This window comes from Arthrobacter sp. KN11-1C (genome assembly GCF_052180225.1).
Taxonomy (GTDB): Bacteria; Actinomycetota; Actinomycetes; order Actinomycetales; family Micrococcaceae; genus Arthrobacter.
In genome coordinates this window covers 965658-1078052 of the sequence record NZ_CP197467.1, presented here as the reverse complement: position 1 = coordinate 1078052, position 112395 = coordinate 965658, and the positions used below count along the sequence as shown (strand labels likewise).

Sequence of the window (112395 nt, the reverse complement as noted above, 5' to 3'; positions counted from 1 at the left end):
GCCACCTACCCCGCCCAAACAGCTGCACGCTTCCAGCTCGCGTCCAATCGTGCGATCATGCCCCTAGGTGGATTCGCCGCGATGGATCCGAGTCCCACCCTGAAGCAGTTTCAGGACTGGGTCGCCGCGGGACAAATTTGCTACCTGGTCGAGCAGCCTGAACAACTTAAGGTCCCGGGAAATAGTCAGGAACTAACTGCGATTCAGAACTGGGTTGCAGCCACATTCCAGACTGAAACCATCGATGGAACCACCATCTACGATCTAGGGAAACCGCAGAGCGGTCACCATTGAGTTGAGATCCCGCTCTAGCGATGCACAATCCGCCGACTGCCAAAAAGAAGAGGCCCGTTCCACCAAACGGTGGAACGGGCCTCTGTAAGGCGCTGAAAGCGTCCTAACGCATTTTTAGCGCTTGGAGTACTGCTGGGCCTTGCGTGCCTTCTTGAGACCAGCCTTCTTACGCTCGATGACGCGTGCGTCACGACGCAGGAAGCCGGCCTTCTTCAGGGTGGCGCGGTTGTTCTCGGTGTCGATCTCGTTCAGTGAACGGGCGATGCCGAGACGCAGTGCACCGGCCTGGCCGGAAATGCCGCCACCGTGGATGCGTGCGAAGACATCGTAGGCGCCATCAAGATCAAGGATCTTGAAGGGCTCGTTGACATCCTGCTGGTGCAGCTTGTTCGGGAAGTAGTTGGCCAGCTCGCGGCCGTTGATGATCCACTTGCCGGTGCCGGGCACGATGCGAACACGTGCAACGGCTTCTTTACGACGTCCAACTGCGGCGCCGGAAACGGTCAGTGCCGGACGCTCCTTCTTCGGCGCTTCTGCTTCCGCAGGACCGCTCTCCGAGGTGTAGCTGGTCAGGTTTTCCTCAGCCACAACGGCCTCGGTGGTCAGTTCTTCGTTCTGAGCCACGATTCTCCTTGATTAAAAGTTGGTTGGTGGCCAGGACTACTGGGCGACCTGGGTGATTTCGAAAGTCTTGGGCTGCTGGGCTGCGTGGGGGTGCTCTGCACCACGGTAAACCTTGAGCTTGCCCAGCTGCTGAGCAGCGAGGGAGTTCTTCGGGAGCATGCCCTTGATGGCCTTCTCCACGGCGCGGACCGGGTTGGATTCCAGGAGCTCCGCGTAGTTGACGGAGGTCAGGCCGCCCGGGTAGCCGGAGTGGCGGTATGCGCGCTTCTGCTCCAGCTTGGCGCCGGTGAGGGCGACCTTTTCAGCGTTGATGATGATGACGAAGTCGCCCATGTCCATGTGGGACGCAAAGGTCGGCTTGTGCTTTCCGCGCAGCAGTGTTGCGGTCTGGCTGGCAAGACGACCAAGGACAACGTCGGTGGCATCGATGACGTGCCACTGGCGGTTGATATCGCCGGGCTTCGGGGTGTACGTACGCACGGTTTTGCCTCGTTCTTGTTCTGGCGTTCATGTTTTAGGCGGCACGCTTGAAGCGTGTGCCTACTAGGTATGCGCTACCGGAGCAGAGGTGAGGGCTCTATGTACCAGTCATCCCGAAGTCTCGATATGCCTGTCGAGTTAACGATCCTGCAACTGGATCCCCAAGCGGGCATGTGTCATCGAGAAAGGACACGCACAACGACTATCAACAATAGCGGCTAGGAGCTCCAGGGTCAAAATAGGCTGGCAACGAGCGTGAACAGCTGAGACCCATTCTGAGCCCCCAGGAGATGCCATGACAGCAACTGCCGCCCAGCCCTTGCTTGTGGCCGCCTTCGGGCTCCTGGGGCTGCTGACGAGCCCCCTGGCAGAGGTGCTGATAGCCCGATTCCTGCCGCGGCTTGGCGCGCCCCCCGCCCGCACGGTGAGGACCACGACGGCGGTAGTCACGGCCGCGTTGTTTGCCGTCATGACGGTCCGGTTCGGCTTTTCACCTACCCTCCCCGCTTACCTGCTCTTAGGGGTACTGGCAGTACAGCTGTCGCGCTTGGACGTCGCCCACCATTTACTCCCGAACCCCTTGGTCCTGATGCTGCTTTCCGCCGGCATTGTCCTGCTAACTACGTCCGCCGTGTTGGTTCCGGACTGGTCTGCCCTGCTTCGCGCAGCTGCTGGGGGGGTCATTCTGTTCCTCGGCTACTTAATTCTTGGATTAATTTCCCCTGGCGGCCTCGGAATGGGCGACGTGAAGCTCGCGGCACCACTCGGAATGTACTTGGGCTACTTGGGCTGGAACCAGGTGTTCTACGGGGGACTGCTGGGCTTCGTGGTGGGCGGGGTAATGACGGTGCTGTTGTTGCGCCTGAAGCGCGGAATCAAGCCCACGGAAGTGCCGCACGGACCGGCTATGTTCGCTGCCGCAATTGGAGTGGTCCTTCTCGTTACATGAGCCCGCGGCGCACCTCCCAGGTTCATCTCGGTTCTCACGAGCCCCATACGTACAAGTGGCTAGGTAGTACTTAGGTAGAAAAACCGAGTACCCCCGAAAGGGCCTTTCGAGTAGTCATCGCCGCAGGCTCCAGGAAAGACGAGTACCACTACGCATTGTTTGTTAACCCTCCCAGGGGCAATTCTTGTCCTATCGAAATCCGAACGCCAAACGGGATATGTAGGCAATTGGAATTCGTAGACAAATTCACTTATCTGGGAAAGGTTTTTCCAATGTCAACTCTCATGATTTCCACCCTCGCCTTCATCGCCGGCATCAAAGACAAACTGACCTCCGAAAAGGGCGCGACGGCGACCGAGTATTCGCTGCTTGTTGGCCTCATTGCCCTCGTCATCGTTGGCGGCGTCGGCCTGTTCGGCGGAGCCCTGAACACATGGTTCACCACTCTCTCGACCACAGTCGCGAAGTGGTAGGGCGACCAAGTAATGAGCGCGAAACCCGGCATCCTCGAAGCCAAATGGGCGATTCGCTTTCTTAGTCAGACCCTACTTCGGCTCGGCGCCGAAAAAGGTGCCACCGCGACAGAATACTCGCTCCTCGTGGGCCTTATTGCCCTCGTCATCGTGGGAGGTGTGGGTCTGTTCGGTGGAGCACTAAACGGCTTCTTCGACACTCTCAGCACCACGGTCGGCGCCTGGTAACCAGGCACAAACGTTGTGCCGCGCTTATCGGCGCGGCACAACGCACCGCTTTCTCGCTGCAAACTCCGCAGCATCTACACAGGGGGATCCTTTGAAACGCAGGATCAAGTCTTCCAAGAACCATGAGCGGGGCGCAGTCGCCGTCGAATTCGCTCTCGTTGCCCCGATCCTCGTGTCTCTGATCATCGCCGTTGTCGAGTTTTCGAACGCGTACAACATCCAGGTTTCAGTGACCCAGGCCTCCCGTGAAGCCGCGCGGACCATGGCAATCACCAACGACACAAGCAAGGCCACCGCGGCCGGCAAAGCCGGAGCGCCCTCGCTGGACACCTCCAAGCTGAGTTTCAGCTACTCCGGCGCCTGCGCGGCAGGCAGCCCTCCTCCAACGATCACGGTGACCACTACCTACAATGGCCAGTCTCTCACCGGATTCTTCGGCTCCAGTCTCACCGTCACTGGCAAGGGAGCAATGCAATGCAACGGCTGATCCGGCGCAAGGACCCTCAGCACAAAGAAAGCGGGGTTGCAGGCGTAGTGGTCGTGCTCATGATGCTCACCCTAATTGGGGTAGGCGCAGTGGCGGTCGACGTCGGCCAAATCTACGCGGAGCGGGCCCAACTGCAAAACGGCGCCGATTCCGGAGCGCTCGCCGTTGCAAGCAGCTGCGCCAAGGGTTCCTGCAATACTTCGTTGGCCGGTCCCTTGGCCAACGCGAATGCCAACGATGGCGCAAGCACTGTGAAATCAGTCGATCTGAGCGTGCCGGGCCAGGTGACTGTCACAACCTCTACCAAGGACGGCACCACCGGGGCCGGCTACCTGAGCAAAATGTTCGCCAACGCCCTTAACACCGCGCCTGTGACTGTCGGGGCTCAAGCCACTGCGACATGGGGTGGTCCTGGCTCTGGACCTGCCGCACTGCCGTTAACCTTCGCCCCGTGCCAGTTCGACATAAATGGAGCCACGCAGACAATCTTGACCCACGGCAGCACGAGTTGTGTCAGTGACAGCCCCTCGGGCCAGATTATTCCGGGCGGCTTCGCGTGGCTCACTCCGGACTCCGGTGGCTGCTCGGCAACTGTCTTCCCGGACGATCCGTCAACACCAGGAGTCGTCGATCCTTATGCCCAGGGAAAACCGGGCGCCCCCATACCGCAATCATGCAAGGCCGACTTCGCGAGTTACCTGAACACCGTGGTGGCCTTCCCCGTCTTCTCGGACGCTGTGGCTAGTGGCGCCAACACCATTTACCACATCAAGGGCTACGCAGCTTTCTTCCTTGTGGGATACAGCTTCCCGGGCTACTCCGGAGGCGACACAACCGGGCTCGGAGGTAACCAGCGCGGCATCCGCGGTCACTTTGTCAGCTGGATTGCCGATCCCTCCTTGTACCAAGGAGGGGGATACACGCAAGGCGGAGCAAATCTTCCGCCACAGCTCGTCAAATAGAAAGCGCTCTCGAACGAAAGCAATCTGGGAAGGAAGAACAGTGAAAACACGCCTACTGGGAGGCATCGCTGCGCTTGTCGTAGCCATCATTGGAACAGTGATGCTCGTGTTCTATGTCCAAGGCGCCGACAAGCGCGCTCTGGCAAATACGGAGACCGAAGACGTCTACGTCATCCAAAAAGAAATTCCGGCAGGAACCCCTACTGCCAGATTCGGGGATTCTGTCATCAAGAAGTCCGTGCCCAAAGCGGCAATCGCAGCAGACAGTGTCAACAACCTGGGAGATCTGGGCTCCAAGGTGTCTTCGATTGACTTCATGCCTGGCGAGCAATTGCTTGCAACCCGGATGGTCGACCCGAATAGCTTGGCCGGTCCAGGCCGGGTTGAAGTTCCTACCGGACTTCAAGAGGTCACCCTCAAGCTGCCGATCGAACGCGTTGTAGGCGGGACAGTGAAGGCCGGTGACACAGTCGGCGTGATGCTGTCCTTCAAAGCCGATGACAAATCCAGTTCCCCTGACCAGACAAGCTTTACATTCCACAAAGTCCTGGTAACCGCCGTGCAAGATGCCAGTGGAACGATTGCAGACAACTCAAGCTCCGCCCCTCAGTCAAGCAGCGGTTCCCTGAACGCCAACAAGACCGCCGGCTCAGGAAGTGGCTACCTCGTAACCGTGGCACGCTCCGCGGTCGACGTTCAAAAGATCGTGTACGCCGTTGAGTTCGGCACCATCTACCTGAGCAAAGAGCCTTCGGATGCCATTGCAGGCACAGCGGGAGTCATTGATCGGGGAAGTGTATTCAAATGAGCCGCTTCGTTCTCATCACTCCGGATCTTGACTTTGAACGCCGGGTCCGCTCTGCAACAGCAGGAATGAGCGGAAGTCTCCAATGGTTCCAGGCCGACTACTTGCCGGCGGGGCCACGCGAAATTCTGGACCAGCTACTCGGCGAACCGCCTGAAGTACTGATCTTAGGACCGGGGCTCGAAATCAATGACTCGCTCAAGCACGCTTCCCTGCTGGATCTCCAGTTCCCGGAAATCAGTGTGGTGCTGGCCGCGGAACAAAGCGAGTCCTTGGTCCTGGCAGCAATGCGCTCCGGGGTGCGAGACCTGCTGTCCCCCGCAGCGGATTCTGACTCCATCCGCGTGATGGTGGAACGGGCGAGTCTTGCAGCTGCCGGCAGGCGACGGGGCCTCGCCCCCAACGCCATCGAGACCCCGTCGCAGGCTTCGGGCGGCCGCATCATTGCGGTCATGTCACCAAAGGGCGGCGTGGGGAAAACCACGGTAGCCACGAACCTCGCAGTCGGACTTGGAGCGCTGGCGCCCATGGGCGTAGTAATTGTCGACCTGGACCTTCAGTTTGGCGATGTGGCCAGCGGCCTGCTCTTGAACCCCGAGCACACCATCACCGATGCTGTGCTTGGGCCAGCTAGCCAGGATTCCATGGTGCTCAAGACCTACTTGAGCGTTCATCCTGCCAGCATCTATGCGCTCTGCGCCCCTCTCAATCCGGTGGAAATGGACCGGATCACCGCCCAGCATGTCTCCAGGCTGCTTGAACAACTCCGCCATGAATTCCAATATGTCGTCATCGACACAGCTCCTGGGCTTGGCGAGCATGTTCTCGCCGCATTGGAGAACGCCACGGACGCGGTCTGGGTGTGTGGCATGGATATTCCGAGCATCCGCGGATTGCGGACAGGTCTCAGCATCCTCGACGAATTGCAGTTGCTCCCTCAGCACCGGCACGTCGTCCTGAACATGGCCGATCCCAAGAGCGGGCTAGCCCTCAAGGATGTGGAAGCGACCATTGGAGTTCCAGTGGATGTTGCCATTCCTCGATCACGGACCCTTCCGTTCTCCACGAACAAAGGCGTCCCGCTGCTGCAGGATGGAACGCGCGATGCCGCCACCAAGGGCCTACGCCTGCTGGTGAACCGGTTTAAGCCCAATTGGGACGAGAGAGTACAAAAGCAGATGCACAGAAGGGCGGTTGTCCGGTGAACCTCTCACGCAGACTCGAAAGTCGTCGCTACGACGCCGCTTCCAGCGCAGCACAAGACGCTGCGACCGTTCCCCCGGAAATGGCGGTGCCTACAGCAACCACGCTCGGACGTATCCAAGAGGCGAAAGCAGCCGAATCCTCGAACACCACAGCTCACGCCGACGAAAACACACCGTCGACGATTCTGGCCAGTGAAGCACTCGGCGACCTCAAGGAACGGGCAAGCAAAGCGCTATTTGAACGACTCGGTTCCAGGCTCTCCGATTCCTCCCTGGACGAGATGGAGCTGCACCAGTATGTGCGCGATGAGCTGAAAGTTGTCGTGGACGAAGAGCAGGTGCCGTTGACCTCGGCAGAACGCCAGCGCCTCACATCTGAAATCATCGACGACGTCCTCGGCCATGGCGCCATCCAGCGGTTCCTGGACGATCCGGAAGTTACTGAAGTCATGGTGAACCGGTACGACAGCATTTACGTTGAACGGTACGGTCGGCTGTACAAGACGGAAGCAAGATTCACCTCGGATGAGGCCCTTCGCCGGGTCATCGAGCGTATCGTCTCCAAGGTTGGCCGCCGAATTGATGAGTCGTCCCCCTTGGTAGACGCGCGGTTGGCCGACGGTTCCCGCGTCAACGCCATCATTCCCCCACTGGCTGTCAACGGTCCATCCCTCACTATCCGGAAGTTTGGTCGCGAGGCCCTTACTGTGAACAAACTGATTGAGTTTGGCAGCCTTTCTCCGGAAATGGCTGAATTGCTCAGGGCTTGCGTACTGGCACGAATGAACATCATCGTGTCAGGGGGCACCGGCACAGGCAAGACCACCTTGTTGAACGTCTTGTCCTCTTTCATTCCCGCAGCAGACCGTATCGTCACCATTGAGGATGCTGTCGAGCTTCAACTCCAACAAGAGCATGTGGTGCGTTTGGAGAGCCGGCCGGCAAACATTGAGGGCCGTGGTGAAGTAACCATTCGAGATCTCGTCCGGAACTCGCTTCGCATGCGGCCAGACCGCATTATCGTGGGCGAGGTTCGCGGCGGCGAATCGCTCGACATGCTTCAGGCGATGAACACCGGCCATGACGGATCCATCTCCACGGTCCACGCCAACTCGCCTCGCGACGCGGTGGCCCGTTTGGAAACCCTTGTCCTCATGGCGGGCATGGATCTACCGCTTCGCGCCATTCGGGAACAGGTTGCCTCCGCCGTGAACCTTATCGTGCAGATAAGCCGCCTGCGGGACGGAACACGCAGAGTAACCCACATCACAGAGGTCCAGGGCATGGAAGGCGATATCGTCACGCTGCAGGACGCCTTCGTGTTCGACTACTCGGCCGGCGTCGATGCCAACGGCCGATTCCTCGGCAAGCCGATCCCAACGGGAGTCCGGCCCCGCTTCACAGACCGCTTCGCAGAACTGGGGATTCCTATCTCCCCAGCTGTGTTCGGGGCCCCTATTGCGGGAGGCTTACGATGAGTGGCTCGGGACTCCAGCCCATCTTGCTGCCGGCCGGTTTGGGATTTGTCTATCTTGCCCTGATCCTCTTGGTTTTGGTGGTCCTTAAGTCAAGGAGGACCCTCGACGCTGAAAGGCGACGTCCTGATTCACCGATCCACTCATCAGCCCTGACGCGGCTCACTGACGGCGCCAAGGATGTCATTCAAACACGCATTCATTCGCGCTCTGGTGGATATCTCTCGCAAGCGAGACTGGATGCTGCGGGTTTGAAGAAACAACCCGCCGACTACGTCTTGATCGCCGGGATCGTGGTGGTTTTTGCCGGCGCAATGGGATTCATGCTCGGCGGATTGGTCTTCACCATACTGATGTGTTTGATCGCCGTGGTTTCTCTGGTTGCATTTTTGGGCCTCCTCACGGCCAGGCGTTCGTCGAAATTCGAGGAACAGGTACCCGACGCCCTCCAGATGTTGAGCGGAGGCATGCGGGCCGGGCACAGCCTCTTGAGGGCAGTGGATGCGACTGCTCAAGAGAGCGAGTCCCCAATGTCTGACGAGATGAGCAGGATAGTCAACGAAACCAGGATCGGGCGCGATCTCGGTGCGTCCCTAAGCGACGTCGCCATGAGGACGCGGAGCGAGGACTTCGGCTGGATAGCCCAAGCGATCGAAATCCATCGGGAAGTTGGCGGAGATCTAGCGGAAGTATTGGATCACGTTGGCGAAACCATCCGTGACCGTAACCAAATCCGCCGCCAGGTCAAGGCGCTAAGTGCAGAAGGGCGAATGTCCGCGCTGGTGTTGCTCGCCCTACCGGTGGTCATGTTCATCGCGCTCCTTTTCATCAATCCGAGCTACGCAAATACCTTTACGTCCACCGTCCCTGGCTTCATCATGCTTGCTGTCTCTGCCGTCATGCTCAGTTTGGGCGCGTGGTGGCTAAGCCGGCTGATCAAGCCTAAATACTAGGAGGGATCTACATCATGCAATTCATCGCTTATGCGGCCATGTTGGCCATTGTGGCCCCAGTGTCCTGGATGGTCTGGCTCGTCGTCACCGGAGACAGAGCCGGGTTGCGCAGCATTCGTACCAATCTCGGTGTCCGCACGGCTTCCACCCCGCAGTCCGGCGTTGCAGGTAGCCGGTTGACGGCAATTTCACGGCAACTCTTACCCGCCGGGTACATCCTTTGGCTCGACAAGCAACTGGCTGGGGCTGGCCGGCCGAAGGATTGGCCGTTGGGCCGCATACTGATGGTCAAACCACTGCTGGCACTCGGTGGCGGCGTTTTCGGAGTGCTGTTGTTTCTCGGCGATCCATCGGCAGGAAAGTTCCTTCTTGGTATTGCTGTTGTCTCGCTGGCGTATTTCGTCCCCGACCTACTCATTCGATCCAATGCGGAGAAGCGGCGGGAGACAATTCGCTTGGAATTGCCAAATTCGCTCGACCAGATGCTGATTTCAGTCCAAGCGGGGCTGGGCTTTGAAGCCGCTATGGCCCGCACTGCGGAGAACGGCAAGGGACCGCTTGCTGACGAGTTCATCAGGACCCTTCAGGACATTCAAGTGGGACGCAGCCGTAAGGACGCGTACCTCGATATGTCTCAGCGCGTGGATGTTCCTGACGTTCGCAGCTTTATCAGGGCGGTTGTCCAAGCGGATGCCTACGGTATTGCCATTGCCAAAGTCCTCAAGGCCCAGGCACAGGAAATGCGAAGTAAGCGACGCCAGCGGGCTGAAGAACATGCCATGAAGATCCCAGTGAAAATTCTCTTCCCTCTGATCTTCTGTATCTTCCCCACGCTGTTCATTATCCTGCTGGGTCCGGCGGTCCTGAAGATCATCGCTGCGTTCTCCTAACGCCACACTAACCAACAGACGGTGATCGATATGAAGAAAGGGTCCAAGCAGCTAATCAGCATCTTGGATGGCGAACAGGGAGCGACGGCCACAGAATACGCAGTTTTGGTGGGCTTTATCGCGATGGTCGTCGTTGGCGGAGTAGGACTGTTCGGTACCGCCCTGAACGGCTACTTCGGCACGCTGGCCGACGGAGTGAAGACCGCACTAGGACTGCCCTAAGAGCAACTGTAACCAGCGCATCTGGGGCGCTATTGACCGACCACCCGCGAACCCAGAACCGCGGGCGGTCATCGCAGGCCCCCTCCACGGTACCCAGAGCCGGGAGGGGGCCGTCCAACGTCGAAGCCCGTCTGAGCCGTCCAACGTCGAAGCCCCAAAAAAACTACTCCCGCCGCGCCCGCGTCAGCTCGGCCCGCGCGAACAGTTCGTCGTCGGAGGGATAGGCCACTTCCTCAAGAACCAGTGGGTGCGGGGCAGCCAACACCGACTTGGCATCCCTCACGCCGGCAAGCAAACGTTCATGCAACCAATCAGGACTCTCCAGGCCCTCACCCACCCGCAATGCCGATCCCACCAGGGCGCGCACCATGTTGTGGCAAAAGGCGTCCGCTTGGACGTTGGCGACCAGTACGCCGTCGCTGCCACGCACGAACTCAAAGCGCTGCAGCTCGCGAATGGTCGTAGCGCCATCCCTCGGCTTGCAATACGCGCGAAAGTCCTGCAGTCCAAGGAGCGCCACCGCCCCTGCATTCATCGCGTCCTCGTCCAGCTCCGCCTTGTGCCAAAGGGTCAGCCTGCGCAGGACGGGATCCCAGCGTTCGGCGCCATCGGCGATCCGGTAACTGTAGCGGCGCCACAACGCCGAGAAGCGAGCGTCGAAACCATCAGGCGCCAGTCCGACGTCGTGCACTTCAATGGCGCCGGTCTCATCCTGCAGGATCCGGCTCAAGGCTCCGCGAAGCCGCCGCAGCAGCGCTGCAGAGGGGTCGATCTCGTGGCCTCTCGGCAGTCCGCCCCACTCGGTCTCGGACAGATCAATGTGCGCCACTTGTCCTCGGGCATGGACACCGGCGTCGGTCCGCCCTGCCACGGTGACCCGTACGGGGCGTCGCACGATCAGCGCCAGCGCCTCTTCCAACGAACCCTGCACGGTGCGGAGACCGGGCTGAAGGGCCCACCCGTTGAAAGGGCCGCCGTCGTACGAGAGATCCATCCGGACACGCAAAAACCCGCCGCCCCCCAAAACGGGGGCAGCGGGTTTTCGTTCGTTCATAGACTTAAGTCTACTGTGAAGAATTCAGTGAATTACTTCTTTTCCTCAGCGGCAGGAGCCTCTTCGGTTTCAGCAGCTTCGGCTTCGGGAGCCTCGGCTTCGGTCTCTGCGGCTTCGGTCTCAACGACCTCTTCCTCAGCAACCGGAGCGGCTTCTTCGGCGGCCGGAGCAGCCTTCTCAGCGTCCTTCTTGGCAGCGGCAGTTGCCTCGGCAACTACAGCCTGCTTCGGGGAAACCGGCTCAAGAACCAGCTCGATGACAGCCATGGGAGCGTTGTCGCCCTTGCGGTTGCCGATCTTGGTGATGCGGGTGTAGCCACCATCGCGGTTGGCAACGGCGCCGGCGATGTCGGTGAACAGCTCGTGGACAACGCCCTTGTCGCTGATCAGGCCGAGCACGCGACGGCGGGAGGACAGGTCGCCGCGCTTGGCGAAGGTCACGAGGCGCTCAGCGTACGGCTTCAGGCGCTTGGCCTTGGTGACCGTCGTGGTGATGCGCTTGTGCTCGAACAAGGCTGCTGCCAGGTTCGCGAGCATCAGGCGCTCGTGAGCCGGACCGCCTCCGAGGCGCGGACCCTTAGTGGGGGTAGGCATAGTAATTTCTCCTGTAATGAAGGCCGTCCGGGTCCGAACGTGGACTCGGTGGCCAAGATCTGCTTGTTAGAGCTCGTCGTCGCTGAACGCGGCGTCGTCCTCTTCGATGGCTGCGGCGCGGGCTGCAAGATCGAAACCGGGAGGGGAATCCTTGAGGGACAGACCCAGTTCAACCAGCTTTGCCTTGACCTCATCGATGGACTTCGCACCGAAGTTGCGAATGTCCATCAGGTCAGCCTCGGAGCGGGCAACGAGTTCACCCACGGTGTGGATGCCCTCACGCTTGAGGCAGTTGTAGGAACGGACGGTGAGGTCCAGATCCTCGATCGGCAGTGCCATGTCAGCTGCCAGGGCAGCGTCCGTCGGCGACGGGCCAATCTCGATACCTTCAGCTGCGGTGTTCAGCTCACGTGCAAGACCGAACAGCTCCACCAGGGTGGTGCCGGCCGAAGCAACGGCGTCGCGCGGGGCGATAGCCTGCTTGGTCTCGACGTCGACAATCAGCTTGTCGAAGTCAGTGCGCTGCTCAACACGGGTAGCTTCCACGCGGAAGGTAACCTTCAAGACCGGCGAGTAGATCGAGTCGACCGGGATACGGCCGATCTCGGAGTCGCCGGACTTGTTCTGAGCTGCCGAAACGTAGCCGCGGCCGCGTTCGATGGTCAGTTCAAGTTCGAACTTGCCCTTCGAGTTCAGCGTGGCAATGTGCAGATCCGGGTTGTGGAATTCGACGCCGGCCGGCGGAGCGATGTCCGCGGCCGTGACGACTCCGGGGCCCTGCTTGCGCAGGTATGCAACAACCGGCTCATCGTGCTCGGAGGACACGGAGAGGTTCTTGATGTTCAGGATGATCTCAGTGACATCTTCCTTGACACCCGGAACCGTGGTGAACTCGTGCAGCACGCCATCGATCCGGATGCTGGTTACAGCAGCACCGGGGATGGAGGAGAGCAGGGTACGGCGGAGGGAGTTTCCGAGGGTGTAACCAAAGCCCGGTTCCAGCGGTTCAATGATGAAACGCGAGCGGTTCTCGGAGACTACTTCTTCAGACAGAGTGGGGCGCTGTGCAATAAGCACTTAGGTTTCCTTTCGGCGAGCATCCGCTATATGACGCAACACAGGTGGTGGAAATCGGCTTGGTTCCGGCTTTGCCGGCCGGGCGCCACGGAACAGTCAGGCTGTTCCGTGGCGAACCCGGCCGGCAAGGCCAAGAATCCAATTAGACGCGGCGGCGCTTCGGCGGGCGGCAACCGTTGTGGGCGCTGGGGGTGACGTCCTGGATGGAGCCGACCTCGAGGCCAGCGGCCTGCAGCGAACGGATTGCGGTCTCGCGTCCGGATCCCGGTCCCTTGACGAACACGTCAACCTTGCGCAGACCGTGCTCCTGGGCGCGCTTTGCAGCAGCCTCGGCAGCCATCTGGGCGGCGAACGGGGTGGACTTGCGGGAGCCCTTGAATCCAACCTCACCGGCGGAAGCCCAGGAGATGACAGCACCGTTCGGGTCCGTGATGGACACGATGGTGTTGTTAAAGGTGCTCTTGATGTGCGCCTGGCCAAGCGCGATATTCTTCTTGTCCTTCTTACGCGGCTTGCGAACCGCGCCACGAGTCTTCGGGGGCATTATTTCTCCTACAGAAAGTTATCGGGGGAAAGTCAGCTGCTATTTCTAGCGGCCGGCTTTCTTCTTGCCGGCGACGGTACGCTTCGGGCCCTTGCGGGTACGAGCGTTGGTCTTCGTACGCTGACCGCGTACGGGCAGGCCCTTGCGGTGACGCAGGCCTTCGTAGCTGCCGATTTCAACCTTGCGGCGGATATCTGCTGCTACTTCGCGGCGAAGGTCACCCTCAACCTTGTAGTTGCCTTCAATGTAGTCACGCAGCTGGACCAGCTCGGCGTCAGTCAGGTCCTTGACGCGAACGTCAGCGCTGATGCCGGTGGCAGCCAGGGTTTCGTGTGCACGGGTCTTGCCCACGCCGTAGATGTAAGTAAGCGCAATTTCCAACCGCTTTTCGCGGGGAATGTCTACGCCAGCGAGACGAGCCATAGTGGCAGTACTCCTTGAATAAACCGGAGGTCGTAGGCAGTACACCCGCACTTTCAGTGCGGCCCCAGCCTCCGACCGGGGGTTAGCTGTCCGGGCTCCATACGTCCCAATTCAGCTTGTGCTGCCTTTATTTACTTGCGTGGGTTAGCAACCCAGGTTTGCCCTCTCGGGCGCTAGTTCCCTTGCGGGGAATTAGCCCTGGCGCTGCTTGTGGCGCGGGTTCTCGCAGATCACCATGACCCGGCCATTACGGCGGATCACTTTGCACTTGTCGCAGATCTGCTTAACGCTCGGCTTGACCTTCATGGCGTTCCTTTGCGTGTTGCAGTTGGTCAGCTGGAGCGGCACTGCCCGGGTTCCCCGAGGCTGCCGCCCAGCAATTACTTGTAGCGGTAGACGATGCGACCACGTGTGAGGTCGTAAGGGCTTAGCTCCACCACTACGCGGTCCTCAGGGAGAATCCTGATGTAGTGCTGTCGCATCTTCCCCGAGATGTGTGCAAGAACGATGTGCTTGTTGGTGAGCTCAACGCGAAACATCGCATTGGGCAGCGCCTCAGTCACAACGCCCTCGATCTCAATGACCCCGTCCTTCTTGGCCATATCCTCCGCTAACTGTTGTTTGCCGCAGCCCTCCGGTTAGGCACCGGAAAATCTGCGGACGTTTTTTGTTTGTTTGGCCGTCCGGCTCCTGCCACTCCATTTAACAGGACTCGCGACCTGTTAAATGGGCGTGGCTGTGCAGACAACCAACAGACAACTCTACGCCAAGACGGCGCGAAAGTTAAATCCGCCCATGCTAGCGCAGACAGCGGCACGGTGTCACCCTTCACCGTGCCGCGGAACCCCCTTGGATCCCGCTAAACCGCGCCGTAGGCAGGGAAGGTGCCTGCCGCCGTCGTGATGGATTCCGCAGCCGCGACACCATCGAGGACAGCAAGGCGAACGGCGTCTGCTGCCGCGCTTTGCAGGGTAATGAGCGAAACCTGCCGTGCTTGTTCCGAACTGCGGTCAAGCCCGACGGCGCCCGTCGCCAGCGCGAACACGGTGTCGCCGTCGGCGAGGGTATGGGAAGGGTTCAGCGCGCGGGCAAGGCCGGCGTGCGCGGCACTCGCGGTGCGCTTGCATTCTGCGGGGTCGAGGGTCGCGTTGGTGGCGACGACGACGAGCGTGGTGTTCAGCGCCGGGGGGCTCGCCGGTTCGGAGCTGCCGGATTCCGTCCGGGGTGACGAAGCGCCGACAGGCATCCCCAGCGCGTTGACCACTGCGAGCGCACCCACCACCACGCCGCTGTCCAAGGTGATCGACGAGGTGCCCACTCCCCCTTTGAACGCGCCGCGGCCGATCACCGCGCCGGTTCCGGCACCGACGTTTCCGCGCCCGACGTCGGCGTGCTCGCTCGAGGCCGCGGCCGCACCGGCCGCTTCGTATCCCATGGCTTCGTCCGGGCGGGCGGCGAAGTCGCCGCCGCGACCCAAGTCGAAGATTGCCGCGGCCGGAACGATCGGCACCACTCCCCCGCCTACGGCGAAACCCCGTCCTTGTTCTTCGCACCAGCGCTGGGCACCGTGGGCCGTGACCAAACCGAAGGCGCTACCGCCGGTGAGCACGACGGCGTCGACCGTGGGCACCAGGGTGGTGGGGTCGAGCGCGTCCGTCTCGTGCGTGCCCGGCCCGCCGCCGCGTACGTCCACCGAACCCACCGTCCCCGGTGGCGGAAGGACAACGGTCACCCCGCTCAGCCAGCCATCGCCGGTCCGCTGGACATGTCCCACCCGGATTCCCGGCACATCAGTGATCTTGGAAGTCATGTGCCCATTCTGCCCCTCCCCACCCAACTGCTCCCCACCCAACTAGCTCGCAGTTGTTGTCGTTATGAGCCGTCTAAACGACAACAACTGCGAGCTAGTTGGGCGGGGACGGTGCCGCGGCGCCTACACCGCTGCTCCGATCCGGGACAGCGCGTCCCTGAGGGCTTTCGCCGAGACATCTATGAAGTGCGCACCGTCGTACGGGGCGGCGCGCAAGTCGCTAAGTCGCGGCACTTCTCCCTGCCCTACCCGTTCCGCATACTCCGCAGCCATGCTCCGGATACTGGCCACTTCGTCCGGATCAAGGTCAGGGTGCATGGCAATCCATTCAGGATCGTCGAGGCCGATGGGCAAGTGCAGGGTGGGACCTGCGTTTTCGATCGAGAGCGGCAGCTCCGGATTCTCCGCGTGCAGGATGCCAAGCACCGCGTCCCAATCGATGGAGCCCTGGCCGATCGGTGCGAAGACCCTCCCGAATACGCCGTGCTGTTCACCGAGGACAAAGTCCCGCAAGTGCGTGGCCCGGGTGTACGGTGCCACGCGACGCGCCGCAGCCACAGGGTCTTCCCCACGCACCACCACGTTGGCGGTGTCGAAGGTGACCCCGAGGACGTCCGGCCCCACGGCTTCCACCAGGCGGACGATTTCGTAGCTTGTGATTTCTTCGTGGGTCTCGATGTTCATATGCACGCCGTGGTCCCTGGCCACCGGTGCAAGGAGCCGCAGGAACTTCTCGATCGCCACGAGCTGGTCTGCCCACGGCGCGTCGGTCCGGAAGCGGTCGAAAACGTAATAGCCCGGCATGCCGCGCTGGTAGTTGGCACATGCCACCCACAAATCCGTCACGCCGGCGGCTTCATGCGCGGCCTCGATCATCTTGATCATGCCGCGCGTGTAGTCGCCATCGCCGAGCCTGCGGACCTGGGGCGCTTCCGCCGTCGCGTACGGGTTGACCTTGGCGAGACCCATCTGGAGGTAGAGGTTGAGTGAGTTCGCACAGTCCCGGACCTCTGCCAGCAAGCCGCGGTCCAGGGTCGGGGAGACGTCCATGACGCTGCGGAAGTACACCCCTTCCATCCCTATGCCATGCGCCCGCTCGAGGATTCGGATCGCCGAGTCGTCCGCCTCGTGGGGGATTTTGCTTCCATCGACACCAATTCGCATTTTCGCGTCCTTAGCTAGTTCTTCATGTTTGTCTTGTCGGTCGCGGGCACCTTCCCGCGCCCGGAGGAATGCCCGGGATGCCTCCCCTAGCGTCCCCAGTTGTAGAAGGTGGTTGACGAGGCATAATCGAAGGCCTTCACCGAGTGGGCCAGCACCGCCGTGAATTGCGCGCGGTAGAGGATGATGGTCGGCGAGCTGGCCCGCCATGCGTCCACCAAGGCGTTGATATACGGCTGCTGCGCCTGGAGATCCGGCGCGTTGTCGAGCTTCGTCATGAGATCCGGAGTCCCCGGGATGCAGATGTGCTGGTTATTGAAGCTGCTGCCACACGTCATCTTCTTGCGGAGCTCGTAGGCAGCCACCGCGCCGGCGCTCTCGAAAAGCAGGGCCGATTGGTATTTGCCCGTGTTGAACTTCGTGGCGAAGGCCGTGGGCGTCTGCGAATCGATGTTGACCGTGACACCTATGTCCTCCCACGAGGCCTTCAGGATCGTTGCAAGCGTGGAGACCCCTGGCGACGTCGGATTGATCATGAGGTCGATCTGGGGATTCACCAGACCCGACTCCTTGACCAGCGCCCGTGCCTTGTCCTTGTCAAGGGGGCGCGGGGCCGAACGTTGCGGGTCGAAGCCCGGCGTTCCTGGGACGAAGGGGCCGTAGTAGCTGTCCGCGTAGCCGTAAGCCACGCTGGCCTTGATTTGCTCATACGGCACCGCGTACGTCAGGGCTTCGCGCAATTTCGGATTCGAGGTCACGCCGGAGGAGTTGTCGAAGGACACTGTGACCGGCGCAAAAGCGGGGGCCGCGGTGACCGTGCAGCAATCGTTCTGGCTCAGTTCGTGAACCACGTACGGTGGCAGCCCCAGGGTCACATCCGCCTCGCCCCGTCGTGCCTGCAGCATCAGGGTGGGGATCGAGGTGATGAAGTTGACGCGGACCACCGGCTCCTTGGCAGCTTCGCCGTAATAGTTCGGATTGCGCTTGAGTACCGCGTAGTTGTTGGCCACGTACTCGTCCAGGACATAGGGACCGCTGCTGCTGGCAGTGTGCGCGGCCAACCATTGATTCGGCACGGCCTTCTTGTCATCTCCATGTTCCTTGATGACCTTCGGGTCATAGATCGACCCGCGGCTCTGCGCCAACGTCACCAGGATCGCGGGGTAGGCGCGTGATAACTGGAGCCGGACAGTCTGGGGATCCACCACGACGACGCTGCTAATCAGGGGCGGGTCCGTTAGGCCGATCTGCAGGCCCAGGGATCCGCACCCTCCGATGGTGAGGTTCCGCATGATCGAGTACCGGACGGCCTCGGCATCCAAAGGGTTGCCGTTCGCGAACTTGGCTCCCGGATGCAAGGAAAAGGTGTAGGCCTTCCCGTCGGGGGAAACCGTCCAGGACGTGGCCAGGTCTCCCTTCACCCGGGCTGGATCGGTGTTGGCCACGAGCGTGCCATCGGGCTGTTGATCCTCGTCGAGCTTGACCAATCGGGCGTAAAAGTTGCTGGCGAAGCTGTTTTCATTGCCGGCGCACACGAACGCAGGATCAATGTTGGTCAGCGTCGTGGCCCAGTTCACGGTGAAGGGCCGGCTGCTCGGGGCGGACGAAGAAGCCGGGCTGGCACATCCCGCCAAGGCGAGCAGTCCCGCCGCGGCGAGGAACGCCGTCGTCCTCTTCACCAGGATGCGCGGGGAGGGCAGGTTCCTCATTTCACTTTCCTTCCATGGCTACGGCCGTCCCGACCGCCGCGAGGGCCTTGGCCCGACGGCGAGCGCCCGGGACCGCGTCCAGCAGCGCACGGGTATAGGGGTGGGTAGTGTTGTCGAAAACGTCCGCTGAGGTTCCGGCCTCCACGATTTGTCCCGATTTCATGACGGCGATGTGATGGCTCATGAGCCGCGCCACCGCCAAGTCATGGACGATGAACAAATAGGTCAACCCGAGCTCGTCCTGGAGGTCGCTCAAGAGGTTGAGGACTTGGGCCTGGATCGAGACGTCCAGCGCGCTCACCGGTTCGTCCAGGACCACGAGGTCCGGATTGAGGACCAGCGCCCGGGCGATTGCGATCCGCTGGCGTTGACCGCCGGAGAACGCGAACGGATAGCGTTGCGCCTGTTTGACGGTGATCCCGACGCGGTCAAGCACTTCCTCGACCCTGCGCGAACGCTCCCCCGGGTCCGAGACGCCGTGGATGACCAGCGGCTCTTCCACGAGGTCGGCAACCGTGAAGCGCGGGTCGAGGGATCCGTTGGGATCCTGGAACACCATCTGGATGCGCTTGCGCATCCGCCGCATCTCCGGCTTCGACAAGGAGGTGAGGTCCACGCCGTCGAACTCGATGAGTCCGCTGTCCACCGCGGTCAGGCCCATGACGCACGCGGCCGTGGTGGACTTGCCGCTGCCCGATTCGCCCACGAGACCCAGGGTTTGTCCGCGGCGTAGTTCGAAGGAGACATCCCGCAGGATCTGGGTCCGGTTCCGGGAACCGACACCCCTGCCGTAGGACTTGTTGAGGTTCGCCACCCGCAAGAGCGAGGCTGTGGCTGCGTTGCTCATGCTGCATCTCCTGGGGTATCGCTCGCGAAATGGCAGCGGACGACGGCGCCGCCCGCCAAGGTGCGTGCCTCGGGCCGTTCAGTTGCGCACCGTAGTTCGTCCCGGCCGATCGGGCATCGCGAGACGAAGGGGCATCCGGGCTCATCGACGGACAGGTCCGGGGGCGAGCCGGGGATGGCCGGCAACGCGCCACGCTTTGCCGTGGCGGGGTCGATGACGCAGTCCAGCAACGCCTTCGAGTACGGGTGTGCCGGGGTGCCGAAAAGGGACCGCGTGCTGCTGGATTCGACGAAGCGTCCCGCGTACATGACGTTGACGCTGTCGCAGAGTTCTTCCACGATTCCCAGGTTGTGGGTGATCATCACGAGCGCATTGCCGCGTTCGTCGCAGATTTTGGCCAGGAGGTCGAGGACTTGCGCCTGCGTGGTGACGTCGAGGGCCGTGGTGGGTTCATCGGCGATGACCACGGCCGGATCGTTGGCGATGGCCATTGCGATGAGCACGCGCTGCCTCATGCCCCCGGAGTACTGGTGCGGGTAGTCGGCGATCCTTCGTTCGGGATCGTTGACGCCCACCTCGGCGAGGAGTTCGCAGGCCATCCGCCGGGCCACTTTGACCGACACGTCCTGGTGCACCCGAATCGTTTCCACGAACTGGGTTCCGATGGTCTTGAGGGGATCCAGGGCAGCCATCGGGTCCTGGAACACCAGGCCGATGTCCCGCCCACGGATTTTGGAGATCCCGGCGTCGTCAAGGCCCACGAGCTCTGTCCCGTTGAGCTTGACGCTGCCGCCCACAATGCGGCCCGGTGGCGGAACAAGCCCTACGAGGGACATGGCGAGGGCGGATTTCCCGGAGCCCGATTCGCCAACAATCGCCAATCGCTGCCGTCTGTGAAGGTCGAAGGATACGTCCCGCACCGCGAGGACAGTTCCAGAGGCCGTGTCGAAGTTGGTTGTCAGTCCTTTGACGCTCAGTACGGGCGCCTGGCCCGGGATCCCGTCGCCGGCAATGGTCCGGGAAGGAAAGGGAAGTGCGTTGGTGTGCGACATCAGCGGGCTCCTACTCGGGTGCGGGGATCTGCCGCGGTCATGATGAGGTCCGAGAGAAGGCTGACCACGACGTAGAGGATGGCGGCCAGCAGGAGCACTGACTGGACCACGGCAAAGTCCTTCTGGATGATGGCGTCGGCGGTCATGGACCCTATGCCCGGCCACCCGAACACTTTCTCGACCAGCAGGCTTCCCGCCAGGAGATCGGCGAACAACAGCGAAGCAGCCGGCAACAACGCCAACAGGCCGTGCGGAGCCACGTGGCGCGAGTAGACGGGGAACCTCCGCAGGCCGTGGCTCTGGGCGACAGAGACGAACGTTTCGCGCAGCGTGCCACGGAGCTGGTTCCGGTAGAGCCTGCTGAGGAAGGCGAACGGACCCAAGGCGATAATCGTTGCGGGCAGGATCAGGTGCCAGCCCGCATTGGCGAAAGTCCCCCACTGTCCCGCAAGAAGGGCGTCCACGGTAAACATTCCGGTGACGTTCGGCGGACGGAGCATCCCGGGTGACAGCCGGCCTTCAGGACCCGGGAATATCCCGAGCTGGATCGAGAGAACCAGCAAGGCAAGCAAGGCGATCCAGAAGGGTGGCGATCCCATGGCCAGGGACGAGGCGATGCGAAGAAACCGGTCCGGCCAGCGGCGTCGTGAGTATACGGCGATGCTCGCGGCGAGGACCGCCGCCACAATCGCAATGATGACGGACAGCAGCCCCAGTTCGATCGTCGCCGGCAGCCGTTGGGCAAGGAGGCTGCCCACGCTGTTGCCGGTGCTGTACGAGAAACCGAAGTCACCGCGGAGGAGCGAGCCCACGTATTTCCCGTATTGGACGAACAGGTTGTCATCGAGTCCCATGGACTTCCGCAGCGCCGCGATGGCGTCGTCGGTGGCCGCATCGCCGGCAATGGCGCGGGCCGGGTCGCCGGGAACCTTGCGAAGCAGGATGAAGGCGAAGATCGAAGCCCCGAAGACCGTGGCCACCGCTACGCCGAGCCGTTTGAAAATCGTGCTAATCATCGGGAAACCTCACTTCGCCTGGACGAATTCGCCGCGTGGATCGAGGACTTCCCGGGCCCTGTCCGCGATCATGGTGGTCAGGCTGACGGCAAGGAGCAGGCCCAGGCCGGGGAAACCCGCAATCCACCATTGACCGGTCAGGAAGAATTGCTGGCCGTCCGTGATCATTTCTCCCCATTCGGCCGTCGGGGGTTGTGCGCCGAGGCCCAGGTAGCCGAGGGCAGCCAGGGAGAGCACCGAAGCACCGAAGACGGCGGCCATCTGCAGGATCATGATCGGAACCAGGTGCGGGAAAACGTGGCGGAACAGCACGCGGGCGGGGTGTGCTCCGAGGGCGACAGTTGAACGAACGAAATCCTGTCCGTACAGGCGCATCACCTCCCCGCGAAGTGTCCGCATGTACCAGGGGAACGAGTGCAGCGAAAGCCCGATGACCACGGCCGTCACGCCCGGCTGCAGTGCCATGGCGATCGCCATGGCCAGAAGGATGGCGGGGAAGCAGAGGATGGAATTGGTCAGCCACGTAAAGAGGGTGTCCACCCAGCCGCGCATCGATCCTGCCAAAAGGGCAGCGATACACCCGGCGACGGCGCCGATCAAGGCAATCGTCAGACCGGCCAGTATCGATGTCCGGCCACCCGCCAGGACACGGGCCAACACATCACGGCCGGTGTCGTCCGTGCCCATGGGGTGTCCCAGGCTGGGAGCTTGGAGGACGGCGCCGAGGTTGATGGCATCGGGTTGCACGCGCCAGACCAAGGGGCCAATCAGGGTGGCCACAATGAGGGCGGCCAGGAACGACAAGGTCATGGTCAATGCCCTGTCCCGCCGAAGGAAGCTCCTGAAAGGTCTCCTTCTGGCCGGGACAACGATCTGTGGGGCGGCAATGGCTGTCATGAGAGTCCTTCCTCTCTGGAAAGGATCGTGGCCGGCTTCTTCACGCCGGCACCCATCGATGTGAGGATCGTCCGCACGGTGGCGGCACTATGGAGCAGCTGACGACGGCGCTCGGCGGGGGCGGGCTCGTCGTCCCAGTCAGCGAGCGCGGGGAAGCGCCCGCGCGCCACGCCGTCGTGCGTCGCGACACCAAGCCGGGCCAACTGGCCCAGCCCCGCGGCGTCGAGGTGCTGTTCGTGGGTGAACCACGAACGGTCGAAAACCGGAGCGTCGAACTTTCCCCGGTGCTGTTCCAGGGTGAAGTCGCGCACTCCGGCACGGAGAAGGTGGCCGAGGGTCGCTTCCCAGTCGAAGACCCCCTCGCCGACTGCCCGCAAGCGGCGCCGGTAGCCGTGCGGCACGGGGAACAGGACCGCGTCCTCCAAATGGGTCATCCCGACCTGCGGTCCGAGCGCCCGGGCCGCCTCGACGGGGTCCTCGCCACGAACCACCAGGTTGGCCACGTCGAATCCGATTCCGAAGACTGCGGGATCCAATGACTGGACGAGCGTCTGCACTTCCCGCGAGGCCAGGTCTTCGTGGGTTTTGACGTTGATGCGGACGTTGGCGTCACGTGCCGCGGGTGCGAGGGCCTCGAGGTTCGCCCGGATGAGCCGGAGCTGGGCCGGATGATCGAGGAACCTGCTCTGTTCCGTGGTTCCTTCGCGGACTGACCGTGTGTAAACGAAGAACTCAGTGACGCCGAGTTCCAGGCCCCGGAGCAGGGTCCTGTTCAGCCCCGTCCGAACCGTGGCGGGATTATCGAACGGTCCCGCGCAGCCCAGGCCAAGCTGGAGCTCGATGCCGGCATGCCGGGCTTCCGCTGCGACCTCGTTCAGTTCGCCGGCCGTGTCCAGTTGGCCGTGCACATCACCGGAAAGCTCTGCCGCGATGCTGTTGAGCACCACCACGGTAAAGCCGTCATCCACCGCGGCCCGCAGCGATTCCAGCAGTGGCCGGTCTTCGTGGCCCGGGTACCGGGTGAACTGGACCCCCAGGCGCGTCTCCGGCAGTTCGCCGGTGCCGAGGGGCTGCGAATCAGGTAGCACGTGTGTGATCTGGGTCATGATGGCCAAGATACACTCGTAAGACGTCTTACGAAAGAGTAGATTTTCCCAGCCCCATGTGAGACGCTTCGTTGACGGAAGTGGATCCGCGAACAGCATGCCTAGCAAGGAGGGCACCATGACGGTGAATGGCCGGCGCAGCGTCGTCGACGATGCGATCGACGACATCCGCCTGCGGATCCGGGAGGGCGAATGGGGCCTCGGGGACCGTATTCCGCCCGAGCCGGAGCTTGGAAGAGCCTTGGGGCTCAGCCGCGCACCCCTCCGGGAAGCCCTCCGCGCCTTGGTACACGCAGGTCTTCTCGTGACACGGCAAGGCGACGGCACCTTCGTCGCGGCCGTGGACGAGCAAGAAGTCGCCTTGCGCAAAGGCCTTCAGGGTGCGGACAGGCTCGAAGCCATCGAAGTCCGCCGCAGCCTCGACATCCCGGCCGCCGCCCTCGCAGCGCAGCGCCGTGACCAAGAGGACCTGGACAAGCTCCAGGACGCGCTCGATCGACGCCGCGCCGCGGCGGATGCCCACGACGGCGACGGCTTCCGGCAAGCGGACATCGACTTCCACCGGGCCGTGGTGGGCGCCGCGCACAACCAGCTCCTGGCCGGCATTTACGGTTCCCTCGCGGAGAGCATCGACGGTTCGTGGACCTCGCCCGAGGGCCTGAACCGTGCCGCCCACGCCGAGCACGACAGCCATGACGAGCTTTTTGACGCGATCCGCGACCGTTCCGCACAGGACGCCATGCTGGTGGCTGGAGCGATCCTGGACAACCAGGCTTCGGATTTGGAGGGCAAGCCCCTGGGCTCCACCGGCTCCTAGGATCTCCGAACCCACAACACCCTCAAGGAGAGCCGTGATTACGCGCATCAAGGCCGCCTTCATCATTGGCTATGCCGACGGCGACCACTGCATCCTGCCCGAGGCTGAGCTGGTCCACGAAGACGGGGCCATTGTCTTCGTGGGCCGGGACTACCCCGGAGTAGTGGACATCGATATCGACGCCGGGCAGGCAATCGTCTCCCCCGGATTCATCGACCTGAACGCCTTGGCAGACATCGACCACGCCCTTTTCGATTCGTGGCCGGACCCCGATCGGCGTCTGGGCCTCGTCTGGTCCGAGTCCTATCTGCGGAACCACGGAGCCGTGTTCACCCGCGAGCAGTCAAGGTTCCGACGCGAGTTTGCCCTGTCGCAATTGGTCCGCAACGGCATCACCACGCTCATGCCCATCGCGTCCGAGAGCTACCACGAATGGTGCGAGGACTACGAGGACCTCGCCGACACCGCGGCCGCCGTGGAGGCCCTCGGCGTCCGGGCCTACCTGGGGCCGAGCTACCGCGCTGCAGTCCCCTACACGGACGGCAAGCGGGTGATGCTCCACGAAGACGAACGGCACGGCCTCGACGGCCTGGAGGAAGCCGTTCGCTTCGCCCAGGACTACCAGGGCCGGGCCGAAGGGCTGATCCGGACGGCGCTGCTGCCCGCCCGGATCGAAACGCAGACCGAACAGACCCTCCGCCTCACCCGGCAAGCCGCGGATGAGCTCAAGGTCCCCGTGCGCCTGCATGCCGCCCAGGGGCTCTTCGAAGTGGAGACGATGATAGCCCGCACGGGACGGCGTCCACTCCCCTACCTGGCGGATCTCGGTTTCCTCGCTGAACGCACCTACATCCCTCATGCGTGGACCATCCCCGGGCATCCGCACATGCCCGCCGCCGCCGGCACCGGGGACGATCTGGCGCTGCTTGCCGGGTCCGGAACATCGGTCCTGCTCTGCCCCATCCCGATGGCCCACTACGGCGGGATGCTCGACAACTATGACTCTTACCGTGAGCGCGGGGTCCGGATCGTACTGGGCACGGATTCTGCCCCACCCAACATGATCCGCGCCATGGACCTGGCAATGGGAATGACCAAGACCCTCACCGGGGACCGCTCAAGCGCCCAAGCTGCCGATCTGTTTCGCTCAGCCACCCTGGATCCTGCCGAATCCCTCGGCCGTTCCGACCTGGGCCGTTTGGAACCCGGAGCGCAGGCAGACTACTTCGTCCTGGACTTGAGCGGCAGTCACATCGGACCGCACGCCGACCCCATCCGCACCCTGATCATGAACGCGGATGGACGTGACATCACGCGGGTAGTGGTGGCCGGCCGGACCGTTGTGGACCAGGGAGAAATCGTCACCGTGGACACGAGCGACTACCGGGAACGTGCCCAGGAATTCCTGAACCATTACATTGGGTCGCTGACCTCCTCGGACTACGCCCGCCGCCCCCTCAACGAGCTCCTTCCGCCCAGCTTTCCCCTGCGCTGAATCAAATCAGCACGCCGGGCGTCCGTCCGGGCAAGCGGTAGCCGTGCCTCGAATGTAAACACGGCCCCAGCCGTCACGAAACATCGAGTAAACGAGCGCAAAAGCCTTGTCCAACAATCCGGCGAACTGCCCTTTTTGTGACTTGACACTGGTTCCCGTGTGGTGAGGTAAATCTAGCCGCCCCCTTGACCCACCAGTCCGAGTCCGGCGCGCCCCGATATCTGCGAACCGTTAGAGACCTCCCATGACAAGACAGCTGACTAGCAGCCCCGCGGCCACCGCGCAGGCTGTCCCGGCCCCTCAGCGCCGGGGACGTTGGTCCGGCCGAACCCGACGCGACTTCTTCGTGTTCCTGGCACTGGCCCTGCCGAACCTGGCGCTGATCGCGGTGTTCACGTATCTGCCCCTGATCAACAACATGTACTACTCGACCCTCGACTGGACCTTGGGCTCCACCTCAGCCACGGTTGTGGGCCTTGATAACTACGTCGCCTTCTTCACCAGCTCCGACGCTCCGCAAGTACTTGGCACCACCCTCGTGTTCACCGTGGTCACCGTCGGCGGCTCAATGGTGCTGGGCCTCTTGGTGGCCCTCGCCTTGAACGCGAAGGTGCGCGGCACCACGTTTGCCCGTTCTGCGGTCTTCGCCCCCTACGTCCTCAGCGGCGTGGGTGTCGGCCTCGTGTGGCTGTTCATCTTCGACCCCGGATACGGCGTGCTGTCGTGGCTGCTCCGCGGCATCGGCCAGCAAAGCCCGCAGTGGATCAACGATCCGCAGCTTTCCCTCGTGATGGTCATCATCGTCTACGTGTGGAAGAACCTCGGCTATTGCGCGGTCGTGTACCTGGCCGGGCTCCAGTCGCTCCCGAAGGACGTCATGGAGGCAGCATCCCTGGATGGAGCCAACGGCTTCCGCCGCTTCATGAGCATTTCCGTTCCGCTGCTCTCGCCCACCACGTTCTTCCTCCTGATCACCACGATGATCAGCTCGCTTCAGGCCTTTGACCTGATCCGGATCATGACACCGCTGGGCAACGGCACCAGCACGCTGATCTATGAGGCCTACCTGCAGGCCTTCGGCGCCTACAACCGCGCCGGCTACTCCGCTGCCATCTCGGTGGTGCTCTTCGCCATCCTGCTCATCATCACCGTGCTCCAGTTGCGGTTCGTCGAACGGAAGGTGCACTACTCATGAGCACGCTCTCTCCCGTCAGCCCCAACCCCGCAAGCGGCGTCGGGACCCTTAACACTCCCGACGCCGGTCCGGAACTCCCAGCGCGGCGCGACAAGCCCTTCTCCCGCGCGAACCTCGTCCAGACGCTGGCCGGCGGCTACATCCCGCTGATCGTGGCCACCCTGGTGGTTGTCCTGCCGCTGTTGTGGATGGTGTTGAGTTCCTTCAAGCAGCCGGGCGAAATCGTGACCACTGATCTCAAGATCCTGCCGCAGGGCCTGAACCTCGATAATTACCACACGGCCATGACCACGGTGCCGTTCGCGCGGTTCTTCCTGAACAGCCTGATCGTCACCACGGTCGGCTCCACCGTCAAGGTGATCCTAGCGATCCTGACGGCCTACGCCCTGGTTTTTGTCCGCTTCCCGTTCAAGAACGTCATCTTCGTCGTGATCCTCGTGGCCTTGATGGTGCCGCCGCAGGTGTCGATCCTTCCCAACTACATTTTGATCGCGGGAATCGGCGGGAAGAACACCCTGTGGGGGATCATTCTTCCGGGCCTCGGCACGGCCTTCGGAACTTTCCTGCTTCGCCAGCACTTCAAGACGCTTCCGGGCTCCATCCTCGAAGCCGCGGAAATCGACGGCGCCGGCCATTGGCGCAGGCTGTGGCAAGTTGTCGTTCCCGTCTCGCTACCGTCCATCGCCACCGTTGCCCTCGTCACCGTGGTCAGCGAATGGAACGACTACATCTGGCCCCTGATCATCACGGACCGGCCGGAAACCATGACCCTCCCGGTCGGCCTGACACTGCTTCAGAACTCTGAGGGAAACGGCGCAGGCTGGGGAATCCTGATGGCCGGAGCCGTCCTGGTGATCATCCCCATCCTCCTGGTCTTCGCAGCGTTGCAACGCTACATCGTTGCCGGGCTCACCCAGGGCAGCGTCACAGGCTAGCAACACCGCACCATCCAGCGCGGCCTTCCCCACACCCCGGCCGCACCGTCCAAACACAACCTCACCACCTTTGCATCCTTGAGAGGACCAACCATGGCAATGAACCTTGACCGTAGAAACTTCCTGGGGCTCGCCGGACTGGGAGTCGGCGCCGCCGCCCTGGCAGCATGCGGCGGTCCGTCGACGAGCGGCAGCGCAGCGAGCAGCAGCCCTTCGGACATCGACTTCACCGGCGTCAAGCCGGCCGGTTCGTTCGACTTCTGGACCAGCCACCCCGGGCAGTCCCAGGCCGTCGAGCAATCGATCATCGACAAGTTCCAGGCCAAGTTCCCGGACATCAAAGTGAACCTCGTGACGGCAGGCGCCAACTACGAGGAAATCGCCCAGAAGTTCCAGACCTCCCAGGCCGCGAAGTCGGCCCTCCCCGGCCTCGTAGTGCTCTCCGACGTCTGGTGGTTCCGCTACTACACCAACGGCAACATCATCCCGTTGGACGGACTCATCAAGCAGCTGGACGTCAAGATTGACGACTTCCAGAAGTCCCTCGTGGCGGACTACCAATACGCCAACAAGCAGTGGGCGCTCCCCTACGGCCGTTCCACCCCGCTCTTCTACTACAACAAGGACCACTTCAAGGCCGCCGGCCTTCCGGACCGCGCTCCCAAGACATGGCAGGAGTTCGCCGACTGGGCCCCGAAGCTCCAGGCCAGCTCGGGCGCGAAATACGCCTACATCTACCCGGCCCTTGCCGGGTACGCCGGCTGGACCCTGCAGAACAACCTGTGGGGCTGGGGCGGCAGCTGGTCCAACGGCTGGACCTTCAACTGCGATTCCACCGAATCCGTCGCGGCGCTGCAGTGGGCCCAGGACTCCATCTACAAGGACAAGTGGGCCGGGGTCTCCTCCAAGAACGCCGCGGACGACTTCGCCGCAGGCATCACGTCCACCACGATCTCCTCCACCGGAGACTTGCTGGGCGTGCTGAAGTCCGCCAAGTTCAACGTCGGCGTCGGCTTCATGCCGGGCGGACCCAAGGCCGCGACCAACGTCTGCCCCACCGGCGGCGCGGGGCTCGGGATCCCCAGCGGTGTCAGCAAGGAAGTCCAGCTCGCTGCTGCCACCTTCCTGAAATTCATGACCGAACCGGAGAACACCGCGGCATTCTCCGCCGCGACCGGATACATGCCGACGCGCGTCTCCGCGGACATGACGGCAGTCCTCGCCAAGACCCCCCAGATCAAGACGGCCATGGACCAGCTCGCTGTGACCAAGGTGCAGGACAACGCCCGCGTATTCCTGCCCGGCGCCGACCAGGAGATGGCCAAGGCTGCCGCGAAGATCCTCACCCAGCAAGGTGATGTCAAGGCCACCATGACGGACCTCAAGGCAACCCTCGATGGCATCTACACCAAGGACGTGAAGCCCAAGCTCAAGAGCTAGGGCCTTAAACGCCAAGCGCAGCCCAACTAGTCCCCACCGCCACCCTCGCCTCGCAAGCTCGGCCAGGGAACCCGGGCGGCGTGGGCCCACGCATTAGATGTCGTTTTGAGAGCTCAGAACGACATCTAATGCGAGGTAGTTGGGCAGTTGCGTTTAATCAGGGAATCGGAACGGGCACGACGCCGAGCGGCGCCAGCTGCTCTGCACCGCCGTCGGGCGCGGAAAGCACCCAGATGCCCTTTTCGTGGACGGCAACCGAGTGCTCCCACTGGCACGAACGCTTGCCGTCGGTGGTCACCACGGTCCAGTCGTCGTCGAGGGTTGCGGTTTCGATACTGCCGCGGACCAGCATGGGTTCAATCGCAAGGCACAGTCCCGGCCTGATCTTCGGACCACGGTGCGTGGTGCGGTAGTTCAACACGTCTGGAGCCATGTGCATCTCGGAACCGATGCCGTGGCCTACGTAGTCTTCCAGGATGCCGAGCGGCTTTCCCGGCACGGAGGAGACGTAGTCATCCACGGCGTTGCCGATGTCGCCGACGAACTTGCCCTTCGCCAAAGCAGCGATTCCACGCCACATGGCGGCCTGCGTGACATCCGAGAGGCGCTGGTCTTCAGGATCCGCCGCACCGACTATCACGGTGCGCGCCGAGTCGGAGTGCCAACCGTCCACTATTGCGCCGCCATCAATCGAAATGATGTCCCCGTCCTGGAGGACGCGGTCACCGGGGATGCCGTGGACTACCTCCTCGTTGACAGAGGTGCAGATGGTGGCCGGGAAGCCGTGGTAACCGAGGAAATTCGACTTCGCTCCAGCGTCGATGAGGACCGCCGCAAACACGGCGTCGATCTCACGAGTGGTCACCCCTGGTTTCGCAGCTTCAACGGCCGCGTCGAGCGCTCTGCTGAGGACCAATCCGGCCTCCTGCATCTTGCGCATTTGCTCATTGGTCTTGTATTCGATGCGGGGCTGGCCGAACGCCATGGTCTCCTCTTGTCGTGTGCTGCGTGTAGCGGGCTGCAGAAGCAGATCATCCTCTGATCCCCTATTTTCCCGCATCCGCGCCCGTGCCGGAAACCGGAGCCGCAAACGCGCCGGGAGCCTCCCGCTGCGCGGTCCCGGAGGAGTGCAGAAAAGGGCGTGTCCAGCGTCCGGAGTATTTCACTCCAGCGCGGGACACGCCCTTTTCACGGGTCATGCGGCAGCTAAACTGCCTTGGCAGCCTCGATGGCCAGCAACACACGGTCCGTGACCTCGTCGATGCCGCCAATGCCATCGACTCGGGTCAGGATGCCGCGTTCGGCATACTTGGCCACGACGGCCTCAGTCTGCTCGTGGTAAAGGTCCAGACGGTGGCGGATGACACCTTCGTTGTCGTCCGAGCGCCCGGTCTCCTTGGCGCGGCCCAGCAGGCGTGAAACAAGTTCCTCGTCGTCGGCCGTCAGCTGAAGCACGACGTCGAGCTTCTCTTCGGTGTCGGCGAGGATCTGGTCCAGGTATTCCACCTGGGCGGTGGTGCGCGGGTATCCGTCGAGCAGGAAGCCGTTCTCGACGTCGCTCTCGCTCAGACGGTCGCGGACCATCTTGTTGGTGACGCTGTCCGGAACGAAATCGCCGGCGTCCATGTACTTCTTGGCTTCGATACCCAGCGGGGTTTCGCCCTTGACGTTTGCACGGAAGATGTCGCCGGTGGAAATGGCGACTACGCCCAAGCGCCCGGAAATCCGCTCGGCCTGGGTTCCCTTGCCCGAACCCGGGGGTCCAATGATCAGCATTCTCGTCATCGCAAAAGCCCTTCGTAGTGACGTTGTTGTAGCTGCGCATCAATCTGCTTGACGGTTTCCAAGCCCACACCAACCATGATCAGAATTGACGTGCCACCGAACGGGAAGTTCTGGTTGGCGCTGATCAGGACAAGTGCGACCAGCGGAATCAACGCCACGAAGCCCAGGTAGAAGGCTCCGGGGAGGGTGATCCTGGAAAGCACGTACTGCAGGTAGTCCGCGGTCGGTTTACCCGCCCGGATGCCCGGAATGAACCCGCCGTACTTCTTCATGTTGTCCGAGACCTCTTCAGGGTTGAAGGTGATCGCGACGTAGAAGTAGGTGAAGAACACAATCATGACGAAATACAGCGCCATGTAGATGGGGTGGTCGCCCTTGGTGAGGTTGTTGTTGATCCACTCAACCCACGGGGCGATGGACTCCCCGGCCTTCGGCTGGTTGAACTGCGCAATCAGCCCCGGCAGGTAGAGCATGGAGGAAGCGAAGATGACGGGCACGACGCCGGCCATGTTCACCTTGACGGGGATGTAGGTGCTTGTCCCGCCCACAGTGCGCCGGCCGATCATACGCTTCGCGTACTGGACCGGAATGCGCCGCTGTGACTGCTCCACGAAGACCACGAGGGCCACGGTCACGAGACCGATCGCCAACACCGTGAAGAAGGTGCCCGGTCCCTTGGAATTCCAGATGGCGCCAAGGGAGGTCGGGAAACCGGCTGCGATGGACGTGAAGATGAGCAGGGACATGCCGTTGCCCACGCCCTTCTCGGTGACGAGTTCGCCCATCCACATGATGAGTCCCGTACCAGCCGTCAACGTGATGACCACAAGAATCGTGGCAATGATGCTCGTGTCCGGGATGATCGGGAGCTGGCAGTTGGGCAGCAGCTGCCCGGAGCGAGCCAGCGATACCAAAGTGGTGGCGTTCAGCAGGCCCAGCGCAATGGTCAGATAACGCGTGTACTGCGTCAGCTTCGACTGGCCCGAGGCACCTTCGTCATACAGCTGCTGGAACCGCGGAATGACCACGCGGAGCAGCTGCACGATGATGCTGGCCGTGATGTACGGCATGATCCCCAGGGCAAAGATCGAAACCTGCAGCAGTGCACCACCGCTGAACAGGTTGACGAGCTGGTAGAGGCCGCCCTGGTCCTGATTGCTTGACAAACATTGCTGAACATTTTGGTAGCTCACACCAGGCGAGGGGATAAAAGCTCCCAAGCGGAAGATTGTGATGATTCCCAGCGTGAACAACAACTTGCGTCGCAGATCAGGCGTCCGAAATGCCCGGCCGAATGCGCTTAGCAAGCGTCCTCCTGAGTTAAAAGTCCAAGGGTGTCGAAAGGGGTCATTGAAACCCAACACCCGAGTCTAACGGTTTGATGCGCGATGCGAACAATCGAGGGGTGCGCGCCATACGAAAAAACTCCCGGCGCGAGGGGCCGAAGCCCTCCACACCGGGAGTCTTTCACAGCGGGCGATAGCCCCAGAGCCCTTAGAGGGCAGTGGTGGTTCCGCCTGCTGCTGCGATCTTCTCAGCAGCGCTGGAGGAGAAAGCGTGGGCGGTGACGTCAACCTTGACGGTGATGTCGCCGGTGCCCAGCACCTTGACGGGCTGGTTCTTGCGAACCGCACCCTTCTCAACCAGTGCCTCGACGGTGACAGCGCCACCTTCCGGGAACAGCTCGTTGAGCTTGTCCAGGTTTACAACCTGGAACTCAACCCGGAACGGGTTCTTGAAGCCGCGAAGCTTCGGCAGGCGCATGTGCAGCGGCAGCTGGCCGCCGGCAAAGCCAGCCTTGACCTGGTAGCGGGCCTTCGTACCCTTGGTACCGCGACCGGCGGTCTTACCCTTGGAGCCTTCACCACGACCAACACGGGTCTTGGCAGTCTTGGCACCGGGGGCGGGACGCAGGTGGTGGACCTTCAGAGTGTTCTGCTTGTCGGCAGCCTCTGCGGCAGTCTTGTTCTCAGCCATTACTTCGCCTCCTCTACATTCACGAGGTGCGGAACCGTGTTGAGCATTCCGACAGTCACGGCGTCAGCGCTACGGACAACGGTGTGTCCGATGCGCTTGAGGCCGAGGGACCGCAGGGTTTCACGCTGGTTCTGCTTGGCGCCGATGACGCCCTTGATCTGGGTGATCTCCAACTGAGCGTCGGAGGGAGTCAGGTTCTTAGCCATGACTAGACACCTGCCTTCTGGTTCTGGAGTGCGCGCACCAGAGCAGCAGGAGCAACCTCGTCCAGCGGCAGGCCACGGCGGGCTGCCACGGAAGCGGGCTCTTCCAGTCGCTTCAGGGCGTCAACAGTCGCGTGAACGATGTTGATGGCGTTCGAGGAACCGAGCGACTTGGAGAGAACGTCGTGGATACCGACGCATTCCAGTACCGCGCGGACCGGACCACCAGCGATAACACCGGTACCCGGGGAAGCCGGACGCAGCATGACAACGCCTGCTGCGGCCTCACCCTGCACGCGGTGCGGGATGGTGTTGCCAACGCGGGGAACGCGGAAGAAGGACTTCTTGGCCTCTTCAACGCCCTTCGCGATAGCTGCCGGAACTTCCTTCGCCTTGCCGTAGCCAACGCCAACCAGGCCGTTGCCGTCACCGACGACGACGAGTGCGGTGAAGCTGAAGCGACGACCACCCTTGACGACCTTGGCAACACGGTTGATGGTTACAACGCGCTCTACGAACTGGCTCTTCTCGGCCTCGCGACCGCCGTCGCGGCCACCACGGCCACCACGGTCGCCGCGGCCCTGGCCACGGTCACCACGCTCGCCACGACGGCCGCCGCGGCGGTCGTCGGTGGCAGCAGCAGTCTCAGTTGCCTCAGCAGCTGCAGCTTCAGTCACCTGAATGTCCTTTTCGTTATTCTCAACGGTCACAGTGCCAGCCCACCTTCACGTGCGCCGTCAGCGACGGCGGCGATCCGGCCGTGGTACTTGTTACCACCGCGGTCGAAGACAACAGCTTCGATGCCTGCAGCCTTGGCACGACCGGCAACGAGCTCGCCGACGCGCTTGGCCTTGGCAGTCTTGTCGCCGTCGAATGCACGAAGGTCAGCTTCCAAAGTGGAAGCGTAAGCCACGGTTACACCCTTGCTGTCATCGACAACCTGGACGAAGATGTGGCGTGCGGAGCGGTTGACGACCAGACGAGGACGAACAGCCGTGCCGGTGATGCGCTTGCGGATACGAAGCTGGCGACGGCTGCGTGCAGCAGACTTGCTCTTGTTCGTACGCTTCTTGTTAATTGCGATGGCCATGGTTTACTTACCAGCCTTTCCGACCTTGCGGCGGATAACTTCGCCGGCGTAACGGACACCCTTGCCCTTGTAGGGGTCGGGCTTGCGCAGCTTGCGAATGTTGGCAGCAACCTCGCCGACCTGCTGCTTGGAGATACCAGCGACGGAGAGCTTGGTCGGCCCCTCCACCGTGAAGGTGATGCCCTCGGGAGCGGCGACATTCACCGGGTGGCTGAAGCCGAGAGCGAACTCAAGGTCAGAACCCTTGGCCTGAACGCGGTAACCGGTACCAACGATTTCAAGCTTCTTTTCGTAGCCCTTGGTGACGCCCTCGATCATGTTGGCGATCAGGGTGCGGGTCAGGCCGTGCAAGGAACGCGAAGCGCGCTCGTCGTTCGGGCGGGTGACAGTCAAGGTGCTTTCGTCCAGGGTGACCTCGATCGGGCTGGCTACAGTGTGGCTCAGCTCGCCTTTGGTGCCCTTGACGTTGATGACAGAGCCATCAACCTTAACTTCAACGCCGGCAGGAACGGTGATGGGGAGACGTCCAATACGTGACATTATTCTCTTCCTTTCCCGTTACCAGACGTACGCGAGGACTTCGCCGCCCACGCCCTTCTTGCCGGCCTGCTTGTCAGTCAGGAGGCCGGAAGAGGTGGACAGGATTGCGATACCCAGGCCACCCAGCACGTGAGGCAGGTTGGTGGACTTCGCGTAAACGCGGAGACCAGGCTTGGAAATGCGGCGGACACCAGCAATCGAACGCTCGCGGTTCGGACCGAACTTGAGGTCGATGGTCAGCTTCTTGCCGACTTCGGCTTCCTCTTCCTTCCAAGCAGCGATGTAGCCTTCTGCCTTCAGGATGTCGGCAACGCGTGCCTTGAGCTTGCTGTACGGCATGCTCACGGTGTCGTGGTATGCCGAGTTGGCGTTGCGCAGACGCGTAAGCATGTCTGCGACAGGATCTGTCATAGTCATTGTGGGCTCTTGCCCTTCCTCGTAATGGTTTCCGCGTTGGCTACAAAGCAGCCGCGGCCGGACCTACTACGTAGTTATTAGTCTTCGGATTTGAACGGGAAGCCAAGTGCCTTGAGCAGCGCACGGCCTTCGTCATCGGTCTTTGCAGTGGTGACAACCGTGATGTCCATACCGCGAACGCGGTCGATGGAGTCCTGGTCGATTTCGTGGAACATAACCTGCTCGGTCAGACCGAAGGTGTAGTTGCCGTTGCCGTCGAACTGCTTGCCGTTGAGGCCGCGGAAGTCGCGGATACGGGGCAGGGCGAGGGTCACGAGGCGGTCCACGAATTCCCACATACGGTCCCCACGCAGAGTTGCGTGTGCACCGATGGGCATGCCTTCGCGCAGCTTGAACTGTGCGATCGACTTGCGGGCCTTGGTTACCTGCGGCTTCTGGCCGGTGATCAGGGTGAGGTCGCGGACAGCGCCGTCGATCAGCTTGGAGTCCTTGGCGGCATCTCCAACACCCATGTTCACAACAACCTTCACCAGGCGGGGAACCTGGTTCACGTTCTCGTACTTGAATTCCTCAACCAGGGTCTGCTTGATGGAATCGGCGTACTTCGTCTTCAGACGCGGAACGATCTTCGCTGGAGTCTCGAGAGTCTCAGTCATTAGATGTCCTTCCCGGATGCCTTGGACACGCGGACACGGACGGTCTTGGAGACGCCGTCCTTCTCAACGGTCTCGAGACGGAAACCAACGCGGGTCGGCTTCTTGGTCGAGGGGTCAACAAGAGCAACGTTGGAGACGTGGATCGGGGCCTCAACGACCTCGATGCCACCGGTCTTGGTGCCGCGCTGCGACTGACCGACCTTGGTGTGCTTGGTGACTCGGTTGATGCCTTCTACGAGGAGGCGGTTGGCCTCCGGGTAGACGCGCAAGACCTTGCCCTGCTTGCCGCGGTCGCCGCCGCGCTCCTGCTTGGCTCCGGTGATGACCTGAACGAGGTCACCCTTCTTGATTTTAGCCATGGACTAAAGCACCTCCGGGGCCAGGGAGACGATCTTCATGAACTTCTTGTCACGGAGTTCACGACCAACCGGGCCGAAGATACGGGTACCGCGGGGGTCGCCGTCGTTCTTCAGAATCACAGCTGCGTTCTCGTCAAACTTGATGTAGGAACCATCCGCACGGCGGCGTTCCTTCTTGGTACGAACGATGACAGCCTTGACGACGTCACCCTTCTTTACGTTGCCGCCCGGGATAGCGTCCTTGACGGTTGCGACAATGACGTCGCCAATGCCTGCGTAGCGACGGCCGGATCCACCGAGAACGCGAATGGTAAGGATTTCCTTAGCACCCGTGTTGTCGGCGACCTTCAGTCGCGACTCCTGCTGAATCAATTTTTACTCCTTGCGTCGCGCCGGTTCTCAGACCGAAATGGAGCATACGGAATGAGCCTTGCGGAACGGTTGATCGGGGTGTCTCTTGACCTGCCTGGATTTTGCCAGAGCAGGCCTAAACTCCCGTGCCGCCAGCATCAGCTTCCCTTGCGGAAATAACTGCGCGGGGCAGTATGCCGCGGCACGATTGTTTACGAGGTGGTTGTTGACACACAACTGGCGCCATACAAACTCAATATCCTAGCACGTTTTATGCTAAGGACCGAAACGCGGAAAGGCCCGCATTCCTTCCGGAATACGGGCCTTCCACCAATCCATATCGCTGCCGGACAAAGCCCGGCGCGGGATTACTTAGCCTTTTCGAGGATCTCGACCAGGCGCCACCGCTTTGTAGCGGACAGCGGGCGGGTCTCAGAGATCAGAACGAGGTCGCCGATGCCGGCGGTGTTCTGCTCGTCGTGAGCCTTGATCTTCGAGGTGCGGCGAATGACCTTGCCGTACAGAGCGTGCTTCACGCGGTCTTCGACCTGAACAACGATGGTCTTTTCCATCTTGTCAGAGACAACGTAGCCGCGACGCGTCTTACGGTAACCGCGCTGTTCAGCGCTGGCTGCTGCTTCCGTCACAGTTTCCTTCTGTTCGCTCACTTGGCGTCCTCTCCAGCCTCGGCTTCGGCCTTTTCAGCCTTGGCTTCTGCCTTCTTGGACTTCTTTTCTTCCTTGGCTTCCACAACCGGTGCGGCAACCTCGGCACGAATGCCCAGCTCGCGCTCACGGAGAACGGTGTAGATGCGTGCGATGTCCTTCTTTACCGCGCGCAGACGACCGTGGTTCTCCAGCTGACCGGTGGCGGACTGGAAACGCAGGTTGAACAGCTCTTCCTTGGCCTTGCGGAGTTCTTCAACGAGTCGCTCGTTGTCGAAACCGTCCAGCTGTGCGGATGCAAGTTCCTTGGATCCTACTGCCATTTCTATTCACCACCTTCGCGACGCAGAATGCGTGCCTTCAACGGGAGCTTGTGGATTGCCAGGCGCAGTGCCTCGCGAGCAACCGATTCTTCGACGCCGGCGATCTCAAAGAGAACCCGGCCCGGCTTGACGTTTGCGACCCACCATTCCGGAGAACCCTTACCGGAACCCATGCGGGTTTCGGCCGGCTTCTTCGTCAGCGGACGGTCCGGATAAATGTTGATCCAGACCTTGCCGCCACGCTTGATGTGGCGGGTCATCGCGATACGGGCAGACTCGATCTGACGGTTTGTCACGTAGGCCGGGCTCAGGGCCTGGATGCCGTACTCACCGAAAGTGACCTTGGTGCCGCCCGTTGCAGCGCCGGAACGACCCGGGTGGTGCTGCTTACGGTGCTTGACTCGACGTGGGATAAGCATTTAAGCCTGTCCTCCTTCTGCCGCGGGAGCAGCAGCTTCAGCTGCCGGAGCCTCTGCAGCAACAGGTGCTGCGTCGGCTGCCGGACGGTCGGTACGACGACGGCGGTCACCACGGTCGGCGCCACCCGGGCGGCCCGGGCGGTCGCTCGGACCACGGCCGCGGGACGGAGCAGCAGCTGCCTGCTGAGCCAGTTCCTTGGCAGTGACGTCGCCCTTGTAGATCCAGACCTTCACGCCGATGCGGCCGAAGGTGGTCTTGGCTTCGTAGAAGCCGTAGTCGATGTTCGCACGCAGGGTGTGCAGGGGCACACGGCCTTCGCGGTAGAACTCCGAGCGGGACATTTCTGCGCCACCCAGTCGACCGGAGCAAGCAATACGGATGCCCTTGGCACCCGCACGCTGTGCGGACTGCATGGCCTTCTTCATCGCACGGCGGAAAGCCACGCGGGAAGTCAGCTGCTCAGCAACGCCCTGGGCAACAAGCTGTGCTTCCATCTCGGGGTTCTTGACCTCGAGGATGTTCAGCTGGACCTGCTTGCCGGTGAGCTTTTCGAGCTCGCCGCGAATGCGGTCCGCCTCTGCGCCGCGGCGGCCGATGACGATGCCCGGGCGAGCCGTGTGGATGTCCACGCGGACACGGTCACGGGTGCGCTCGATTTCGACCTTGGCGATGCCAGCGCGCTCCATGCCCGTGGACATGAGCTGGCGGATGCGGATGTCTTCGCGAACGAAGTCCTTGTACCGCTGGCCAGCCTTGGTGCTGTCAGCAAACCAGTGCGATACGTGATCGGTGGTGATGCCGAGTCGGAACCCGTGCGGGTTTACTTTCTGTCCCACTTAGCGAGCCTCCTCTTTCTCCGGGGTAGCGACTACCACGGTGATGTGGCTCGTGCGCTTCTTGATCTGAAATGCGCGACCCTGAGCACGCGGCTGGAACCGCTTCATGGTCGGGCCTTCATCAACAAACGCTTCGCTGATGTAGAGGTCTCCTTCGTCAAAGGCAACGCCGTCGCGGTCCGCGAGGACCCGTGCGTTTGCCATTGCCGACTGAACTACCTTGAATACCGGCTCCGAAGCTGCCTGTTCGGCGAACTTCAGAATTGCCAGAGCCTCATTCGCTTGCTTACCACGAACAAGGTTGACGACGCGCCGGGCCTTCATAGGCGTTACGCGGATGTGACGCGCAATAGCCTTGGCTTCCATTGCTTTCCTTCTCTCGTCTTAGCCGTAGAGCCAGCGCCTAGCGGCGCTTGCCCTTACGGTCGTCCTTGACATGGCCGCGGAATGTCCGCGTTGGAGCGAATTCGCCGAGCTTGTGCCCGACCATCGACTCAGTGACAAACACCGGAATGTGCTTGCGTCCATCGTGAACGGCAATCGTGTGACCCAGCATGTCCGGGACGATCATCGAACGGCGGGACCAGGTCTTGATGACGTTCTTGGTGCCCTTTTCGTTTTCCCTGGCGACCTTCACAAAGAGGTGCTGGTCTACGAAAGGACCTTTTTTCAGGCTGCGTGGCATGTGTCCAGGCTCCTATCGCTTGTTCTTGCCAGTACGGCGGCGACGAACAATAAGCTTGTCGCTCTCTTTGTTGGGGCGGCGGGTGCGGCCTTCACGCTTACCGTTCGGGTTGACCGGGTGACGTCCACCGGAAGTCTTACCTTCACCACCACCGTGCGGGTGATCGACCGGGTTCATAGCGACACCACGGACGGTCGGGCGAACGCCCTTCCAGCGCATACGGCCGGCCTTGCCCCAGTTGATGTTCGACTGCTCGGCGTTGCCGACCTCGCCGACGGTTGCGCGGCAGCGCACGTCAACGTTGCGGATTTCACCGGAGGGCAGACGCAGCTGGGCGAAACGGCCTTCCTTGGCGACGAGCTGAACCGAAGCACCTGCGGAACGGGCCATCTTGGCGCCGCCACCCGGACGCAGTTCAACTGCGTGGATAGTGGTACCAACCGGGATGTTGCGCAGCGGCAGGTTGTTGCCCGGCTTGATGTCAGCGTCGGGGCCAGCCTCGACGAAGTCACCCTGGGACAGCTTGTTCGGGGCGATGATGTAACGCTTGGTGCCATCAACGTAGTGCAGGAGGGCGATGCGAGCCGTGCGGTTCGGATCGTACTCGATTTCGGCAACGCGGGCGTTGACGCCGTCCTTGTCGTGACGACGGAAGTCGATCAGACGGTACTGGCGCTTGTGGCCACCACCCTTGTGACGGGTAGTGATCTTACCGGTGTTGTTACGGCCGCCAGTCTTGTGCAGCGGACGCAGCAACGACTTTTCCGGAGTCGATCGCGTGATTTCGGAGAAGTCGGCTACGCTCGAGCCGCGACGGCCCGGGGTAGTCGGCTTGTATTTACGGATTCCCATAATTCATTTCCTCGTTAAAGTGGTCTCCGCTACGCGAGCGGACCGCCGAAGATGTCGATTGTGCCTTCTTTGAGGGTGACAATTGCACGCTTGGTGCTCTTGCGCTGTCCCCAGCCGAATTTGGTCCGCTTGCGCTTACCGGCACGGTTGATAGTGTTGATCGATTCGACCTTGACGGAGAAAATCTTCTCCACGGCCAGCTTGATCTCGGTCTTGTTCGAGCGGGGGTCCACCAGGAAGGTGTACTTGCCCTCGTCGATCAGGCCGTAGCTTTTTTCCGAAACGACGGGTGCAATGACGACGTCGCGCGGGTCTTTGATGGTGGCTGCACTCACTTGGCATCCTCCTCGTTCTTTGCCTTGTCAGCGATGAAAGCCTCGAACGCAGCCTTGGTGAAGACAACGTCGTCGGAAACCAGCACGTCGTAGGTGTTCAGCTGGTCTGCGTACAGAACGTGAACATCTGCGAGGTTGCGCACGGACAGTGCGGCAACGTCGTTGGCGCGCTCGATAACAACGAGCAGGTTCCGACGCTCGGAGACTGCACGCAACGCGGCCAGTGCTTCCTTGGAGGACGGCTTGGGGCCGGCGACCAGTTCAGCAACGACGTGGATGCGGCCGTTACGGGCACGGTCGGACAGGGCGCCACGCAGTGCGGCAGCCTTCATCTTCTTGGGGGTCCGCTGGCTGTAGTCACGCGGTGTCGGGCCGTGGACAACGCCACCACCGGTCATGTGAGGAGCACGGATGGAACCCTGACGGGCGCGGCCGGTGCCCTTCTGCTTGAACGGCTTGCGGCCTGCACCGGAAACTTCGGCGCGGGTCTTGGTCTTGTGGGTACCCTGGCGAGCAGCAGCGAGCTGTGCGACGACGACCTGGTGCAGCAGCGGCACGTTGGTCTGGACGTCGAAGATCTCTGCAGGCAGGTCTACCTTGACAGTGCTAGTCATCTAACTAGGCTCCCTTCACGGCGGTGCGTACGAGGACGACCTGGCCGCGGGCGCCGGGGACGGCACCCTTGATAAGGAGCAGCGACTTCTCGGCGTCAACAGCGTGAACCGTGAGGTTCAGCGTGGTGTGACGTTCTGCGCCCATGCGACCGGCCATTTTCAGACCCTTGAAGACGCGGCTCGGGGTGGATGCGCCACCGATGGAACCGGGCTTGCGGTGGTTCTTGTGCGCACCGTGGGAGGCTCCAACACCGTGGAAGCCGTGACGCTTCATAACACCGGCGAAGCCCTTACCCTTGCTGGTGCCGACGACGTCGATCTTCTGACCGGCTTCGAAGAGCTCAACAGAAAGCTCCTGGCCCAGTTCGTAAGACGCGGCGTCTGCAGTGCGCAGTTCGACGACGTGGCGGCGAGGAGTTACGCCAGCCTTTTCAAAGTGACCAGCCAGCGGCTTGGTGACCTTGCGGGGATCGATCTGGCCGTAGCCGATCTGAACGGCGACATAGCCATCAGTGTCTGCGTTGCGCAGCTGGGTGATGACGTTGGAGTCAGCCTGGACGACAGTTACCGGGATGAGCTTGTTGTTCTCGTCCCAGACCTGGGTCATGCCGAGCTTCGTGCCCAGCAGGCCCTTTACATTACGGGTTGCGGTCATAGTTTTCTCAGCACCTCCCTACAGCTTGATTTCGATGTTCACGTCGGCCGGCAGGTCGAGACGCATAAGCGAGTCAACAGCCTTCGGCGTGGGGTCGATGATGTCGATCAGACGCTTGTGAGTACGCATTTCAAAGTGCTCGCGGCTGTCCTTGTACTTGTGGGGAGAGCGGATAACGCAGTACACGTTCTTCTCCGTCGGCAGCGGCACGGGGCCTACTACCGTTGCGCCTGCGCGCGTGACCGTCTCAACGATCTTCCGCGCTGAAACATCAATGACCTCGTGGTCATATGACTTCAGCCGGATGCGGATTTTTTGTCCCGCCATGTCGCCTGACTCTCTTTCAGTCTGTGCTGCCCTCGAATAAAGGCTGCCCTGTTCACTTACGTGTTGCATGTGGCTGCCGAAGCATTTGAAGCAGTGCTACCACCCGCCGCACAAGCTGAATCCGGAGGGATCCGGGTTCCTCAACTTGCCGGTGTAACCGACCCCCGCGGTCGGGCGTGTCGCGCATTCCACGCAAAATCGTCCGAATTCCTTTGGGGATCTGGGTTATGTTTGGGCTTCAGCTTGGACCCTGACACCCGGCATTATCCGGATCGGGACACGAAGAAGCGCTTGAACAACTCACCTAGTATGCCGGAATTCCGCGGCATAAGCCAATTGGGCCCCTGCGGAGCATTGCCATCGGCTCCCGCGCTCGGGATGATGGGGTCATGACTGTCCAGGATTCTGCCACTGTGGGGGATCTTGCAGGCCGCATCCGGCCGGACTTCATCCTGGGCGTCGCCGCTGCCGCCTTCCAGATCGAGGGCTCGCTCACAGCGGACGGACGCGGACCGTCAAGTTGGGACGCCTTCGCCGAGAAGCCCGGCGCGATCGTCGACGGTCATTCTCCCGCCGTCGCTTGCGACCATTACAACCGGACCGACGAAGACATTGCCCTCATGCAGGCCCTGGGCGTGGATTCCTACCGCTTCTCCCTTTCCTGGCCACGGATCCAACCCGGCGGCAAGGGACCCATCAACCAACAGGGCCTGGACTTCTACGACCGCCTGATCGACAAGCTCCTGAAGGCCGGGATCTCCCCCATGGTGACACTGTTCCATTGGGACACTCCCCTGCCGCTGGAGCACGACGGCGGCTGGCTGAACCGGACGACGGCGGAACGGTTCGCCGAATACTCTGCTGCGGCGGCGCACCGCTTCGGTGACCGCGTGGCGCAATGGGTCACCTTGAACGAACCTGTCTCGGTGGCGTTGCAAGGGTATGCGCTGGGCGTCCACGCTCCCGGCAGGCGGCTGCTCTTCGATGCGTTGCCGGCTGCCCACCACCAGTTGCTCGGACACGGCCTCGCCGTCCAGGCCCTGCGCGCCGCCAGCGTGGCCGGAACTGTCGGCGTCGCCAATGTCCACTCTCCGGTCCGGCCAGCAAGCAAGCGGTTTGCGGACGGTCTCATGGCCAAGGCCTTCGACCTCATCTTCAACCGGGTGTATGCCGATCCCATCCTCCTGGGGCACTATCCGAAGCCGCCGCTCCAAGTGAGGCCCTGGTTCCGGGCCCTGGGCAAGGTCCGGGACGAGGATCTCAAGACCATCCATCAGCCGCTGGATTTCTACGGTTTGAACTATTACTACCCCGTCAAGGTAGCCTCAGGACGCGGCGACGGAAGCGCACACTGGAACACCCCGGAGATGATGGCCAAGCTGCCGTTCCATCTGGCGGCGTTTCCCGAATACGAGACGACAGGATTCGGTTGGCCTGTTGCTCCCGAACACCTCGGAATCCTGCTGCGGGAGCTGAAGGACCGCTACGGGGCAGCCTTGCCTCCCCTGTTCATCACGGAGAGCGGCGCGAGCTTCCCGGAACCGGACCACACCCCGGGCCCGGTGCACGACGCCGATCGCATCAGCTACCTTGCTTCGCACCTTGGCCAGGCAGTGAGGGCCACGGCCCCCGGCGGGATCGCCCACGACGTCGAACTTCTGGGCTACTACGTCTGGACACTGCTGGACAACTTCGAATGGGCTGCCGGATATTCGCAGCGATTCGGGCTGGTGCACGTGGACTTCGATACCCTCGAAAGAACCCCCAAGGACTCGTACTACTGGTATCAGTCCTTGAGCAAGGCGCGACGGAGCTGATTCAAGTCCCTTTGTGGACCGAACGTGTTAAATCAGTCTTTCCTGTTCGCCCGATTGATGCGCTTGGCGCGATCGATCTCGCGGCGGAAGTATTTCCTTCCCCACAGGATCCCGGATACCACGACAACCGCCAAGACGAGAAAAATCAACGTTCCCATTCCGCGTTCCTCCTTTGAGGCAACGCTATCAGGGTGCGGTCCTGTTGAGACGCCAGACGGCGAGGGCAATCAATGCCAAGGCGATCACCGCGAGCATCGCGAAGGCGTACGAACGAAGGGCCCACATCACACTCAGCGCGACGCCGGCGGCACCCCACCACACGAACATCCGCTCGGCGAGGAGCAGCCCGGCAAGAAGTATCACCGCATGCCCGATGAGGACCCATAGTTGCTGTGGCACCGTACCCGGAAAGTCGCTGCCCGGGACTACCGAGAGAAGGCCGCCGAGGGACAGCAAGCCTGAGGCGAGCCCGAACCTGATGCGCCCCTCCAGTTTGTTCCCGACGTAATAGCGCACCCCTGCCAAAACGGCGCCAAGGACCGCAAACCACTGCACCACCCAAAAGAACTCGGGCCTGGCCCCATGGACGAAAAGAAGCGCCCGCTGGGCAGCCGCAAGCACGAACACCGCGCCCAGCTCTGCGACGGCGAACCTGATGGCCCTGGGTGCTTCGAGGTAAGCCACAGCCAGGGCAGCGCCGAGCAGGCCGGTTCCGGCGAGGGCCGTGTCATCATGCGATAGACCTGCGGCTGCGGACAGGGCGAATCCCCCTCCGGCCACGATCGCAAGCGACCACCGGCGTACGGGCCGGGACTGTATGCCCGGAATCCCGGCCCACCGAGCCGCGTAGAGCACAGCCGCCGATCCTGCGCAGCCCACGAGCCACGGAAGGAAGTCCTCCCATTGAGCCCCGGCCAGGCCTGGTGCCCCACCGAGGACCGAATCGGCCAAGACAGTCGCACCGACCAGGCTCGCGGCGGAGGCAAGCGGGTAGAAGCCGGGCATTCCCTCGACGTGGGAGGCCACGAAGCACACTAGTGCCAATACCAATCCCGCCATTCCCATGGCGGTGTCGGACACGTCGGCTGACAGCACGCCTCCGGCACCTGCGAAAGCCAGCGCCGCCGCCAGCCAGAACCAGCGTTCGGGCATGCCGCCTCCCGGGCGGACCAGCAGCCGTACGCCAGTCACCAGGAGTGACATTGCGAGCAGCACCAAGGGCACCACCGACTCTCCGAGCAGCGGCTCGGCGAGCCACGTCCCGGATGGGAAGAGCACCTCCGGTCCGGCTGACACCACCACGGCAATCGACGCCGGAATGGCCAGATATTCCGCACCGCGGGCGGTGAAGATCCGGTTCGCGACGAAAGCGGAAACAATCAAGACAGCCAGCTCGAGCAGCAGGACCCAGCGGCCGCCGTCGTGGGCTTCCGGCTGAACCACAGACAAAAGGCACGTTGCCGGCAGCAAGGCCTGCGCGCCGAGGGTCACCCAGACTGCCGCCTGTTGGAAGGGAATCTGCCGCAAGTGGTTCCGCATGAGCCAGCGGACGATGTGCTGCAGCACGAGGACACCTGCGAAAGTCAGCGACACAACTGTGACGGAGGCCGAGACGTCATGCGCAAAGACTGCGGCAGCGGCGGCCGTGAGAATCCTGGCGGCGATGAAGTAGATGCCCTTAGCCGTGCGCCCGGGAGCCGCGGCCACCATGACGGCGCTGAACACGGCGAAGATGGCAAGCAACGCCTCGACCTCGTGAATGTGCCCACCGCGAAGCACCAGCAGGAGCACCAACGTCGACGGCGCGAAGACTGCGGAGGCGCCCTCCCCGCGCAGCATGAACCCGGCCGTCACCGCCGAGGCCGCCATGATGATTGAGGTCGCCACCGCCTGCCAGCTTCCGGCCGGGGAGCTGTCGAAGTAGCTCCCGGAAATGCTCACGACGGCGGCAGCGCCTGCCATGAACGGCAGCACCACGGCCGCGTCCAGTGTCGCGAGGCCCCGGTCAGGGCCGCGGACCGCTTCCACAAGCGGCGGGAGCAGTTGAAGGGCCAACGCGACGAAAACGACGGTGCCAAGCTGAAGCTCCTCCCCCGCCAGAACCAGTCGGCCGCCGTCCCGCAGCAACTGAAGAAAGCCTGTGCCTGCGAGCAAGGTGGCAAGCACACGGACGGCCCACCAATAGCTGCGGCGGTGCAGGGTACGCGGAAGGCGGAGCGCCTGGACGCTGAAGTACAGCACCCCAACGAGCAACACCGTGTTTCCCAACGCCACGGACACTGCGCCGAAGGACAACGCCCCCGCCCAGGCAATGGCTGCCGGCGCAATTGACTCAGCCACTCTCCTGCGCCCACGGGGGAGGTTCGAAGCTTTCGGGAACAGCATCCAGCCGAGCAACGCAACACCGAGGACATGAACGACGATGGCCGCGCTGGCCAGGGGCTGACCAGTCGTTTGCTCCAGCAAAAGAAGCAAAGCAATCGCTGCCATGCCCGTTCCGGCGAAGGCTGCGAGGCAAGCGCCCGGCGCGAACGTCGTGACACCCGATCGGATCAGCACAGCTTCCAGCAGCAACTGGAACGTCACCGCGACAAGGAACGCCAGCACGACGGCGGCATGACGGTCGGCATTCTCCGGGGCTACCCCCGCGGTCACTGCCGGAACGCAGAGGGTGAGCGCAATGCGCCCCGCCAACACAAAGGGCCTGCGTTTGGGCTCCCCTGGCTTCCTTGCCCGCAGCAGCCAGAACGCGCCGACGATAGCCAGCAGCGCCGCCGTCGACCAACCGCCCAGCTCATCGACGAACGGGGCTGCGCCTGTCATCGCGGCGACGGGGAGCCACTCGGCTTGGCCTCCCAGTTTCCACGCCAGGACCAGGCTGCACAGAAGGGTCGCAAACAACGGGGTCCCCACGGGGATCTCCGAATGCCGCACCAGGATGGCGAACGCCGCCATGAATGCGGCCACCAGTTGGAGTCCAAAGCACACCACGGCATCAATCCAACAGCGACGGATCGCCTGCGCTGTGCCCGGCCCCGGGAACCAACGGGCGAGCCTGCTGCTGTCGAATGCCGACCACAGCGACTGCAGTGCAAGGAGAACGACGGCGGCCATCAGCACTTCAGGCAGCCGAAGCCCGGCGTCAGAAAGGAACACGAGGAAGGCCACGGTGAATGAGAGCCTCGCGGCATAGAACTGTTGAAGCCGGAACGAACCCCGGGGATGGGCCGCCATCACGGCGAAATACAGGCCACACGCCATCATGATGACCGCGTACCCGCCCTTGCCCAGATGCTGGGGAACGAAAGTGGCTGCGAGTGCAACGAACGGCACGACATAGGGGTGGAGGGACATCAAAGGCCGGACGTAGACCGGCGGCAGCCAGCGAGGTTTGCGCACGGCGATCAGGGTCAGGAGCACGGCGAATCCGATCAGGCAAGCGAAGTACCAAACGAGCGCACCGCCCAGCATGGACACGCCGGACCACGCGGCGGAGACAACGAAGCTCAGGGACAGGAAGGCGAGGACCCTGTTGTCGAGCCGCACGGCGGCGACTACATAGGCCACGGTCCCGACGACGGACGTAACTAGCCAGGCAGCCGGGCCGTTATGCAAAGCGAAGTTGTACATCGCCAGACCAGGCACCGGGATCAACGCAAGGCCCGTTCCCGCGAAGGCGATCGCGGCGGGCCTAAGCCTGGGAGCCCTCGCGCGGAGGATGAAACCCGCCGCATAGAAGGCAGCCGTGATGGTCCAGACGCCGGCAAAACGGAGGACGGACGGAAGGCTGGTGCCGATGAACAGGGCCGAAGCCGCGACCAGAAGGAGGCTCGCCACGTACAGCGTGACGTTGATGTTCTGCCGGTCCCGCTTCTGTTTCCGCGCCGTTTGCTCCGCACGCAGGGCCTCCGGCGAGATCTGTGCAGGCTGCGGGATCTGAGCCCCCGGCGGGATCCGGGCCTCTAGCGGGATCTGCGCAGTCTGCCAATGACTGGGGAGTGGCACGGGCTCAACGGGGACGGGTGCGAACGTTTGTCTTTCCTCCCGACGCGGCGGGAGGAAGTCCCGTACCTCCGCAGGAGCACCTGCGCGGCGGGCCTCGGCGTCGCGCCACCCCGCCAGGTGCCCGGCGAGATAGCCGGCGCGATACTGCCCGGCGGAATCGCCAACCACCCGCTGGGCAGCCCCTTCCGCAAGCGATCGCCCTTTCGATTTCCCTACGGAGTAGGACACCAATGCGGTGACGAAGACGGCAAGCAGTACGAGGATGGTGCCAAAGAAGCCAGACATTCCTGCTCTCCTGTCCAGGGGCGACGAAGCCGCACGGCTGTGGATCCGCAATCCGCCATTAATCCATTCGATAGATAAACGATAGCAAAGAAGAACCCCGCCACGATAGTGACGGGGTTCTTCTTTGCTTTGCTACCGGACGCCGGGCGCCCGGTGCTCCACCGATCTACAAGTAGAAACTACTTGAGGATCTTGGTGACACGTCCCGAACCAACGGTGCGGCCACCTTCACGGATTGCGAAGCCGAGGCCCTCTTCCATAGCGATCGGCTGGATGAGCTCAACGGTCATCTCAGTGTTGTCGCCAGGCATAACCATTTCCGTGCCTTCCGGCAGGGTGATAACGCCGGTTACGTCCGTGGTACGGAAGTAGAACTGCGGGCGGTAGTTCGAGTAGAACGGGTTGTGACGTCCGCCTTCGTCCTTGGAAAGGATGTAGACGTTAGCCTCGAAGTCGGTGTGCGGGGTGATGGAACCCGGCTTGACGACAACCTGGCCACGCTCGACGTCGTCGCGCTTCAGACCGCGGAGCAGGAGGCCACAGTTCTCGCCGGCCCATGCTTCGTCGAGCTGCTTGTGGAACATCTCGATACCGGTAACGGTGGTCTTCTGGACCGGACGGATACCAACGATTTCAACTTCAGAGTTGATCGCGAGGGTACCGCGCTCGGCGCGACCCGTAACAACGGTGCCACGACCGGTGATCGTGAAGACGTCTTCGATCGGCATCAGGAACGGCTTGTCGCGGTCACGAACGGGGTCCGGAACCGAGTTGTCGACAGCTTCCATGAGGTCCTCGACGGACTTGACCCAAACCGGGTCGCCTTCGAGTGCCTTGAGGCCGGAAACACGCACAACCGGAGCGTCGTCGCCGTCGAAGCCCTGAGCGCTGAGCAGCTCACGAACTTCCATTTCAACGAGGTCGAGAAGCTCTTCGTCGTCAACCATGTCGGACTTGTTCAGCGCGACCAGCAGGTAGGGAACACCAACCTGGCGGGCGAGCAGAACGTGCTCGCGGGTCTGAGCCATCGGGCCGTCAGTGGCGGCAACCACGAGGATCGCACCGTCCATCTGGGCAGCACCGGTGATCATGTTCTTGATGTAGTCAGCGTGACCCGGAGCGTCTACGTGTGCGTAGTGGCGCTTCTCGGTCTGGTACTCAACGTGGGAGATGTTGATGGTAATACCACGCTGGCGCTCTTCCGGAGCAGAGTCAATCGACGCGAAGTCGCGCTGCTCGTTGAGAGTGGGGTACTTGTCGTACAGCACCTTGGAAATGGCGGCAGTCAGCGTCGTCTTACCGTGGTCAACGTGACCAATGGTGCCGATGTTGACGTGCGGCTTAGTCCGCTCGAACTTTGCCTTTGCCACAGGTTCCTCCTAGAACGATTTCAAGTGAGTTGCTTCTCGGCCGCGCTTTTCGCGGCAGAAACTCCAGCAAGTCTACTTGGGGGCTTTGGATTTGGTGAAATTGCAGATTCAGGGACCAATGCTGGTACCTGGAGTCTGTTCGCGCAGGAGCCGGACTGCGGCCTGGGCTACAGCCCGGCGCCTGCACTGAATGCGTTCCCGGAACGGGCCAGCATCCTGGTTTATCCGTCGGTGATTACTCGCCGCGGTTCTTCTGGATGATCTCGTCGGCAACTGCCTTCGGGACCTCGGCGTAGCTGTTGAACGTCATGGAGTACACAGCGCGGCCCTGGGTCTTCGAACGCAGGTCACCGATGTAGCCGAACATGCCGGACAGCGGAACGTGCGCACGGATCACCTTGACGCCAGCGGCATCTTCCATGGACTGCATCTGGCCACGGCGGGAGTTCAGGTCACCGATAACTTCACCCATGTATTCCTCAGGGGTGCGGACCTCAACATCCATCAGCGGTTCGAGCAGAACCGGGTTCGCCTTGCGTGCGGCTTCCTTGAAAGCCATACGGCCGGCGATCTTGAACGCCATTTCCGAGGAGTCAACATCGTGGTACGCGCCGTCAATCAGCGTGGCCTTGATGCCGACAACCGGGTAGCCGGCCAGAACGCCGTCGTTGAGTGCATCCTGGATGCCCGCGTCAACGGACGGGATGTACTCGCGGGGCACGCGGCCACCGGTGACCTTGTTCTCGAACGCGTAGAGCTCGCCGTCGGCGGTGTCCATCGGCTCGATGGCGATCTGGATCTTTGCGAACTGACCCGAACCACCGGTCTGCTTCTTGTGCGTGTAGTCGTGACGCTCTACAGCGCGCTTGATGGTTTCGCGGTAAGCAACCTGCGGCTTGCCGACGTTTGCCTCGACCTTGAATTCGCGGCGCATGCGGTCCACAAGGATGTCCAGGTGGAGCTCGCCCATGCCGGCGATGATGGTCTGACCGGTGTCCTCGTTGAGGGAGACCTGGAAGGTCGGGTCCTCAGCGGAGAGCTTCTGGATGGCCGTGGAGAGCTTCTCCTGGTCACCCTTGGTGTTCGGCTCGATGGCAACCGAGATCACGGGCTCCGGGAAGCTCATGGACTCGAGGACGATCTGGTTGTTGGCGTCGCACAGGGTGTCGCCCGTGGTGGTGTCCTTCAGACCGATCGCTGCGTAGATGTGGCCGGCGGTAGCGCCTTCAACAGGCATTTCCTTGTTGGCGTGCATCTGGAACAGCTTGCCGATGCGCTCCTTCTTGCCCTTGGTGGAGTTGACCACCTGGGCGCCTGCTTCCACGTGACCGGAGTACACGCGGATGAAGGTGAGCTGGCCGAAGAAGGGGTGCGCCGCAATCTTGAACGCCAGGGCCGAGAACGGCTCTTCAGCGGAAGGCTTGCGGGTGAGCTCCTTCTCTTCGTCGCGCGGGTCGTGACCGACCATGGGCGGGACGTCGAGCGGGTTCGGCAGGAAGTCGACAACAGCATCCAGCATCGGCTGTACGCCGCGGTTCTTGAAGGCAGAACCACAGAGAACCGGGTAGAGCTCGGAGTTGATCGTCATCTTGCGGATGCCGGCCTTGAGCTCCTCGAGAGTGAGTTCTTCACCTTCGAGGTACTTCTCCATGAGTTCTTCGGAAGCCTCGGCAACAGTCTCAACGAGCTGCGCACGGTATTCCTCAGCCTTGGCCTGGAGATCAGCGGGGATCTCCTGGACCTCGTACTTGGCACCCATGGTGACGTCACCCTTGGCATCGCCCGGCCACACCAGTGCGCGCATCTCAAGGAGATCCACGACGCCGATGAAGTCGTTCTCTGCACCGATCGGCAGCTGGAGAACCAGCGGCTTGGCGCCGAGGCGGCTGATGATGGTGTCTACGGTGAAGTAGAAGTCAGCACCGAGCTTGTCCATCTTGTTGACGAAGCAGATACGCGGCACGTTGTACTTGTCGGCCTGGCGCCAAACAGTCTCGGACTGCGGCTCAACGCCTTCCTTGCCATCGAAGACGGCAACGGCACCGTCGAGGACGCGCAGCGAGCGCTCGACCTCGACCGTGAAGTCCACGTGGCCCGGGGTGTCGATGATGTTGATCTGGTTCTTGTCCCAGAAGCAGGTCACGGCGGCAGACGTGATGGTGATGCCGCGTTCCTTTTCCTGTTCCATCCAGTCAGTCGTCGAAGCGCCGTCGTGCGTTTCGCCGATCTTGTGGTTCACACCCGTGTAGAACAGGATGCGCTCGGTGGTAGTGGTCTTGCCGGCATCGATGTGGGCCATGATGCCGATGTTGCGGACCTTGCTAAGGTCGGTAAGCACGTCCTGTGCCACGGTGTCTCCCTTTCGGATGGACTACACGTTCGCCGCCAGCTCAAGGAGCCGGCGGCGTACGGGAAGTTTTACCAGCGGTAGTGTGCGAAGGCCTTGTTCGACTCGGCCATCTTGTGGGTGTCTTCGCGACGCTTCACAGCGGCACCGAGACCGTTGGACGCATCCAGGATTTCGTTCTGGAGGCGCTCGGTCATCGTCTTTTCGCGGCGGGCCTTGGAGTAGCCGACCAGCCAGCGGAGAGCGAGGGCGGTGGAGCGGCCCGGCTTGACCTCAACGGGAACCTGGTAGGTTGCGCCACCGACACGGCGGGAGCGGACCTCGAGGGAAGGCTTGACGTTGTCCATGGCCTTCTTGAGGGCGGCGACGGGGTCGCCACCGGACTTGGCGCGTGCACCTTCGAGTGCGCCGTAAACGATGCGCTCTGCGGTGGACTTCTTGCCGTCGATCAGAACCTTGTTGATCAGCTGGGTGACCAACGGGGAACCGTAAACGGGATCGGAAACTAGCGGCCGCTTCGGGGCCGGACCCTTGCGAGGCATATTACTTCTTCTCCATCTTTGCGCCGTAGCGGCTGCGGGCCTGCTTGCGGTTCTTGACACCCTGGGTATCGAGGGCACCACGGACGATCTTGTAACGGACACCCGGGAGGTCCTTCACACGACCACCACGGACCAGCACGATGGAGTGCTCCTGGAGGTTGTGGCCAACACCGGGGATGTAGGCGGTAACTTCAACACCACCGTTGAGGCGCACACGTGCAACCTTACGGAGAGCCGAGTTCGGCTTCTTCGGGGTGGTCGTGTAAACGCGGGTGCAAACACCGCGGCGCATCGGGCTGCCCTTAAGCGCGGGAGCCTTGGTCTTGGAGACCTTCGGCGTGCGGCCCTTGCGGACCAGCTGGTTAATCGTAGGCACTTTCGTGTTCTCCGTTGGTTGATCTCTGCTCCGCGCCCAGGCGCTAGCCTGTGTTTGCGTGAGAGCTTTGGCGTTGTCCCTGCGGCCCTGGTCCGAAGACCCGGTGGGCGTGCAAAAGTGCGGCATTCGTTGCGCACGTAGCCCGCAACCCGGAAACAGGCTCCACCCAGCATCATGAGAACAAAACCGAAATGATGCTGCGGCGGCCTTCATCCACTGCCACACAGAACAATTACCAAAATTCTAGCATGGCTTGATCTAGCGCCTTAATCGGGTGTAAAGGGGCGAACGACGACGGCGGGTGCCGCCCGCCGTCGTCGGGCACCAAACGGGAAGGACCCCGCACTCGCTGAGTGCGGGGTCCTTCCTTTGCGCGACTTCTTAGCGGAAGTCGTTGCCGAGATCGTAGTCGTCCAGCGGGATGGCGTGGAACTCGGGAGCTCCGTCGCCGCCCAGGGCGTCATACGAGAAGTCGGTGAAGGCGCTGGGGCCTGTGAACAGGCTTGCCTTTGCTTCTTCAGTCGGCTCCACGGTGACCTCGGTGTAACGGGGCAGGCCCGTACCGGCCGGGATGAGCTTACCGATGATGACGTTCTCCTTGAGGCCAAGCAGCGGGTCGCTCTTGCCTTCCATGGCCGCCTGCGTCAGAACGCGGGTGGTCTCCTGGAAGGAAGCGGCCGACAGCCAGGACTCGGTTGCCAGAGATGCCTTGGTGATACCCATGAGTTCCGGACGACCGGAAGCCGGGGTACGGCCCTCGGACACCACGCGACGGTTCTCGTCCTCGAAGCGGCTGCGCTCAGCGAGCTCACCCGGAAGGAGATCGGAGTCGCCGGATTCGATGACGGTCACGCGGCGCAGCATCTGACGGACGATGACTTCCACGTGCTTGTCGTGGATGCCGATGCCCTGGCTGCGGTAAACGCCCTGGACCTCGTCCACCAGGAACTTCTGGGCGGCACGCGGACCCATGATGCGCAGAACCTGCTTCGGGTCCACAGGACCGTTGATCAGCTTCTGGCCGACGCTGACGTGCTCGCCATCCTCGATGAGGAGGCGGGAACGGCGCAGCACCGGATAGGCGATCTCCTCGGAACCATCGTCCGGGGTGATGACGAGGCGCATCTGGCGCTCGGACTCTTCGATGGCGATGCGACCGGCTGCTTCAGCAATCGGTGCGACACCCTTCGGAGTACGGGCTTCGAAGAGCTCCTGGATACGGGGCAGACCCTGGGTGATGTCGTCGCCACCGCTGGCGGAGACAGCACCACCGGTGTGGAACGTACGCATGGTCAGCTGGGTACCGGGTTCACCGATGGACTGTGCGGCGATGATGCCGACGGCCTCTCCGATGTCCACGGTCTTGCCGGTGGCCAGCGAACGGCCGTAGCAGAGCGCACAGGTGCCGACCTTGGACTCACAGGTGAGCACGGAACGGACCTTGACCTCGGTGATGCCGGCTGCGAGCAGCTCGGCAATGACGACGTCGCCGCAGTCGGTGCCGGCAGCTGCCAGCACCGCACCCTTGGAGTCGACGACGTCGACGGCGAGGGTACGTGCGTAGGCGCTATTCTCGACGTTCTCGTCAAGGACCAGCTCACCGTTGGAGTCCGGCACTGCGATTGCGGTCATGAGACCACGCTCGGTGCCACAGTCCTCTTCACGGACGATGACGTCCTGCGAAACGTCCACCAGACGACGGGTCAGGTAACCCGAGTTGGCGGTACGCAGCGCGGTATCGGCCAGGCCCTTACGGGCACCGTGCGTGGCGATGAAGTATTCCAGCACCGACAGGCCCTCGCGGTACGAGGACTTGATCGGACGCGGGATGATCTCACCCTTCGGGTTGGCCACAAGACCACGGATACCCGCGATCTGGCGGACCTGCATCCAGTTACCACGTGCACCGGAGGACACCATGCGGTTGATGGTGTTCATCGGGGACAGGCTGTCACGCATCGCCTGGGCGATTTCGTTCGTGGCCTTGTTCCAGATCTCGATCAGTTCCTGGCGACGCTCGTCGTCGTCGATCAGGCCCTTGTCGTACTGGGCCTGGATCTTGGCAGCCATGGTCTCGTAACCGGCCAGGATGGCCGGCTTGGAGGTGGGCACCTCGATGTCGGAGATTGCCACGGTGACGCCCGAGCGGGTTGCCCAGTAGAAACCGGCATCCTTCAGGTTGTCCAGCGTTGCCGCCGTGACAACCTTCGGGTAGCGCTCTGCGAGGTCGTTGACGATCCGGGAAAGCTCGCCCTTGTCTGCAACAGCCTCAACCCACGGGTAGTCCTCCGGCAAGGTCTCGTTGAAGAGAACCTGGCCGAGGGAGGTCTGGACCAGTGCGGTCTGACCCGGCTCCCAACCTTCCGGAGCTTCCCAGCCGGCGTAAGGGACAAAGCCCTCAAGGCGGATCTTGACCTGGGAGTTCAGGTGCAGCTCGCGGGAGTCGTAGGCCATGATGGCTTCCGAAACCGAGGAGAAGATACGGCCTTCGCCTGCGGAACCAACGCGCTTGGTGGTCAGGTGGTACAGACCGATGATCATGTCCTGCGAAGGCAGGGTCACCGGACGGCCATCGGACGGCTTCAAGATGTTGTTGGAGGACAGCATCAGGATGCGGGCTTCAGCCTGGGCTTCTGGGCTCAGCGGCAGGTGGACTGCCATCTGGTCGCCGTCGAAGTCGGCGTTGAAGGCGCCACAAACCAGCGGGTGAAGCTGGATGGCCTTGCCTTCAACAAGCTGCGGCTCGAATGCCTGGATGCCGAGGCGGTGCAGGGTAGGTGCACGGTTGAGCAGCACCGGGTGTTCGGTGATGATCTCTTCCAGCACGTCCCAGACCTGCGGGCGGTAACGCTCGACCATGCGCTTTGCCGACTTGATGTTCTGCGCGTGGTTGAGGTCAACCAGTCGCTTCATCACGAACGGCTTGAAGAGCTCCAGGGCCATCTGCTTGGGCAGACCACACTGGTGCAGCTTCAGCTGCGGGCCGACGACGATGACCGAACGGCCGGAGTAGTCGACGCGCTTGCCGAGCAGGTTCTGGCGGAAACGGCCCTGCTTGCCCTTGAGCATGTCGCTCAGGGACTTCAGCGGACGGTTGCCCGGACCCGTGACGGGACGGCCGCGACGGCCGTTGTCGAAGAGGCTGTCAACAGCTTCCTGAAGCATGCGCTTCTCGTTGTTGACGATGATCTCCGGAGCACCGAGGTCAAGCAGTCGCTTGAGTCGGTTGTTGCGGTTGATCACACGGCGGTAGAGGTCGTTGAGGTCGGAGGTCGCGAAGCGGCCACCGTCCAGCTGGACCATCGGGCGCAGTTCCGGCGGGATCACCGGGACGGCGTCAAGAACCATGCCAAGCGGGCTGTTGTTGGTGGTCAGGAATGCGTTGACGACCTTCAGGCGCTTGAGGGCACGGGTCTTGCGCTGGCCCTTGCCGTTCTGGATGGTGTCGCGCAGGGACTCCGACTCTGCCTGCATGTCGAAGTTCTCAAGACGCTTCTTGATGGCTTCGGCACCCATGGAGCCTTCGAAGTACATGCCGTAGCGGTCGCGCAGTTCGCGGTACAGGCCTTCGTCACCTTCGAGGTCGGCGACCTTGAGGTTCTTGAAGCGGTCCCAGACCTGCTCGAGGCGCTCGATCTCAGCATCCGCGCGCTTGCGGACGTTGGCCATCTGGCGGTCCGCGGAGTCGCGGGCCTTCTTCTTGTCCGCAGCCTTGGCGCCTTCACCTTCGAGGCGGGCAAGCTCGTCCTCAAGGTCGCGGGCGATCGTGGCGATGTCGCTGTCGCGGTTGTCGACGAGCTGCTTCTTCTCGAGGTCATGCTCCACCTGGAGGTTCGGCAGTTCCGCGTGACGGCTCTCGGTGTCGACGCTCGTGATCATGTAGGCAGCGAAGTAGATGACCTTTTCGAGGTCCTTCGGTGCCAGGTCAAGGAGGTAGCCCAAGCGGGAAGGAACACCCTTGAAGTACCAGATGTGCGTGACGGGAGCGGCCAGCTCGATGTGGCCCATGCGCTCGCGGCGCACCTTGGCGCGAGTGACTTCAACGCCACAACGCTCGCAGATGATGCCCTTGAAGCGCACGCGTTTGTACTTGCCGCAGTAGCATTCCCAGTCCCGGGAGGGGCCGAAGATCTTCTCGCAGAAGAGGCCGTCCTTCTCGGGCTTGAGCGTGCGGTAGTTGATGGTTTCCGGCTTCTTGACCTCACCGTAAGACCAGCCGCGGATGTCTTCCGCGGTGGCGAGGCCGATCTGCATGAGGCCGAAGGAGGATTCGCTGGACATATGGTCCCTGTTCTCTCTTGTTCTCTAAATTCTGAAGTCTTGGGTTTACGGAAAGAGGCAGCTGCCTTGGCTGGCGGTCTGCACCGCCAGCCAGAGCTGCTGTTTAGACCTCTTCTACGGAGCTGGGCTCTGCGCGAGACAGATCGATGCCCAGTTCTTCCGCAGCCGTAAAGACTGCGTCATCAGAGTCACGCATTTCGATCGTCGTACCATCCGTGGAAAGGACTTCCACGTTCAGGCACAGCGACTGCATTTCCTTGATCAAGACCTTGAAGGATTCCGGAACGCCAGGCTCGGGGATGTTCTCGCCCTTGACGATGGCTTCGTAGACCTTCACGCGGCCGTGGATATCGTCCGACTTGATCGTCAGCAGTTCCTGGAGGGTGTAGGCAGCGCCGTATGCTTCGAGCGCCCACACTTCCATTTCACCGAAGCGCTGGCCACCGAACTGTGCCTTACCACCCAGCGGCTGCTGCGTGATCATGGAGTACGGGCCGGTGGAGCGCGCGTGGATCTTGTCGTCCACCAGGTGGTGGAGCTTCAGGATGTACATGTAGCCCACGGAGATCGGGTCCGGGAACGGCTCGCCGGAGCGGCCGTCGAACAGACGGGTCTTGCCGGAGGAGTCGATCAGGCGGTCGCCGTCGCGGGTCACGTTGGTGGAATCCAGCAGACCTGTGATTTCCTCTTCGCGTGCACCGTCGAACACCGGGGTGGCAACGGTCGTCTGGCCGGTTTCACGAGGCAGGTTCGGGAGGTTCTTGACCCACTCCGGCTCGCCTTCGATCTTCCAACCGGTCTTCGCAACCCAGCCGAGGTGCGTTTCGAGCACCTGGCCGACGTTCATACGACCAGGAACACCCAGCGGGTTCAGGACGATGTCCACCGGCGTACCGTCGGCAAGGAACGGCATGTCTTCGATCGGGAGGATCTTGGAGATGACGCCCTTGTTACCGTGGCGGCCGGCGAGCTTGTCGCCGTCGGTGATCTTGCGCTTGGCAGCAACGTAGACGCGCACCAGCTGGTTGACGCCCGGGGGCAGCTCGTCGTCGTTGTCGCGGTCGAAGACGCGCACGCCGATGACCGTGCCGGACTCGCCGTGGGGAACCTTCAGGGAGGTGTCGCGCACTTCGCGGGACTTCTCGCCGAAGATCGCACGGAGGAGGCGCTCTTCCGGAGTCAGTTCGGTTTCGCCCTTCGGGGTGACCTTTCCGACCAGGATGTCGCCGGCTTCAACCTCGGCACCGATGTGGATGATGCCGCGCTCGTCAAGTCCTGCGAGGACTTCCTCGGACACGTTGGGGATGTCACGGGTGATTTCCTCGGCACCAAGCTTGGTGTCGCGGGCATCGATCTCGTGCTCCTCGATGTGGATGGAGGAAAGAACATCCTCAGCAACGATGCGCTGCGAGAGGATGATGGCGTCCTCGAAGTTGTGGCCTTCCCAGGACATGAATGCCACGAGAAGGTTCTTGCCGAGGGCGAGTTCACCCTGGTCCGTTGCCGGGCCGTCAGCGATGATGCCGCCGACTTCGAGGCGCTGGCCTTCGTTGACCAGGACACGGTGGTTGTAGCAGTTGCCCTGGTTTGAACGCGCGAACTTGTTGATGCGGTAGCTGGTTTCCGTACCGTCGTCGTTAAGCATGGTGACGAGGTCAGCGGAAACTTCGTTGACGACACCGGCCTTCTTCGCGATGACAACGTCACCGGCGTCGACGGCGGCGGCGCGCTCCATGCCGGTACCCACGAACGGGGCCTCGGAACGGACCAGCGGCACAGCCTGGCGCTGCATGTTGGCACCCATGAGTGCGCGGTTTGCATCGTCATGCTCGAGGAACGGAATCAGGGCGGTAGCCACGGACACCATCTGGCGCGGGGAAACGTCCATGAACTGGACTTCGCCGGCCGGAACCAGGACGGGCTCGCCTCCACCACCACGGGCACGGACAAGCACGGTCTCTTCCGCGAACTTCTTGTCTGCATCCAGCGGAGCGTTGGCCTGTGCGATCAGGACCTCGGCTTCGTCGTCGGCGGTGAGGTACTGGACCTCATCGGAAACGACGCCCTCGGACACCAGGCGGTACGGAGTCTCGATGAAACCGAACGGGTTGATGCGGCCGTAGGAAGCCAACGAACCGATCAGGCCGATGTTCGGGCCTTCAGGAGTTTCAATGGGGCACATACGTCCGTAGTGGGACGGGTGAACGTCTCGGACTTCCATGCCTGCGCGGTCACGGGACAGCCCACCCGGGCCAAGAGCCGACAGGCGGCGCTTGTGGGTCAGACCCGACAACGGGTTGTTCTGGTCCATGAACTGCGACAGCTGGGAAGTTCCGAAGAACTCCTTGATGGCTGCCACGACAGGGCGGATGTTGATCAGGGTCTGCGGCGTGATCGCTTCGACGTCCTGCGTGGTCATGCGTTCGCGGACGACGCGCTCCATGCGGGACAGGCCGGTGCGGACCTGGTTTTCGATCAGTTCGCCGACGGCGCGGATGCGACGGTTGCCGAAGTGGTCGATGTCATCGATCTCGACGCGGAGCTCGTGGTCTTCGCCATCGCGCTTGCCCATGAGGGTCTTCTCGCCGGCGTGAAGCGCGACGAGGAACTTGATCATGGCCACGATGTCTTCAACGTGCAGGACCGAAGCTTCCTTGTCGCCAAGGGAGCGGTCGATGCCGAGCTTGCGGTTGATCTTGTAACGGCCAACCTTGGCCAAGTCGTAGCGCTTGGCATTGAAGTACAGGTTGTCCAGCAGGGACTGGGCAGCCTCGACGGTGGGCGGCTCGCCCGGACGCAGCTTGCGGTAGATGTCCAGCAGGGCGTCTTCGCGGGTTTCGGTGGCGTCCTTCTCCAGCGTTGCGCGCATGGAGTCGTACTGGCCGAACTCTTCGAGGATCTGGCCTTCGGTCCAGCCAAGGGCCTTCAGCAGAACGGTGACCGACTGCTTGCGCTTGCGGTCGAGGCGTACGCCGACCTGGTCGCGCTTGTCGATTTCGAGCTCGAACCATGCACCGCGGGACGGGATGATCTTTGCAGTGAAGATGTCCTTGTCACTGGTCTTGTCGGCGGTGCGCTCAAAGTAGGCGCCCGGCGAACGGACCAGCTGGGAGACGACGACACGCTCGGTGCCGTTGACAACGAACGTTCCCTTCTCGGTCATGAGAGGGAAATCGCCCATGAACACGGTCTGCTGCTTGATTTCACCCGTGTTGTTGTTCATGAACTCGGCCTTGACATACAGCGGTGCCGAGTAAGTGGCGTCACGGTCCTTGCATTCGGCCATGGTGTACTTCGGATCAGCGAACTCCGGCTCGGAGAAGCTCAGGGACATAGTGCCCTGGAAGTCCTCGATGGGGGAGATCTCTTCGAAGATGTCGGCAAGTCCAGAGGTGGTGGCGACGCTCAGGTCGCCTTCCTCGACGGCCTTCGCAACCCGCGACTGCCAGCGTTCGTTTCCGACCAGCCAGTCAAAGCTGTCTGTCTGCAGGGCAAGCAGATTCGGAACGTCCAGCGGTTCGTGAATCTTTGCGAATGAGAGCCGGCGAGTTGCACCATCGGTGCTTGCCGTATTAGCGGTTTCGTTATTAGAGGTGCTCGAGGCGACCAAGAGGGATCCTTCCACAGACCTTCAGGCGTTTTCAGATCTCCCCCGCTTGCACCCTGCAGATTGAATCCGCAGTGTACCTTTCCGGTTCCGCTATATGACCCGGGACCCCCGCTGGCCAAGACCATGCTCGTTCTAAACGGCACGTCGATGGCGCAGCTGAGAGGTAAAGCCCACCGCTATATGAAGGCTGAAGGTTAACAGGGAAGACGCAAATATCCACAATACGGCAAATCAACCCACCTGTCTACCCCACATCTCGCCTGAATGCAAGCACCGTTGCTGCAGGCACCTATGCGGGCTGGGTGGGTGGAATGTTGTTCCGGGCTCCATCGTTGAATGGAGAGGTGATGTACCCCACGGTAACCTAGGCTCACCACCCTTGATCGGAAGAGAGAAAATGAGCACCCCCTCAGAAACAGCGGACAACAACAACGACGTTGTCATCCTTTCCGCCAGCCGTACCCCACAGGGACGGTTGAACGGGCAACTGGCCGGGCTCACCGCCGTCGAGCTCGGCGCTCACGCCATTTCAGGCGCCATTGCAGCAAGCGGACTCACCGCGGACAAAGTGGACGCAGTGATTATGGGGCAGGTCCTGCAGGCGGGCGCCGGCCAGAACCCGGCACGGCAAAGCGCCATCGCCGCCGGAATCGGCTGGAACATCCCGGCGGTCACCATCAACAAGGTCTGCCTCTCAGGGCTGACTGCCGTGATCGATGCAGCGCGCATGATCCGCAGCGGCGATGCCGCCGTCGTGGTTGCCGGTGGCCAGGAATCGATGAGCCGCGCACCCCACCTGTTGCCGGGTTCGAGGCAAGGGTGGAGCTACGGCGCGATCCAGGCCCTCGACGTCGCGGCCCACGACGGGCTCACCGACGCGTTCGACGGCCAGTCAATGGGCCTGTCCACCGAAATCAAGAACCTCTCGCTTGGCATCGACCGCCGGTCCCAGGATGAAGTGGCCGCCGCTTCGCACCAGCGTGCAGCCGCGGCTGCCGGTCAAGGAGTGTTCGACGGCGAGATCACGCCCATCAGCGTCAAACAGCGCAAGGGAGAACCCTTGGTGCTGACAAGCGACGAAGGCGTACGCCCCCAGACCACGCTTGAGACCCTGGCCCCATTGAAGGGCGCCTTTGCGACCGACGGAACCATCACCGCGGGCAACTCCTCTCCCCTGTCCGACGGCGCCTCCGCACTCGTGCTCACGAGCCGACGCTTCGCCGAGGAGAACGGCCTGGATTACCTCGCCGTCGTCGGGAAACCCGGCCAAGTAGCGGGACCTGACAACAGCCTGCACTCGCAGCCTTCCAACGCGATACGGCACGCGCTGGACCGGGCGGGGTGGACAACGGCCGATCTGGACTTCATCGAGATCAACGAAGCCTTCGGCTCGGTGGCAGTGCAGTCCTTGAAGGATCTGGACTATCCCTTGGAGAAGTGCAATATCCATGGCGGCGCAATTGCGATCGGGCACCCGATTGGGGCCTCAGGGGCACGGCTTGCCCTTCACGCGGCCCACGAGCTGAAGCGGCGCGGCAAGGGCAAAGCGGCGGTGGCACTCTGTGGTGGCGGCGGCCAGGGCGAAGCCCTGCTGCTCTACCGCGACTAGGATTCGGCGACTTCGGAAGCGGGAATAGCCATGAACGGAAAGGGTGCATGAATGCGGGGCACTGAGCGATTCCTCGCCGACGCGGCCAACCGCGGACTTGAGGTCCAACTCGTAGAGCGGGCTGCGGCAGGCAGCCTTAATGAAGCTGCCCGCATCATGGGGATCACACCGGCCGACATCGTGAAGTCGCTAGTGGTCAAGCACCGGGATGGCACGTTCTTGTTTGCGTTGGTTCCCGGTGACCGGCAGATCTCCTGGCCCAAGTTGCGCGCCCTGCTGGGAGTCAACAAGCTGTCCATGCCCTCCGCCGAGGTCGCTTTCGAGGCAACCGGCTATGAGCGCGGCACCATCACGCCGCTGGGAAGTACGACGCCCTGGCCGGTTTACGCCGATGCCAGCATCACCGGACGCCGGATCTCCATGGGCGCAGGCGAACACGGATTCAGCGCGTTCGTGAAGGCCGACGAGCTGGCCGCTGCACTGCAGGCCGTCGTGGCCGACATCAGCGACCCCCTCTGAGCGCAACGCGGGGTCACTTACGGCCCATTGGGTGCCGCTGGATGGGCCGTAAGTGACCCCGCGTTGCCCTTAAATGCAGGAAGCCCCGCCTGGACGAATCCGGACAGGGCTCCCTGAAAAGCCGAGTTACTTGACAGTAACCGAGGCACCGGCAGCTTCGAGCTGCTCCTTGGCCTTCTCTGCAGCTTCCTTGGTGGCGCCTTCGAGGACAGCCTTCGGTGCGCTGTCAACCAGGTCCTTGGCTTCCTTGAGGCCGAGGGAGGTGATGGCGCGAACTTCCTTGATCACGGCGATCTTCTTTTCGCCGGCACCTTCGAGGATGACATCAAATTCGGTCTTCTCTTCGGCTTCTTCGCCAGCGCCGCCCGCAGCCGGGCCTGCAACTGCAACAGCAGCAGCAGTAACTTCGAAGGTCTCTTCGAAGAGCTTGACGAACTCGGAGAGCTCGATGATGGTCAGTTCCTTGAAAGCTTCAATGAGCTCTTCGTTGCTGAGCTTCGCCATGTTTGGCGTCCTTCCTTTAGGTGGTGCTGCCGCGGACGTCGTCCGCTGCTGCACCGCAGTTTGAATGGGGAGAACTTAGTTCTCTTCGGTTGCTGCTTCAGCGGCTTCAGCCGGAGCGGCAGCCTCTTCTGCAGCAGCCTCGGCGGGAGCCTCTTCGGCAGCCGGTGCTTCTTCAGCGGCCGGTGCTACAGCGCCGCCCTCTTCTTCAAGCTTGAGGCGCAGAGCGTCAATGATGCGTGCAGCCGCGGCAGCAGGTGCCTTGAGGATGCCTGCAACCTTGGCGAGCTGCAGCTCACGGGACTCGAGGGCTGCCAGTGCGGCAACCTCTGCTGCGTTCAGTGCCTTGCCTTCGAAGTAGCCGGTCTTGATGACCAGCTGCTTGTTGGCCTTGGCAAAGTCCGTCAGGCTCTTGGCGGCAGCAACCGCGTCACCCTTGATGAATGCGATTGCAGTGGGGCCGGCGAGCTGACCGTCGAATGCTTCGACACCAGCTTCCTTGGCTGCAATGGCGGTCAGGGTGTTCTTGACGACCGAGAACTTGGTGTCCAGGCCGAGAGAAACACGCAGCTGCTTGAGCTGTGCAACAGAGAGCCCGCGGTATTCGGTCAGGACAGCGGCGTTCGATTCCTTGAAATCGTTGGTGATCTCAGCTACTGCGGAGATCTTGCTTGGCGTTGCCATAACCCTCCTTCCGGGGAATAAAGCCGGTTTTCCGGGTCCCCGCTCAAAAGAGCTGCAACTAAAAAACGCCCCGCGCAGATGCACGGGGCTTGGCTCAACACGATCCAATGATCATGGAGATTTGCTTCGTTCACCTGCGCCGGCCGCCCTTTGTCAGGGTCCTTCGTCAAGGAAACCACTTGGTTCTTCCGCACATAGCTACAGAGTTGAGCTGTGCCCGGAGGAGTGGATTCCCATCAACCGACGGTCTTTGGTAGTTCAAGCTTACGGGACAGGCAAGTGCATCGCCAAATCGCGCCGCCTCACTCGGAGGAGGTGACCCTCGGGCCCATGTTCGGCAGTTCCTTCTGCCACAGCCCCGTTACCCCCGCCGTGGTGAAACCCAATTGCTTGTTCACCGTCAGCAGGTACCGGTTTTCGGGAGCATTCCAGGTATAGATCACCCGGGCGTCGGGGAACTGTTCGCTGAGGCGTTGCATATTGGCGACCTTGATGAGGAGTCCCAACTTGTTTCCCCGGTGCTCCTGCAGGACGATCGTGTCGTCCTGGAAGACAACATCCTGGCGTTGCGCCAGCACCCCGATCGTGGTCAGCCCGACGATCCGCCCGCTGGCGATGTGCTCGACGGCGGTGACCACCGTTCGGCGCCCCTGCGCGACGGCGGCGTCTTCCGCCTGACGCAACACACCGGCGTCGAACACCAACTGCTGTTGCTCGGCTTCCGCAGCGTCATTGCCTTCGGACACCACTTCCCCGGCTGCGTTCTCCAGCGCGGCCACGGCTTCGAGCCACTGTTGAGGGCAACGGTCGGTCCAGTGGTGGACCCGGTAGCGGCCGGCGTTCGCGTCTTCGGCTTCGGCCTCGAGCTCGGCAACGAGCTTTGTATCCAGCGGGAGCGCGCAGGAACTGAACTGTTCGATGTGCTGGAGGGTGTAGCCCGTTCGCCGGGCAAAATCGACCTCGCGGCTGGCCAAAGGAACAAAGCCCAGGCCGCTGCCAGGCACGAGCTGGCCCTCGGCACCACCGCGCAGGGACTCCGCAGGGTGGTTGGTGTCCACCATGATCATCGTCCGGCCCTCGCTTTTGGCGAAATGTTCGGCAGCTTCCAGAAGCTGCCGTCCGACGCCCCTGCGCTGGAATTCGGGCAGGATGTCCAGGGTGAACTCGGCGAGGTCCATGTTGTCGGCAAGGGGCAGCGCGATGTCCACGGTACCGACAATGCGCCCGTCAACGCGGGCCACGAGAATGACCTGGCGTTCGTAAGGGTCCCCGAGCTCGAGCAGCTTTTCCAACGGGGTGTAGGCGAGATCGTCCGTGCCCCAGATCTGCATGCGGACCCGGCGGCTGACTTCGACGGCGGCCAGGAAGTCCTTCGCGTCATCGGCGTCAAGGGAATCAGGGATCCAGAGTTGGCCGATCTCCACCGTGCTCGTCATTTGATCCTCTTTTGCCATTCGCCGTCGTATCCCGCCGGTTTGAAGCCGAGCTGTACGTTGATGGACAGCATATGTTCGTTTTCCTCGGCGTTAAAAGTCATGACGCGCTCCACCTCGGGATATTCCTTTTGCAGCCTGCGCAGATTGGCCAGTTTGACGAGCATTCCCAGTCCGTGGCCGCGGTGCGGCTTTGCCACCAAAGTGTCGTCCTGTTCGACCACCCGAGGCTTCGCGGGATCAAGGTAGATCACGGTGTACGCGACAAGCTCCGCCGACCGCCGATGTTGCGCAGCGGCCACAAGGGCAACCCTGCCCCCGGCAAGCGTCGTGTCCTCGAGTTGCCTGACCCGGGCGGCATCCCAGGCCTCTGCCTCGATCTCAAGGCCTCCCGCCGGGGTATCCGTGCTCATCCGGCCCATCAGTCCGGCCAACTGGTCCGCAAATTCGCCGGGGCAATGACTCGTCCACGCAAGGACCGCGTAATCGGCGTCGGCTTTGGCATGCGCCGCAAGCTCCAGCCTTTGCCACTCCCCGTTGTGGTCCATGTCGAGCGTGCTGAATCTGCTGGCCTGTTCAAGGGCGTACCCATTCTTGAGGCAAAAGGCCGCTCCCGGCCCGTCTTCGGGTACTCCCCCGGGGGCCGCGGCTGACTCGAAAGGTCCTGCGGTGCCGATCGGGTGTTCGGTGTGCGCCTGAAGGACGCGCCTCCCCCGGGCCTCCGCAATCCCCTCGACGGTACGGAGCAAAGCGGTTCCGATTCCATGCCGGCGGTACTCCTCCAGGACGTCTACTTCGAGCCACGCGGCATGGACGTTATCCGTGAGTGGGACGTAGCAGGAGGCGTGCCCGACGACGCGTCCGTCAACCCGGGCGAAGAAATTCCTCGATGCCTCGTACGGGGTATCGCGCCATCCCGCGAGCCGGACCTGCACAGAGAGAGCCCTGTCCAGGCTTCCCCAGGTTTCGTGCACCATAGCGTCCATCATGGAGGAGAGCTCCCGGAAATCCTTGCCGTCCGGCCCGTTCAGGGACTCCGGCAGGTTGAGCTCGTGGATGCTGAAATCCGGCAGCCGGCCTGTCATGCCCTCAGCCTAATGAGCGCCCGCCACCCGCGATAGGTGCCGGTTGCATACAACGAAAGGACCGCCCGGCGAATGCCGGACGGTCCTTTCAGAGTCGATGCTCCCGGTGGCTTACGCCTCGGTGAGAACCTTGGTGACGTTGGGGTCAACCGAGATGCCCGGGCCGAACGTGGTAGCGACCGTAGCCTTCTGGATGTAACGGCCCTTGGAAGCGGACGGCTTCAGGCGAAGCACCTCTTCCAGGGCAGCTGCGTAGTTCTCGGCCAGCTTCAGTTCATCGAAGGAAACCTTGCCGATGATGAAGTGCAGGTTCGAGTGCTTGTCGACGCGGAAGTCGATCTTGCCACCCTTGATGTCGTTGACGGCCTTGGTGACGTCTGGGGTCACGGTACCGGTCTTCGGGTTCGGCATGAGGTTACGCGGGCCGAGGACCTTACCGAGACGGCCAACCTTGCCCATGAGGTCAGGGGTCGCCACTGCGGCGTCGAAGTCGGTCCAGCCGGCTGCGATCTTTTCGATCAGGTCATCGGAACCAACGAAGTCGGCGCCTGCAGCGATTGCTGCTTCTGCCTTGTCGCCCGTTGCGAAAACCAGGACGCGGGCAGTCTTACCCGTGCCGTGCGGCAGGTTGACGGTGCCGCGGACCATCTGGTCGGCCTTACGCGGGTCAACGCCCAAACGGAAAGCGACCTCAACGGTGGCGTCGAACTTGGACGGGTTGGTGTCCTTGGCGAGCTTGATGGCCTCGAACGGGGCGTAGAACTTGTCCGCCTCGATCTTGGCTACGGCTGCCTCATATGCTTTGCTGCGCTTTGCCATGCTGCTTATTCTCCTTGTGCAGTTGTGGTCTACGGACCGCGCTGGGCCCTGCCACAGTTGGACATCCGGCTGGTTTTGTCCGGACCGGGTTTCCAACATTTTCAATATTTCGATGGTGCCGGTTTCCCGGCGGTGCTATCCGGCGTCGTCAGTTTCCCGAACAGACGCCATGAAGCGATGAGGGGAATTAACCCTCGACGGTGATGCCCATGGAACGTGCGGTGCCGGCAATGATCTTGGCTGCGCCCTCAAGGCTGGTGGCGTTGAGGTCTTCCATCTTGGTGGTGGCGATCTCGTTAACCTGTGCCTGGGTCAGCTTGGCAACCTTGACGGTGTGCGGCGTGGCCGAACCCTTTGCAACGCCTGCAGCCTTCTTGATGAGCTCTGCAGCCGGCGGGGTCTTGGTGATGAAGGTGAAGGAACGGTCTTCGTAGACCGTGATTTCAACCGGGATAACGTTTCCGCGCTGGGCTTCCGTTGCAGCGTTGTACGCCTTGCAGAATTCCATGATGTTGACACCGTGCTGGCCAAGCGCAGGACCGATCGGCGGGGCCGGGTTGGCGGCACCTGCCTGGATCTGCAGCTTGATGAGGCCGGTGACCTTCTTCTTGGGAGCCAATGTAGGTCCTTCTCTCAATAACTTCCTAGGACACAGGAGCGTGCCTCAGGTTGATGGCCGCCATGGCGAGGCGGCCGGCCGCTCCGTGGCTGCTAAGCGGGCAACCGCGGGGCGAAATTCTTGGATCAACTAGATCTTGGTGACCTGGTTGAATGCGAGCGTAACCGGGGTTTCGCGTTCGAAGATCGACACCAGGACCACAAGTGTCTGGGAGTCCATCTTGATCTCCGAGATCGTGGCGGGAAGGGTCTCGAACGGACCTTCCTTGACGATGACGGACTCGCCAACTTCGAAGTCGATGTCGACGGGTGTCTGGTGCTGCTTGTTGACCGGCTTGCCCTTTTCGGCCTGCTGCTCTTCGAAGACCGGAGCCAGCATGGAAAAGACCTCGTCGAGGCGAAGCGGGACGGGGTTGTGTGCGTTGCCCACGAAGCCGGTGACACCAGGGGTGTGGCGGACGGCGCCCCAGGACGCGTCGGTCAGGTCCATGCGGACGAGGACGTAACCCGGAATGCGTACGCGGTTGATGATCTTGCGCTGGGCGTTCTTGATCTCAACGACTTCTTCCATGGGCACCTGGATCTCGAAGATGTAATCTTCCATGTCCAGGGTCTGGATGCGGGTCTCAAGGTTGGCCTTGACGCGGTTTTCGTAGCCGGCGTAGGAGTGGATGACGTACCAGTCACCCTCCTGGCGGCGAAGCTTGGCCTTGAACTCCTCAGCGGGGTCGGCGGGCGCTACGGCTGCAGCGGCGGCCAGGGCGTCGGCGTCGGAAGCTTCGGCGTCGTCTGCGGACTCGTCGTCGGCGGACTCATCCTGGTCGGCGTCGTCGACGTCGGCAGTTTCGGGCGCAGCAGAATCGACCTCGGATCCTTCCACGGCGTCAGCCGTGGCGTGGGCCGTGCTTTCAGCGGGCCCATCCAGCTCAGTCTCAGTTACCTCGAGCTCCTGCTCAGACACTTGGTCTCCTGCTTCCTCATTGCCTAACATGCCTATTTAAATGGCTCAATTCCGCAAACCCTGCGAAATCCCTTGATTTTCCGGGGATTCCACGCGGTTTGCGGAGCGATCCGCTTAGTGGTTCGTGGTGCCAGTAGCGCCGAAAACCCATTTGATTCCCGTACCGAAAGCCAGGTCCAGGATGGTGACGACAAGCATCATGATGGCCACGAACACCAGCACCACGACTGTGTAGTTGACCAGTTCCTTGCGGGTGGGGGCAACTACCTTCTTGAGCTCACCAATTACCTGGCGGACAAAAAGCGCAATTCGAGCAAAGAGGCCGGAATCGGACTTCTTGACAGGGCGGCCCTTCGAGCTGCTCGCAGCTGTTTCGGTCACCTGATCCTCACTCATCTATGCAAACGTCGTTGACCCGACTCTGATCAGAGCCATGGTTGCTGCGCTTGTTCCAAGGAGAACCCCGGAACAGCTTGCGCAGGGCAGACAGGACTCGAACCTGCAACCTGCGGTTTTGGAGACCGCTGCGCTACCAATTGCGCCACTACCCTATGGAACGAATCCATATTTTGGCCACACTCCATCAATGCCAAGGAATCCCGAAGAACACGGGAATCCGGAGCCAGTCTGGGGCGCGGACCATTGTGATGTTTTTCAACACCGGTGAACCAGTCTACGCAAGAACGTCGCGATAGTCGAACCGGGCCATTTCCGGAGCGTTCAGGCCCTGCCGCTCCTGTGATCAGTGTCAACTGTCACTTTCTCGACGTTAGCCCGATAGCTCCGCAGAACAGCATAAAGTAGATTCCGTCGAATCCCACCATCCAGCTCATGAGCTGCCCGCGAAGAACGGTGCCTTAAATGTCTGCCGGAATACCTGCCGCCCGCATTTCACAGCGAATTTCCGCCATCGCCGAATCCGCCACCCTTGCCGTTGACGCCAAGGCCAAGGCGCTCAAGGCAGCGGGTCGCCCCGTGATTGGCTTCGGCGCCGGGGAGCCCGACTTCCCGACACCCGACTACATCGTCAAGGCCGCCGTCGAGGCCGCCGCCCAGCCGAAGTACCACCGGTACTCCCCCGCTGCCGGCCTGCCGGAGCTGAAGAAGGCTATCGCGGACAAGACGTTCCGCGATTCGGGCTACAAGGTTGACCCTTCCCAGGTGATGGTGACCAATGGCGGCAAGCAGGCCGTCTACAACACGTTCGCCACCCTTGTCGATCCGGGCGACGAAGTAATCATCCCCACGCCTTTCTGGACCACTTACCCGGAGGCGATCCGCTTGGCTGGAGGCGTTCCCGTTGAGGTCTTCGCCGGCCCCGAACAGGGTTACCTGGTCACCGTGGAGCAGCTCGAAGCCGCGGTCACCGACAAGACGAAGATCCTGCTTTTCGTTTCGCCGTCCAACCCGACCGGCGCTGTCTACAGCGCCGAACAAGTGGCCGAGATCGGAAAATGGGCCGCCGCGAAGGGCCTCTGGGTCGTCACCGACGAGATCTATGAGCACCTGACGTACGACGGCGTGCCCTTCACGTCGATTGCCACTGCCGCCCCCGAACTCGGCGACAAGGTGGTCATCCTCAATGGTGTCGCCAAGACCTACGCCATGACGGGATGGCGCGTTGGATGGATGATCGGCCCGGCCGACGTCATCAAGGCCGCCACCAACCTCCAGTCGCACGCGACGTCGAACGTTTCCAACATCATGCAGATCGCAGCCCTCGCGGCAGTCTCCGGTCCGCTGACCGCCGTCGACGAAATGAAGGTGGCCTTCGACCGCCGCCGCAAGGCGATTGTCGCCGGACTGAACGCGATCGAGGGTGTGGAATGCCCGACCCCGACCGGCGCCTTCTACGTGTACGCCGACGTCCGCGGACTGCTGGGCAAGGAATTCCCGACGTCGAACGGTCCCGTCCGTCCGGCAACGTCCGCTGAGCTTGCCTCACTGATCCTCGACGAGGTTGAGGTCGCTGTTGTTCCGGGCGAGGCCTTCGGCCCTTCCGGTTTCGTTCGCCTCTCGTACGCCTTGGGCGACGACGACCTCGCCGAAGGCGTTCGACGCCTGCAGGAATTCCTCGGCCAGGCCAAATAACCAGCCCGCCTGCACAAACGCCCGCTCACCTTGGGATAAAGGTGAGCGGGCGTTTGAGTTTAAACCCCCAAAGGTGGGCGGGCGTTTGAGTTTAAACCCCCAAAGGTGAGCGGGCGTCAGAGGAGGCGGCGCTCGGCGGCCCACTTGGTCAGTTCGTGGCGGCTGGAGAGCTGGAGCTTGCGGAGCACTGCCGAGACATGGGTTTCCACGGTCTTGATGGAAATGAACAGCTCTTTGGCCACCTCCTTGTAGCTGTAACCCCGGGCGATGAGGCGCATGACTTCCAGTTCCCTCGCGGAGAGCCGGTCGAGTTCGTCGTCCGCGATCTCGGCAGGGGACGTTCCAAACGCGTCCAGGACAAAACCCGCCAGCCGCGGCGAGAAGACTGCGTCGCCGTCGGCCACGCGGATCACGGCGTCGGAGATCTCGGGGCCGGAAATGGTCTTGGTGACATAGCCACGTGCACCGGCCCGAATGACGGCCACGACGTCCTCGGCGGCGTCCGAGACGCTCAAGGCCAGGAAGCTCGTGCTCCCTCGCAACGCCGAGGACCCGCTGATGACTTCCCGCCCGCCACCGCCAAGGCCGCCCGGCAAATGGACGTCAAGCAACACCACTTCAGGCTGAACCTCGGCAATCACGGCGATGGCTTGTTCCACTGTTCCGGCTTCGCCCACCACGTCGATCCTGGAATCGAGGTCGGCCTTCAGCCCGGACCGGAAGATGGCATGGTCGTCCACGATCACCACGCGCACGCTCCGCTCCACTTGCTCTGATAGGGCATTCATGCTTTGGCGTCTCCGTTTCGGTTTTCTGCTTTGTCGGCGTTCTCGACGGGTAGTTTCAGGCGGACTTCCGTGCCGTCGGAACTGCTCTCGATGACCGCCGTACCGCCGTGGCGTTTCATCCGTCCGATGATTGATTCCTTGACTCCGAGCCGGTCTTCCGGGACGGCATCCGGGTCGAAGCCGGGTCCGCGGTCCCTGACGAAGACCTCGCTGCCCGAGTCGGAACTCTCGAGATAGACGGACACGGCTCCGCCGCCGTGCCGGGCGGCATTGTGCATGGCTTCCCGCGCCGCCAGGACGAGGGCTTCGTGCCGGTCCGTCATGGCTGCGTCTCCCACGCTGACGACGTCGACCGGGTGTCCGTGGGCGTCCTCCACCTCGGCTGCGGCCGCGGCAATCCGCTCCGCCAGGAGTCCCGAGTCCTTCGCGGCGTCCCGGTACAGCCAGGTGCGCAGCTCACGCTCCTGAGCACGGGCGAGGCGGACCACGTCCTGCTCGGACCCCGCCCGGCGCTGGATCAAGGCGAGCGTCTGCAGTACTGAATCGTGCAAGTGGGCGGCAATCTCGGCCCGCTCGGTCTCGCGGACCCGCGCCGCCCGCTCAGTTTCAAGGTCTTTCCAGAACTTCAAGCCCCACGGCAGCAGCACCAGGGCGACGCCGCCCAACACGGCGATGGAAGCCAACAGCGCGAGCCAGGTCTGCTCCCACGAGCCGGAACCGGACACCATGACCAGAACCCCAGCAACCACAAGGGCCAGGCCTGCGGCGAGGCGGACCCAGCCGCCGGCCTGGTCGGCCTTGGTCTTGTCCACCAGTCCGGCCCGGCGCGTCTCGTCCAGCTGCATCCAGGCAATCGCCGCTCCGCCGAGTATGGCCGCCGCCGGGATCAGCGTGCCGAGGGGCACCTCGACGCCGAACTGCCGGGCGATGAGGATAGCGGCCACCAGGAGGAGGCCGGCTCCCAGGAGGATTTCCTTCCCGTACTGGATGCGCTTCACCCTGAACCAGGAGGCGAAGACGGGCGCCGGTGCGGACAGCGGCAGCGGCTGCGCGCCGCCGTCGGGCGCTGTTCCCCCAGGTGTCATGCCCGCCGAAGGGGTCATCTTCGCCGAAGGAGGCATGCTCACCGCGGGAGCAATGGGCGACGCCGGCCGGCGGCTATTGCGGCGGGCGTTTTCGTCGGCGGTGGGCACCATGACCCACAGCCAGGCGTAGAAGGCCAGGCCCGCGCCGCCTGCGAACGAGGCCAGGACCATACCGAGCCGGATGTACTTCACGGGCCAGCCAAGGTGGTCCGCCAGGCCGCTGCACACGCCGGCAATCATCCGGTCGCCGCTTCGGACCAGCGGCGGGCGTTGCATGGCGGTTGTCATGAATCCATCCAAACACGTATCAGGGCCTTCGGCGCCCGAAGCTAGGGCATCTCAGGGGGCCACTCAGGGAACGTTCAGGGTATCCCCCAATAGAGGGCTGCGCCGCGGGACGGCAAGATCGAAGTATGAACGCGAACAGCATGAATCCCGAGGACCCCGGACAAGCACCGGAGCCCGGACAAACTGCAGAATCCAGCCACCCTGCCGGGGCAGGCTCGCCCGAGGAACCGGCACAGCCAAACGCCGGCCACACCGGCGGCACGGCACCGGACTACGCTGTGCCCGCTCCCCCGCAGAACTTCTTCACCTGGATCCGCAGCCAAGGCATCAGCCGTGGCCGGGACCGGTGGGTGGGCGGCGTAGCGAGCGGCATCGCGCACCGCTTCGGGATCGATCCTTTGATCGTCCGCGGCATCTTCATCATCCTCACCCTCTTCGCCGGCATCGGCATCCTGCTCTACGGCATCGCCTGGGCGCTCCTGCCCGAACCCGATGGCCGCATCCACGCCCAGGAAGCCGGGGCGGGCCGCTGGTCCGCGGGAATGACCGGCGCCCTCATTACGACCATCATCGGATTGCCAAGCCTCGGCCGCGGCTTCTGGGGATGGGGTTGGAACGGCGTTCCCGGAATCCTCTGGACGCTGTTCTGGGTAGGCGGCATCGTCTACCTGATCTATTTCCTGGTCCAGCGCAGCAAAGCCCGTAACGGAAGGCAGAACATGGGCCCCCACCACTATTCGGCCGCTCCAGGTTCCTTTAGCGGCACAGGCACACAGGCCTCGACAGGCTATCCAGCCGGCCCGTACAGCGCGGGCCCCTACGGCGCCGGGACTTCCGGGGCGGGGACTTCCGGGCCTGAGACTTACAGCGCGGGGACTTACAGCACCGGGGCTTACGGGGCGGGTAATGACGAGGCCGGCGGGCCCGGGACCCCTTCAGGCCCCGTCAATCCCACGGGCCCCTACCCACCGGCCGGCGCACCCAAGCACCCCGGGCGCCCCGAGCGGCAGAGGCGGCAGGGACCGGGCGCGGCGATCGTAGCGGTTTCAGCGGGCGCGGCCCTGCTGGCCGGCGGAACAATCAAGCTGCTCGACGCCGGCAACGTCATCCACCTGGGCGATGCCGCCAACGCGGTGGTCTGGGCCACAGGCGCCGCAGTCCTCGGCCTCGGCATCCTGGTTGCCGGGCTTCGAGGCCGCTCGTCGGGGCTGCTCGGCTTCCTGGCCATCGCGACGCTCGTGATCGGGGGCATCTTCAACATCGCCCCCAACGCGGACCACTTCCGCCTGCAGAATGCCCAGTGGAATCCCGTGAGTATCGACGACGCCCGCAAGGGCTTCGACATTACCGGGGCCAACGGGACCGTCGACCTGACCAAGCTGAACCTGAGCGCCCCGCTGAGCTCCGACGTCGTGGTTCCCATGGACGTGACCGCAAGCAACATCAAACTCCTTGTCCCCGCGACCGTGCCGGTGGAGGTCCAGGCAGACATGACCTTTGCGAACCTCAAGCAGGACGGTAGCGCCGTCGCCCAAGGCAACGGCGGCACGCTTGACAGCTTCAACATGGACAAGCCCGGGGCCAAGCTGGTCGTCAAACTCAATGGAACCTTCAGCAACGTCACCGTCCAGGAAGGAAACTGACATGAGCACGCACGAACCCACGCGGGCATTCGAACCAGACCCTTCGCCGGTGCCTGCACCGTCGTCCCAAGCCCGGGCAAGGGTGGGCACGGTGGTCTGGGGCCTGATCGTCCTGGCACTCGCAGCCTTGATCATCATTTCCAAACTCGGCCTCGTGGCCCTCAACGGCAACTATGTGCTGATCGGGCTCATGATCGGAGCAGGTGCGGCACTCGTGATCGGAGGCCTGGTGTCGGCGCGCTCCCGAAAGGGCAGCGGGTCCGGCCCTGACTCCGGGACCGGCGCCGACGATTCCGGCCACCGCTAGCAAGAAGCACGTGACAAAGCAGCCACAACACGGAAGGCTCTAGCCATGAACAAGTTCTTCAGCATCGTACGGGGCATCGGCCTGAAGCGCGGTCCGCAACGTTGGATCGGTGGGGTTTGCGGTGGCATTGCCGCCAAACTGAACGTGGACGTGGCTTACGTCCGCATTGGCTACCTGATCTTCTGCCTGCTCCCCGGGCCAGCCGTGGTCATCTACATCGTGGCCTGGCTGCTGCTTCCCAATCAAAGGGGCGACATTGCGCTGGAATCTTTCCTCACCCAGCGTTCGCTAGGCAAGAAATAGAAGTACCCGGCCCCACGGATTACGGGCCGGCGAGTTCACCGGCGCCCCGCCACTTCGGCGGGGCGCCGGGCTCGTTAAACCGGGCTCCGTAGCTGTCCCTGCAGTCCGGACCTGCCCATCCCATGTCCACGGTGTTTCAAAAGTCTCATCCACGGCGGTGGTCATGGTTTGTGTCCCACCCCACATTGCCCCCTACAATCGTTGTGAGCTCAGCGTGGCGCTCTGCACGTATACCTCCTAGCCAGGATTTGAGCCCTCATGAAAATTGGAATCCTTACCAGCGGTGGCGACTGCCCCGGACTCAACGCCGTCATCCGCGGCGCCGTCCTCAAGGGGATTGCCATCCACGGCCAGGAATTCGTCGGTTTCCGGGATGGTTGGCGGGGCGTCGTGGAGGGCGACGTCATCGACATTCCCCGCACGATGGTCCGCGGTATCGCCAAACAGGGTGGAACCATCCTTGGCACGTCCCGCACCAACCCGTTCGAGAACGGCGGCGGGCCGGACGTCATCAAGGCCCACATGGACCGCCTCGGCATCGACGCGATCATCGCCATCGGCGGCGAAGGCACCTTGGCCGCTGCGAAGCGCCTCACCGACGCCGGCCTAAGGATCGTGGGCGTCCCCAAGACCGTGGACAACGACCTCGACGCCACCGATTACACCTTCGGTTTCGACACCGCCGTCCAGATCGCCACCGAAGCCATCGACCGGCTGCGCACCACCGGAGAATCCCACCACCGCTGCATGATCGCCGAGGTCATGGGCCGCCACGTGGGCTGGATCGCCCTGCACGCCGGCATGGCCGCGGGCGCGCACGCCATCCTGATCCCCGAGCAGAAAGTCAGCATCGAGCAGATCACGGAATGGGTCCAGGAAGCCCACGATCGTGGCCGTGCACCGTTGATTGTTGTTGCCGAGGGTTTTGTACCGGACCACATGGAAGCCCCGCACTCCGAACGCGGCCTCGATACCTTCGGCCGGCCCCGCCTGGGCGGCATCGCGGACCAGCTCGCCCCCGAAATCGAAGCCCGCACGGGAATCGAAACCCGCGCCACGATCCTCGGCCACATCCAGCGCGGCGGCGTCCCCTCGGCTTTCGACCGCGTGCTGGCCACCCGTTTGGGCATGGCAGCCATCGATTCCGTCGTGGAAGGCCGTTGGGGAACCATGGTGGCCCTCAAGGGCACCGACATCGAGCACGTGGGCTTCGAAGCTGCCCTCGGCAAACTCAAGACCGTCCCGCAGAACCGCTACGACGAAGCCGCGGTGCTGTTCGGCTGAGCCGGCTCCTCAAAGGGAGCTTCCAGGAGCAGGCGGGTGCCACCAGGTGCCCGCCTGCTCCTTCCTTTTCCAGGGACTGCATAGACTCGATGTCATGGAACTTGATGCGGGATCGGCGGAAATTGTGCTTCTGGCCTGGGCCCGGCATTTAGGGTTCGACGACGAAGCGTTCAGTTTCGTCTCCGGCCCAGCCGCTGCCCGCACCGGGGAGCGCTTGGTCAGGGAAGACGACGACGCCGAATCCATCACGTTCGTGAGGCTCTTTGGCCGCTCCGCATTGGTGGCTCCGGCATGGGCGGTGGCCGCCGCCGTCGAGCTCTCAGACGATGAACTGAGCGAGCATTCCGCACTGTTGCGGATCAGCCGCGAACACGGTGGCCACGGGCTGGGGACGTCGGCGCTGCTGTTCGCCGACGATCTTCCCCTTTTCCAGCCGGGCGGCGAAGTCACCGTCTCCCACGGCCATCCGGAGGCAATCGAGTTGGAGGGCAGGTGCCCCCCGGACGATGTCAATGAGGTCCACCTCTCAAAAATGCACCACCATTTCACCGTGATGGATGGCAACGAACCGGACCGCAAACCGGTGGCCTGCGGTGCCTACGCGGAATGGCAAGGGATCCTCGCCGACATGGGCGTCCTGGTGCCGCCCGAATTGCGCAGGCAAGGGCTGGGAACCCTGGCCGCCTCGATCGCCGCCCACGAGGCACTCGCTTCCGGCCTGACGCTGCAATGGCGGACCGCGCTGGACAACCGGGGTTCCATGGCCTTGGCCCGAAGGCTGGGATTCGCCGACGGCGGCATCCAGGCCTCCGTACTGCTCCGCTAGCGCCTTGCCTGGCTGCTGTCCGCCGGGGAATCTGCCTCGGACGTGGCTGCGGCAGCCGGGGAACCCCACCCCTGGACGGCCTTGGGCTTGCCGAACAACAACGCCGCTACTGCGCCCAAAAGAATCGCAAAGGCCGGCAGCAGGACCGACTGGCTCATCGCCGTCGAGAATCCGGCGTGCAGGAATTCCGGCAAGCTTCCGGTGAATCCGCCTTCGCCGGCCGGGGCGGCACCTGGCGGAGCCGCGGGCAGCTCAGCGGCGAGCCGGGATTGGATCAGCGCGGCAATCGCGGCGGATCCGAGCACGGCACCGATCTGGCGCGTCGTGTTGAAGACGCCGGAACCGGCTCCGGCGGAACGCGGCGGGAGGTTGCGGGTGGTGGCGTTGGAAACCGGTCCCCAAATGAAGCCGTTGGCCACGCCCTGGAGTGCGCTCGGCAGCAGGAACATCCAAATGGGAGTGTCCGGCTTCAGGAGGGATGAGGTCCAGAAGAGTGCTCCGGACAAGCAGACGAGCCCGAAGGCGGCGAACCAGCGCGGGTTGATGCGGTCGATCAGCTTGCCGACAAAAGGTGCCAATGCGCCGGAGATGACGGCCATGGGAATCATGAGCAAGGCAGACTGCGTCGGGGACAACCCGCGGACCACCTGGTAGTAGAAAATGGTCGGCAGCGGGAAAGCGGTGATGGTGAAGCCCACGGCCATGATGGTGGTGTTGCCCAGGGAGAAGTTGCGGTCCTTGAAGAGGCCAAGAGGCAGCAAAGGTTCACCGCCGCGGCGCTCCAGCAACCACTGCCAGAAGACGAACAAGGCCAGGACAACGAGTCCCGTGACGATCAGTCCCCACACGGTGATGGGTCCGGTGACGGTGCCCCACTTGTAGCTTTGGCCTTCCTGGATGCCGAACACCAGCAGGAACATACCCGCTGCGGACAGCAGCACGCCCAGGACGTCGAATTTGTGGCTGTGCGTGGTCAGCTTCGGTACCAGCCGGGTCACGAGGACGAAGGCAACGACGCCGATGGGAACGTTGACGAAGAAGATCCACTGCCAGCCGAGGCCGTCAACCAACACGCCGCCGAGGATCGGGCCGACGAGGATGGCCATGCCGGCCGTGGCTCCCCAGAGGCCCATGGCTGCGCCGCGGCGGTCCGGCGGGAAGATCCGGGTGATGACGGCCATGGTTTGAGGCGTCATCATGGCTGCGCCGATGCCCTGGACCACCCGGGCCGCGATGAGCATGCCGATGTCGCCCGAAAGGCCGCACCACAGTGAAGCCAAGGTGAAGACCACGAGGCCGATCAGGTAGAGGTTCTTGGGCCCGAAGCGGTCGCCGAGCCTTCCCGTGATCAGCAACGGCACGGCGTAGGCGAGGAGGTAGGCGCTCGTCACCCAGATGACGGAGTTGATATCGGTGTGCAGGCCCTCCATGATCCGTGGGTTCGCCACGGAGACGATGGTGGTGTCGATCAGGATCATGAAGAACCCGACCACGAGGGACCACAGTGCGGGCCACGGTTTAGCTACGTTTTCCATGGGTTTCCTTTGACTGTGCTGAATTTGTTGCAGGTTGGTGCGAGGGACGGGCGTTTACCATGGCAATTGCCCACTGCGGAGATCGTTTTGGAAGGTGCGTATCCAGTCGATTTCCGTCCGCAGCATGGTTTGTTGGTACTTGACGTCGATCCAGAACTTGGGCTCGACGCCTTTGGCAGCGACGGCTTCTTCTCCTTGGACCAGGAAGTCGAGTTGGTTTTCCAGGTTCGTAATGCGGTGGTCCAGGAGTTCGAGTACGACGCCGGACGGCAGGTTGTGTGCCTCGGCGATCGCGTGCGGAAATATCGGGTACTCGTTCACGGGTTCCGAAAGCATGTTGTGGAGGCGCTCCGTCAGCGCCTCCCGGCCGGTTCCGGTGATCCGGTAAGTAGTGCGCTCAGGCCGGTTGCCTGCGCGGTCGATGCCCGTCGACTCGACCAAACCTGCCTCTTCGAGCCGAGCGACGGCGTGGTAGAGGGTACCCGGCCTGACCTTGACCAAGCGGTCTTCGTGGCGGGCCATCAGGAGCTGGTACATCTCGTACGGATGCATCGGCGCCTCGACAAGGAGGGCCAACGCGGCGACGCCAAGTGGAGTCAGTGCGGCTCGTGCCATTTCCCCATCCTCCGTGAGAACTATTCCACGACAACTATTCCACATGGAGTATTTGATCGCAAGCGGTCCGCCAGCCATGCCAGGCGGGCCGTCTTGGTTTATCCGAGCAGTTCGAGAATCTCCGTGCGGGCAAACATCCGCGCGGCCTCGCGCGCCGTGGGCGTCCCGGCGTCGGGATCGGCCCCAGCGTCAACCAGAACCCGGGCGACTTCCGTGTAACCCTTGAAAACTGCGCCGGCCAGCGGAGTCTGGCCCCGGTCGTTCGCTCCGTTTGCCTCTGCACCGTGGTGCAGCAGGAGCTGAACGGTTTCAGCATGGCCGTGGTATGCGGCGAGCATCAGAAGCGAGTCCCCGGCGGCAGTGCGCATTCCAGCCGGCGCACCGGCGTTGAGGTAGCTGCGCAGGAGCACCGAGTTGCCTTCCCTGGCGGCATCGAACAAGGTGTGCGCCAAGGCAATGGCCTCGTCGTCGGCACCCTTCGCTTGGGCTTCAGCGCCGGTCGTTTCGCTCATCGGTGGGGTCCCTTCAGGAATCCGGTCTGGCGCCCCACCACCTGTCCGGCGTCGGGGGCGACGATTATTTCCTGGGCGGCCGGGTAAGGCTCCTCGCCGTCCAGCACGGTCAGCACTTCCTGCGGGTCCACGGACCGTTTGATCAGCGCCAGTCCGACTGCCCCCATTTCGAAATGCTGGGCTACGGATGTCAGCGTACCCACCTTGCGCTCTCCGGCAAATACGACGCTGCCGGGCGCCGGGAGGGTGTGCTGCGAGCCGTCCAATTGCAGGAAAACGAGCCGCCGGGGCGGGTGTCCCAGGTTGTGGACGCGGGCGATGGTCTCCTGGCCCTTGTAGCAGCCCTTGGACAAGTGGACCGAGGTCCGCAGGAGATCGAGCTCGTGCGGGATGGTCTTCTCGTCCGTCTCCGCGCCGAGCCGGGGACGCCAGGCGGCAATGCGGAGCGCCTCCGCCGCCAGCGAACCGGCGAGTGCCATGCCCTCCACGGCCGCTTCAAGCTCTGCCGCGGGAATGAGGTACTCGAACCAGGGACGCTCGAGGCCGGGATGGGAGCTTTCCTCCACCACGCTGTACGAATAGCCGCCGACGCCGATATGCGGCCACGGGTCCTCCCAGGCCAGCCGTTCGGACCACGCGTCAATGGCCTTGGTTGCGCCGACAACCGCCCAATCGGCAGACACGTCGGCCACCTCGACGCGCAACATGAAGCGCATCTTGTTGAGCCACTCCGCCAGCGGGCCGGCCTCTGCGGCCTCGACCAGCAGCCAGGTGGTCTCGCCGTCGTCCACCACGCGGGCGTCGAACTCGATGCGGCCTTGGATGGTGAGGAGCAGCAATTCGCTGGAGACGCGCGGCTGGAGGTTGGTCAGTTGCTGCGAGGAAAGGGTGTTGAGCCAGCTGAGGCGGTCCGGGCCGGTGACCGTGACAACGCCCCGGTAGGAAAGATCGACGACGGCGGTGCCGGCCGCGAGGGCGCGCTGCTCCCGCAAGGGCTCGCCGTAGTGGGCCGCGACGCCGGAGTCCTCGCCGCCGCCTTCTACAGCTCCGGGGCGCGACAAAAGGGGGCTCTTGTAAGTCATATGTAGTAGAAGTCCTTGGGGCTCAGCGGTATTCCGGGTTTTCAAAATCGAAGCGCGTGCCGGCTTTCCACTCATCCGGGAGGTTGCCGTACGCGGGAATGCCGCCCGCATCCTTGAGCATCCGGGCGTAGTGGAGCAGGTTCCAGGTCATGAAGGTGGTGTTCCGGTTGGTGAAGTCGCTCTGGGGGCCACCGGATCCTTCGTCGAGGTAGCTGGGGCCGGGGCCGACCGCACCGATCCAGCCGGCATCGGCCTGGGGCGGGATGGTGAAACCCACGTGCTGGAGGCTGTACAGGACGTTCATGGCGCAGTGCTTGATGCCATCCTCGTTGCCCGTGATCAGGCAGCCGCCGACCTTCGGATAGTAGGCCCACTGGCCCTTGCTGTTGAGCTGGCCCGAATGCGCGTAGAGACGTTCGATGAGCTTCTTGGTCTGGGAGGAGTTATCGCCAAGCCAGATAGGACCGGCCACCACCACGATGTCGGCTTCCAGCACGGCCGGGTACAACTCCGGCCATTCATCCGTGGCCCAGCCATGTTCGCGCATGTCCGGATACACACCGGCGGCAATGTCGTGATCCACGGTCCGGATCACCTGGGTACTGACGCCCTGCTTTTCCATGATGCGCCGGCTGATGGTTATCAGTCCGTCGGTATTGCTCACTTGCGGGGATGGTTTGAGTGTCCCGTTGAAAAACACAGCCTTGAGGTCGTCATAGCTGGCGGGCTTTGTTGCTTCGTTCACTTGCTGCTCCCCTTTGGTTCGGACTGCGAAACGGGACGTTCAGTGAGACCTCTTCGGTGAGACCTTGAAGCCAGCGAACAGGCTCCCTAGGAGAGCTTGTTCAGGAAAGCCGAAGCATGGGCCTCGAGCGACTTACCCGCGGTGGACACATCCCAACGCCACAATAGATTGCCATCCACGAGGCCGAAGATGCGTGTGGCCGCAGTGTATTCCTTGGAGTGGCCGCCGCGCATCACCATATCGGTGCTCAACTGGATCTGCGGCCCCTTGATTTGGCCGTAGTAGAGCTCGCTGATGCCACCGGGATGGGCGATCGTCACAGCGATGTCGAACCCGCCGTCCGCGTTCCGGTGCGCCTCGACGTCGTCGGCCGTCTTCAATACCGGGACCATTTCCGCCGGAACCAGGCCCGGTCCGCCGTCGGCGTCGAGCATTTTCCGCTCCAGCGCCCAGAAGCCCGTTTCCACGGTGAGAGGCCGCAATTTGGTGCCGTCCTCGTCGCTGAGCCAGCTTTCCGCGCGGTACTCCAAGTACGGCAGACCGTGGTGCGTAAAGGAGACATGTTGGATGAAGTGATCCGAGTCCTCTTCACCGCTCCCCAGCCGTCCCCGGCCTTCCCACTCACCAATGAGCCAGGAAAGGGGGACCAATTCGGGTGTCAGGTCGGAAGGGATTTCGATGGGCACAGCAATTACCTCAGTGGAACGGAAGGTACAGGTTGATCAAAAGCGATGGGAGCTCTACTTCTGGCCCTTGAAGAGACGGTAAACGACAAAACCAGCGAACCAAGCCATCGAGAGGCTGGCCAGGCCGAGGAGGACAAGGAAGAAGATTTCAAATGCAAGTACGGACATGATGCCATCCTAACTGTTAGTAGATGAGTAGTTTGTCGATGAAGTAGCACATGGCCCCAACCGCCCAGACGGGCGCAACGCCCATTCCAAGGACGGCCGGGAAATTCAGCCGGCCGAGCCGTAGCGTCACCATCCGACGGAAACTGACCAGGATCGAACCGATCACGACGCCCACGACCATGGCGGGAACGATCGCGATATCGGAGAACACCAGGCCCGCCAGCGGGGCCACCAAACCGGCCGCCACGATGCCCAGGGGCGCCACGACCCGGTCCGGCCAGCGCAACAAGCCTGCGAGAAGGGCGACCGCTGCACTGAGGGCCGCCACCAACAGCATTTCCTTGATGCCGTTGAACCTCGCACCCGCAATCCAGCCCGCTCCAAGGCAGCTCAGCAGGACGCCGGCGCAACTGCCCAGCGTGGATTCGAGGCGTTGGGCCTGACCCGTTCCGCGGATCAGCTGCACGACGAACACCGCAATCACGCCGGCGGCGATGAAGCCGGGCGTTGCGTCGAGAAATCCAGGGGCCGGGACGAAGCCTGCAGCCAGGGCTGAACCGGCGCCGCTCAGCCCGATCACGGCTGCGAGGGTCTTCTTGGCGGGGACTGCAAGAAAATGGGGCCAACCGACGCCAACGGCGGCCGACGCCAGAATTCCGACGGCGACCAACCCCTCCGTGGGGCCGTAAGAGCTGGCGACGAAAACCGCGAGCGCCACGAGGCCGACCACCCCGATGCTCCAAGACTTCACTGCGCCCCTGACCTCACTGTGTCCCTTACCTCGCTGTGCGCTTGATCGGCTGGCCCCCTCGGGGCTCCGTTTCGATCCAAGCTCCGACCAACCTCGTGACAATCCTGCCTTATACGGCACAAATATGTCGCAAAGAGGGGTTGAAGGTGACACGAATCCCTGACGTTGCAGGGGCCTTTGGGTATACTCGGTTGTCAACAGCGCTTCTTGTTGCAACGCTTCCGTTACAACGGAACCACGCCCCATAAGCAGCTACCGGCCGGTGGAAACCCGGTTCAGACGCCCGATGATGCGCGGACCGCCCATTGGAGGAACTATGTCGCACATCCTGCTCCTGACGAACAGCACCGGGTCGTCGGTAGACATCCTGCCCGCCTTGGAGCTATTGAACCACCGGGTCCACATTCTTCCGGCCGAGCCCACGGCATTGCTCGAGACCGACCCCACCGACGTCGTTTTCCTCGATGCCCGCAAGGACCTGGTCGGAGCCCGTTCGCTGACCCAGTTGCTGAAGGCCACGGGCTTGAGCGCACCCCTCATCCTGATCCTCACCGAAGGCGGGATGGCTGCCGTCTCTTCCGCATGGTCCGTGGACGACATCGTCCTCGACTCTGCGGGACCGGCGGAGGTCGAAGCCCGGATCCGACTGGCCGTTGCCCGCGCGATTCCCGGCGAAGAGGAAACCAACACCGAAATCCGGGCGGCCGGCGTCGTGATTGACGAAGCAAGCTATACGGCCCGCGTGAACGGGCAGCCGCTCAACCTGACCTTCAAGGAGTTCGAACTCCTGAAGTACCTGGCCCAGCACCCGGGCAGGGTCTTCACGCGCCAGCAGCTTCTCACCGAGGTCTGGGGCTACGACTACTACGGCGGCACGCGCACCGTGGACGTCCACGTCCGCCGCCTGCGCGCCAAGCTCGGCGTGGACCACGAGAACCTCATCAGCACGGTCCGCAACGTCGGCTACCGGCTGACGTTGGTCCGCTTGCAGGAAGATGAGCTCACGGAGGCCTAGCTTCAGAACCCCACGCTTTGAAACCCCCACGCTTTGAACACAAGGAAGGCCCGGACTCAACGAGTCCGGGCCTTCCTTCGCTTGAGTGGAGGACATACGGGTCGAACGTATCGAGGCCACCCCACTGGTGGATCCCCCTCGTATCCCGCTTAGCAAAGCCGGACGAGATATAGACCTTACACGGCCAACGGAGTGCCCGCAAAATCCATCCCGCCAAACCGGCCCGGGACGTATAGCCTTGCAGCATGAGCCCTGCGCACCCGGAGAACTGGCCCGTCCTCGTCGTCAAAGGCGCCTCGGATAGCGAGTTGTTGAGAGACATCAAAACGCTCGCCGCAGCTGCCGAGGAGTCGGACGGCAATCCCCCGCTGTCCGAACAGACCCTCGTCATGCTGCGCGGAGCCGATTCCGGCGACCACTCAGTGCTCACAATGGCCCTCTATGCCCCGGACGAGCAGTCCGATCCGGGGAGCGGCCAGGATCTGGCCGGGATCGCCGTCGTGGTTGAAGCGGACGACGGGACCGGGGTCCTGGAAATGGCGGTGCACCCGAGCTACCGCAACCAGGGTGTCGCGGGAAGGCTGCTGGACTCGCTCCGGGACAGCCGTGGGCTTGCGGGCCTGAACGCCTGGTCCCATGGAAACCACGAGGCCGCCGCGGACCTCGCGGCCCGCTACGGCTACGGCCCCGTACGTGAACTGTGGAAGATGCGCCTCATGTCCTCCATCGCGGAAATGCCCGACGCCGGCCTGCCTGAGGGAGTCTCGCTGCGCGCCTTCGTGCCGGGTCAGGACGAGTCCGCGTGGCTGGCTGCCAACAGGGCAGCATTCGCCCACCATCCCGAGCAAGGGTCGCTGACCAGGGCCGACCTGGAAGCCCGGATGGCCGAGGACTGGTTCGACCCCGCAGGTTTCCTGCTGGCCGTGAATCCGGCCGGGGAGCTGCTCGGTTTCCATTGGACCAAGGTGCACCCCCGGCAAGGATCCCACCCGGCCATCGGCGAGGTGTACGTCGTCGGGGTGACGCCGGCAGCCCAAGGCCTGGGGCTTGGCAAGGCGATCACTGTTGCCGGCATCAGGTATCTCCAGAGCCACGAACTGCACTCGGTGATGCTGTACGTGGACGCCGACAACACCGCGGCCGTCGCCCTTTACCAGAAGCTGGGCTTCGTGCGTTGGGACGTCGATGTCATGTATGCGCCGTTAACCGGGAAGTAACCCGGAACCAAGGCACATCTGAAAGGCTAGGACATCTAGGATTCCGGCACGTGGAATCCTTGTAGGGTTGAATCAAACCCCGCGCTGAACGAAGGAGAGCCAGATGAACCCGGACCCGGTCGGAACCACCAAAACCGAGGTCAAGGGCGCAACCCTGCCTCCCCGCTTCGGTTCGTCCGAAGTCCCGGCAGCGCGGGCAACCCAGGACCGCATCGACATTCCTGAATTTGCGCCCTCCCTTGAGCCGGAAGGCGACATCACTCCGGACCGTTTCCTGGACCGCGAACTGAGCTGGCTCGCCTTCAACTCCCGCGTCCTTGAACTCGCGGAGGACCCGGACCTTTTCCTGCTGGAGCGGGTCAACTTCCTCTCCATCTTCGCCTCGAACCTGGATGAATTCTTCATGGTGCGCGTGGCCGGCTTGAAGCGCCGCATCGCCACCGGACTCGCGGTGCCCTCCCCCGCCGGACTGAGCCCCATCGAAGTCCTGGAGCAGATCGGCGATGCCGCCCGGAAGCTGCAGGAACGCCACGCGCGCGTATTCGCCGAGCAGATCCGCCCCGCCTTGGCCTATGAGCACATCCACCTCATGCGCTGGGACGAACTCGACGACGAAGCCCAGCACCGCTTGAGCATCATGTTCGGCGAGAAGGTCTTCCCGATCCTCACCCCCCTCGCCGTCGATCCCGCCCACCCCTTCCCCTACATCTCCGGGCTTTCCCTCAACCTCGCCGTGATTGTCCGCAACCCCGTGAGCGACAAGGAACTGTTCGCCCGCGTCAAGGTTCCGGACCAGCTGCCCCGGCTCGTTTCGATCGACGGCCCGCGTGCCGGCGCGGTCCCGGGCCGCGTGGCACGGTTCATCGCGCTCGAAGAGGTCATTGCGGTGCATCTGGACAAGCTGTTCCCCGGAATGGAAGTCATGGAGCACCACAGCTTCCGCGTCACCCGCAACGAAGACGTGGAAGTTGAAGAGGACGACGCCGAGAACCTCCTGCAGGCGCTTGAAAAAGAACTTCTGCGCCGCCGCTTCGGCCCGCCCGTCCGGCTTGAGGTCACCACGGACATCAACCCGAACATCCGTGCGCTCCTGGTACGGGAACTCGGTGTCGAGGAGTCCGAGGTCTACTCCGTCCCGGCCCCCCTGGACCTCCGGGGCCTGTCCGTCATCGGCGGCATCGACCGCGCCGACCTCCACTACCCGAAGCACGTGCCCCACACCTCGCGGTACCTGAACGAATCCGAGACGTCCAAAGCCGCCAACGTCTTCGCGGCAATGCGCCGCCGCGACATCCTGCTGCACCACCCGTACGACTCGTTCTCGACGTCGGTCCAGGCTTTCCTCGAGCAGGCGGCCGCCGACCCCAAGGTCCAGGCCATCAAGCAGACCCTGTACCGCACCTCCGGCGATTCCCCCATCGTGGACGCGCTGATCGATGCTGCCGAAGCCGGCAAGCAGGTCCTGGCCCTCGTGGAGATCAAGGCCCGCTTCGACGAGCAGGCCAACATCTCGTGGGCACGCAAACTGGAGCAGGCCGGAGTGCACGTGGTGTACGGCATCGTGGGGCTCAAGACGCACTGCAAGTTGTCCCTGGTTGTCCGCCAGGAAGTGGATGGCCTCCGCAGGTACTGCCACATCGGCACGGGCAACTACCACCCCCGGACGGCCCGCTACTACGAGGATCTCGGCCTGTTGACCTCCAACGAGCAGGTGGGCGAGGACCTGTCCAAGCTCTTCAACCAGCTCTCGGGGTATGCCCCCAAGTCGACGTTCAAGCGGCTCCTCGTGGCTCCCCGCTCGGTGCGGTCCGGATTGATCGACAGGATCGAGACCGAGATCCGCAACGCCCGCGCGGGAATTACCGCCAAGGTCCAGATCAAGGTCAACTCCATGGTGGACGAAGCCACCATCGACGCCCTTTACAGGGCGTCGCAGGCCGGGGTGAAGGTTGACGTCATCGTCCGCGGCATCTGCTCGCTGCGGCCGGGAGTGCCTGGATTGAGCGAGAACATCACGGTCCGCTCCGTCCTGGGCCGCTTCCTGGAGCACTCGCGTGTGTTTGCCTTCGCCAATGCCAACGATCCCGTGGTCTACATCGGCTCCGCGGACATGATGCACCGCAACCTCGACCGCCGGGTCGAGGCCTTGGTGCAGCTCGCCAACCGCGAAGACACCGCCGAGGTCATGGACCTGCTGCGGCGCTACATGGACCCCGGCACGGCCAGCTGGCACCTCGACAACCAAGGCCATTGGACCAGGTTCCACCAGGCCGAAGACGGCTCGCCGCTGTTGGACATCCAGTCCTGGCTGCTTGCCTCCCGGTCCCGCCAACGTGCAGTTGCCCGGCGGTAGGCAGCGAAAAGTTGAAGAGCGATACACCTGTTGCAGACCAGACGGACCATCCCGGGGAGCCGATCGCCGTCACGGCGGCCGGCGCCATTCCCTGGCGCGTCACCAAGGGCGCCCTTGAGGTCCTGCTGATTCATCGGCCCAAATACGACGACTGGTCCTGGCCCAAGGGCAAGCTCGACGCCGGGGAAACCATCCCGGAGTGCGCCGTCCGGGAGATCAGGGAAGAAATCGGCCTCAAGGCAGCCCTCGGGATCCCGCTTCCTCCGACGCATTACCATGTGGCTGCGGGGCTGAAGGTGGTGCACTATTGGGCGACGCAGGTCAACGGCTCCATCATCAAGCCGGACGGCGAGGAAGTGGACGCCTACATGTGGGCCGCGCCGGACAAGGCGGCACGTTTCCTGAGCAACCCGACGGATGTTGGTCCCCTCCAGGCGCTGGCGAAGGCCCACCTGAATGGCGAGTTGGAGACGTGGCCCCTGATTCTGGTGCGCCACGCCAAAGCCAAGCCACGATCCTCCTGGACCAAGGCCGAAGGCAGCCGGCCCCTTGCCGTGACAGGGCTGCGCCAGGCGCTTGCCGTGGAACGGCTTCTGGGTGTGTGGAAGCCTTTGCGGATCGTGAGCAGTCCTTGGGCCAGGTGTGTATCCACCATCGCGCCGTACGCCAAATCTGCCGGGGCCAAGGTGAAGCTCCTGGAGGCCCTGACGGAGCACAACCACCAGCGGAGCCCAAAGAAGACGTCCGCCGTGATCGAGGGCCTGTTCGACAAGCAGCGCGCGGTTGCCCTGTGCACCCACAGGCCGGCGCTCCCCACCGTCTTGAAGACGCTCGGCGAGAGGATGGGCCCGGAGCTACACGAGGCGCTTCCGGCCCAGGACCCGTACCTGGCCCCTGGCGAGATGATCGTGTGCCATGTGGCCCGTGGAAACGGCCAGCGCGTAGTGGCCGTGGAACAGATCAAGCCCTTCGACGACTGACTCCAGTAAGCTGGGTGCGTGAGCATCCCAACCCCATATGAAGACCTCCTGCGCGACGTCATGGCCAACGGCACGCACAAGTCGGACCGCACGGGCACCGGCACTCGGAGCGTTTTCGGCCGCCAGCTGCGCTTCGATTTGAGCCAGGGTTTCCCGCTCGTCACCACCAAGCGGGTGCACTTCAAATCGCTCGCGTTGGAGCTCTTGTGGTTCCTCCGCGGCGAGTCGAACGTGAAGTGGCTCCAGGAGCAGGGCGTCACCATTTGGGATGAGTGGGCAGACGCCGACGGCGAACTCGGCCCGGTATACGGCGTGCAGTGGCGCAGCTGGCCGACCCCCGACGGCGGGCACATTGACCAGATCGCCGAGCTCATGAAGGGCCTGGCGGCCAACCCGGATTCGCGCCGGCACATCGTTTCGGCCTGGAACGTGTCCGAGATCAAGGACATGGCCTTGCCGCCGTGCCACGCGTTCTTCCAGTTCTACGTTGCCGACGGCAAGCTTTCCTGCCAGCTGTACCAGCGTTCGGCCGACATGTTTCTGGGTGTCCCTTTCAACATCGCCTCCTATGCATTGCTGACTTGCATGGTGGCCCAGCAGCTGGGTCTTGAGCCCGGCGATTTCGTCTGGACCGGCGGAGACGTCCACGTGTACGACAACCACGTGGAGCAAGTCACCGAACAGCTCTCCCGGGAGCCGTTTGAGTACCCGCGATTGCGCTTCGCCCGCAAGCCGGACTCGATCTTCGACTACACCTTCGAGGACTTCGAAGTAGTCGGCTACCAGCACCACCCCGCGATCAAGGCGCCCGTGGCGATATGAGCACCCACGAAACTCCTGCCGCGGAGTCCCCTTCTTCCGGGGAGGCAGCGGAAACGCTCACCGGAATCGGCCTGGTGTGGGCACAGACCGGCAATGGAGTGATCGGCAAGGGCGGGACAATGCCATGGCACGTTCCCGAAGATTTGCGGCACTTCAGCCGGCTGACAACAGGGCATCCGGTCATCATGGGCCGCAAGACGTGGGAGTCTTTCCCCGCAAAGTACCGCCCCTTGCCCGGCCGCACCAACATCGTGGTGACCCGGCAACACGGCTGGGCGGACTCGCCCGAAGCACGTGGCGCCGTCGTCGTCTCCTCACTTGATGCCGCGCTCCTGGAGTCCCAGTTCGCGCCGGGTGGCCAGAATGTCTGGATCATCGGCGGGGGCGAAATCTACCGGCAGTCCATGGACATCGCGAATGTCGCCGTCGTGACGGTCATCGATTCCGACATCGACGGGGACACCTTCGCCCCGGAGTTCGGTGAGGCGTGGAATCTTGAGGCGACACAACCGGCTGAAGGCTGGCTGACCTCGAAGAACGGCACCAACTACCGGATCGCCACGTGGCGCCGGACGGAAGACTGAGAATGCTGAAGAAACCTGAGACCCTGTTCGTGCTCGGCTATATGTTGCTGCCGCTCTTCGCGCTCTTGTCCGCGATCGTCGGGCTCACCATGATCCTGGGCGGCAACAAGATCCTGGGGATCATCGTCCTGATTGTCGTAACCCAGGTCTTCGCTTTCGGGGCATTCTTTGCCCTGCGAGCCCGCAAGGCGGCCCTGCTGGAAGAACCCGACGCCTCACCCAAGTAACTCGCAGTTGTTGTCGTTTAGAGGGCTCATAACGACACCTGCTGCCAGTCAGTTGGGTCGTGACGTAACCGACAGCGGCCGGGAGCCGCGAAAGTCTAGACTGGTTCAATGACTACAGCAGCTAATCCGTCCGTCGGACTGGTCGGTTGGCGTGGCATGGTCGGCTCCGTCCTGATGCAGCGCATGCAGGAAGAAGGCGACTTCGCCAACATCAACCCGGTATTTTTCTCCACCTCGAACGCGGGAGGTGCAGCGCCGTCATTTGCCGACGGCGCAGGCAAGCTCGAGAACGCGTTCGACATTGAGACTCTTGCCAAGCTGCCGATTATTGTCACAGCCCAAGGCGGCGACTACACGAAGCAGGTCCACGGCGAGCTTCGCAGCCGCGGCTGGGACGGGCTCTGGATCGACGCCGCATCCACACTGCGCATGAACGATGACTCCATCATCGTGCTGGACCCCATCAACCGCGACGTCATCGACGCCGGCCTGTCCGGCGGCGTGAAAGACTACATCGGCGGCAACTGCACGGTGTCCTGCATGCTCATGGGGCTCGGTGGCCTCTTCAAGAACAACCTGGTCGAGTGGGGCACCTCCATGACTTACCAGGCTGCGTCGGGCGGCGGTGCCCGCCACATGCGCGAACTGCTCAACCAGTTCGGCACCCTCAACAACGAAGTCAGCAGCGAACTGGACGATCCCGCCTCCGCGATCCTGGAAATCGACCGCAAGGTCCTGGCGACCCAGCGCTCCGGCGTCGACGCCACCCAGTTCGGCGTACCGCTTGCCGGCTCCCTGATCCCGTGGATCGACGCCGACCTCGGCAACGGCCAGTCCAAGGAAGAGTGGAAGGCCGGGGTGGAAACCAACAAGATCCTCGGCACGGGCAACGGAAACCCTGGCAAGGACCACGTGGTCATGGACGGGCTCTGCGTCCGGATCGGCGCCATGCGCTCCCACTCGCAGGCACTGACGCTCAAGCTGCGCGAGGACCTGTCCGTCGCCGAAATCGAGAAGCTCCTGGACGCCGACAACGAGTGGGCCAAGGTTGTGCCCAACACCAAGGAAGCGTCCATGGCTGACCTCACCCCAGTGGCTGCCTCCGGCACCTTGGAGATCCCGGTCGGCCGTATCCGCAAGCTCGAGATGGGCCCTGAATACATCAGCGCCTTCACCGTGGGCGACCAGCTCCTCTGGGGCGCTGCCGAACCGCTGCGCCGCATGCTGAAGATTGCTACCGGCACCCTCTAGGCGTCCTGCTTTAGTCAACTGACTCGCAGTTGATGTCGTTTTGAGCGCTCATAACGACATCAACTGCGAGTCAGTTGGGTGGCGTCAGCTCTCCATGAACCGCAAGTACTTCGCGGCCTGGAGTTCGAAGGACCGCTTGGCCGTCGGAGCCAGGCCTTCCGCGGCGAACGGCTCAGGCACGACGACGGCGCTTCGGCCGGTGCCGCTACGGGACCAGGTGCCCATCACTTCGCCGCCTGACACGATCATCCGCTTGAAGACCCCGTTGCCGCCCGGAACGACTTTCTGGAAATGCTCAGGGGGCAGGACAAGGCTGCGGTCCGTATACCCGAGCAGGAATTCATCGAATCCAGGCAAGGCGAGGACCGTGCGCGAGCCGGGAACGCCGTCGTCGAGCAGTGCCGCCGTCTCGGGCGACAGCCAATAGGACGTTCCCTGGAAGACGAGCTCAACGAGTTGGCCGCGGATGGCCTCGTGGGCTGCCCGGACTTCGGTCTTGGGAATCTGGCTCCACCACGCGAAGTCCCCGAGCGTGGCCGGTCCGTGGCTGCGAATATACCTGAGCAGGAATTCGGCAATCCCTTCTTCACGGTCGAGGCGCCGGGAGTCCGGAATCCACTCGTCGAAGGCGACGAACAGTTGCTGTCCCAGGGCTTTGCCTGCCGAGCCCGCCGGAGGACCTTGCACCAGCCAGGCGTATTGGCACAGAATCCAGAGCAAATGGATGCCGCGTTGGGCCGAGGTCACCTGGCCCGCAGATTCGAAGATCTTGAAAAGCTCCTCGCGCGTGGCGCCCGGACTGCCGGCGACGCGTTCGAGGGCCAGGTCCCGGCAGGTCGCGACGTCCGTCTCGTCGATGCCGAGTTCCCGGTGCCGTGCGGCAACAGAACGCATGGATCGCTCGGTGGTGATGGCGAGGATCCAGCGCAAGTCCTGCGGCGGAACCAGATGCAACGTGCCCCGCATGGGCCAGGACCGGACCACTGTGCCGCTCTCAAGCGCTTCCAGCACCGTGGACAGTCCGGAACCGGGAACCCTCTGCCCCACGGCCCAGAACGCCCACGCGAGGTCTTGCGCCTGCATGGCACCCATCCGGGAGACGCATTCCTCCGCGCTGCCGAAACCCCCGAGCAATCCTTGGCTCGCGAGCCGCAGCCTGCCCATGACTCTGGGGGTGACGCTGATCCTCGCCGAAGCTGCCATGGCCCCATCATAGGACGCATGGCGGACAGCTTCAGTCCTCAATTGTTCGCGGGAGAAACTCCCATGCCGCTCACAGGGGCCGTTCAGCGGGCCCTCCTACGCTAGGGGAATGCTGTTCGGTGAGTTAGGTCCGCTGCTGCGGCCGCTCAGCCGGCGGTTAGCAGCCGCTGGTTGGTGCGCTGCCGCCGTCGGGCTTGTCTGCGGCCTGGCCATAGCTGTTGGTGCGGGGGTCCGGTTATCCCCGTCGATGCAGACTGTCCAGGAGGTTGGACTTGCCGCCACAGGCGCCGCCGCCCTGCTCCTGGGCCTTGCAGCCGCGAGCCAGCCATCGTCCGATCGGCGCGTCGACGATCCCGAATCGGGGTTCACGGGCGCGAACGACCAAGTGCGCAGTTTCCTGCTCGCCGCCATCGTCATGCTCCTGGGCGTTGCAGGCTTCGCGGCAGCAGGCTGGATCTCGCCGGGCGGTCCGTCGCCTCAGAGCATGGCGTTCAGCCAGATCTTCCTCCTGGGGGCCGCGAGCTGCGGACTGACGTTCCTCTTGCTCAACAAGGTCCTTCCGACCGGGAAGCGCTGAAGCGCCTTCCCCGCGGGGACCAACGCAGGCTCCTACAGGGCCAAACCGATCAGTAGCGGCTCCGGGTGCAGTTCGATGCCAAAGCGCTCGAGGACGCCGCGTCGCACCTCGCGCGCGATCGCCACAAGATCCTCCGCGCTCGCGCCTCCCCGGTTGGTGATGGCAAGGGTGTGTTTCGTGGACAGCGAGGCCCGCCCGCCGGACACGCTCGCGGGATCGAGTCCGAAGCCCTTTCCGAAGCCGGCCTGGTCGATCAGCCAGGCTGCCGACAGCTTCACGAGGCCATCGTTCCCAGCGGGGTACTGCGGCGCTCCCTCGGGCAACGACGCGGCTGTGGCGGCCGGAACAATCGGGTTGGTGAAGAAGGAGCCCGTGGAGTACGTGTCCCTGTCCGAAGCGTCCAGAACCATGCCCTTGGAAGCGCGCAGCCGCAGGACTTCGCGCCGGACGTCGTTGGAATATGCGCGCTTCCCGGCCTCGACCCCCAGGGACCGGGTCAGCTCCGCGTACCGGATGGGGGCGCTCATCCTTCCGAGCGGCAGCTGGAATTCAACCGTCAGCACCACATAACGTGGCGAGCCCTCGGTGGTGGTCTGTTTGAGGATGGAGTCCCGGTAGCCGAACTTGAGCTCGGAGTTAGTGAAGGTCTGCACAGCGTTGCGTTCCCGGTCCCAGGTGCGCACGGCGGCGATGGTCTGGGACACGTCGGCACCGTAAGCGCCAACATTCTGCACAGGAGTGGCGCCCGTGGCGCCGGGAATGCCGGAGAGGGCTTCCAGCCCGGACCACGCGTGCAGCACGGAATGTTCCACGAGGGCGTCCCAGTTGTGCCCGGACTGGACCACGACGGACACTCCACCGCAGCTGTCCTCCGAGTTGACGGTGAAGCCCTGCGAAGCGATCTTCAGCACGGTGCCCGGGTATCCGGCGTCGGAGATCAGAAGGTTCGATCCCCCGCCGATAATGAGCAGTTTCTCGCCCGCGGCATCCGCCGAGCGGACGGCGTCGATGATTTCCGCCTCGGTGCGGGCCTCCACAAAGGTGCCGGCAGGGCCACCAACGGCGGCCGTGGTCAGTTCGGAAAGCATCGTCTGGGTCACCAAACAAGCCTAGCGGGGATTCGCTGTGCCAGCCGACCCCGGGGCGCGCCGGCCAGGCGCGCGCCCCGGCCCGGGATGCTGATTACTTACGCAAGTTTCACAACGGCTTGGGACTTCATGAGGACCTTCTGGCCGGCGAATGTAACGGTGAGGTCGATGCGCGCGGTGCGGGCCTCGGCGTCGAGCGCTCCCACCACTCCGGCGACCTCGATCACGGCGCCGGGCTCGCTGGTACCGGTGGTGTCGGCGACCAGCACCGGTTTGGTGAAGCGCGTCTGGTAGTCGACGACGGCGGCAGGGTCGCCGGCCCAGTCGCTCACCAACTGCACGGCAGCGCCCATGGTGAACATACCGTGGGCGATGACTCCGGGAAGCTCGACGCCGGTGGCGAAGGATTCATTCCAGTGGATCGGATTGAAGTCGCCCGACGCGCCGGCGTACTTGACCAGGTCCTGGCGCGTGACCTCGATGCTGCGGGTACCGATTTCCTGGCCCACGGTGAGTTCTTCAAGTTTCAAGCTCATGGCTACTGTCCCTCTCCGCGGACCAGGATGGACGAGGTGGTGGTGGCGACCCGTTGGCCGTCCACGGTGGTGATTTCCGAACGCGTCGTGATCATGGCCCCGCCGCCCATGGCGCGGACGCCGTCGACGTGCAGTTCGGCCCGCAACTGATCCCCGGCAACGATCGCACGGTGGTGCGTGAAGCGCTGGTCGGCGTGCACAACGCGGCTGAAGTCGATCCCCGAATCGGGGTCCTCGATCAGCTGGGCATCGGCCCGCTGGGCGACGATGATGGCGAAGGTCGGCGGGGCGACGAGATCGCTGTGGCCAAGCGCCTTGGCGGCGTCGACGTCGAAGTGGGCCGGGTGGGTGGCCTTCACGGCCCGGGCGAACTCCCGGATCTTTTCGCGGCCGACGTCGTACACCTCTGAGGCAGGGTAGCTGCGGCCCTGCAAATCCGGGTTAATAGTCATGATCCAACCCTATCGGCCCGGGACGAGTCTCCGGATAAGTGTCGAAGCCGGACCGCTACTCCGCGGAAGGCGGTCCGAACCATCTGGTGAGCGCGTCGTCGAGGCCCAGCTGGGAGCCTTCTCCGACCCAGGCCACATATCCGTCGGGCCGGATCAACACGGCAACGGGGGCGGGGACTGTCCCGATCGCGGGAAGCTCCCAGGTCCCGGTGTAGGTGGCGTCGATCAACTGAACGCGGTCTGCCCACGGCGTGATCTCTATGGTGCCGGGCTCGCCGAGGTTGAGGAGCACGGGACGGGCATCGTGCAGCAGCCCGAAGACACGCTGCGTACCGCCTGCGGTGACGAGGTCGAGATCGGGCATGCGGAGTCCGAGCAGCGGGTGCCCCTCGCCGAGCTTGTAGTGGATGCCCAGACCCGACATCATCGCGGCGAAGCGCTGGCGCGGTTCCTCCATGCCGAGGAGCTCGGCCACGACCTCGCCCACGGCCTTCGTGCGTTCGTCCTGGCGGCGGAGCGCGACACTCGCCATCGTGTTGCGCAGCACGCGGGCGGCCACCGGGTGGCGCTCGGCGTGGTAGCTGTCGAGGAGGCTTTCCGGCGATATCCCCTTGACCACCTGGGCCAGCTTCCATCCCAGGTTCACGGCATCCTGCACGCCGGTGTTGAGGCCCTGTCCGCCGTCGGGGGCATGCACGTGTGCTGCGTCGCCGGCGAGGAGGACCCGTTTGTCGCGGTAGTTCGCGGCCTGCCGGGTCATATCGGTGAAACGGGAGATCCAGAGGGGGCTGTGGGCCCCGTAGTCCGTCCCGCATACGGCGATGAGCGCCTCGCTCAGGTCCTGGAGCGTCGGTTCGCTTGCGGATCCGACGTGCTCCTCGGTCACCATGACCCCGACGGGTCCGCCCTCGGCGTAAACGATCTTGCCGTCGTGGATCTTGTAGTCCAGCTTGCCGAAGGAGTGGATGCCAAAGGCGTTGGTGTGGACGCCCAATGGCGGCTGCTCGGCCATCTCGACCTGGGCGATCAGGGCGCTGGTGGTCGGATCCCAGCCGGGGAACCCGATGCCGGCTGCCTTACGGACCAGGCTGCGGCCGCCGTCGCACCCGACGAGGTATTGCGCCCGCAGCGGCTCGCCGGCGGACAGCCCGACGTCGACGCCGGTCCCGTCCTGCTCGAAACCGGTCACCTCGCGCCCGTAGTAGATCGGCACCGCCAGGTCGGCGACCCAGCCGGCGAGGATACGCTCGATGTGGTTCTGCCACAGCCCCAGCCCGTAGTTGTGCCGGGTGGGAAAGTCGCTGATGTCGAAGCGGACGCCGCCGAACCCCGCAACCTGGGCGAGCTGTCCCTCGGACAAAAAACGATCGGCAATTCCGCGTTGATCGAGGACCTCGATGGTTCGCGAGTGCAAACCGCCCGCACGTGAGCCGGCGAGCTCCTGGCTTGCGCGCCGCTCCACAATCGCGACGTCGACGCCGGCCAACGCCAGTTCGCCCGCGAGCATCAGCCCCGTGGGGCCCGCTCCGGCGATCACCACCGCATGCTGGGTCATTCCCATGCTCCCCCGGGCTACTTCTTCAAGGCCTTGCGGACCTGCTGTCCGCGGACCACCATGCCCACGACATGCAGGACCAGGCCAAGCCCGATCACGAACAAGGACGTCAGCGCAAGGCCCTGGTTATGGGAGGCGTTGCCAATGATCGTCAGGATGATCCCGACGGCGATAAGACCCATCGCGCCGAAAACCAGCGTCTTGTAGGCGATTGAGGCCGTGGCCCAGAATTCGTTCAGCACCACCCAAGTTTAGGACACTTGCCGGAACCGCAGATTCCGCAGGACGGGAACGGACGCAAGTGAGCGAGCCTCGGGTCCAACAAACGCCCGCTCACATATGACGGCCAATCCTCAAACGCCGGCTCACATATCACGGCCAATCCACAAACGCCCGCTCAGATAAGACCGCCAATCCACAAACGCCCGCTCACATAAGGCCGCCAATCCTCAAACGCCCGCTCAGATCATCTGCAGAAGGGTTTCGGGAATTGCCCTCATACGTGAGCGGGCGTCCTGAAAAAGCCGGACTTACGTGAGCGGGCGTTGGTGGGTGCCCTTAGAGGGAGGGCTGGACCCCGAAGGCTACCGCGAGCTTCATGATCTTTTCGGCGCGGCCGAGGCGCGGAAGGTCGGAGCCGTCGCGGATGACCCTGCCGTTGGCTTCGAAGTCGTTCATGAAGTCGGTGGCCCAGGCGACGTCGGACGGCGTCGGGCTGATGACCTCGTTGATGACCGTGGTCTGGTCAATGGCCAGGCAGAGCTTGCCGGTCATGCCCATGGTCACAGTGATGCCGGTCTGCTCGCGCAGGATCGGGTGGTTGGTGCCGACAGTGGGGCCGTCGATGGGGCCCGGCAGGTTGCCAACGCGGCTCGCGACGACGAGCTTGGCACGCGGGTAGGCCATTGCTTCGGGAGTGGCAGCCATGCCGGTGTCACGGCGGAAGTCGCCCGAACCGAAGGCCAGGCGGAAGGCACCCTGGGCACGCGCAATGTGGTTGGCTTCCTCGATGCCGAGGGCCGATTCGACGAGGGCGACCACAGGGGTCTTGCCATCCATGCGGTGGAAGGACTCGGTGACCTGGTCGGCGGACTCGGTCTTGGCGAGCATGACGCCCAAGAGGCCCGGCGTGCCACGGAGCCCGGCGAGGTCATCGGCCCAGAACGGGCTGGTGGCGTCGTTGATGCGGACCCAGGCCTGGCCGCCGGCGGTCAGCCAGTTGATGACGTTGTCGCGGGCAATGTCCTTCTGGGACGGGTCCACGGCGTCTTCGATGTCAAGGATGATGGCGTCCGCGCGCGATGAGGCCGACTGGTCGAAAAGCTCCGTCTTCATGGCGTTCACGAGGAGCCAGGAACGGGCAATGTCTGCGGGAATTTTGCGGGTTGACCGAATGGACTCGGCGGCGGTGCTAGACGTCATGTATCTACCGTATCCGGCCAGCCACCAGGAACGCTAAGAATCGGGCGCCGGTGTGAGCATCAATACGAACAAAACGATTGTGACAGCCAGCCCCAACCCAACTAACTCGCAGTTGTTGTCGTTATGAGCCCTCAAAACGACACCTACTGCGAGTCAGTTGGGTTTAGCGCGCCTTAGGGGAGCTTGCTGCCCCGCGCAGCCACCCACAGGCCATACCACTCGGCGCGGGTCATGGCCGCGGCAACGGCGGCAGCGTCCGCGCAGGCAGCGATGCGCGCCGGGTTGGAGCTGCCGAGCACCGGGGAAATGCGCGCCGGGTGCTTCATGAGCCACCCCAACACCACGGCCTCGGAAGTGACACCCTTCGCGTCCGCGAGCTGGGCGACCAGAGCGGCGGTCGCGGTATCGGCGGCAGTCGGGGTATCCGGCGTCGAGCCCGTGTACCGGCCCCGGGCGAGGGAACCGTAGGCCTGCAGCTCAATCCCCCGGCCGACGCAGTGTTCCAGGGTGCCGTGCGGAAAACTGTAGCCAAGGGCGTCGTCGTGGTTGACCAGCACTGTGCTCTCGAGCCAGGCCCGCCGGTGCAGGCTCATTTCCAACTGGTTGGCCACGATCGGCACCTCCAGCTGGTCCTGCAGGAAGGCGATCTGGGCGCCGGACATGTTGGACACACCCAATTGCCGCACTTTGCCTTCCGCCATGAGCTGCCCGACGGCGGACGCCACCTCGGCGGGTTCCATCAGGGGGTCCGGGCGGTGGAGCAGCAGAACGTCGACGTAGTCGGTCCTCAGCCGTTCCAAGCTTCCATTGACCCGCTCAAGGATGGCGTCCTTGCTGAGGTCGTAATGTCCGTCGACGCCGGGCTCGCTTAGCCGGATTCCGCACTTGGTCTGGAGCTGGATCTTTTCCCGCAGCCCCGGCGTCCGGGCGAGGACTTCGCCGAAGACGGCCTCGGACTTGCCGCTGCGGTAGATGTCGGCATGGTCAAAGAGGGCGATCCCGATGCCCATCGCGGCTTCGATCGCGGCCGCGGCCTGCTCGATTTCGGCAGCCCCGTATTCGCTGCCCTCCCAGGGACCTCCAAGGCCCATGCAGCCGTAGATGAGCCGGCCCGCGGCTGTTTCACTTTGTGCAGTCATTATCCAACTCTTTCACAACACAACTGACTCGCAGTTGTTGTCGTTTTCAGCCTTCAAAACGACGTTAACTGCGAGCCAGTTGGGTAGGGGGTCAGGGTAAGGGGGTAGCGGGTCAGACGATCCAGGCCGTCGTGTTTGCCGGGAGCTTGCCGCCCTCGAGCGCTGCACTGCTCACGACGACGGTGCCTTCCGGAAGTGCCACCGGCTCGGTGCCGAAGTTCGTCACCGACTGCCAGCCGTTGGGGCGCCTGAAGTGCAGCACGGACTCATTGCTGGAGGGGATCCATTCAAGGTCCTCGGCCGCCCGCAGTTCCGAACGCAGTTCCAGGGCCTTGCGGTACAGCTCCAGCGTGGAGCCGGGAACGTTCTCCTGCTCCGCCACCGCGTAGCCGGCGAACCATTCAGGCTGCGGCAAGTGGGCATGTCCCTCGCCGAAGCCGAACGACGAACCTTCGCTGGTCCACGGCAGCGGGACACGGCAACCGTCACGGCCGACGTCGACTCCCGGGTTGCGGAAGAACGCCGGGTCCTGGCGCTGGCCGCCCGCGATGTCGCCGACTTCCTGCAGTCCGAGTTCTTCGCCCTGGTACAGGTACGCGGAGCCGGGCAAGGCGAACATCAGCAGCGACGCAGCGCGGGCGCGGCGCAAGCCGAGCTCGGCGTCGACGTCGGCGGCCGAACCGCCGTCGAGCAGCCACTGCTTGCCGTCCTGGCCCAGGCCGTCACGGCCGCCGCCCGCGGGCAAGCCGTAGCGGGTGGCGTGCCGGACGACGTCGTGGTTGGAGAAGACCCAGGTGGAGGAAGCACCGGAGGCGGCAGCCTCGCTAAGGTTCTTCGTGATGATGTCGCGGAACTGGCCTGCGTCGAAATCGGCCTGGAGGAGGTCGAAATTGAACGCCTGGCCCAGTCCGTCGGGGCTGGCATAGCGCGCGCGGCGGTCCGCGTGCACCCATGCTTCGGCGACGGCCGTCCGGGGCGGGTTGTACTCATTGAAGACCTTGCGCCACTCGGCGTAGACCTCGTGCACTTCGTCGCGGTCCCAGAACGGGTGGGCGCCCAAAGCGTTTTCGCCTTCCTTGGGCAGCTCGGTCTTGGAGGGCAGAACCTCCGGCAGGTCCTTCGTCAGGGCATGGGCGACGTCGATGCGGAAGCCGTCCACGCCACGATCGGACCAGAAGCGCAGGGTCTTCAGGAAGTCTTCGCGGACCTCGGGGTTGTCCCAGTTGAAGTCCGGCTGCTCCTTGGTGAAGATGTGCATGTACCACTGGCCCGGGGTGCCGTCCGGTTCGGTGATGCGTTCCCAGGCCGGGCCGCCGAAAATCGAGTCCCAGTCCGCCGGGGGCAGTTCGCCGTTCTCGCCCAGGCCGTCGCGGAAAATGTAGCGTTCGCGGGCTGCCGAACCCTTCGGGGAAGCCAGCGCCTCCTTGAACCATTCGTGCCGGTCCGAGGAGTGGTTCGGGACGATGTCCGCGATCAACTTGATGCCGGCAGCGTGCAGGGCGGCCGCCATCTCATCGAAGTCGGCCAGGGTGCCCAGCTTCGGGTCCACATTGCGGTAGTCGTCGACGTCGTAGCCACCGTCAGCAAGGGCCGAGGGGTAGAACGGGCTCAACCAGACCGCGTCGATGCCGAGGGACTTCAGGTACGGAACCTTGGCGGTAATGCCCTTGATGTCGCCGAGGCCGTCCCCGTTCGCATCGGAAAAACTGCGCGGGTAGATCTGGTAGACAGCCGCTTGGCGCCACCAGTTCGGATCGGCCATGCGCTCGGAGCGCTCGGAGTCGAAGTGGGTGGCCATGGTGACGGTGGAGGACAAAGGGAATCCTGTTCTGTGTCGACGCTGCGATGGACGGGCGTTTATTTAGAATCTAAATTTAGTGCCTCTAGTATTATGTGACGCACACCTACAGGAGGTCAACAGCCATGCCTGACATCGCGACTGCCACTCCGCAGATGCTCCGGCGGGTCAACGCGGCCACCGTGCTCGGGGCCATCCGTTCGGCCAACGCCGTGACGGTTTCGGAGCTGATGGACGCCACCGGCTTGACCCGTGCCACCACCATTTCCGTGTGCGAAGACCTCATGGCCCGGGGGTGGATCCGCGAGCTGGAGAACCAGCGTGATTTCGGCACGTACCAGAAGGGCCGCCCCGCGCGGCGCTTCGAGCTCGACGAAAGCGCCGGCTGCGTCCTGGGGATCGACGTCGGAGTGCTCAAGACCACCGTGGTGGTGGCCGATCTGCGGGGCAGGACCGTCGGACGGGCGAGCGAGCCGTTTCCCGGCGTGGAGATCGAAGCGGAGGAACGCATCCGGGTCATCAGCCAAACCGCGCTCCTGGCCCTCGAGGCTGCCGGAGTGGCACCGGACAAAGTCCTTGCGGTGACGGTGGGGCTCGCCGCTCCAGTAGGGCGCGACGGCAACATCCTCGTCAGCCAGCCGTTCTGGAGCCTGTTCGACGTCGGGCTGAAGAAGGCCCTGCACGATCTGCACGGATGGGCTGTGGTGCTGGAGAACGACGCCAACCTCGCCACCCTCGGCGAACGCTGGCGCGGCTCCGCCGTAGGAGTGGACGATCTTGTGGTGCTGCTGTCCGGCGAACGATTCGGCTCCGGCGTCATGGAGTCCGGCAGGCTGCTGCACGGGACCGCCGGGGGCGCGGGCGAAATGGCCTATTTGGACATGGTGGAGGGTGTCGGCTCTCCCGACGGCCTCGCCGCACTCGCCAGGCTATGGGCTTCGGAAGCCCTGGCGGGAAAGTCGAAAACGACGCTTCGGGCGGCCGCGCCGGCCAGCGAGGTCACGGCACAACACGTCTTCGCCGCTGCTGCCGAGGGCGACGAGGTTGCGCTGGACATTCTCGACCGCCTCTCGGACCGGCTGGCCCGCGTGGTCTCCACGGTGGCCATCATGCTCAACCCGGAGCTCGTGGTGATCGGCGGCGCGGTGGCCGATTCGGCGTCGGCCCTTCTTGAGCCAACCGCACGGAAGCTGGCTGCCTACACCGCCACTCCCCCGCGGTTGGCTGCGTCACCGCTGGGCGACGCGATTGTTGGCATCGGCGCGGTCCGCCACGCACTGGACCGCGTGGAGAAGAACTCCCTGGACTTGGTGTTGCGGCGGGCCTAGGGCCTTCGGCGGGCCGAGGGCCTGCGGCGGCTAGTCCGGCATCGCCATGGTGCGGAGGTCCAACTGGCGCAGGACCCGGTCCGCAACTTCGGGATCCATGCCGGGTTCACTTCGGGCCGCGACCACTTCCTGGCGCGCGGCGTCGAGGGCGATGGTCTGGACCGCGATCGCCAATTCCCTGCCGCGTTGGCGCTTTTCCGCGTCCGTCTCGTTCTTCAAGGTCCCGTCAAGCAGTTCGGCGTGCAGGCGGGTCATCTTTTCCTTGACGAGGGCCACCTTGTCCGCCGGCAATTCCTTCATCAGATCGTGTTCCTTGAGCGCGGAAATCGCAGCGGTCTGGGCGCGCTTGGCCAAAAGCCGCGCGGCATCCTTTTCGTGCGAGCCGTCCTCGGATGCCTTGAGCACGCGCATAAGCCAGGGAAGTGTCAGCCCCGGCAGCACCAGGGTAGCGAGCAGCACGGCGCAGGCGATGACCAGAATCTCGTGCCGGGCAGGGAAATCGCTGCCATCGGCAATCGTGAGCGGAAGGGCCAAGGCGAGTGCGAGCGTCGCGAGTCCGCGCATGCCACACCAGGTCAGGATCAGGACCTCCTTGGGGGACGTTGGCTGCAGCAGGTTCTTCCGTTTGCGGGCCGAGACCGCCAAAAGCCCGAGCCACGCGAAACGGACAACGAACACCAGCACGCACACCGCCACGGCCGGGCCGATCATGCCGTAAATGGCCGCGCCCTCGTCCCGGATCACATGCCGGATCTCCAACCCCACAAGGCCGAACGCCAGGCCCGTCGCGAGGAGTTCCACCACATCCCAGAAAGCGGTGCGCGTGACACGTTCGGCCGCGTCCTGGGACCGCGCGTGCCGCTGCGTCTCCAGCGCGGTGACGACGACGGCGATCACGCCCGAGGCGTGGAGTTCTTCCGCGAGGATGTAGGCCGCGAAGGGAATCACCAGGGTCACGGCGCTTCGGGCCACCATGGAGGTGACCAACTTGGTGATCAGCCTCGTCAACCAGCCCATCGCGATGCCGACGATGACGGCCAGTGCCGCGCCGACCACGAATTGGAGCACGACGCCGGCCCCCAGCTTGGTGCCGGAAACCGTCGCCGCCACCGCGGCCTGGAAGATCACGATGGCTGCAGCGTCGTTGAACAAGCCTTCGCTCTGGAGCACTGTGATGAGCCTGCGCGGCATGTGGACGCGGCCGGCGACGGACTCGACCGCCACCGGGTCAGGCGGAGCCACCATGGCACCCAGAGCGATGGCCGCAGGAATGCCGATCCCGGGAATCATGAGCCACGCGGCTCCGGCAACTACCGCCGTCGAGACCACAACAAGGGCGACGGCCATGAGCAACAGCGTCCGCCATCGAACCCGGAACACTGCCCAAGAGCTCTTCTGCGCGGTCGCAAAGAGCAAGGGAGGGAGGAATATCGGCAGGATCAGTTCGGGCGCAAGCTCAAAATCCGGGAACCCCGGGATGAAGGTCATCGCGGCGGCCAGCAACAGCATCAACACCGGGTACGGGAGCCGCAAGCGGTCCCCCAAGCCCACGGCCACGACCGTTGCAAGCAGCAATCCAACAATGAGCGCCAACTGGTCCATGTTCCCGATTTCCCCATACTCTCGTGGGCCCACGCCGCCAGGGTTCCCTGGCCGAGCTTGCGAGGCGAGGGTGGCGGTGGGGACTAGTAGCAGCAGCGTCCCGGGCACATGCCGAGGGACTAGCCCTACCAAACATATCCCGGCCGGGCGCGGCTAAGACGCTGTGAGTGCCTCGACCACCGGCACCGAACCGTCACGGAACTCGATGGTGCGGCGCACAGTTTCCGGCAGTTCCAAGACGGCGGCAGCCACCAAGGCGACATTGGCCCGCGAGGTTTCCGTCCCGGCGCCCGGGTCCGCGGGGCTTACCTCAATGAGCGCAGAGCCCGGATTGCTGGTCAGCGCCCCCGGGCCGAGGATCGTCCAGTCGAGATCAGTCGCGCGCAGGTACTCGTCCGCCGCGGCTTTGGCCTCCGCATATGCGTAGAAGCTGTTGTCCTCGGGAACGCCGTGGTTTGGCCCGGCTCCGAAGTAGGACACCATCACATAGCGGGCCACGCCCGTTTGCGCCGCGGCATCCATCGAGCGAATGGCGGCGTCCCTGTCCACGGCATACGTACGTTGCGGACTGCCGCCCCCTGCCCCGGCTGACCACACCACCGCATCGTGGCCGTCAAGCGCGGAGGCAATCTCCGCCGTCGTCGACTTCTCGACGTCGAGTATTACCGGGGCTGCACCCGTCACCGTGACGTCAGGCGCGTGTTCCGGATTGCGGATGAAGGATGTGACCGCGTGGCCTTCGTTGCTCAGGATGCGGGACAAGTGCAAGGCCACCTTGCCGTGGCCGCCGATGATTGCGATTCGACTCATGGACCCATTCTGTCGCAGTGGTCAAGTACCCCGGCCACACCCTCCCCAAGACGGTGGATAAATTCCCTAAAAGTAAGCCATCCGCATTTGCGGAAAGAAATGACGAATTCGTCAATTCTTCGGATAAATACGGCACGCAAAAACTAAGCAGACTTAGTTTAATGACCGTCGCATTTTCGACTCGAAGACCGTAGAACCGAGGCACTTCAGGTACACCCTCGCTGCCAAAGACGACTTGCGAGTGTTGGGTTGATGGCGGGAAACAAAAGCAAGTGGCACCCACTCGTGTGGAGCCAATTTCTCATTTCTACACTCAAATTACCTGCAGCAGGAAAAGGAATGCCTCATTCATATATCTCATTGATGGATCTATCCAAATAGCCGGGTTACATCCCGTTGATGGATTTATTCGAATGGGCGGAATCGAGGGCTTCCTCAGTGCTGCGCAATTAAGCAAAAGGGTCTCACCAAGCGCCGTCCCCTGCGCCTGCGCATCACCTTCAGGGCCAGCCAACCGACTTGCCCCAGAAACGATGAATCACGGGGATATGACATGTATCAGCAGGAGTACAGGCACAGCGGGATCAGCGGAGGCAGCGTCCTCGCCCTGATATCCGCGGGGGTAAGAACACTCACCAGGTACAAGGCATCAATAGCCACCTGGGCAATCGTGGCAGTCGTCGCCGTTGCGGCCGTGACGATGCAGAACTACTCACAGGTACTGGCGCCAGGAGGCACCAGTAGCGCGATCGCACCGCGCCTGGGCTCGGGAGCCGGGATTGCCCTGCCTTCGCCGGCCGCTGCCAGTCCGACGCCGGCTGAAAGCGCTGCCCCGGCTGCCACCCTGGCGCCCGTACCTGCAGAGGCGCCAGCCGCCGTCGCGCCCTCAGCGTCCGCAGCGGTGCCGGCAGCTGTCGCAGCTCCACCCGCCGCGGCTCCTGCGCCTGCGCCTGACACGAATGCTTACACGGTGGTCAGCGGCGACACCGTTGGCTCGATAGCCGCCAGGTTCGGGGTCGACGTCAACGCAATGCTGGCAGCCAACGGGCTCAGCGCGTATTCGGTGATCGTGCCCGGCGAAGTGCTGAAGCTGACAGGACCGTCGGTTGCCGCGGCCCCGGCAGCCCCTGCGCCGGCAGCCGCTCCGGTTCCAGTCCCGGCCCCGGCTCCGGCCCCGGCTCCAGCTCCGGCGGTGCTGACCATCTATGTGGCGGGTTCAGGCGGCCAGGCCGCTGTGGACAGCTGTATTGGCCCGATCCACTTCACGCCCACGGACGCATACTCGCTGTTCATTACAGAACACGATTTCTGCGGTGGGTGGGCACAATTCTCGGGGATCGGCATCGGAGAGAAGGTGAGCATCCCGGGGTACGGCATGTACACCGTGACAGCCCGTGGCCAGGTGCCCCAAGGCGGGACCACAAACAACGTCGCAGCGGTATTCGGCGGGTTTCCGCGGGCGGTGCTGCAGACGTGCATCCCGGGGACCAACCAGATGCTGGTGATCGCGTTGAACTAGGACTGGCCCCTTCGGCGCAGCTGGCAACGGCGCCCTTCCTGACCCTCTTTGAATCCGGAAAGGCCTCATCTATGGCGTGTCGTCGGCGTGTTGCGCGGGATCGCTTCTCAAAGAAGGTCAGGACGGGAGGCTTGCGGAACCTGCAGCCCAAAATAGGAGAAGGCCAGGAGCCGAACGCTCCTGGCCTTCTCCTGTTTCTGTCGCGATGGGGAGATTCGATCACCCGATTAGACCTCGCTCAATAGCCTCCATTTTGGGAGACTGAATCAAGACCTGAGATTGGGGCGAAGTTGGACGGACAACAGTGGATCTGGGTTGCGACGGTACTGGTCGTCGCAGCGGTGGTAGCCATTGTCATGGCCTTTGGACGCCGTTGACAGTCGCCGCTTGATCGCAAATCGCGTCGCCAGTCCGACGCAAGCGGAGTGACAAGCATTCGCGTCACCGACCCGCCCTCAAAATAGGACGCGCTGAGGATCAGACTCGATCAGGAACAGATATCAACCGCTCTGCACTCGGCTGCGCAGCGCGGCTTGGTTGTGGCTGCTTCTCAGGGCGCGACAGCTTCGCATACTTCCGCTTCGAGTGCCACAGCACCAGCAGATGGAAGGAACACATCAGCACGACTGTGATGCCAACGAAGACCACAAGGTCAGTGAGAAAGCGGCCAAAATCCACGAGCAGGGATGCCTTTCGGTCCGGACAACCTCCTGATCGTAGCTTGAGATGGCCCACAAACGAAACGGCTTCAATACAGGGTGAACCTCAAGGAAACACTAAGAAAAGATCAAGATTCAACTAAGAGTGTCCGTCCGTGCGCCAACTGTTCCTGCAAAAATCTGATTTACTGTTAGTCCCGAACCGCACTCCGCGGCCACTCTCGGAGACTTGGACTCTGCCCCTAGCCAGGATTTCCTCATAGTTCGCAGGTGTCTCAGTGAGATGGCTGGCGAGCGAGTTTCGATGGTGGGGGTAACTCCACCGCAGGAGCGGATGAGCGGGCCATCTTCGAGAAGCGCCGCCACCTGAGGATTGGGGGACACCCAAGTGGCGGCGCCCTCTAAAAACTATCGGCAGCTCGCCGGTGCTCCCAGCCATTCAGCAGGATCTTTACGAAATCTTTACGGCTAGTGCCCAGCAGGCTTGCGGGCTGCGGTCAGGACCGGGGGAAGACTCAGCTTGCCGGGGGTCCGGGGTTGCTCAATCGCGCCCGGGCCGCGTGCGCATCACTGGGACGTACGCATCACTGGGAACCGGAGTCTTTTGCCGGATTGTTGGAGCGAAGGCGTTCCGATAGAGATTTTCTTCCGAGAAGGAATGAGTACCGCACACTCGTTTACCGGCCGAATCCGCTCAATAGGCTCGTTCCTACGGGATTCTCCCCCAAGTGCGGCATGCGCTGCCGCCCTCTGAGAAGCGGGAACGGAGCGCTCTCGTATTGCTTAGCGGCGCGGTTCTCCTCCTCACAGCGCGCCAGTACGTGTTGGCGCTTGTGGCAGTCGTCCTGCTTGTGTGGGCTGCTGTTATGTTGAGGCGGACTCTGCGCCAAGCAAGGATCCACCATGCAGAGCAAGAATAGCTCTTGTGGCGGCAGCGGTTAGGCGGCCGGGTTCGCATTTTGCGTCTTGCCACCGTCCGATTGCAGTGTGGGCGTCCCGCTGGGGAGCCTCAAATGAAGGTGTGCATCTTGCAATGGGAGCCGTCCTGCCGACCACAGCACCTGGCATTACTTGTTCCTGCGCCGTCTCGACCGTTCCAGGATGACCACAGTAAATAGCGCGGCGCCCATGACGACGGGCATGCCAGCCGTGAGTAGCCGCACGAGGCTTGGGAAGAGGGCTGCGAGGAGCGCCATCGCCATCAAAATGAACAAAGCGAACCCGATAATGGCGATTCTAAGTTTCATCATCAGCGCCTTCTCCGTCCGAACCGCCCGCATTTGAATAGCGCATGTTTCGATCGCCGTGTTTGAGGGCCTGCACGAAGCTGGCGCCGATCACGGAAAGCAGCAGCAGGACAAATCCAAAGAGCCACAGAACCCATGACGGCCCCGACGCCACGTGGAAGACGGCCCAAACGCCGAGGACGTCGATCGCCGCTATGGCCGCCATGAACGCCCATACGGAGTAGACCACTTCGAATGGGGGGCTTCCTCACCTTGCTCCGGAAACTCATGACCAGAGCGTAAACCCTTGGTCATGTCCCAAAACAGGCCGTCCAGAAGACGAACCCCTTGCGGTCACGGCCCCAAATCCAGGCCCGCTTAAAACAGCAGCAGGCCAGAAGCGGAACGCCTCTGGCCTGCTGAAACTGTAGCGGTGGGGAGGCTCGATCTCCCGACCTCACGATTATGAGACGCCTACTATATGCACGCTGCGTCAGTACAGTCAGCGCACGAACCATCCAAAAACCATCCATGCCGATCCGATTCCATCGCACTGCGGCGCTCGCCCGTAGGTCTCAACCTGCGCTGAGCATACGATCGACTGCCTGGGCGGAAGAATGGAGATCATCCTCGTAGTAGTGGGCGTAGACGTCCATCGTAGTCACTGCCGACTTGTGGCCTGCGATTTGCTGCACGACCTTCACGTTGGCATTCCCGCTGATCGCCAAGCTGACAGCGGTTCGTCGAAGATCGTGGAATACGATGCGAGGGAAAGTCGAGTCGGCTGCTTGGCAACGCTCGATGGCGGGATGAAACACCCTGCGGGCGAAATTCGAGGCCCGGAGCTCCCGCCCGGACGGCGACGTAAAAACGAGCGCTCCGTCGGATGCCCCTTCTATGTGATTGGCAAGAACAGAAGCGACGGTCTGCGGGATAGGGACGGTTCGCGGCCTGCGGCCCTTGGTCGTTTCACGAAGTTGTTGCCGTCCATCAACAGGCACCAATGTGGACTGAACCCTGACCTCAGACCGAGCTCCCAGGGTCAACGAGGCAGTACGAAGCCCGGCAATTTCCGACCAACGGAGGCCCGTAGTGCCAGCGAACAAGATGAGCAAACCATAGGATTCGTGAGACTTGCCGTCATAGCGGCCACCACGGGCACACTCCCCTGCCAGCATTCGGAGCTGCCCCGCAGTCAATGCGCTTCCTTCCCTTACCGGCTCCGGGGTTGGAATGTTGTTGACAGTCGGGTTCCTAGCGATATTGGTGGCAATGTAGCCTCGATCGACCGCATGCTGAAGCATGCGCCCGAGCTGCCGGTAGGAGCGACGGCGTGAGTCGTCGCTGCGGAACGTCTTCAGCCACTCATTCACAACCGGAAGTGTGATCTGGGCCAACGGACGATTCTCGAAATGGGGCTGGATGTGAGTCGTGTATATCCGGCGGTATCCGGCCACAGTCACAGGGGATGCTGGCCGAGCACCTCCGGCACCGGAGGTCTCAATACGCTGAATCCACTCTTGATACAGGTCGTGGAATCTCATCTTCCCGCTCTTGCGGGTGTCTATCAGGGTGCCTCCCGCTTTGGCGGCCTCGACCCCCTGAAAGTACTCCTTAGCCGCCCGTAGCGTGCTGAATCGCTTGAATATGCGCTTTCCGTCGATCCGGTAATCGACTTGATATTTCCCGTTTTCAAGTTTTTTGACCCCCATGGCCTATGAATCCTCCTCTTTCCTATTTGTCCTCGCCCGGCTAACCCAGCGCTTACCTTCAGGAGCGTCGGCGCTCCCAAAGTCGCGCCCTCAGACCCTGTTCGAGCGCCTTGAACTGAGGAGAAATGCTGGCGCTACGCCCCCTTCCGACCAATATCCCCCTCGCTCTTGCCCTCTGAAGCCTGGCCGACCATGTCGCTCCCTTGACGCCAGTCCACTCCGACAGCCATCGAATCGGCTCCGCGGAAGGTCCGGTGACGAGGTCCACATAAGCACAAGCCACATGGACGTAGTCTTCGTCCGATTCGATACGACTGGGCATCGGAAGCATGTCTTCTCGAACGAGACCCACTGAGAGGGCCTCGTACGCCGGCCGCAGCAAGTGACGAGCGTGGGCCATTGGGATCTCCCGAAGAAACTGGGTCGTAATTCCCCCAAACATCTCCAGTTCATGGGCCGACATCCGATCCGCGTCACTCTCCATGTAGTCAACCAGCGGCTGTTCGGAGGAGATGCTCAGTCGGTCGGGCGCCTTGAAATAGTCGGGAGGGCTTACTGTCCAACCGATCTTCAGCTCCAAACCATGCATACGGTAGATAATTTCGACGCCTCTCAAACCCAGATCTGAGAAGTTGTTGGGGCCGGAGAGGAGGACGATTCCCTCGGGCAATTGGAACTCTTCGGTGTCTCTCATGCCGTCGATACTAACATAATCCGCCTACCAGTTGAACTATGTTTGATCGAGTTGACCTGCCAACCTAACTAGACTAGCTTGTCATCGGCAGCATAACCAGCCTGCCAAGCTGAATAGATTCCAAGGAGACTAGTGACCACAACACCGAACCCGCCCCACCCGTCGAAGGCTACGGCCGCGTCTGCTCGACAGCTGACTGGCAGTACCTACCTCGACAGGAAGCAAACGGCGGCCTACATGGCGGTCAGTGAAAAGTTCCTCGCAACTCATCTGCATGACGGCCCCAAGAGAATGCGAGTGGGAAACAAAGCGATATACAAGCTTTCCGACGTCGAGAACTACATGCGTCAGATGGAGGTGCGGTAGTGAACCCGTATCGCATTCAATGGATCGCCCGCGTCCGCAATGACGGCTCCCTTAGCGGCAATGCGAAGGCCGTCGCGGAGATTTTGGTCTCCGCTGGGGTCTGCGGACAAGTGGCTTTGACTAACTGGCAGCGCGTCAATCGCGCACTGGGGAAGTCCTCTGGGGATCTGGCGGTTCGTAATCAAATCAAGGAGCTGCAGGCAGCGGGATACCTCGGCCGATACCAAGGCAACAAGTACAACCAAAGCCGAGGGTGGAGACTGTACCTCCCTGAGGAGGAATCAAACCTGTTTGAATTCATGGACCAAGCCGCATGATCGCCCTAACTGAGCCATCGAACAGGCAATTCCTCACATACACCCTGGCCGAGTCACTGACCAT

120 protein-coding genes and 1 tRNA gene (2 of these 121 running past the window's edge) are annotated in these 112395 nt (G+C 62.9%); 40 read left to right on the top strand and 81 right to left on the bottom strand.

The window, feature by feature from the left end; all coding sequences use genetic code 11:
- Positions 1 to 294: the end of an ArnT family glycosyltransferase gene (locus ACSBOX_RS05125; RefSeq protein WP_442545963.1), read on the top strand. 1623 nt of this gene lie to the left of the window's left edge; only the last 294 of its 1917 coding nucleotides appear in the window; its start codon lies off the left edge, out of view; it ends in the stop codon at positions 292 to 294.
- Between the two features lie 114 nt (positions 295 to 408).
- Here the strand turns inward: ACSBOX_RS05125 and rpsI are convergent, their stop codons facing one another.
- Together rpsI and rplM are read right to left on the bottom strand one after the other, a co-directional pair.
- On the bottom strand, positions 409 to 918 hold the full coding sequence (gene rpsI / locus ACSBOX_RS05120; protein WP_078108113.1) for a 30S ribosomal protein S9: 510 nt from the start codon (positions 916 to 918) through the stop codon (positions 409 to 411).
- Positions 919 to 954: 36 nt separating this feature from the next.
- The gene (gene rplM, locus ACSBOX_RS05115; RefSeq protein WP_024817563.1) at positions 955 to 1398 is read right to left on the bottom strand and encodes a 50S ribosomal protein L13; all 444 of its coding nucleotides are present in this window, start codon (positions 1396 to 1398) and stop codon (positions 955 to 957) included.
- Between the two features lie 295 nt (positions 1399 to 1693).
- Here rplM and ACSBOX_RS05110 point away from each other — a divergent pair, with 295 nt between their 5' ends.
- The 11 genes from ACSBOX_RS05110 (at position 1694) to ACSBOX_RS05060 (ending at position 10047) form a co-directional block, all read left to right on the top strand.
- Positions 1694 to 2347, top strand: a complete 654-nt coding sequence (locus ACSBOX_RS05110; RefSeq protein WP_442545075.1) for a prepilin peptidase — start codon at positions 1694 to 1696, stop codon at positions 2345 to 2347.
- Between the two features lie 272 nt (positions 2348 to 2619).
- Entirely contained in the window at positions 2620 to 2820 is a 201-nt protein-coding gene (locus ACSBOX_RS05105) for a Flp family type IVb pilin (RefSeq protein ID WP_442545074.1), read from the top strand.
- Positions 2821 to 2832: 12 nt separating this feature from the next.
- Positions 2833 to 3048, top strand: a complete 216-nt coding sequence (locus ACSBOX_RS05100; protein WP_442545073.1) for a Flp family type IVb pilin — start codon at positions 2833 to 2835, stop codon at positions 3046 to 3048.
- A gap of 91 nt (positions 3049 to 3139) precedes the next feature.
- Positions 3140 to 3535 carry a TadE/TadG family type IV pilus assembly protein gene (locus ACSBOX_RS05095; protein WP_442545072.1) on the top strand — a complete coding sequence of 132 codons (396 nt, stop codon included), beginning with the start codon at positions 3140 to 3142 and terminating at the stop codon, positions 3533 to 3535.
- Complete coding sequence (locus ACSBOX_RS05090) at positions 3523 to 4497, top strand: pilus assembly protein TadG-related protein (protein ID WP_442545071.1); 975 nt, start codon at positions 3523 to 3525, stop codon at positions 4495 to 4497. The genes ACSBOX_RS05095 and ACSBOX_RS05090 overlap by 13 nt, the downstream gene beginning before the upstream one ends.
- A 40-nt stretch (positions 4498 to 4537) precedes the next feature.
- On the top strand, positions 4538 to 5305 hold the full coding sequence (gene cpaB / locus ACSBOX_RS05085) for a Flp pilus assembly protein CpaB (protein WP_442545070.1): 768 nt from the start codon (positions 4538 to 4540) through the stop codon (positions 5303 to 5305).
- Positions 5302 to 6507, top strand: a complete 1206-nt coding sequence (locus ACSBOX_RS05080) for an AAA family ATPase (RefSeq protein ID WP_442545069.1) — start codon at positions 5302 to 5304, stop codon at positions 6505 to 6507. Before cpaB ends, ACSBOX_RS05080 begins: the two co-directional genes overlap by 4 nt.
- Positions 6508 to 6587: 80 nt before the next feature.
- Positions 6588 to 7985, top strand: a complete 1398-nt coding sequence (locus ACSBOX_RS05075; protein ID WP_442545962.1) for a CpaF family protein — start codon at positions 6588 to 6590, stop codon at positions 7983 to 7985.
- The gene (locus ACSBOX_RS05070) at positions 7982 to 8935 is read left to right on the top strand and encodes a type II secretion system F family protein (RefSeq protein ID WP_442545068.1); all 954 of its coding nucleotides are present in this window, start codon (positions 7982 to 7984) and stop codon (positions 8933 to 8935) included. Before ACSBOX_RS05075 ends, ACSBOX_RS05070 begins: the two co-directional genes overlap by 4 nt.
- Before the next feature lie 14 nt (positions 8936 to 8949).
- Positions 8950 to 9825, top strand: a complete 876-nt coding sequence (locus tag ACSBOX_RS05065; RefSeq protein WP_442545067.1) for a type II secretion system F family protein — start codon at positions 8950 to 8952, stop codon at positions 9823 to 9825.
- Between the two features lie 30 nt (positions 9826 to 9855).
- A complete protein-coding gene (locus ACSBOX_RS05060; protein WP_442545961.1) occupies positions 9856 to 10047 on the top strand; it encodes a Flp family type IVb pilin in 192 nt (63 codons plus the stop codon).
- Positions 10048 to 10210: 163 nt separating this feature from the next.
- On the opposite strand, the gene ACSBOX_RS05055 is transcribed toward ACSBOX_RS05060, so the two are convergent.
- The 15 genes from ACSBOX_RS05055 to ACSBOX_RS04985 form a co-directional block, all read right to left on the bottom strand.
- On the bottom strand, positions 10211 to 11101 hold the full coding sequence (locus ACSBOX_RS05055) for a tRNA pseudouridine synthase A (protein ID WP_442545066.1): 891 nt from the start codon (positions 11099 to 11101) through the stop codon (positions 10211 to 10213).
- A 32-nt stretch (positions 11102 to 11133) separates the two neighbouring features.
- Positions 11134 to 11694, bottom strand: coding sequence for a 50S ribosomal protein L17 (rplQ, locus tag ACSBOX_RS05050; protein WP_442545065.1), 561 nt, complete (start codon positions 11692 to 11694; stop codon positions 11134 to 11136).
- Positions 11695 to 11760: 66 nt separating this feature from the next.
- A complete protein-coding gene (locus tag ACSBOX_RS05045; protein ID WP_011692778.1) occupies positions 11761 to 12771 on the bottom strand; it encodes a DNA-directed RNA polymerase subunit alpha in 1011 nt (336 codons plus the stop codon).
- 142 nt (positions 12772 to 12913) lie between these two features.
- Positions 12914 to 13315: a 30S ribosomal protein S11 gene (rpsK, locus tag ACSBOX_RS05040; RefSeq protein WP_028265083.1), complete on the bottom strand. Its 402-nt coding sequence runs from the start codon at positions 13313 to 13315 to the stop codon at positions 12914 to 12916.
- 45 nt (positions 13316 to 13360) lie between these two features.
- The gene (rpsM, locus tag ACSBOX_RS05035; RefSeq protein ID WP_011775569.1) at positions 13361 to 13738 is read right to left on the bottom strand and encodes a 30S ribosomal protein S13; all 378 of its coding nucleotides are present in this window, start codon (positions 13736 to 13738) and stop codon (positions 13361 to 13363) included.
- Positions 13739 to 13930: 192 nt separating this feature from the next.
- On the bottom strand, positions 13931 to 14044 hold the full coding sequence (gene rpmJ / locus ACSBOX_RS05030) for a 50S ribosomal protein L36 (protein WP_011775570.1): 114 nt from the start codon (positions 14042 to 14044) through the stop codon (positions 13931 to 13933).
- A gap of 74 nt (positions 14045 to 14118) precedes the next feature.
- Positions 14119 to 14340: a translation initiation factor IF-1 gene (gene infA, locus ACSBOX_RS05025; RefSeq protein ID WP_009358723.1), complete on the bottom strand. Its 222-nt coding sequence runs from the start codon at positions 14338 to 14340 to the stop codon at positions 14119 to 14121.
- Between the two features lie 257 nt (positions 14341 to 14597).
- Positions 14598 to 15548: a P1 family peptidase gene (locus tag ACSBOX_RS05020; RefSeq protein ID WP_442545064.1), complete on the bottom strand. Its 951-nt coding sequence runs from the start codon at positions 15546 to 15548 to the stop codon at positions 14598 to 14600.
- Positions 15549 to 15671: 123 nt separating this feature from the next.
- Positions 15672 to 16712, bottom strand: a complete 1041-nt coding sequence (locus tag ACSBOX_RS05015; RefSeq protein WP_442545063.1) for a sugar phosphate isomerase/epimerase family protein — start codon at positions 16710 to 16712, stop codon at positions 15672 to 15674.
- A gap of 86 nt (positions 16713 to 16798) precedes the next feature.
- Complete coding sequence (locus ACSBOX_RS05010) at positions 16799 to 18418, bottom strand: ABC transporter substrate-binding protein (RefSeq protein ID WP_442545062.1); 1620 nt, start codon at positions 18416 to 18418, stop codon at positions 16799 to 16801.
- Position 18419: 1 nt separating this feature from the next.
- Complete coding sequence (locus ACSBOX_RS05005) at positions 18420 to 19265, bottom strand: ATP-binding cassette domain-containing protein (RefSeq protein ID WP_442545061.1); 846 nt, start codon at positions 19263 to 19265, stop codon at positions 18420 to 18422.
- Positions 19262 to 20317 (bottom strand): ABC transporter ATP-binding protein, encoded by a 1056-nt coding sequence (locus tag ACSBOX_RS05000; protein ID WP_442545060.1) that lies wholly within the window; start codon positions 20315 to 20317, stop codon positions 19262 to 19264. The genes ACSBOX_RS05005 and ACSBOX_RS05000 overlap by 4 nt, the downstream gene beginning before the upstream one ends.
- The gene (locus ACSBOX_RS04995) at positions 20317 to 21333 is read right to left on the bottom strand and encodes an ABC transporter permease (RefSeq protein WP_442545059.1); all 1017 of its coding nucleotides are present in this window, start codon (positions 21331 to 21333) and stop codon (positions 20317 to 20319) included. Before ACSBOX_RS04995 ends, ACSBOX_RS05000 begins: the two co-directional genes overlap by 1 nt.
- Before the next feature lie 9 nt (positions 21334 to 21342).
- Entirely contained in the window at positions 21343 to 22230 is an 888-nt protein-coding gene (locus ACSBOX_RS04990) for an ABC transporter permease (protein ID WP_442545058.1), read from the bottom strand.
- Positions 22227 to 23336, bottom strand: coding sequence for a sugar phosphate isomerase/epimerase family protein (locus ACSBOX_RS04985; RefSeq protein ID WP_442545057.1), 1110 nt, complete (start codon positions 23334 to 23336; stop codon positions 22227 to 22229). The genes ACSBOX_RS04990 and ACSBOX_RS04985 overlap by 4 nt, the downstream gene beginning before the upstream one ends.
- 118 nt (positions 23337 to 23454) lie before the next feature.
- Here ACSBOX_RS04985 and ACSBOX_RS04980 point away from each other — a divergent pair, with 118 nt between their 5' ends.
- From ACSBOX_RS04980 to ACSBOX_RS04960, 5 genes are all read left to right on the top strand, one after another.
- Positions 23455 to 24153, top strand: a complete 699-nt coding sequence (locus ACSBOX_RS04980) for a FadR/GntR family transcriptional regulator (protein WP_442545056.1) — start codon at positions 23455 to 23457, stop codon at positions 24151 to 24153.
- 34 nt (positions 24154 to 24187) lie between these two features.
- Positions 24188 to 25648 carry a chlorohydrolase family protein gene (locus tag ACSBOX_RS04975; RefSeq protein ID WP_442545055.1) on the top strand — a complete coding sequence of 487 codons (1461 nt, stop codon included), beginning with the start codon at positions 24188 to 24190 and terminating at the stop codon, positions 25646 to 25648.
- Positions 25649 to 25892: 244 nt separating this feature from the next.
- Positions 25893 to 26843, top strand: coding sequence for a carbohydrate ABC transporter permease (locus ACSBOX_RS04970; RefSeq protein ID WP_442545054.1), 951 nt, complete (start codon positions 25893 to 25895; stop codon positions 26841 to 26843).
- Positions 26840 to 27778, top strand: coding sequence for a carbohydrate ABC transporter permease (locus ACSBOX_RS04965; RefSeq protein WP_442545053.1), 939 nt, complete (start codon positions 26840 to 26842; stop codon positions 27776 to 27778). Before ACSBOX_RS04970 ends, ACSBOX_RS04965 begins: the two co-directional genes overlap by 4 nt.
- Before the next feature lie 93 nt (positions 27779 to 27871).
- Entirely contained in the window at positions 27872 to 29218 is a 1347-nt protein-coding gene (locus tag ACSBOX_RS04960; protein WP_442545052.1) for an ABC transporter substrate-binding protein, read from the top strand.
- Positions 29219 to 29375: 157 nt separating this feature from the next.
- Here the strand turns inward: ACSBOX_RS04960 and map are convergent, their stop codons facing one another.
- The 23 genes from map to rpsJ all read right to left on the bottom strand — a co-directional run bounded on the left by map (position 29376) and on the right by rpsJ (position 42308).
- The gene (gene map / locus ACSBOX_RS04955) at positions 29376 to 30203 is read right to left on the bottom strand and encodes a type I methionyl aminopeptidase (protein WP_442545051.1); all 828 of its coding nucleotides are present in this window, start codon (positions 30201 to 30203) and stop codon (positions 29376 to 29378) included.
- Positions 30204 to 30424: 221 nt separating this feature from the next.
- Positions 30425 to 30994 (bottom strand): adenylate kinase, encoded by a 570-nt coding sequence (locus ACSBOX_RS04950; protein ID WP_264637975.1) that lies wholly within the window; start codon positions 30992 to 30994, stop codon positions 30425 to 30427.
- A 5-nt stretch (positions 30995 to 30999) separates the two neighbouring features.
- A complete protein-coding gene (gene secY, locus ACSBOX_RS04945; protein WP_078108097.1) occupies positions 31000 to 32310 on the bottom strand; it encodes a preprotein translocase subunit SecY in 1311 nt (436 codons plus the stop codon).
- Positions 32311 to 32497: 187 nt separating this feature from the next.
- Positions 32498 to 32980 carry a 50S ribosomal protein L15 gene (rplO, locus tag ACSBOX_RS04940; protein ID WP_078108096.1) on the bottom strand — a complete coding sequence of 161 codons (483 nt, stop codon included), beginning with the start codon at positions 32978 to 32980 and terminating at the stop codon, positions 32498 to 32500.
- Positions 32980 to 33186, bottom strand: coding sequence for a 50S ribosomal protein L30 (rpmD, locus tag ACSBOX_RS04935; RefSeq protein ID WP_078108095.1), 207 nt, complete (start codon positions 33184 to 33186; stop codon positions 32980 to 32982). Before rpmD ends, rplO begins: the two co-directional genes overlap by 1 nt.
- A gap of 2 nt (positions 33187 to 33188) precedes the next feature.
- Entirely contained in the window at positions 33189 to 33860 is a 672-nt protein-coding gene (gene rpsE, locus ACSBOX_RS04930) for a 30S ribosomal protein S5 (RefSeq protein ID WP_171983517.1), read from the bottom strand.
- A 29-nt stretch (positions 33861 to 33889) separates the two neighbouring features.
- Entirely contained in the window at positions 33890 to 34273 is a 384-nt protein-coding gene (gene rplR / locus ACSBOX_RS04925) for a 50S ribosomal protein L18 (protein ID WP_059387369.1), read from the bottom strand.
- A 3-nt stretch (positions 34274 to 34276) separates the two neighbouring features.
- Positions 34277 to 34813 carry a 50S ribosomal protein L6 gene (gene rplF / locus ACSBOX_RS04920; protein ID WP_442545050.1) on the bottom strand — a complete coding sequence of 179 codons (537 nt, stop codon included), beginning with the start codon at positions 34811 to 34813 and terminating at the stop codon, positions 34277 to 34279.
- An 18-nt stretch (positions 34814 to 34831) separates the two neighbouring features.
- The gene (rpsH, locus tag ACSBOX_RS04915) at positions 34832 to 35230 is read right to left on the bottom strand and encodes a 30S ribosomal protein S8 (RefSeq protein ID WP_028265096.1); all 399 of its coding nucleotides are present in this window, start codon (positions 35228 to 35230) and stop codon (positions 34832 to 34834) included.
- A gap of 77 nt (positions 35231 to 35307) precedes the next feature.
- On the bottom strand, positions 35308 to 35886 hold the full coding sequence (gene rplE, locus ACSBOX_RS04910) for a 50S ribosomal protein L5 (RefSeq protein WP_059387367.1): 579 nt from the start codon (positions 35884 to 35886) through the stop codon (positions 35308 to 35310).
- A complete protein-coding gene (gene rplX, locus ACSBOX_RS04905; protein ID WP_078108092.1) occupies positions 35886 to 36245 on the bottom strand; it encodes a 50S ribosomal protein L24 in 360 nt (119 codons plus the stop codon). Before rplX ends, rplE begins: the two co-directional genes overlap by 1 nt.
- A 3-nt stretch (positions 36246 to 36248) precedes the next feature.
- A complete protein-coding gene (rplN, locus tag ACSBOX_RS04900) occupies positions 36249 to 36617 on the bottom strand; it encodes a 50S ribosomal protein L14 (protein ID WP_003803789.1) in 369 nt (122 codons plus the stop codon).
- Positions 36618 to 36964: 347 nt separating this feature from the next.
- Positions 36965 to 37264: a 30S ribosomal protein S17 gene (rpsQ, locus tag ACSBOX_RS04895; protein WP_059387365.1), complete on the bottom strand. Its 300-nt coding sequence runs from the start codon at positions 37262 to 37264 to the stop codon at positions 36965 to 36967.
- Positions 37261 to 37584 (bottom strand): 50S ribosomal protein L29, encoded by a 324-nt coding sequence (rpmC, locus tag ACSBOX_RS04890; protein ID WP_269995957.1) that lies wholly within the window; start codon positions 37582 to 37584, stop codon positions 37261 to 37263. Before rpmC ends, rpsQ begins: the two co-directional genes overlap by 4 nt.
- A 2-nt stretch (positions 37585 to 37586) precedes the next feature.
- Entirely contained in the window at positions 37587 to 38003 is a 417-nt protein-coding gene (gene rplP / locus ACSBOX_RS04885) for a 50S ribosomal protein L16 (RefSeq protein WP_234749058.1), read from the bottom strand.
- Positions 38004 to 38840 carry a 30S ribosomal protein S3 gene (rpsC, locus tag ACSBOX_RS04880; RefSeq protein WP_028265102.1) on the bottom strand — a complete coding sequence of 279 codons (837 nt, stop codon included), beginning with the start codon at positions 38838 to 38840 and terminating at the stop codon, positions 38004 to 38006.
- Positions 38841 to 39206 (bottom strand): 50S ribosomal protein L22, encoded by a 366-nt coding sequence (rplV, locus tag ACSBOX_RS04875; protein ID WP_028265103.1) that lies wholly within the window; start codon positions 39204 to 39206, stop codon positions 38841 to 38843.
- Positions 39207 to 39243: 37 nt separating this feature from the next.
- Complete coding sequence (gene rpsS, locus ACSBOX_RS04870; protein WP_018773666.1) at positions 39244 to 39525, bottom strand: 30S ribosomal protein S19; 282 nt, start codon at positions 39523 to 39525, stop codon at positions 39244 to 39246.
- Between the two features lie 12 nt (positions 39526 to 39537).
- On the bottom strand, positions 39538 to 40377 hold the full coding sequence (rplB, locus tag ACSBOX_RS04865) for a 50S ribosomal protein L2 (RefSeq protein ID WP_028265104.1): 840 nt from the start codon (positions 40375 to 40377) through the stop codon (positions 39538 to 39540).
- Between the two features lie 29 nt (positions 40378 to 40406).
- Positions 40407 to 40712, bottom strand: coding sequence for a 50S ribosomal protein L23 (gene rplW, locus ACSBOX_RS04860; RefSeq protein WP_059387362.1), 306 nt, complete (start codon positions 40710 to 40712; stop codon positions 40407 to 40409).
- Complete coding sequence (gene rplD / locus ACSBOX_RS04855) at positions 40709 to 41326, bottom strand: 50S ribosomal protein L4 (protein WP_284980817.1); 618 nt, start codon at positions 41324 to 41326, stop codon at positions 40709 to 40711. Before rplD ends, rplW begins: the two co-directional genes overlap by 4 nt.
- A 4-nt stretch (positions 41327 to 41330) precedes the next feature.
- Entirely contained in the window at positions 41331 to 41981 is a 651-nt protein-coding gene (gene rplC / locus ACSBOX_RS04850; protein ID WP_078108091.1) for a 50S ribosomal protein L3, read from the bottom strand.
- An 18-nt stretch (positions 41982 to 41999) separates the two neighbouring features.
- On the bottom strand, positions 42000 to 42308 hold the full coding sequence (rpsJ, locus tag ACSBOX_RS04845) for a 30S ribosomal protein S10 (RefSeq protein ID WP_003803825.1): 309 nt from the start codon (positions 42306 to 42308) through the stop codon (positions 42000 to 42002).
- 389 nt (positions 42309 to 42697) lie between these two features.
- Here rpsJ and ACSBOX_RS04840 point away from each other — a divergent pair, with 389 nt between their 5' ends.
- Positions 42698 to 44125, top strand: coding sequence for a GH1 family beta-glucosidase (locus ACSBOX_RS04840; protein WP_442545049.1), 1428 nt, complete (start codon positions 42698 to 42700; stop codon positions 44123 to 44125).
- Positions 44126 to 44157: 32 nt separating this feature from the next.
- Here ACSBOX_RS04840 and ACSBOX_RS04835 read toward each other — a convergent pair whose 3' ends face one another.
- The 8 genes from ACSBOX_RS04835 to rpoB form a co-directional block, all read right to left on the bottom strand.
- Positions 44158 to 44283, bottom strand: a complete 126-nt coding sequence (locus ACSBOX_RS04835; protein WP_442545048.1) for a hypothetical protein — start codon at positions 44281 to 44283, stop codon at positions 44158 to 44160.
- Between the two features lie 28 nt (positions 44284 to 44311).
- Positions 44312 to 48415: a hypothetical protein gene (locus tag ACSBOX_RS04830; RefSeq protein ID WP_442545047.1), complete on the bottom strand. Its 4104-nt coding sequence runs from the start codon at positions 48413 to 48415 to the stop codon at positions 44312 to 44314.
- 179 nt (positions 48416 to 48594) lie between these two features.
- A complete protein-coding gene (gene tuf / locus ACSBOX_RS04825) occupies positions 48595 to 49785 on the bottom strand; it encodes an elongation factor Tu (RefSeq protein ID WP_028265109.1) in 1191 nt (396 codons plus the stop codon).
- Between the two features lie 235 nt (positions 49786 to 50020).
- Positions 50021 to 52135, bottom strand: coding sequence for an elongation factor G (gene fusA / locus ACSBOX_RS04820; protein WP_442545046.1), 2115 nt, complete (start codon positions 52133 to 52135; stop codon positions 50021 to 50023).
- Between the two features lie 68 nt (positions 52136 to 52203).
- Entirely contained in the window at positions 52204 to 52674 is a 471-nt protein-coding gene (gene rpsG / locus ACSBOX_RS04815) for a 30S ribosomal protein S7 (protein WP_059387355.1), read from the bottom strand.
- A 1-nt stretch (position 52675) separates the two neighbouring features.
- Complete coding sequence (gene rpsL, locus ACSBOX_RS04810; RefSeq protein WP_009358312.1) at positions 52676 to 53050, bottom strand: 30S ribosomal protein S12; 375 nt, start codon at positions 53048 to 53050, stop codon at positions 52676 to 52678.
- 381 nt (positions 53051 to 53431) lie between these two features.
- Positions 53432 to 57331 carry a DNA-directed RNA polymerase subunit beta' gene (locus ACSBOX_RS04805; protein WP_442545045.1) on the bottom strand — a complete coding sequence of 1300 codons (3900 nt, stop codon included), beginning with the start codon at positions 57329 to 57331 and terminating at the stop codon, positions 53432 to 53434.
- A 103-nt stretch (positions 57332 to 57434) separates the two neighbouring features.
- On the bottom strand, positions 57435 to 60941 hold the full coding sequence (rpoB, locus tag ACSBOX_RS04800; protein ID WP_059387358.1) for a DNA-directed RNA polymerase subunit beta: 3507 nt from the start codon (positions 60939 to 60941) through the stop codon (positions 57435 to 57437).
- A 397-nt stretch (positions 60942 to 61338) separates the two neighbouring features.
- Here rpoB and ACSBOX_RS04795 point away from each other — a divergent pair, with 397 nt between their 5' ends.
- Positions 61339 to 62550 (top strand): acetyl-CoA C-acetyltransferase, encoded by a 1212-nt coding sequence (locus tag ACSBOX_RS04795; RefSeq protein WP_442545044.1) that lies wholly within the window; start codon positions 61339 to 61341, stop codon positions 62548 to 62550.
- A 51-nt stretch (positions 62551 to 62601) separates the two neighbouring features.
- Entirely contained in the window at positions 62602 to 63069 is a 468-nt protein-coding gene (locus ACSBOX_RS04790; RefSeq protein WP_442545043.1) for an aminoacyl-tRNA deacylase, read from the top strand.
- 126 nt (positions 63070 to 63195) lie between these two features.
- Here the strand turns inward: ACSBOX_RS04790 and rplL are convergent, their stop codons facing one another.
- The 9 genes from rplL to ACSBOX_RS04745 form a co-directional block, all read right to left on the bottom strand.
- A complete protein-coding gene (gene rplL / locus ACSBOX_RS04785; protein WP_442545042.1) occupies positions 63196 to 63573 on the bottom strand; it encodes a 50S ribosomal protein L7/L12 in 378 nt (125 codons plus the stop codon).
- Positions 63574 to 63648: 75 nt separating this feature from the next.
- Positions 63649 to 64254, bottom strand: coding sequence for a 50S ribosomal protein L10 (gene rplJ / locus ACSBOX_RS04780; RefSeq protein ID WP_078108073.1), 606 nt, complete (start codon positions 64252 to 64254; stop codon positions 63649 to 63651).
- A gap of 302 nt (positions 64255 to 64556) precedes the next feature.
- A complete protein-coding gene (locus ACSBOX_RS04775) occupies positions 64557 to 65708 on the bottom strand; it encodes a GNAT family N-acetyltransferase (protein ID WP_442545041.1) in 1152 nt (383 codons plus the stop codon).
- Positions 65687 to 66772: a GNAT family N-acetyltransferase gene (locus tag ACSBOX_RS04770; RefSeq protein ID WP_442545040.1), complete on the bottom strand. Its 1086-nt coding sequence runs from the start codon at positions 66770 to 66772 to the stop codon at positions 65687 to 65689. Before ACSBOX_RS04770 ends, ACSBOX_RS04775 begins: the two co-directional genes overlap by 22 nt.
- Before the next feature lie 111 nt (positions 66773 to 66883).
- Complete coding sequence (gene rplA, locus ACSBOX_RS04765) at positions 66884 to 67591, bottom strand: 50S ribosomal protein L1 (protein ID WP_442545039.1); 708 nt, start codon at positions 67589 to 67591, stop codon at positions 66884 to 66886.
- A gap of 187 nt (positions 67592 to 67778) precedes the next feature.
- Complete coding sequence (rplK, locus tag ACSBOX_RS04760) at positions 67779 to 68210, bottom strand: 50S ribosomal protein L11 (protein ID WP_018773647.1); 432 nt, start codon at positions 68208 to 68210, stop codon at positions 67779 to 67781.
- Positions 68211 to 68339: 129 nt separating this feature from the next.
- Positions 68340 to 69170: a transcription termination/antitermination protein NusG gene (nusG, locus tag ACSBOX_RS04755; RefSeq protein WP_442545038.1), complete on the bottom strand. Its 831-nt coding sequence runs from the start codon at positions 69168 to 69170 to the stop codon at positions 68340 to 68342.
- Positions 69171 to 69284: 114 nt separating this feature from the next.
- Positions 69285 to 69566 carry a preprotein translocase subunit SecE gene (gene secE / locus ACSBOX_RS04750; RefSeq protein ID WP_442545037.1) on the bottom strand — a complete coding sequence of 94 codons (282 nt, stop codon included), beginning with the start codon at positions 69564 to 69566 and terminating at the stop codon, positions 69285 to 69287.
- A gap of 82 nt (positions 69567 to 69648) precedes the next feature.
- Positions 69649 to 69721, bottom strand: a tRNA-Trp gene (locus ACSBOX_RS04745).
- A gap of 310 nt (positions 69722 to 70031) precedes the next feature.
- Between ACSBOX_RS04745 and ACSBOX_RS04740 the strand changes: the two genes are divergently transcribed.
- On the top strand, positions 70032 to 71261 hold the full coding sequence (locus ACSBOX_RS04740) for a pyridoxal phosphate-dependent aminotransferase (RefSeq protein ID WP_442545036.1): 1230 nt from the start codon (positions 70032 to 70034) through the stop codon (positions 71259 to 71261).
- 116 nt (positions 71262 to 71377) lie between these two features.
- Here ACSBOX_RS04740 and ACSBOX_RS04735 read toward each other — a convergent pair whose 3' ends face one another.
- Both ACSBOX_RS04735 and ACSBOX_RS04730 read right to left on the bottom strand, forming a co-directional pair.
- A complete protein-coding gene (locus tag ACSBOX_RS04735; protein WP_078108070.1) occupies positions 71378 to 72049 on the bottom strand; it encodes a LuxR C-terminal-related transcriptional regulator in 672 nt (223 codons plus the stop codon).
- Positions 72046 to 73422: an ATP-binding protein gene (locus ACSBOX_RS04730; RefSeq protein ID WP_442545035.1), complete on the bottom strand. Its 1377-nt coding sequence runs from the start codon at positions 73420 to 73422 to the stop codon at positions 72046 to 72048. Before ACSBOX_RS04730 ends, ACSBOX_RS04735 begins: the two co-directional genes overlap by 4 nt.
- A gap of 125 nt (positions 73423 to 73547) precedes the next feature.
- Between ACSBOX_RS04730 and ACSBOX_RS04725 the strand changes: the two genes are divergently transcribed.
- The 5 genes from ACSBOX_RS04725 (at position 73548) to ACSBOX_RS04705 (ending at position 77785) form a co-directional block, all read left to right on the top strand.
- Entirely contained in the window at positions 73548 to 75065 is a 1518-nt protein-coding gene (locus tag ACSBOX_RS04725) for a PspC domain-containing protein (protein ID WP_442545034.1), read from the top strand.
- Between the two features lies 1 nt (position 75066).
- Positions 75067 to 75372 (top strand): hypothetical protein, encoded by a 306-nt coding sequence (locus ACSBOX_RS04720; protein WP_442545033.1) that lies wholly within the window; start codon positions 75067 to 75069, stop codon positions 75370 to 75372.
- Positions 75373 to 75417: 45 nt separating this feature from the next.
- A complete protein-coding gene (locus tag ACSBOX_RS04715) occupies positions 75418 to 75675 on the top strand; it encodes a PspC domain-containing protein (protein WP_442545032.1) in 258 nt (85 codons plus the stop codon).
- Positions 75676 to 75933: 258 nt separating this feature from the next.
- A complete protein-coding gene (locus tag ACSBOX_RS04710; RefSeq protein ID WP_078108065.1) occupies positions 75934 to 76959 on the top strand; it encodes an ATP-dependent 6-phosphofructokinase in 1026 nt (341 codons plus the stop codon).
- A 94-nt stretch (positions 76960 to 77053) separates the two neighbouring features.
- Entirely contained in the window at positions 77054 to 77785 is a 732-nt protein-coding gene (locus tag ACSBOX_RS04705; RefSeq protein ID WP_442545031.1) for a GNAT family N-acetyltransferase, read from the top strand.
- Here the strand turns inward: ACSBOX_RS04705 and ACSBOX_RS04700 are convergent.
- From ACSBOX_RS04700 to ACSBOX_RS04670, 7 genes are all read right to left on the bottom strand, one after another.
- On the bottom strand, positions 77782 to 79320 hold the full coding sequence (locus ACSBOX_RS04700; protein WP_442545030.1) for a DHA2 family efflux MFS transporter permease subunit: 1539 nt from the start codon (positions 79318 to 79320) through the stop codon (positions 77782 to 77784). The two genes, ACSBOX_RS04705 and ACSBOX_RS04700, sit on opposite strands and share 4 nt — an antisense overlap.
- 54 nt (positions 79321 to 79374) lie before the next feature.
- Entirely contained in the window at positions 79375 to 79935 is a 561-nt protein-coding gene (locus ACSBOX_RS04695; protein WP_442545029.1) for a PadR family transcriptional regulator, read from the bottom strand.
- Positions 79936 to 80033: 98 nt separating this feature from the next.
- Complete coding sequence (locus ACSBOX_RS04690; RefSeq protein WP_442545028.1) at positions 80034 to 80447, bottom strand: ankyrin repeat domain-containing protein; 414 nt, start codon at positions 80445 to 80447, stop codon at positions 80034 to 80036.
- Entirely contained in the window at positions 80444 to 81529 is a 1086-nt protein-coding gene (gene ygfZ, locus ACSBOX_RS04685) for a CAF17-like 4Fe-4S cluster assembly/insertion protein YgfZ (protein ID WP_442545027.1), read from the bottom strand. The genes ACSBOX_RS04690 and ygfZ overlap by 4 nt, the downstream gene beginning before the upstream one ends.
- A gap of 22 nt (positions 81530 to 81551) precedes the next feature.
- The gene (locus ACSBOX_RS04680) at positions 81552 to 82274 is read right to left on the bottom strand and encodes a flavodoxin family protein (protein ID WP_442545026.1); all 723 of its coding nucleotides are present in this window, start codon (positions 82272 to 82274) and stop codon (positions 81552 to 81554) included.
- 86 nt (positions 82275 to 82360) lie between these two features.
- Positions 82361 to 82960, bottom strand: a complete 600-nt coding sequence (locus ACSBOX_RS04675) for an FABP family protein (protein WP_442545025.1) — start codon at positions 82958 to 82960, stop codon at positions 82361 to 82363.
- A 184-nt stretch (positions 82961 to 83144) separates the two neighbouring features.
- Complete coding sequence (locus tag ACSBOX_RS04670) at positions 83145 to 83879, bottom strand: permease (RefSeq protein WP_442545024.1); 735 nt, start codon at positions 83877 to 83879, stop codon at positions 83145 to 83147.
- Between the two features lie 316 nt (positions 83880 to 84195).
- Between ACSBOX_RS04670 and ACSBOX_RS04665 the strand changes: the two genes are divergently transcribed.
- The 8 genes from ACSBOX_RS04665 (at position 84196) to asd (ending at position 92328) form a co-directional block, all read left to right on the top strand.
- Positions 84196 to 84894 (top strand): winged helix-turn-helix transcriptional regulator, encoded by a 699-nt coding sequence (locus tag ACSBOX_RS04665; protein ID WP_269995998.1) that lies wholly within the window; start codon positions 84196 to 84198, stop codon positions 84892 to 84894.
- Positions 84895 to 85139: 245 nt separating this feature from the next.
- Positions 85140 to 86111 carry a mycothiol synthase gene (gene mshD, locus ACSBOX_RS04660; protein WP_442545023.1) on the top strand — a complete coding sequence of 324 codons (972 nt, stop codon included), beginning with the start codon at positions 85140 to 85142 and terminating at the stop codon, positions 86109 to 86111.
- Positions 86112 to 86214: 103 nt separating this feature from the next.
- Complete coding sequence (locus ACSBOX_RS04655) at positions 86215 to 88464, top strand: RNA degradosome polyphosphate kinase (RefSeq protein ID WP_442545022.1); 2250 nt, start codon at positions 86215 to 86217, stop codon at positions 88462 to 88464.
- An 11-nt stretch (positions 88465 to 88475) separates the two neighbouring features.
- Positions 88476 to 89444, top strand: a complete 969-nt coding sequence (locus ACSBOX_RS04650) for an NUDIX hydrolase (protein WP_442545021.1) — start codon at positions 88476 to 88478, stop codon at positions 89442 to 89444.
- A gap of 18 nt (positions 89445 to 89462) precedes the next feature.
- Positions 89463 to 90266 (top strand): thymidylate synthase, encoded by an 804-nt coding sequence (locus tag ACSBOX_RS04645; protein ID WP_442545020.1) that lies wholly within the window; start codon positions 89463 to 89465, stop codon positions 90264 to 90266.
- Positions 90263 to 90850 (top strand): dihydrofolate reductase, encoded by a 588-nt coding sequence (locus tag ACSBOX_RS04640; RefSeq protein WP_442545019.1) that lies wholly within the window; start codon positions 90263 to 90265, stop codon positions 90848 to 90850. The genes ACSBOX_RS04645 and ACSBOX_RS04640 overlap by 4 nt, the downstream gene beginning before the upstream one ends.
- 2 nt (positions 90851 to 90852) lie before the next feature.
- Positions 90853 to 91077, top strand: a complete 225-nt coding sequence (locus ACSBOX_RS04635) for an NF038396 family protein (RefSeq protein ID WP_442545018.1) — start codon at positions 90853 to 90855, stop codon at positions 91075 to 91077.
- Positions 91078 to 91185: 108 nt separating this feature from the next.
- Positions 91186 to 92328: an aspartate-semialdehyde dehydrogenase gene (gene asd / locus ACSBOX_RS04630; RefSeq protein WP_442545017.1), complete on the top strand. Its 1143-nt coding sequence runs from the start codon at positions 91186 to 91188 to the stop codon at positions 92326 to 92328.
- A gap of 84 nt (positions 92329 to 92412) precedes the next feature.
- Here the strand turns inward: asd and ACSBOX_RS04625 are convergent, their stop codons facing one another.
- Positions 92413 to 93531, bottom strand: coding sequence for a winged helix DNA-binding domain-containing protein (locus tag ACSBOX_RS04625; RefSeq protein ID WP_442545016.1), 1119 nt, complete (start codon positions 93529 to 93531; stop codon positions 92413 to 92415).
- 109 nt (positions 93532 to 93640) lie between these two features.
- Between ACSBOX_RS04625 and ACSBOX_RS04620 the strand changes: the two genes are divergently transcribed.
- Complete coding sequence (locus ACSBOX_RS04620) at positions 93641 to 94108, top strand: hypothetical protein (RefSeq protein ID WP_442545015.1); 468 nt, start codon at positions 93641 to 93643, stop codon at positions 94106 to 94108.
- Between the two features lie 32 nt (positions 94109 to 94140).
- On the opposite strand, the gene ACSBOX_RS04615 is transcribed toward ACSBOX_RS04620, so the two are convergent.
- The 8 genes from ACSBOX_RS04615 to ACSBOX_RS04580 all read right to left on the bottom strand — a co-directional run bounded on the left by ACSBOX_RS04615 (position 94141) and on the right by ACSBOX_RS04580 (position 102116).
- Positions 94141 to 95208, bottom strand: coding sequence for a UDP-N-acetylmuramate dehydrogenase (locus ACSBOX_RS04615; RefSeq protein WP_442545014.1), 1068 nt, complete (start codon positions 95206 to 95208; stop codon positions 94141 to 94143).
- A gap of 86 nt (positions 95209 to 95294) precedes the next feature.
- Positions 95295 to 95732, bottom strand: a complete 438-nt coding sequence (locus ACSBOX_RS04610) for a MaoC family dehydratase (protein ID WP_442545013.1) — start codon at positions 95730 to 95732, stop codon at positions 95295 to 95297.
- A 2-nt stretch (positions 95733 to 95734) separates the two neighbouring features.
- Positions 95735 to 96184, bottom strand: coding sequence for an FAS1-like dehydratase domain-containing protein (locus tag ACSBOX_RS04605; protein ID WP_442545012.1), 450 nt, complete (start codon positions 96182 to 96184; stop codon positions 95735 to 95737).
- Between the two features lie 55 nt (positions 96185 to 96239).
- Positions 96240 to 97739, bottom strand: coding sequence for an FAD-dependent monooxygenase (locus ACSBOX_RS04600; RefSeq protein WP_442545011.1), 1500 nt, complete (start codon positions 97737 to 97739; stop codon positions 96240 to 96242).
- Between the two features lie 17 nt (positions 97740 to 97756).
- Positions 97757 to 97981 (bottom strand): DUF3188 domain-containing protein, encoded by a 225-nt coding sequence (locus ACSBOX_RS04595; protein WP_442545010.1) that lies wholly within the window; start codon positions 97979 to 97981, stop codon positions 97757 to 97759.
- Positions 97982 to 98297: 316 nt separating this feature from the next.
- Complete coding sequence (locus tag ACSBOX_RS04590; protein ID WP_236812334.1) at positions 98298 to 99161, bottom strand: HpcH/HpaI aldolase/citrate lyase family protein; 864 nt, start codon at positions 99159 to 99161, stop codon at positions 98298 to 98300.
- Between the two features lie 173 nt (positions 99162 to 99334).
- On the bottom strand, positions 99335 to 100300 hold the full coding sequence (locus ACSBOX_RS04585; protein WP_442545009.1) for an aldo/keto reductase: 966 nt from the start codon (positions 100298 to 100300) through the stop codon (positions 99335 to 99337).
- A 112-nt stretch (positions 100301 to 100412) separates the two neighbouring features.
- Positions 100413 to 102116: a glycoside hydrolase family 13 protein gene (locus tag ACSBOX_RS04580; protein WP_442545008.1), complete on the bottom strand. Its 1704-nt coding sequence runs from the start codon at positions 102114 to 102116 to the stop codon at positions 100413 to 100415.
- A gap of 107 nt (positions 102117 to 102223) precedes the next feature.
- On the opposite strand from ACSBOX_RS04580, the gene ACSBOX_RS04575 reads away from it, so the two are divergent.
- The gene (locus tag ACSBOX_RS04575) at positions 102224 to 103426 is read left to right on the top strand and encodes an ROK family transcriptional regulator (RefSeq protein ID WP_442545007.1); all 1203 of its coding nucleotides are present in this window, start codon (positions 102224 to 102226) and stop codon (positions 103424 to 103426) included.
- A 30-nt stretch (positions 103427 to 103456) separates the two neighbouring features.
- On the opposite strand, the gene ACSBOX_RS04570 is transcribed toward ACSBOX_RS04575, so the two are convergent.
- A complete protein-coding gene (locus ACSBOX_RS04570; RefSeq protein ID WP_442545006.1) occupies positions 103457 to 105028 on the bottom strand; it encodes a Na+/H+ antiporter in 1572 nt (523 codons plus the stop codon).
- Positions 105029 to 105181: 153 nt separating this feature from the next.
- Positions 105182 to 105838 (bottom strand): NAD(P)-binding oxidoreductase, encoded by a 657-nt coding sequence (locus ACSBOX_RS04565; RefSeq protein ID WP_442545005.1) that lies wholly within the window; start codon positions 105836 to 105838, stop codon positions 105182 to 105184.
- A gap of 553 nt (positions 105839 to 106391) precedes the next feature.
- Between ACSBOX_RS04565 and ACSBOX_RS04560 the strand changes: the two genes are divergently transcribed.
- Positions 106392 to 107357 (top strand): LysM peptidoglycan-binding domain-containing protein, encoded by a 966-nt coding sequence (locus ACSBOX_RS04560; protein WP_442545004.1) that lies wholly within the window; start codon positions 106392 to 106394, stop codon positions 107355 to 107357.
- Positions 107358 to 109083: 1726 nt separating this feature from the next.
- On the opposite strand, the gene ACSBOX_RS04555 is transcribed toward ACSBOX_RS04560, so the two are convergent.
- The 4 genes from ACSBOX_RS04555 to ACSBOX_RS04540 all read right to left on the bottom strand — a co-directional run bounded on the left by ACSBOX_RS04555 (position 109084) and on the right by ACSBOX_RS04540 (position 111648).
- The gene (locus ACSBOX_RS04555) at positions 109084 to 109266 is read right to left on the bottom strand and encodes a hypothetical protein (RefSeq protein WP_442545003.1); all 183 of its coding nucleotides are present in this window, start codon (positions 109264 to 109266) and stop codon (positions 109084 to 109086) included.
- The gene (locus ACSBOX_RS04550; RefSeq protein WP_442545002.1) at positions 109253 to 109492 is read right to left on the bottom strand and encodes a hypothetical protein; all 240 of its coding nucleotides are present in this window, start codon (positions 109490 to 109492) and stop codon (positions 109253 to 109255) included. The genes ACSBOX_RS04555 and ACSBOX_RS04550 overlap by 14 nt, the downstream gene beginning before the upstream one ends.
- Positions 109493 to 109817: 325 nt before the next feature.
- Entirely contained in the window at positions 109818 to 110954 is a 1137-nt protein-coding gene (locus ACSBOX_RS04545; protein ID WP_442545001.1) for a tyrosine-type recombinase/integrase, read from the bottom strand.
- Between the two features lie 58 nt (positions 110955 to 111012).
- Complete coding sequence (locus tag ACSBOX_RS04540) at positions 111013 to 111648, bottom strand: hypothetical protein (RefSeq protein ID WP_442545000.1); 636 nt, start codon at positions 111646 to 111648, stop codon at positions 111013 to 111015.
- A 132-nt stretch (positions 111649 to 111780) separates the two neighbouring features.
- Here ACSBOX_RS04540 and ACSBOX_RS04535 point away from each other — a divergent pair, with 132 nt between their 5' ends.
- The 3 genes in view from ACSBOX_RS04535 to ACSBOX_RS04525 are tightly spaced (each overlapping or abutting the next) and all read left to right on the top strand, a layout consistent with a single transcriptional unit that may run on beyond the window.
- A complete protein-coding gene (locus ACSBOX_RS04535) occupies positions 111781 to 112014 on the top strand; it encodes a hypothetical protein (protein ID WP_442544999.1) in 234 nt (77 codons plus the stop codon).
- The gene (locus ACSBOX_RS04530; protein ID WP_442544998.1) at positions 112014 to 112331 is read left to right on the top strand and encodes a hypothetical protein; all 318 of its coding nucleotides are present in this window, start codon (positions 112014 to 112016) and stop codon (positions 112329 to 112331) included. Before ACSBOX_RS04535 ends, ACSBOX_RS04530 begins: the two co-directional genes overlap by 1 nt.
- Positions 112328 to 112395, top strand: the start of a protein-coding gene (locus ACSBOX_RS04525) for an AAA family ATPase (protein ID WP_442544997.1). It continues 916 nt past the right edge of the window; 68 of the gene's 984 nt are visible here — the first part of the coding sequence; it begins with the start codon at positions 112328 to 112330; its stop codon lies off the right edge, out of view. Before ACSBOX_RS04530 ends, ACSBOX_RS04525 begins: the two co-directional genes overlap by 4 nt.

Excerpts from the sequence above, each read along its gene's own strand:
- ACSBOX_RS05010 (WP_442545062.1), bottom strand. The coding sequence starts at position 18,418 with ATGAGGAACCTGCCCTCCCCGCGCATCCTGGTGAAGAGGACGACGGCG.
- ACSBOX_RS04540 (WP_442545000.1), bottom strand. The coding sequence starts at position 111,648 with ATGAGAGACACCGAAGAGTTCCAATTGCCCGAGGGAATCGTCCTCCTC.
- ACSBOX_RS04965 (WP_442545053.1), top strand. The coding sequence starts at position 26,840 with ATGAGCACGCTCTCTCCCGTCAGCCCCAACCCCGCAAGCGGCGTCGGG.
- rplQ (WP_442545065.1), bottom strand. The coding sequence starts at position 11,694 with ATGCCTACCCCCACTAAGGGTCCGCGCCTCGGAGGCGGTCCGGCTCAC.
- ACSBOX_RS05090 (WP_442545071.1), top strand. The coding sequence starts at position 3,523 with ATGCAACGGCTGATCCGGCGCAAGGACCCTCAGCACAAAGAAAGCGGG.
- rplL (WP_442545042.1), bottom strand. The coding sequence starts at position 63,573 with ATGGCGAAGCTCAGCAACGAAGAGCTCATTGAAGCTTTCAAGGAACTG.
- ACSBOX_RS05060 (WP_442545961.1), top strand. The coding sequence starts at position 9,856 with ATGAAGAAAGGGTCCAAGCAGCTAATCAGCATCTTGGATGGCGAACAG.
- rpmC (WP_269995957.1), bottom strand. The coding sequence starts at position 37,584 with ATGGCAGTAGGATCCAAGGAACTTGCATCCGCACAGCTGGACGGTTTC.
- ACSBOX_RS04770 (WP_442545040.1), bottom strand. The coding sequence starts at position 66,772 with ATGACAGGCCGGCTGCCGGATTTCAGCATCCACGAGCTCAACCTGCCG.
- ACSBOX_RS04695 (WP_442545029.1), bottom strand. The coding sequence starts at position 79,935 with ATGGCACGAGCCGCACTGACTCCACTTGGCGTCGCCGCGTTGGCCCTC.
- ACSBOX_RS04585 (WP_442545009.1), bottom strand. The coding sequence starts at position 100,300 with ATGACTGCACAAAGTGAAACAGCCGCGGGCCGGCTCATCTACGGCTGC.
- rplB (WP_028265104.1), bottom strand. The coding sequence starts at position 40,377 with ATGGGAATCCGTAAATACAAGCCGACTACCCCGGGCCGTCGCGGCTCG.
- ACSBOX_RS04740 (WP_442545036.1), top strand. The coding sequence starts at position 70,032 with ATGTCTGCCGGAATACCTGCCGCCCGCATTTCACAGCGAATTTCCGCC.
- rplE (WP_059387367.1), bottom strand. The coding sequence starts at position 35,886 with ATGACTGAGACTCTCGAGACTCCAGCGAAGATCGTTCCGCGTCTGAAG.
- ACSBOX_RS05110 (WP_442545075.1), top strand. The coding sequence starts at position 1,694 with ATGACAGCAACTGCCGCCCAGCCCTTGCTTGTGGCCGCCTTCGGGCTC.
- rplX (WP_078108092.1), bottom strand. The coding sequence starts at position 36,245 with ATGGCTAAAATCAAGAAGGGTGACCTCGTTCAGGTCATCACCGGAGCC.
- rpmJ (WP_011775570.1), bottom strand. The coding sequence starts at position 14,044 with ATGAAGGTCAAGCCGAGCGTTAAGCAGATCTGCGACAAGTGCAAAGTG.
- ACSBOX_RS04795 (WP_442545044.1), top strand. The coding sequence starts at position 61,339 with ATGAGCACCCCCTCAGAAACAGCGGACAACAACAACGACGTTGTCATC.
- ACSBOX_RS04635 (WP_442545018.1), top strand. The coding sequence starts at position 90,853 with ATGCTGAAGAAACCTGAGACCCTGTTCGTGCTCGGCTATATGTTGCTG.
- rplP (WP_234749058.1), bottom strand. The coding sequence starts at position 38,003 with ATGCTTATCCCACGTCGAGTCAAGCACCGTAAGCAGCACCACCCGGGT.
- ACSBOX_RS05100 (WP_442545073.1), top strand. The coding sequence starts at position 2,833 with ATGAGCGCGAAACCCGGCATCCTCGAAGCCAAATGGGCGATTCGCTTT.
- ACSBOX_RS05080 (WP_442545069.1), top strand. The coding sequence starts at position 5,302 with ATGAGCCGCTTCGTTCTCATCACTCCGGATCTTGACTTTGAACGCCGG.
- rplJ (WP_078108073.1), bottom strand. The coding sequence starts at position 64,254 with ATGGCAACGCCAAGCAAGATCTCCGCAGTAGCTGAGATCACCAACGAT.
- ACSBOX_RS04725 (WP_442545034.1), top strand. The coding sequence starts at position 73,548 with ATGAACGCGAACAGCATGAATCCCGAGGACCCCGGACAAGCACCGGAG.
- ACSBOX_RS04710 (WP_078108065.1), top strand. The coding sequence starts at position 75,934 with ATGAAAATTGGAATCCTTACCAGCGGTGGCGACTGCCCCGGACTCAAC.
- ACSBOX_RS05055 (WP_442545066.1), bottom strand. The coding sequence starts at position 11,101 with ATGAACGAACGAAAACCCGCTGCCCCCGTTTTGGGGGGCGGCGGGTTT.
- ACSBOX_RS05070 (WP_442545068.1), top strand. The coding sequence starts at position 7,982 with ATGAGTGGCTCGGGACTCCAGCCCATCTTGCTGCCGGCCGGTTTGGGA.
- asd (WP_442545017.1), top strand. The coding sequence starts at position 91,186 with ATGACTACAGCAGCTAATCCGTCCGTCGGACTGGTCGGTTGGCGTGGC.
- ACSBOX_RS05005 (WP_442545061.1), bottom strand. The coding sequence starts at position 19,265 with ATGAGCAACGCAGCCACAGCCTCGCTCTTGCGGGTGGCGAACCTCAAC.
- ygfZ (WP_442545027.1), bottom strand. The coding sequence starts at position 81,529 with ATGACTTACAAGAGCCCCCTTTTGTCGCGCCCCGGAGCTGTAGAAGGC.
- ACSBOX_RS04620 (WP_442545015.1), top strand. The coding sequence starts at position 93,641 with ATGCTGTTCGGTGAGTTAGGTCCGCTGCTGCGGCCGCTCAGCCGGCGG.
- ACSBOX_RS04665 (WP_269995998.1), top strand. The coding sequence starts at position 84,196 with ATGTCGCACATCCTGCTCCTGACGAACAGCACCGGGTCGTCGGTAGAC.
- infA (WP_009358723.1), bottom strand. The coding sequence starts at position 14,340 with ATGGCCAAGAAGGACGGGGTCATTGAGATCGAGGGCGTTGTGACTGAG.
- ACSBOX_RS05105 (WP_442545074.1), top strand. The coding sequence starts at position 2,620 with ATGTCAACTCTCATGATTTCCACCCTCGCCTTCATCGCCGGCATCAAA.
- ACSBOX_RS04730 (WP_442545035.1), bottom strand. The coding sequence starts at position 73,422 with ATGACAACCGCCATGCAACGCCCGCCGCTGGTCCGAAGCGGCGACCGG.
- ACSBOX_RS05065 (WP_442545067.1), top strand. The coding sequence starts at position 8,950 with ATGCAATTCATCGCTTATGCGGCCATGTTGGCCATTGTGGCCCCAGTG.
- rplA (WP_442545039.1), bottom strand. The coding sequence starts at position 67,591 with ATGGCAAAGCGCAGCAAAGCATATGAGGCAGCCGTAGCCAAGATCGAG.
- ACSBOX_RS04570 (WP_442545006.1), bottom strand. The coding sequence starts at position 105,028 with ATGGACCAGTTGGCGCTCATTGTTGGATTGCTGCTTGCAACGGTCGTG.
- ACSBOX_RS05020 (WP_442545064.1), bottom strand. The coding sequence starts at position 15,548 with ATGACTTCCAAGATCACTGATGTGCCGGGAATCCGGGTGGGACATGTC.
- ACSBOX_RS04640 (WP_442545019.1), top strand. The coding sequence starts at position 90,263 with ATGAGCACCCACGAAACTCCTGCCGCGGAGTCCCCTTCTTCCGGGGAG.
- rpsK (WP_028265083.1), bottom strand. The coding sequence starts at position 13,315 with ATGCCCCCGAAGACTCGTGGCGCGGTTCGCAAGCCGCGTAAGAAGGAC.
- ACSBOX_RS04565 (WP_442545005.1), bottom strand. The coding sequence starts at position 105,838 with ATGAGTCGAATCGCAATCATCGGCGGCCACGGCAAGGTGGCCTTGCAC.
- ACSBOX_RS04960 (WP_442545052.1), top strand. The coding sequence starts at position 27,872 with ATGGCAATGAACCTTGACCGTAGAAACTTCCTGGGGCTCGCCGGACTG.
- ACSBOX_RS04990 (WP_442545058.1), bottom strand. The coding sequence starts at position 22,230 with ATGACAGCCATTGCCGCCCCACAGATCGTTGTCCCGGCCAGAAGGAGA.
- ACSBOX_RS04690 (WP_442545028.1), bottom strand. The coding sequence starts at position 80,447 with ATGAGCGAAACGACCGGCGCTGAAGCCCAAGCGAAGGGTGCCGACGAC.
- ACSBOX_RS04610 (WP_442545013.1), bottom strand. The coding sequence starts at position 95,732 with ATGAGCTTGAAACTTGAAGAACTCACCGTGGGCCAGGAAATCGGTACC.
- ACSBOX_RS04560 (WP_442545004.1), top strand. The coding sequence starts at position 106,392 with ATGTATCAGCAGGAGTACAGGCACAGCGGGATCAGCGGAGGCAGCGTC.
- ACSBOX_RS04715 (WP_442545032.1), top strand. The coding sequence starts at position 75,418 with ATGAACAAGTTCTTCAGCATCGTACGGGGCATCGGCCTGAAGCGCGGT.
- ACSBOX_RS04555 (WP_442545003.1), bottom strand. The coding sequence starts at position 109,266 with ATGATGAAACTTAGAATCGCCATTATCGGGTTCGCTTTGTTCATTTTG.
- ACSBOX_RS04655 (WP_442545022.1), top strand. The coding sequence starts at position 86,215 with ATGAACCCGGACCCGGTCGGAACCACCAAAACCGAGGTCAAGGGCGCA.
- map (WP_442545051.1), bottom strand. The coding sequence starts at position 30,203 with ATGGCGTTCGGCCAGCCCCGCATCGAATACAAGACCAATGAGCAAATG.
- ACSBOX_RS04985 (WP_442545057.1), bottom strand. The coding sequence starts at position 23,336 with ATGACCCAGATCACACACGTGCTACCTGATTCGCAGCCCCTCGGCACC.
- ACSBOX_RS04575 (WP_442545007.1), top strand. The coding sequence starts at position 102,224 with ATGCCTGACATCGCGACTGCCACTCCGCAGATGCTCCGGCGGGTCAAC.
- rplC (WP_078108091.1), bottom strand. The coding sequence starts at position 41,981 with ATGACCGCAACCCGTAATGTAAAGGGCCTGCTGGGCACGAAGCTCGGC.
- ACSBOX_RS04950 (WP_264637975.1), bottom strand. The coding sequence starts at position 30,994 with ATGCTGATCATTGGACCCCCGGGTTCGGGCAAGGGAACCCAGGCCGAG.
- rplD (WP_284980817.1), bottom strand. The coding sequence starts at position 41,326 with ATGACTAGCACTGTCAAGGTAGACCTGCCTGCAGAGATCTTCGACGTC.
- ACSBOX_RS04590 (WP_236812334.1), bottom strand. The coding sequence starts at position 99,161 with ATGACGTCTAGCACCGCCGCCGAGTCCATTCGGTCAACCCGCAAAATT.
- ACSBOX_RS04545 (WP_442545001.1), bottom strand. The coding sequence starts at position 110,954 with ATGGGGGTCAAAAAACTTGAAAACGGGAAATATCAAGTCGATTACCGG.
- rplV (WP_028265103.1), bottom strand. The coding sequence starts at position 39,206 with ATGGAAGCCAAGGCTATTGCGCGTCACATCCGCGTAACGCCTATGAAG.
- secE (WP_442545037.1), bottom strand. The coding sequence starts at position 69,566 with ATGAGTGAGGATCAGGTGACCGAAACAGCTGCGAGCAGCTCGAAGGGC.
- ACSBOX_RS05075 (WP_442545962.1), top strand. The coding sequence starts at position 6,588 with ATGGCGGTGCCTACAGCAACCACGCTCGGACGTATCCAAGAGGCGAAA.
- ACSBOX_RS04605 (WP_442545012.1), bottom strand. The coding sequence starts at position 96,184 with ATGACTATTAACCCGGATTTGCAGGGCCGCAGCTACCCTGCCTCAGAG.
- ACSBOX_RS04995 (WP_442545059.1), bottom strand. The coding sequence starts at position 21,333 with ATGATTAGCACGATTTTCAAACGGCTCGGCGTAGCGGTGGCCACGGTC.
- ACSBOX_RS04625 (WP_442545016.1), bottom strand. The coding sequence starts at position 93,531 with ATGGCAGCTTCGGCGAGGATCAGCGTCACCCCCAGAGTCATGGGCAGG.
- ACSBOX_RS04830 (WP_442545047.1), bottom strand. The coding sequence starts at position 48,415 with ATGTCTGGCTTCTTTGGCACCATCCTCGTACTGCTTGCCGTCTTCGTC.
- ACSBOX_RS04790 (WP_442545043.1), top strand. The coding sequence starts at position 62,602 with ATGCGGGGCACTGAGCGATTCCTCGCCGACGCGGCCAACCGCGGACTT.
- ACSBOX_RS04720 (WP_442545033.1), top strand. The coding sequence starts at position 75,067 with ATGAGCACGCACGAACCCACGCGGGCATTCGAACCAGACCCTTCGCCG.
- rpsM (WP_011775569.1), bottom strand. The coding sequence starts at position 13,738 with ATGGCTCGTCTCGCTGGCGTAGACATTCCCCGCGAAAAGCGGTTGGAA.
- ACSBOX_RS04735 (WP_078108070.1), bottom strand. The coding sequence starts at position 72,049 with ATGAATGCCCTATCAGAGCAAGTGGAGCGGAGCGTGCGCGTGGTGATC.
- ACSBOX_RS05000 (WP_442545060.1), bottom strand. The coding sequence starts at position 20,317 with ATGTCGCACACCAACGCACTTCCCTTTCCTTCCCGGACCATTGCCGGC.
- ACSBOX_RS05015 (WP_442545063.1), bottom strand. The coding sequence starts at position 16,712 with ATGCGAATTGGTGTCGATGGAAGCAAAATCCCCCACGAGGCGGACGAC.
- rpsJ (WP_003803825.1), bottom strand. The coding sequence starts at position 42,308 with ATGGCGGGACAAAAAATCCGCATCCGGCTGAAGTCATATGACCACGAG.
- rpsG (WP_059387355.1), bottom strand. The coding sequence starts at position 52,674 with ATGCCTCGCAAGGGTCCGGCCCCGAAGCGGCCGCTAGTTTCCGATCCC.
- rpmD (WP_078108095.1), bottom strand. The coding sequence starts at position 33,186 with ATGGCTAAGAACCTGACTCCCTCCGACGCTCAGTTGGAGATCACCCAG.
- ACSBOX_RS04840 (WP_442545049.1), top strand. The coding sequence starts at position 42,698 with ATGACTGTCCAGGATTCTGCCACTGTGGGGGATCTTGCAGGCCGCATC.
- rpsH (WP_028265096.1), bottom strand. The coding sequence starts at position 35,230 with ATGACTATGACAGATCCTGTCGCAGACATGCTTACGCGTCTGCGCAAC.
- ACSBOX_RS04980 (WP_442545056.1), top strand. The coding sequence starts at position 23,455 with ATGACGGTGAATGGCCGGCGCAGCGTCGTCGACGATGCGATCGACGAC.
- ACSBOX_RS04705 (WP_442545031.1), top strand. The coding sequence starts at position 77,054 with ATGGAACTTGATGCGGGATCGGCGGAAATTGTGCTTCTGGCCTGGGCC.
- rplF (WP_442545050.1), bottom strand. The coding sequence starts at position 34,813 with ATGTCACGTATTGGACGTCTCCCCATCACCGTTCCTGCCGGCGTTGAA.
- mshD (WP_442545023.1), top strand. The coding sequence starts at position 85,140 with ATGAGCCCTGCGCACCCGGAGAACTGGCCCGTCCTCGTCGTCAAAGGC.
- rplR (WP_059387369.1), bottom strand. The coding sequence starts at position 34,273 with ATGGCCATCGCAATTAACAAGAAGCGTACGAACAAGAGCAAGTCTGCT.
- ACSBOX_RS04700 (WP_442545030.1), bottom strand. The coding sequence starts at position 79,320 with ATGGAAAACGTAGCTAAACCGTGGCCCGCACTGTGGTCCCTCGTGGTC.
- ACSBOX_RS04775 (WP_442545041.1), bottom strand. The coding sequence starts at position 65,708 with ATGGCAAAAGAGGATCAAATGACGAGCACGGTGGAGATCGGCCAACTC.
- ACSBOX_RS04600 (WP_442545011.1), bottom strand. The coding sequence starts at position 97,739 with ATGACCCAGCATGCGGTGGTGATCGCCGGAGCGGGCCCCACGGGGCTG.
- rpsS (WP_018773666.1), bottom strand. The coding sequence starts at position 39,525 with ATGCCACGCAGCCTGAAAAAAGGTCCTTTCGTAGACCAGCACCTCTTT.
- ACSBOX_RS04970 (WP_442545054.1), top strand. The coding sequence starts at position 25,893 with ATGACAAGACAGCTGACTAGCAGCCCCGCGGCCACCGCGCAGGCTGTC.
- rplO (WP_078108096.1), bottom strand. The coding sequence starts at position 32,980 with ATGGCTGAGAACAAGACTGCCGCAGAGGCTGCCGACAAGCAGAACACT.
- ACSBOX_RS04835 (WP_442545048.1), bottom strand. The coding sequence starts at position 44,283 with ATGGGAACGTTGATTTTTCTCGTCTTGGCGGTTGTCGTGGTATCCGGG.
- ACSBOX_RS04805 (WP_442545045.1), bottom strand. The coding sequence starts at position 57,331 with ATGTCCAGCGAATCCTCCTTCGGCCTCATGCAGATCGGCCTCGCCACC.